The following is a 100,429-nucleotide window of genomic DNA, read 5'->3' as shown; positions in this document are numbered from 1 at the left end:
GATCATCACCTCATGCGAAAACCATGATCGTGTTTCATGGAACTCTTTTCGCAAAGACAGCAGCGCTTCGAGCGTGTACGCCCGATCGCCGTTAGATGCGATAGATTCGAATGGTCGAGCCCATCCCGAGTGGGCGACTCGTCCCGGACTTCGGAAATGCATCCAGGCTAGGATGGTGTCCCAGTACAGCGGCTGGAGGAGCGCATCCACGGTTCCGCCGATTGGGGGGATAAACACGGCAGCGGCCAGGAGATCACCTAGGGTCTGAATCGTATTGTGACTGACGATTCCGTCAGCACAGTAGTTCTTCCAGCCCGGAACCGTCATATCGAAGTAGTCATCAACACCCAATGATTGAATGCTGACAACTTCTCGATATGCGACGTCGAGCGTCTCAGGAACGGCTCGGTAATCAGAATCACTGACATCAACCGCGTCGATATCCAAGGCATCGCCATCCATATTTTGGATTACGGCGATCTCCGTTCCGACGGAAATACAGGATCCTCTAACCCACCCAGATCGAGAGAGGAACCGATGCTGCTGAGTGGCCTTGATCTTTTTTCCGTCAGAAAGTGTGTACTCGAAGAGTTCCGCTTGCCCTTTGAGGAACGCGCGTGAAGCGACCGCCTCGACGCGTCGCCCGTAGGGCGTTACAGACCACACCCGGAATGGCGTCCCTCGTTCAGCGAGAACGTCGATTCGTTCGTCGCCATCGGGGCTCTGGACAATTGTGTCACCCGCGACGCAGGCGCTGATCAATTCGTTGACGAAGGGCATCGAGTGCCCTCCAGCTACGACTTGGATCGAGGTCGAATAAGTGAAGTTAAACTTGGACGACTCAATGCCGGTGTCGTCGCCCTCCAGGAAGACCACATAGGGGCAGGTCTTGTCGGTGAGTTTCAGGCCAGGAATCTTGTATGAGTCCGGGACAGCGGGGTCGATGACGTCTTCGATGACCTCATCGATGAAGTCTTCCGCGAATTGCGCGAACGTGCGCCTGAGCCCAAGGAATGGGTCGCCGCCGTTGGAAGTGTCGGTGTAGTAGCCGCTCTTGTCGACGATGTCGACGACGAGGCAGCCGTTGCGCAGTGTTTCGCCCGCGATCGGTTGTTCGTCGTCGGTTTCGATGAAGCGGCGGACTTGAATGGACAACTGGGCATCCTCAAGGATGTCCTTGCTCATATCCATCCAGTACTTGAACCGAGAGTTGGGGACGGACCAGATGGTGCCCGCAAGCATGTCTTCGGCGAAGGTGGTTGGTTTAACCACTACTGACCAGTTGGACATGCCGACTGCGCCGTAATCCATCGGGTCGTCGGGCAGTTCCCACAGGTTTTCCTGTTCCCGCATGACGTTCAGAAACAGGGCGGTTTTCAATGCCCAAATAGACGGTCCTGCCGCGAAAAACACGCGCGGAAACTGCACGAAGTCGGGCAGGAATGGGTTACACCACACGAGGTAGTAGCGCAGGATATCCATGTCGTGCAGCCAGCGCACGACCAATACACGGGTGCCGTCTTCTCTTTTTTCAACCGTGTGGTCATGGATGCGTCCCGACCAGCGGGCGCCGTCTTTGTCGACGGTGATGAAGACGTTGCGCTTCTCGCCGTTGTCGACGCGCTCACTGACCTGGAAGATCCATTTGGCCAGCGGATCATGCAACGGGATTTCGGTGAGGCCGGTGCCGACGTCGTTGTCGATCCACGTGAATTCGGCGGTGTATTCCGATTCCAGGACACCGGCTAAATTAAAATCACCGGTCCAGATACGCATGAGCGGCGGTTCGAGGCGAGCACGTGCCTCCGCTTCCTCTTGCGCAATGGTCGCTTTCCAGATTTCGCGACACTGTTCCTCAAGGGACAGGTCAAGAAGTTCAGTCATGCCCTAGCCCCCCAGCAATGCGGCCAGCGACGCTTGCAATACACGTCTACGCGAGCACCGCCGGTCGGCGCGTTTTCAACTTTCACCGGGAGATTCGTTTCCGGCGTGAACGGCGCAATCGTATGCATGAAGTAGATGCCATTCATTGCGCCAATCAGGTTGGTTCCTGCGAAGTCCCTGATCATGAGTTCTTCGGTGCGGCGGACGACGATTCGTGCGCCGCCGTTCACGTCCGTCAGCAACGGCAGCGTGATTTTCCGGTTTGCCCACGTGCCGCCTGGCACCCGCTGATGCTTCTTACCGGTCCACGAGTAGTCCGGGAGGGTCCATTTGCCTCGGGTGACGACCCATTCCAGATGCATCGGCAGCGGGGTTGGGTTCGCGATCGTCACGAACCCTTCCGAAGTGCCTGACGAGCCGGTCTCGAAGTAGTCGAATGGCTCCGTCTCCCACCTGTCTTCGAACCAGAATGGCTGCGGTGCGACCGCGGAAATCGGCATGATCGACGCCGACCGGAGGTGCCCGTCCTGCTCCATATCCGGTGCAGGGGCCTCGGTCAACGCCACGTACAGGCTTCTTGTCCCCGACGACGGGGTGGTGATCGACAGTTTCGTCAGCGTGGCATCCGGGTCCCACGGGTCGATGTCGAAGACCCAAGCGGACCGGAACCGGTCTTCAAGGTCCTGCCAGTCGGCGGGGTTTTCGCCCTTGATGGACACACCGAACGTCAGGTCCCGTTGCTGATATTTCTTACCCTGATAGGTGGAGCCTTTTTGGAACGCCGAACTCTTGTAGAAAGTGGTGACCGGCGCATCGTAGATTCCCTTGACCCCACCTTTGGTGAGGAAGAGTTTCGGGGACACGCCGGGACCATTCAGAATGAAGTGTTCGTCGTTGCCGAAGACCTCCACTTTCGCGGAGCTATTCTGCAATTACTTCTAACCCTTTGCAGTGTGCTGAAGTGCGTGGAGGTCGGCGAACTGCTGAGCCTTCCGCAGCCCTTCGCCAGGGTTGGCGGCGCTGATGTTGAACACCATCGAGTTGTCGATGTTGTTGACCGTCGCTCCGCCCGTCGAGTTCTGGGTGACCATGTTCGCGGCGCCCGTCCCAGGGACAGCCGCGGCCTGATACCCGGACTGGGCGAGGCTCTGCGACGCCTGCGCGGACGCCATCCGTGCCTGGTCCCATGCCGCCAACTGCTTGCCGTAGTCGATGACTTCGGACGGGACTAGCGTGCGCGGATCCGGCAGCCCGAGCGGGCCAAGCGTTGAGGACAGGAGGTCGTCGAAACCGCTTTGCAGCGCGCTGGTGAAGCGCTGTTGAGCTTTCGCGCCGACCATCTCGAACGTGTCCACGCCAGGTGTGACCGGTGAGGGCAACGTCGGGCTGGTTCCGCCTTCGAGCGGTTGCGGAATCGCCTTGAGTTGCTGGTTGAACCCAGGGATCGACTGCACGAACTGGTCGAACATTTGCCACTGCGGGTTCGTCAGAACCGCCTCCGGCAAGCCGGAGAGGTTGAACCCCCAATGCTTGTTCTTGAGGATTCCGCCCTGGTCGTAGCCATGGCCGCGACCGATCACAGACAGCAGTTGGGCGCCGTACTTCTGTTCGCCGTAGCGGACCATCGCGTTCGTCATCGCCCACGGATCACGCCGGTTGTCGGGCAGTGACGGGTCGCGGTATGCCTGCCACGTCGTCGGGATCATTTGCCCCAGACCGACACCGGCAGCCTCGCCCGTCCCGTTGACGTCCACGATCTGCTGAGCGATGTTCGGATTGCCGCCCGATTCGGTGTCGATCTGACGCACCCAGGCGTCGATCTTCTCGGGAGTCGGCTCATACCCTTGGTTGCGATAGGCGTCGATCATCATCTGACGCCACTGCTCAGCACCAGCAGACGGCTGCCAGTCCGCGAACGGGCCAGCACTGCCGGAGCTGCCACCGAGACGACTAGTCACCCAGCCGATGACAGTGTCCGCCATCTTCCGCGCGAAAGCCTTCGGGATCTGACCGAACTCGCCCAAGCCGTCGAACACGGGCACCTGGTCGGCGAGACCGCGCAGCGGCTTTGCCAACAGGTTGTCCACCAACAGCGAGCGACCGCCGGAGACGATGCCGCCGATGCCCTCGCGGACACGGTCGAACAAGCCCTTCTTTTCCTCCTCCGACAGAGGAGCGAGGAAATCGTTGGCCGCCCAGTGGACATGGTCACGATGCTGGTTGTTGGTGACCGCTCCGAAGTCGTGCGGCCTACCCTCATCCAAGTTTTGCCAGCCATTGAGGGGCCAGTGGATGAGTTCCGCACTCTGCGGGTAGGTGTTGTAGATCCAGCGACTGATGTCCTGCATCGGGCCGCCGAGGTCAATCGCCTTGCCCTGCATGTGCAGGTCGTAGCCGCTGCCCACATCGACGAAGCGCTTCGCGCTCGTCAGAACGGCCGACGGAATAGCGGTTCGGACCAAGTCCCACAGCTGCATTTGGATCGGGTCCAGCGGATCCGACGTCTTGACGACGCCGCCGCCGTCAGCGAAGCCATCGCCACGCGACTGCTGACCGCCCGTCTTGAGCACGGAGCGACGCATCTGATACATCGCGTCATGCCCGCCCGCGGCACGGACCTCGTCTGCGGTCCAGACATGTTCACCACGGGAGAGCCGATACAGTCCAGCTTTGTCGTCCTTGCCGTTGCCGGGACCGTTGACGGGACCACCAGGGCCACCCATCGCGCGAGCACCGACAAGAGGCTTGTCGAACGTCGCGGACTGGCCGGTCACCCCGACGTGGTCGATCGGATCCCAGGTCGGCAGCCCGAGCTTGCCGGCGACCTTGTTCCAGATGTCGCCGAACGAGTTTAGGACGTCGATGACGGAGTTGATCGGTCCTTGAATGGCTGAAGTGACCTTTGACCAGGCGGAGCCGATTCCGCGAACCATCTCATCGAAGAAGCTCGGAAACTCCGAGAGGGCGTCCCTGAACTTGCCGAACACTTCGGGGCCGGTGATCTTGTCGAACACCGACGACGTCACGTTCTGGAGAAGATTGAACTTGTCCGAGGCAGAGGACTTGAAGTCCTCAAGCGAAGACTCGACGTCCGGCAATTTGGTAACGAGGCTGGCAAAAGCGGGGACGACCTTATTGGTCAGCGAATCCCAAGCGCGGGAACCGAAATCGGCTGCGCTCGTACCCAATTCATAGAACTTGCCGACGACGGCACCGGCTTCATCCTCGATTGCGTCGGTGAACCCATCCCATGCAGCCTGCGCGATGGTGGCCGCGTCTTTAAAGCCGGTCAGCGCGAGCTTTCCTTGCACGCCGATGGGGCTGAAATCCCACAGGACGCCACCGATGCCCTTGCCAACACCCAGCGCTTTCTCGCCAGCAGATTTGTCCGGGTCAGCCAGCCCGGCGATAGCGCCGACAGGTGACCTCTCGAACCGCTCATCGAGGTTCCAGCCGTCGATGCGGTCAATCAGCTTGACGATCTCGCGGATCACATCGAGGATGCCCTTGACGGTGTCTTGGACACCGCCGAAGAAGTCCCTGAGCCGCTGTTGCCCTTCCGGTGTGCTCAGGTATTCACGCCATTCGCGAAGTGCACGTTGGATGGAGTCAAACCACGACTCGCCGACCTCGTCCGAGCCTCGGAAGATCTCGCCGACAAGACCTGCGAACTCCTTGACGATGTCCATCAGTTGCCCGAAGGTGCGCAACGATTCACGCAGGAAGTTGCGGAACTGCTCCTGCCCCTCGGGCGACTCCGCCCACCGCCGGAACCGTTCAGCCAGATCGCCGAAGCCTCCGGACAAGCCGGGCAGGAATTCGCTGCCGACCTGCGACAACGACAGAAAGCCCTGAAGGATGTCGTTCAGCCCATCGAGTACTGGACCGATGGATTGGCGGACATTCTCGAAGATTCCCGCGACCTTGCTGCGGCTGGCATCCGTATCCAGGTCGGCAAGGGCACGACGAACACCGCCGTTGATCTCCGCCGCGATCCCGGTGAGCCCGGTCCGCAGCGTGTCAATCCACTTCGGGTTCGCCAGGCTCGTGACCGAATCCCCGAGGCCGGTGAACAGCGACTCCTGCACGGCCCGCCGCAGCTCACCCAACGCGGGCTTGAGCGCAAGCACCTGCCGAACGAAGTCCTGCGCGGCGGGCGACAACTTGCCCATCGCCTTCTCGAAAGCCTCAGCGGCAGTGCTGCCTTCGTTCATCGCGTCGATGACGCCTTGCTGCGCCTCGACAAGCGCCGCCTGCGCATCGGCAAGGCGAACGTGAGCGTCAGCCAATGTCTGGCGTGCGTCACCCTCAGACTCGATGGCCTGATTCACACGCTCCTGTGCGGAAACGACCTCGTCTGAGCCGTCGACGCCCTTCTCATTCGCCTCTGCCGCGCGTTCCCGCAGCTCGTTGGTCTCCCGGAGGACGTCCTGCTGGTCGACCAACGCTTGGTTGTACGAGTTCTGGGCCCGAGCGCGGTCGATCGCGTCCGCTTCGGGATCGGCGAAGGTCCGCAGCATCTCTCGATGTGCTTCCGCAACCGCGATCGCCGCGGACTGCTCGTTGAGCGCGGTCCGACCAAGCGCGCGGTTGAGGTCGTCGATGTTCTTCTTGGCGTCTGCGCGCGCCCTGTTGAGGTCTTTCTGCGCCTGGAGGGTGTTGCGCTGCGCATCACGGACACCGCGCTCGGCAGTGACGATCCCCCGCTGGGCATCAGCCACACCGCGGGCAGCGCTCGCCGCAGCCTTCTGCGCATTCGCGACGTTCTTCGCGTGCGCCTCAGCGTCTTCACCAGCAGATTCGGCAGCCTTGCTCGCCGCCTTGAATGCATCGCCGATGCCACGAGTGCCCACGACAAGGGTGGAGATCACCGCAACCACACCGGACAGCGCGGCCGGGAGGATCGCGACCACACCCGCCGCCTGTACCAGCTGACCGATCAGCGGGACCAGTGAGACAGCAGCCAACGCGACCAAGCCGACGAGCGCGACGTTGGTGATGTTCCGGAACGTGAACATGTTTCGGGCTGCATCGCCGATTGCCGAGGTCAGCCCCGAGAGGCCAGCGCCGAACAATCGGCCTACACGCCTGAATCCGTTCTGATCACGGTTAGCACGATCAAGCCGCTGGTTCGCGCGGTGCTCCTCGCCCAGCAGGCCGTTGACGCGGCCTTGCGCGTCGGCAAGGTCTCGTTGCGCGCGAGCGAGGCGTTGCGTGGACGCGAGGCGTTGCGACGCAGTCGAGTTCGCTCGCGACATCACTTCGTTGTGGCGTTCCTCCGCCAGCCGCAGACGGTCGAGCGCATCGCCCTGCCGCTGCCGAGCGGTGCTCAGGCGGGCTGCGATGTTCGCGACCTCGGCTTCAGCGCGGGCCACAGAGGCGCGGTCAAGTTCGACTTGCAGGCGGATCGCCCGGATGGGGCGGGTGAAGATGTTGCCGCGCAATCGGCCGCCGCGGCCGAGAGCACCCGCCGTGCCGATGCCACCCACCTGTTCACCGACAGCACCGGCCAGCGAGCGCAGTGCCATCAGTTGGGCGACCGCCGCCGCCGTGTCCACGTTGACATTCATCGTCAACGGGATGGCGGCTTGCCCTGTACGGAACGCTTCCAGTTGCGCCGTCGCCTGCGTGAGGTCGACATCGACGGGGATCTTCACATTCCCCACGCCGGTGGTGGCGCCACGGATGCGGGACCGGACGCCGGTCGTGTCGATCTTGACGCCGACCTTGACAGTCATGCCAGCGGTGGCGGCATTCAGCTTGTTCCGCAGGTCAGTGCGGAAACCAGCCGCCAGCTTCGGGCGAGCCTCGATGTCAACCGACAGGCCCTTGGTGGCGGCGTTGAGCTTGGTGCGCAGATCCGTTTTGAATCCGCGCATCAACACCGGTTCGACGGTGACCTTCAGCGACTCGTTGATCGGTGCGAGCTGCTTCTTGACCTGGGCGCGGAAGTCATTGGCGAGCTTCGGTCTAAGAGTCAGCCGAGCCGACCCAGCCTTGTACGCGGGCCAATCAGCCATACGACACCGCCTTTAGGCAGAGAAGCCCATCTGTCTGAGGGCGTCGAGGACGTTGTTGGTTTCCTGCTCGTCCCGGATCCGCTGCTCCGCGGTCTGTGGCCGCGGTTCAGGCGGGAACGGAGGCGGAAGTTTTCCGCCGAATACCGCGGGCAGTGCTCGCAGCAGTTCCTTGGTCAGGTCGATCTGCCGCAGTTGCAGCAGCACTGGCAGGCTGTAGCCCAAAGGCGTTGGAGGTGGGATCTTCTCGGGCAACGGCTGCTCGGCTCGGATCCGGCCGATGTCCTCGTTCATTGCGAGCGCGGACTTGTACCAGCCGTCTTCAGGCAGTCGGGCAAGGAACCTGTACAGCTGTGCCCAGGGACGTCGGCCACGGAAGTAGTCGTGTAGGTCGACGTTCCGGTCCTGGAGGTCCCATTCGATGTCAGCCCCGTAATCCTCGATCAGGAGAACCAGGGCTAGGCGCCCCCCGGCAGATCGTTGCCCTCCTCACCGGGCACAGCGTTGAAATGCTTGTTGATGTCCTGGATGAGTGGGACGAGGACGTCGATAGGTTCGCGGCGGATCACTGCCCACACGGCGTCGAAGGCGTCGCCGCACACGTTGGCGAACAAACGCCGGATGTCCTTGTAATCGAAACTGCCGTCTGCGTCGACCAGTTCGGCGAGAGCGGTGACCTGCTCCACGGTGTCGGGGGCGCCGATCAAGGTGGGCGGCTCGGTGCCGTCGAAAACGTACGGCTCGACAACCTTGCGGTCAGCGAGCGCTTCATCACGCAGAGTCGCCCAACGCGACTTCACAGGTGCATCGGTGGTCTTCTTCGGTGCAGGCATTGCTGTTTCTCCTGGCAGAGGGGGTTACTTGCTGGTCTTCGGGGTGCTGGTGGCGCGTTCGTCGACGGGCTTGGCGACGGGCGCCGGCTTGCGCACGGGTTCCGGCTCAGGCGTCGCCAGCGTGTAGCCGCGCGAGCGCAGGGTTTCGCGCTCCACAGCGGAGCCGACGAGCACGCGCACGCCGGCGGGGGACACCATGTAGATGGGTTCGAAAGCCATAGGAATCTCCTGGCCTGGCCGAAAGTCGTTGAGAGAGAAGGCCGCTCCGCGCGCGGCCAGGAAACACGCGCGGAGCGACGACTAGGAAGGCCGGATTAGGCGTAGGTGACGGCGAAGCCAGCCGAAGGGCCGGTCGCGTTGGTGACCACGATGTTGTGGCTGCCCGCGGTCTTCGCCGGGGTGATGATCGACAGAGTCAGATCGTCGATGAGCTGGAAATCGGTCGCAGCAGTACCACCAACCGTGACGCCAGTGACGCCGGTGAAGTGCTGACCGGACAGCACCAGGATCTCGCCGCCCGCGGTCGCCAGGTTGCCGGACGGAGCGCGACCGGAAATCGTCGGAACAGCCGCGACAGCCTCGAAGCCCATCTCATCCAGCAACGGGCCGACACCGGGACCACAGATGACGTTCTTCATCGAGTAGCCGAGGGTTTCGTCGATCTTCGCCGCCCAGGTGATGTTGTAGTTGAGAGCGCCGTCCTGAGCCCACGACTGCTCACCGATCTCGGTGACGGTCGCGCGCGGCAGGATGCGCAGGATCCAGATCTGGTTATCGCCCGCGCCGTCGACCATGCCGAAAATCAGTCGGTGATACCGGGTTTCGGGTGCGGTCGGGTCGTTGTAGCTGATTTCCTTGGTGGTCGCATCAGCGGTCACCGCGGACAGGTCGAGACCGCTGTACAGCTCCAGCGAACGCCGCTGTGTCTGAAGCAGCGTGGTGGAGACGGTCATCTTCCGGGAGATGATGTCGGTGCGGGGCGGCTCCAAAGCGCCCCATGCCTCGACGTCGCTGGATTCGATTTCCGGGCGGAAAGTCGGGGGTGCGTCCTTGGCGGTGAGACCCAGGCTCTCGAAGCCGCTGCTGGCGAGGCTCTGGAACTCGGCGGCCACACCCGAGGTGAACGCGGCCGGGATGGTGGCGGACATGTCGCCGATGAGGGCGAAGCCCTTGTTCGGGCGGCGGATGAGCGAGGGTCGCCAGTTGGCGACCTGCTCGAAAGTTGCTGCGGGCATGAAGAATCCCCTTGAAATGGGCACGCCACAGAACCCGCGCAGATACGCGGGTGGCGTGAAGAGTGAAAAGAGTGGCTAGGCGCGCGGGCGTCGATAGGAGAGACGCACGGTCGCGGTGATGCCGCGAAGCTGCCGGTTCTGCGGCGGAATGTATTGCCCGCCAGTGGTTTCCTCGGCGGTGTCGATCAAGAACCCGCCGGGCGCGGTGTTGCCTGCGGCGCGGATGCGTTCCTGGCCCGCGGTCTTCAACTGCTTCGACTCGGCACGCGTTGCGGCGACGTATTCGACGTCGATCAATGGGCTGTCGAACACGTCGTCTTCCCGGCCACCCACGCGGGTGACATAGATGAACGGAGGTTCGATTTCGTCGGATTCGAACGTGACGACCGGAGCAAGGTCACCCAAAAGCGCGCGCATGACTTCGTCGAACTCCGGGTACGGAGGCAGCGGCATTCGGTCACCCCTCCACGTCTCGGATGAAGTCGTGCATCACATGCTCGGGCCGGTTCCAGCGGGTGCCGTGCTCGCGGAAGCGGGAGTAGTAGCCGGAGGCGTAGGTGACGCCTTCGATGTCGCCAGATTCGCCGGGGCCGGAATGTGCGGACACGCTGGTTGCGTTAAAGCCCGTCCTCCACTTACTGCGCGCTGCCCACCTGTCCGCGCCCTGTTCCGCGATCTCGTGCACGAACTCGGTGAGTTCCGGCGAGGTCCGCATGAACGTGGTGTCGAGGTCGAAGTCAGCGCTGTCGTATTCCACTGCCGCCGTCCTTCGCGATCCGAAACCGAACCCCCGTCGCCCAACCAGTGAACGGATTAGGGGTCATCCGGACAGCGCCGTCGATCACGAAGTCTTCAGTGATGCCAGGCACCCGAATCCCATCCGTAGCCAGCACATCCGAGCCGAGCGGGGCTGTGATTTGGGCGAGCCGCTGCAACAGTTCACCGGTGGAGTTGTCCTCGGTGTCGGTCAGCCACTTCATGTCGCAAGGGCCGATCTGATGTGTCGACTCCGTTGGTGTTTCGTAGTCGCCTTCCCAGTTCCGGTCGTTCGCTGTACCGCGGCGGACGACGGTCAGCATCGTCCCGTTGGTGAACTTCGGGGCTGCGTACCTCACCATGTGCACGGCCTCGTCGACGCAAGCCCCGCGTTGCGGAGGATGTCGATGCCCGCCGCGCACAGGTACTCCAGCGAACGCTGAATCTCCTCCGCGCTCGGCGCATCCATATAGGTGGTGGATCCGCCATCTGCGGTCTGCGACTTGATCGCAACCTCTCGACCGACCGCGCCCCCAGCAGGGTTGATGCCAGCGGTGTGCCACATGGCCACGTGAACGCAGGTGGCGTCGCGCATGGCCTCGATCACGTCGGGTTCGGTGGGCAATCCGGCGGGGTCGACTTCGTAGAGGTCGAGCCGAGTTGCTTTCCGCACCAACTGTGAGGCGTACCGGATCAAGACGTTCGCGGTCGCGTCGTCTGGCAGGTCGCCGATGATCCAGCCGTCTGCAAGGTCGTCCGGTACGGCGTAGGTCAGCACGGTTACTCGACCTCCGCCGCCTTCGCGGCGCGCGGCTTACGGGCAGGCTTCACCGGTTCCGACTCGGCTTCCGGCCTCGGCTCGGGCTTCACGACGGGCGCGGGGACTTCAGCCCAGTACGCCCACTCCAGCAGATCAGGGCGCGGCTCGTCGGACTCGACCACCAGATCCTGATCGTCGCCCAGATACTTGTAGCAATAGGACACTTGTCGTTGTCTCCAAACGGATTACGGCGACCGACCGGCGCCCGTGCCGCCCACCGAAGTAGGCGGCACGGGCACGGGATTAGGCAGCCAGAGCGCCGCGCAGCAGAACGCCGCGGTTCGCGTCGAGGGTCTTGGTGCCGAACAGGATGTCCAGAGAGCAGACGTCCTGCTTCTTGACGATGTCGTAGCGCTTCACCAGCCGCAGCGACAGACCCTTGTACGACTCGACCGCGGCCCAGCCCTGGTCGCTCGGCAGAGCCAGCGGAGCCGAAGCAAGCGCCAGTGCAGTCCGGTGGAACGCCAAACCCACCTCGGTGGTCGGCTGACCGGTCGCCGGCGAACCCGCAGGCTGGACAATGTTCTGGGTCATGAAGGCGTCGAAGCTCAGGAGGTCGGTGCCGATCGAGCCCTTGCGCAGTGCCTCGGTCGAACCGCTCTTGTCGGCGTGCTTCAGCCAGTCGGAGTTCAGCCAGTTCGCCTTGGTCGTGGGGCCGACAACAGCCGCGCACTCCGAGTTCGGGACGTTCTTGATGTCGAGCTGGCGCCGCGCTTCGATGAGGACTTCGGGCTTGTTCCACTCGAAACCGGTCTGGGTGCCCGCGACCTGGGTGAAGTCGGCCTTCGCCTGCGCGATGATGGCGCGGTCGATCGACTGGGCCAGTGCTTCCATGGCGGGCTTCAGCAGCTGCTCGGTGAAGTCCTCCAGGTGGAGGGTCAGGTCTTCCGAGGTGACCGCGAACGACACGTCCTTGATGGTGTTCAGCACGACCGGGACGCTGGTCTCAGTCGCGTTCTGAATGGTGATGCCGCTGGACCGATCGAAGGTGTTCGCGGTGAAGGTCGCGGGCTTCCGGATGTTCACGGTCTCGCCGACCTTGGTCCGAGTGAAATCGGACGAAACATCCGTGTACACCAGCGGCACCATGCACAACTGCTCGTACAGGTTCGCCAGAGCGGCCCGCGCCAGAACATCGGGGGTAAGCAGGGTATTAGCCATTGAATGTGGCTCCTAGAATCAGAACGACTTAACGCTTATTGCGTTCGGCGATTTCGCGCCGGAAGTCGTCAACGGTTTTCGGGCCGCGCGGTTTCGGTGCCGCGTTGCCGTTCGAGAGATCACCGCCGCTTCGAGGAGCCGACGCCCGGTCGGCAGCCTTCTTGAGCTTTGGGTTGGATTCGACTGCCGCAGAAACGATCGCGGCCACCTGGGCAGCGAAATCGTCGGCATTCGTGTCGAGTTTCTCGATTTCCACGCTGATCTTGCGGGAATCGAGAATGGATTCGAGGTCGCCGTCAACGTCATTGACGGCTTTGGTGATGGCGTCCTTGCGCTCGTAGGCGCGGAGCCGTTCAGCAGCAGCGTCGCGCTCTGCGGCGATCTGCTTTTCCCGCTCCTCAGCCTGCTTCAGCAGCTCAGCGGGATCGGCGGGTTCGTCGTCCTTGGTCAGTCCGAGAGCCTTCGCCCACTTCTCAGTGAGGGCCTTCTCGGCAGCAGCGGCGGCATCCTGTGCAGCCTTTTCCGCAGCCTCTTTACCCTTCACGCGGGTCGCGGCGTTCTCCTCGCGAAGCTTCTTGACGTAGGCTTCGTCGTAGGTTTTTGCCGCGGGCTTTTCCTGCTCGGGGGCAGGAGTTTCGACCGGGTTTTCGGACTCGGGGACCTGTACAGCGTCACCGGGCACCGGATTGTCGGCCGGGGTTTCGACAGGAGTGTCGACAGCGTTTTCAGTTGTGGTTTCCTGGGGGGTGGCTTCGTCGGCCATGATGTGCCTCCTGGACACGCAGAAACACCCGCAGGCAACCTGGCCATACAGGGTGTTGAAATGACGAAACCCTCAGAACCTTTAACTCAGGAATTCTGAGTTAAAGGTTGGGGGTAGAGTCCCCGCACAGAAGGCGGGAAGCTTATTTAGGACTGTGCAACGAATCCGACGCGTTCACGGATACGGTTCCGGCGCGCAGCACTGCGTTGACGGCGACGCCGCTCACGCACTTCGGCAGGAACACGGGCCGCACGCGGCGGAGCAGGGTCATCGGGCGTCCACACCTTGAGGGTGTGTCGGCAATTGCGATGCCACAGGCCACGTTCACGTGCCTGCGCGAGCGAGCACAACACGCGCACACGCACGGCGTGGCCCGTGCTGTTGTCGCGGGCGATGGCGCCGACGGTGTTGCCGGTGATGCTCAACACTTGGCCCTCGAAAGGGCGGCACAGCGGGCAGGAGCCAGCGACATCGGACACGATCACAAGGTCATGCCCAGCCGAGACAGCTTGTGCACAGTAGGCATCCACCTCGGCGCGAGTGATCGCCGAACGGACCGCAGTCTCCACATAGGTGACGAAGTCGTAGCGACGACCACGGGAGTCCATGAACCCCGTGATGCCTTGGCGTGCGAACGCTTCCAGCGCACGTTGCACCGCGTCCCTGCGCGCCTGCTCCCCGATCTCGCGGGGATGCACTGCGGCGTCAACGATCTCGCGGTACACGTTGTCCAGCGAGCGCGGAACATGGCGGTGCGCGCCACGAATCGCCTCGGTGGTGTCGTCGATGATCCGCCACATCGGCCGCTCATCCGGCGCCGGCGCGGGCCCTGCATCGCGTCGAGCCTCAGTAAGTCCGTCTCGCCAAGCGCCGCGGATCGCAGATTCCACGCGCGGCTGCATCACGTTATCGGTTTCGGACATGATTCGGTCAACACCGACCCGGAACTTCAGCAGGCGGGACAGGGCGTTGTACGCCCACGCCCACCCATGCCCAACGCCAGGGGCCACAGTCTTAGCGAGCCACTGAATCAGTCGCTTCTCCGTCTTGCGGTAGAGGCGTTGAATCGGGCCGATGCGGCGGTCACCGTAGGAAGGGGTCAGAGGCATTACGCCGCCTCCTCCACCTCACTGTCGGGCTCGACCTCATCGGTGAAACCGGTGTCGGGTTCCTCGTGGGCTGGTTCGAACTCGCCGCCATCAGGGTCAGCGACTTCCAGCGTGTTTTCCTTCAGGATCCGGGCGACCTCGTCGTCAACCTCGTCCTTCGACCAGTTCGGGTTGCGTTCCCGGACCGCGGTCTCCGTCGAGATCAACCGGGCAGTCTTCAACGCGGAAAGCGCGGTAGCCAACTGCACCGGATCCTGGTCCACGCGCACCGGGAACACCATTTCCGGGTCGGCGGTGATTCCGAGATCGGGGCGCTGGAAGATCAGTCCATCGAGGCGGAGTGCGACCGACGCAAGTTTTGGAAACTCGCTCTGCCAGTAAAGTATTTTCCGGGATCGGGTGGTGTTCGACTTGTCCTTGCGCGCGGACACCTCGGTAGCGGTGATCGCACCGGCAGTCTCCGAATCGTCGAAGTCGCCCGCCGAATAGCCTGCCGCGCGAAGGATTTGCTTCAACAGCTTGTCGCACGTCTTCGAGTGCTCCTCCACCCGAATCGCGAACTGCTGGGCTTGCACGAGCCGCGCGCCGCTGTCGTCATTCAGCGCCATCCCATCGGACGGCACCGGCGTGAAGATCGCCTGCTCCGGGTCGAACGTGGAGCCCTTGCCCGGTCCTTGATCCTCCAACAGCTCCTGCGCGACGAACAGGCGGGCTTTCGCGAGATCGATATCCCGCATCCACGACGACCACACCTCGTCCAGTGCGTCGAACAGCGGCTCCACACCCTCGAAGTCTGAGCGGCCCAGTGCGGACAGGCCGGGAGTGTTTCGCCAGCGGCGAGCCGGACGAACGTTCGGGATGTAGCAGGCAGTCAAGCCGTCCACGCCGGTCTCTACGACAGGCTGATCGGCGGCCCACTTCGTGGCATCCAACAAGTCGAGCGGCACTTCACGGCCAATCGAGCCGTCATCACCCAGATAGAGGGCATGTTCGATCCTGCCGATACTGTGGTGCTCCAAGTGCCGCCACGTGCCCCGCTTGTCCTTCGCGACAACAGACCAGAAAGTCACTGCGATCAGCTTCCCGTACCGCCACTCCGGGATAGCAGCGTCAGGGGCGACCGCGGAGAACATCACCTTCTCAGTGGCCTCTTTGTCCCAATGGAGCCGAATGTAGACACCACCCAAGGCCGCTTGCACCTCAGCAGCTTCCAACAGGGTCGCTACCGTGTCGGCGCCGTCGAGCAGATCCGACAACCGGTCCTGCGCGGCTTGGAGGTCTTTCGCATCGCCCTGGTTGAACAGCCAGGTAGGGGGCTGACCGAACAGCAGGTCCGCTGAAGTGGTTGCGATATCCGCGGCGGCCGGGATGTGAAGGCGCTTGGTGTCCTGAAGGACTGGTCGGCCGTACCAAAAGCGGGCCAGCCGGCCTCGCCACCCACCCGCCAACTGCGACGGCCGCGGCGCTGGCATCCGGCTGCTATCGCTGTAGATCTCCTGAAGCGTTTCCACATCACCTGACCACCAGGCGGTGAAGGTGTCGTAGGCGTCTGCCGCCTGATCGTGGGGCTCCGGCGGCCACGCGCCTTTGAACTCAGGCATCGCCACGGGGCGCCTCCCGAAAAGGTGTACGCGCCGAATCGGGGGCGCAGTGAAGTTCGAAAGCCCGTTAGACGAGGCTCATGTTGGAGACTTCGCCTGCTCGGGTGAGGTAGATGAGGCCGCCGCGCTTGGCTTCAGCGCCGGTCAGGTCTCGGTAGTAGTTGCTGCCGCCGTCGAAGGTGGGCGAGCAGATGCGGGTGCGGGTCTTCGACGTTTCGACGGCCCAACTGTGAAAGTGGCCGTGCGCTAAGACATGAGCGCCCGCAGGGTTCTGCTGGTGGAAGGCTTGATCGGACCACCAGGTGAAAGCATGCGAATGCTTCGCGCTGGCGCCGCCCTTCCACTGGTGACCGTGCGCGATGGTGAAGATGGTGTCGCCGCGAGCGACGGTCATGAACCCCTGCTCAGGGTCCGGCACCTCGACGGTGACGTGCCCGAACGCGGCCGGGTTCATCTTCAGGGCGTCGGCGACGCTGATCGCGCACTCTGTGGCCCACCCGTCACCAGGGTTCGTGTTCTGGAACCTTTGGGCCTGATCGTGGTTGCCGTTGACGACCGACATCCAAACCTGGTCAGTGAGTGGCGCGAACTGTTCGACGGTGTGCAGCATCAGGCGGCGCAGGATCCGGGTTTGGGTGGTGACACCGTATTCGGTGCGCCACCAGTTGCGGCCGTCCTGCGATTGGTTGCCCTCGATGCAATCGCCGGGAAACAAGATGTGGACGCCGGCGATGCCGCGGGGCTTCAGCGAGTTGTATTCAGCTACGGCGCGGTCGACGGTCTCCAAGAACTTCTCGACGATCGTTTCGGTGCCACCGTTGTCGACCTTGGCGATCTGCAAATCCGAGCACTGAAGGTTGAACACGTGCGGCCCAGGCGCGGCGACCGGTTGATGTGCAGTCCACGCATTGATGCGTGCCAGCAAGTCGTCAACGTTCGACGGTGCGGCCTTCGGCGCGATACGGAACCGGTATGCCGCTAACCATTCCCCGCTGAAGCCCTGCCAGCGGCTCACCCGCGGGTGACCGACGATCTCGACTTCATCAGGGTTGTAGCCGAACTGTTCCAGCAGCTCTGTGTAGGAGGCGGGTGCGGTTGGCAGCGGCCCGGTCTGGATGTATCCCCCGGCGCGGCCGTCGAATTCAGTACGCGGCCGGTACTCCGATTCCGCGGCAGTCGGCTGCCGAGAGAGGTCGTCGGCGAGGCTCACGCAGCGATCTCCAAAGCGTTGTAGCAGGAGCATCGTTTCCGGCAGTGCGCGCGGAAGCGGGTCTCGGCGGATGCGCAGCCATTCTTGACCGCCAGCCGCCACAGGTTCGAAACCGGGCCGCCGTTGTTGAGAAACTCGTCGAATGCTTCTCGGTCGCGGTCGGGGAGCCCAGCGATCCAAACACCGGTCTTACACGGTATCGGCTTGCTTTTCTCTTGAGCGTCCTCGAATAGATCATCCGCGAGGGACATTCCGCCTCCTAGATCAACTGACTAGTATGATCGTATCGGCGATAGCAAACCCGAATTCGTCGACGCAAATCACGCAGCAACCGGTTCTGCTTTCGAATCATGCGCCAGCTTTACGCGGCGCCGCCATTTCCGCTCAGTCGAAACCAGGGCGTACCTAACACTGTCCACAGAATGATCATCCAGCTTGATCGGCTGGTCTTTTCCTTCTTCGGTGGCCTTGGTATCCCACACATAGCCGGGAATCTCTTTGATAAGCCCGACGCATCGATCAGCTATCTTCAGTTTGTCCACGCTGAAAAGAGCGGACACCGTCCTGATCCCATAGAGGACATCGTTTTGGGCGGGGCCGGTGCTGAGCCCGTCCTGTTTCAACTGGACACGGAAGTCCGCAGCGGCGGGGTCGACGACCACGGGGCATGTGATCCGGGGCGGACTGTCTGGGTCTTCGCTCGGGTGGTGCGGACCGGCAAGCCATGTTCGTAGCCCTTGGGACAGTTGTACGTTGGTCCGGCGGGCTTCCTTGCTGCTGGGTTCATACCGCCATTCGTCGACCGCATAGAGGACATTGTCCACGCCGAGGCCAACCATGGTCGCGGCGGTCGGGTTAGTCGTACCGTGATCGACGCCGACACCCACATACCATTGCATCTCGGGCAGGTCGGCCCATTTCACCACATGCCGATCGGGATCAAAGCAGTCATACACGCCGCCTTCGGCGGCAACCCAATGTCCGAGAATGTTGCGGAGATAGAACAATCCCGTGAACGACGCCTTCGTGGTAGCCACGAATTCCGGGTCGAGAGACGGGTTGTCGTCCATCGTGAAGTTCCACGCACGCAACCGCATCTCTGGGTCGGACGCCTTGTCGATGAACTTCGTCTTCAAATAGTGGGCAGGATTGTCCGGATTCGTTGTCGCGAGACAACGGGCGCCAGGAACCGAGAGTCGCGCTTGCAACTGGGTCCAGAAGTTCTCTGGCAACAACGTTGCTTCGTCGACGAGCGCGAGGCAACACGTCATGCCGCGCAACTTCCCCTCCGCGCGCACATCGGACGCGCCGATCAAGTGCACGGTGCGACCGAGGATTACCGCGATGTTCGAGCCGCGGGTGTGATGCACCTCTGCCGCCCACGGACCGAAGACGTTCTCGTCCTGCATCGGTTCGATGATGTTGCGTTCAATGGTCTGCAACGTTCGGCCGACGATGATGATGAGCCCGGTGTCGGGCGCCTTGTGCACGGCGTCGTAGAACGCGAGAATCGAGGCGATGGTTTTGCCGGCGCGGACGGCTCCTGACCAGATGGTGGTGCGGTAGCGGCGGGCTTCGACGATGCTGACGATCTGCTTGCGAGACAGTGGCAGGTCGTCGAGGACGTTCACTCTGGAAGGTCCGTTTCGTCGCTATCTGCGGGCTCTGTCTCCTCGTTGTCGTCGGCGAGCTGATCGGCTGCGACGAGTTCTTCCAGTCGGCTGAAGAAGCTGCCGACCATGGACAAAGTCTCGGTGCCGACACCACCCTTGGCGTCAGCGATGGCGCGCAGTTCGGCTGCCTTGTAAGTGCCTGTGAGTTTGGCGCGCTTCTCGATGATCTCGAATGCGCGGTCCATTAACCATGGTTGGGCTTTGCGTTCCTCGGCGTTTTTCGGGTTGACGATCCGCGGCCAGATGGCTGCCCACATTTCGTCGAGGCGGGTGAGTTCCAGTTCCCGGTATTCTTCGGCGTTTTCGCGGGTGATGTCCTCGATAGCTCGTTTCAGGTCGGCGCTGACGGTCTGTTTGGACCAGCCTGTTTCGGCCACGATCTGGGCTTGGGACTTGCCTGCGAGACGCAGTTCCAGGATCTTGTTGCGACGTTCCTGCGCTTGCACGAGGACTTCGACGGGGATGGTGCGTTTTCGTGCCATGTGGCGGACCTCCAGGATGCGCGGCGGGCTCCTGGCCGGTCCGCGATCAGTTGGGGGTGGGGGCGGCTGCCGCCTGGGCAAGCCGATTGAGAGAAATGACAGGAGCTCCGCTGCCGGTTAGGGACAGATGTGGGCGTGGTGTTGTCACTCGCTCAAGGAGTTTGAGAGTTCTTGCGCCGCCGGGCGTTCTTGCAGACACGACACTGACGTCGGCCATCTTTGCCCGTATATGCATTCTGACTGTTCTGTTCATGCCCTCGGTGGCAATGCGTCGGACGCTGTCGTGCCGTTCTCGCCCGCTGACATTCGATGCATAGACGCCGTCCGGACTCACCATTTTGAGTGAAGGAACCAGGACGGTACTCATGCCCTTTACGGCAGTGCGACCGCGGCCCTCGTGGTTCCTGTTGTCCTCGCCATGCCCGCCAGTTCTCCGACTTGCATGCGCGACAGTAGCGTCCACCGCGCCCCTTGATTGCACCGGCATTCTCAGATGTGTACTCGTGACCATTTGGACACATGGTCCGGCGCGTGTATGCATTGCCACCATGCCTGATGACATCCCGCATATTCTCAGCGTGAGTGTCGAACCGGAGATTATCGAGACGATTGTTCTCATGGTTGCCGTCGTTGTGGCAGATCTCAAGCCCTTCGGGCGTCGGTCCCACAAATGCCAGCATGACAAGCTGATGCACTCGGCGCGTCTTGATTGACTTATCGGGCGCGTTCAGCGCGACATGAAGATGCCCGCTGCTCAATCGACCTGGGCGAAGGATCCGCTCTTTCACCGTTTGCGGGATGCCGTTGGCTCGCAGGATCGTTCGCCGGAGGCTCTTTATCCGCCCCTGGTCGCTCGCTTGATAGTAGCCCTCATATCCGGGAATATCGGACCATCGTTCGACATCAACCATATCTGAAATAACGCTTGCGACAGTCGATTTAATTCCACTTTCGGAGGAGCTTTTCAGCTCCACTATACGGGTCCAACGAGGGGGGTATGAGCCGGAGCAGATGAGCGGCCGTGATTACAATCGCGGCCCGAGTAAGCACAGGATGGCGCGTCAATCCCCGCGCACACGCCGTCGTCAGCAGTTGATCGGCCGGTGCAAGGGCCTCATATACGAGCACCGAGACTCCCAAAATCAACCACGCATACTCTCCCTTGATCCGTGATCGGTAGGCGTGCATCAGTCCTCGGCTTCAGTGTCCTCAACGAGCACGATCGGCTGCATCGGGTGCGCCGAGATGGCCGACCACAATGCGGTGACCAGGTCGGTGGGTGACACCTGTACGGGTTCGGGGGTGTTGATTTCGAGTTCGAACGCCCACAGCTTGAGCCGGAATTTCATGAGTCGTTCTCCTGCCCGCGCGGGGATCGTTCGGTGCGTTCGCGGCCGTCGAGGCTGTGGTGGATGATCAACCAGCCACGTAGATGCAGTTCAGTCCGTGGCCCGCAGGCGCAGTCGTGGCCGTCAAGCTCGTGCGCTATGAGGTCGTCGATCGGATGCACATGCCATTCGCGTTCAGCGGTCGGTGATGGTTCAGCTCTCCACTGCTTCTTGCGCATCGGCCACCAGTTCCTCGATTCGGTGCGGGCGGTACCCGGACCAGTGGTCCTCGCCCGCGACGACGACTGGCGCCTGCGAGTAGCCGATGGCTCGAATGGTTTCGAGGGCTTCGATGTCTTCGGTGACGTCGACCTTCACGTAGGTTGCGCCGAGCTGGTCGAGCTTGCGCACGGTGGCGTCGCACTGCACGCAGTTGGGCTTGCTGTAGACGGTGATGTCACTCGGCATCGTCGGCGCCCAGCTCCCTCTTCACTTCTGCGAGTTCACTGGCTGCGTCGCGTTCCGCCTTGGCGAGTTCCGCGAAGGCGTACGCCAAGTACTGAGACTTGGCAGCGACGCTCTCCTGCGCCTTTCGAAGCCGCTCTTGCGCGTACGCGACACGCGATTGAGCGTGGGCAAGTGCGTCACTCATGGCAGCCGAACCCCCAGATCAGGCAGTGGCGGGAGAACGATCTCCGGCAACGGCGGCGGAACGTACGTCAGAACCTCGGACGGCAGGACGGTTTCGACCTCATCCGGGATGTACACAGAAAGCGGTGTCGGCACGTACGGATCCGGTGTGACCGCGTCGATGATCGGGTTGAAGTCCATGAGGCTCGGCAGCGGACCGGGCTCGACGGGTGGCAGCGCGAAGTGCGGCGCTTCCGGGATCCCGGTCGGGGTGCTCTCGGGCAGCCACGGCAGCGGCGCCGGCATGTCTACGTAGTGGTCGCCGGGCGGCAGGCCGTCGGCTTCGCCGGGCGCGTAGTAGTGCCAGCCGCTCAGGTAGCCCGCCCACCCCTGGATGAACTTGGCTGGGTCCGACCATGGCGCAGGTGAATCGCAGATGGCGTCGAACTCGTGGCACACGGTCGTCACGGTCCCGCCAGGTTCACGCGGGCCGGGCGAGGAGATGCCGGGAACAATGCCGGGCAGCGCGTCGTAGATGCCGCCCGGACGGCGCGGATCCCCGTATGTGACAACCTCATCGGCGCCCACCTCGTCAGCGAACTCGGCGCCGAGGCTGTGCCCGATGACCTTCACATGTCCGCCGGGGCAGTCCTGCCGATACTGGTTGATCCGTTCGGTTGCGCGGGCGCGGCCGTCAGTGACGGATTCGTCTTTGGTGTACGGGCCGGTCGGCCACACGCTGGACTTGTAGTCCAGGGACTCCACCTGCTTGCCCTGCGCGGCTTCATGCGCGAGCTGGGCGCCCATCAAACCGGGCTGGCCGACAGCTTCTGCCGACCGCTGCCCGTTGCCGCCGATGCCGAGAACGAGTGGTCGGCAGTCGGGTTCGGTGTCGGCAGTGGCGGTTGGTGTCGCGAATCCGAGGCTGCCGAGGAAGATGACACCTGCGAGAGCAGTGGTCCGAATAGTGCGCGGATTGGACATGGGCTGCTCCTGGCAGGCTTTCGATGCGGTGAGAGGGTGGTTTGTGCCCGCCGGGCTCCCAGGTAGCGACAATGGCCCGGCGGGCGGGCCGCGGCGCGGGTAAGCGCTGCCTGCGGCCCCGCCACCTGGATCCCCTACAGCCGCGCGGCGTGAGATCGGCGCGGCGGCCCCGTGAGCGAATGGGGCACGAGGGTGGTGGCGAAACTTATTGTCAGCGGCTATCGTTGACGGGGAACGCCCCCGTGTTGCCGCCGCTGCCCCCTGCTACGCGGCGTCGCCTCTACCCGTTGGGTATGCGCCGGGGGCTTCCTTCTGTGCTTAGCGGTGTTGGTTCTCCAGGCAGTCACCGTCTACCTATTTGCGTTACCTCGCATGGAGGTCGCACTACGCATCACGCGCAGTTAAATTTCATTGACAATCATCTGAGAGCCAGTACATTTCGAGTAATGATGGTTCCGGCGATGGAGAGCGCACGACTGAAACTGGGACGCGCGGCACACCATCTCGACACACTCCAGTCAGCACTGTCCGACTTCGTGCAACCCGGCCCGTACACGTTGCGCCCCGACTGGGACTACACACCTGGCGAGCAGGTGTTCACCTGCACGCTAGTGGTCGATTCGGCTGTGGAGTTGCCGGAGGAGTTTTCGCTGATCACCGGTGACTACCTTACAAACCTGCGCGCAGCGCTCGATCACTCGATCTTCGACCACGTGCGGGCGAGGTGCCCAAACCTTAGTGAAACGCAAATCTCGTTTCCGATCGTTACAAGCCCCGCAAGGCTGAACAATGCTGGCGCACAGTTCGATACAGCAGTTTTGGCCGTGATCACGGCCAATCAGCCATACCAGGCAAGTTCATACCAAGAGGATCCCCTGTGGCGGCTGAATGCGCTTGTCAACCGCGACAAGCACAGGTATCTGCTGGCCACCAACTCAGTGAGGTTGATGATCGACATACAGCCGGATCCCCGCTACGAGCTCATCAAGGGCGGCGAGTCGTACAACGGATCCGAACTGACTGTCGGGACTCGGGTGTGCATGCTTCGGTTTCGGCACAAGGCAGACCCCTCACTGCATCCTGCGGATTTCGTGGCGATGGCGGTCGGTTTCCCGATTTCGATCGACCTTCCCGACGGCATACCTGAGCCGATCATCGAGACACTGCGTCCGATGCAGGAGAGGGTGACCGACATCCTTGATCAGCTTGAGCAGGCAGGTATTTGACCCGGTTCGCAAAGTCGGGGTGGTTGTCGCGGCGGTGGGATTTGAACCCACGACAGACCTGGGTTATGAGCCCAGCGAGCTACCGAACTGCTCTACGCCGCTATGAGGCTGTTGAGACGTAGGCGCCTACGTCAGGTTGCCAACCTAGCTCGGTGTTACGAATCCAGAGCCATCACGATCAAATGCCCTCGGGAGAAAGCTGAGGCCCCGCGAGGCCCGAGGCGAAGTTAGTTGGTGGGGAGTTTCCTAGGCTCCGACCGGGGCACGGACCGTAAGGCTTATGTACCCGGTGCTGCGAGTTGCCCGCTGAGGCATCGGCTTCCGCCGGCTAAGGCTTCCCCTCAGGCACTTGCCCGTCGGGTTCCCGACATCGCACACATTCGCGGCCCGATCACGCAGATAGCCGCTCCCTCTGTCACCACCAGCGCAGGTAGCTAGCCTGCGCTTTGTTCCTCGACCGCGAATTGAACGCGGGACCGTCCCTTTCTATCGGGCGCTCTACCACTGAGCTATCGAGGAGACCGTTATGAAGTTCTACAGCTAGACACCCACGGCCACCAATGCAGTCGGAGCGCCGACTGATTTTGGGCATGGGGGTACCGCGAGGCGGACTATACCAGACGATATCCAGCTTCAGCCGCCCGAAAACCGCTTTCACGCGTCACGAATTGACGTGAACAGTGCGATGACCTGCCGATTCACTACTTAATGTGTTTTTCACCACACGCGAGTGATTACGGGCTCAGCAGCCCAGCAGCCGCGTCGCCAAATACGCTTCCACCTGGTCCAACCCGACACGCTCCTGCGCCATCGAGTCCCGCTCCCGGATGGTCACCGCCTGATCGTCCAGCGAATCGAAATCGACCGTCACACAGAACGGTGTACCGATCTCATCCTGACGGCGGTAACGACGACCGACACCACCCGCATCATCAAACTCCACATTCCAGTGCTTCCGCAGCTGGGCCGCGAGATCCTTCGCCTTCGGAGTCAGATCAGCGTTACGGGACAGCGGCAGCACCGCCACCTTCACCGGCGCAAGCCTGTGGTCCAGGCGCAGCACGGTCCGCGACTCCATCACACCCTTCGCGTTCGGCGCCTCATCCTCCGTGTACGCGTCCACCAGGAACGCCATCAGCGAACGAGTCAGACCGGCCGCGGGCTCGATGACGTACGGGATGTAGCGCTCGTTGGTGGCCTGGTCGAAGTAGCTGAGTTCGGTACCCGAGTGCTCCGAATGCGTCTTCAGGTCGAAGTCAGTGCGGTTGGCGACACCTTCCAACTCACCCCACTCGCTGCCCTGGAACCCGAACCGGTACTCGATGTCCACAGTCCGCGTCGAATAATGCGACAGCTTGTCCTTCGGATGCTCGAACAGTCGCAGATTCTCCGGGTCGATACCCAGTTCGGTGTACCAGGCCATGCGGGTGTCGATCCAGTACTGGTGCCACTGCTCGTCCTCGCCCGGCTTGACGAAGAACTCCATCTCCATCTGCTCGAACTCGCGGGTGCGGAAGATGAAGTTGCCCGGCGTGATCTCGTTGCGGAAGCTCTTGCCGATCTGGGCGATGCCGAACGGCGGCTTCTTGCGCGCGGTGGTCTCGACGTTCTTGTAGTTGACGAAGATGCCCTGCGCCGTCTCCGGGCGGAGATAGTGCAAGCCTTCTTCGTCATCCACCGGACCGAGGAAGGTCTTGAGCAGGCCGGAGAAGTTCCGCGGCTCCGTCCACGCGCCAGGCTGCCCCGTCTCAGGGTCACGGATGTCGGCGAGACCGTTGGCCGGCGGGTGCCCGTGCTTGGCTTCGTACGCCTCCAGCAGGTGATCGGCCCTGTATCGCTTGTGGGTGTGTAGCGACTCCACCAGCGGGTCAGAGAACGTCTCGACGTGGCCGGATGCATGCCACACCTGGCGCGGCAGGATCACCGACGAGTCCAAGCCGACGACATCTTCGCGGCCGGTGACCATGGACCGCCACCACTGCCGCTTGATGTTCTCCTTCAGCTCGACGCCGAGCGGACCGTAGTCCCATGCCGACTTGGTGCCGCCATAGATTTCGCCGCATTGGTAGACGATTCCTCGACGTTTTGCGAGGTTGGCGACGGTATCGACACGGGACTGCTTACCCACTACTGGTCTCCTGTCCAGGGCTGGCGGGGAATGGACAACAGCCACCAACCCTATCCGTACGACGATTGATCGACCTAACCGGTCCCCGCCCCGACCTCGGGCATACCGCCGATTACGCCACTTCAGCGGCCAGCGAGAAGTATCCGGCGCCGTCCACGCACGAGTCGCGCTTGTGTCCCGCGGCCTCGCGCGCGACCTTCAGCAGCACCATCATCAGGGCGACGTCACGTGGTGTGAGCTGGTTTTCCGGGTGGACTACGTCGAAGAGGTAATCGTTCCAGTAGTTCGCTATCCGCTGGAGGTTGTCCCGCGGCGAACCGTACTGCTCATCTCGATCGCCGCACACCAGCGCTTCCGCTTCCTGCAACACCTCCGCGCGGACAGGTCGCTCCGTCTTCACGGCCCACGACGGATCTTCGCCATCGTGATCGTCGTGGCCCTCGTTGGGATCCGGCAGCGGCACGTACGGTTCCTGCAACGCCAACGTCAATCCTATTGCCTCGCAGAATGCTTCGATGGTGATGAGGCCGTCGAACCGGTTGCCGATGCGGATAGCGCTTTCCATCTCCAGCGGGCCGTCCTCTGAACCGACGAACACCTTCGCCAACCCGCTCCGGTACTTCAAGTGCAGGTACTCGCCCGCCTCGGTCCACACGTCCCACGTTGACGGGATTGCGTAGCAGGTTTGCACAGCTTTCACGATGCTGGTCATGCTGCCTCGCTTTCGATGAGAACCGCGGTCAGCGTCCGCGAATCCGGGCGCCGCGACGTTGGTTCGAGGATTTGGTAGGTCCATGTGCCGTTCATGCAGTGCAACGTGAAGGTGTCGCCGTCGCGGGTGAGGAAGCCCGGATCAGAGTCCCGCAAGAACTCTTCCGTGACCGGGATCCGCGGCAACGGGTTGACGCACTCGATAGCGATCGAACCGTCTTCGGCACGATGTTCCCGGAAGTACATGACGCTCACGCTGCCGCCTCCAGTTCTGCAAGGCGGGCACGCAGCCGCTCCACCTCTGCTTCGGCTTCCTTCCGCAACGCATGCGGGGTCTTACCCTCCGCCCGCCGGACCGTGAGCACGAATCGCTCGCGGGTGTCGCGGTTCTGGACGTCCATCTCGACCTCCACATAGTTGACGGCGGCCGGGTTGTCGAGGAAGAACCGGGAACACAAGTACCCCAACTGGTGCTGGATCTCCTCCGGCGTCGACACGGCGATACCGTCGCGGACGCTCGCAAGCATCGTCTCTCGCTCGTCCTCAACAACCCGCTTCGCCGCCTGGATCTCGTCACGCGCCGCGGCACTCGCATAGCGTTCAGCGCTAGGGATCTGCATCCTCATCACCTCACGCCCCCAACCATCCCGGCCACCGGACGCATCCATCTGAGCGCCGGGATAAGCGGTGCCGATCAAATTGATCAGGGTCGCGGCCACATCCAGCGGGAGCGGCAGCACGATATCGACCTTCACGAAGTCACCGCTCATGCCGCCTCCAAACTACTGTTGCCGAGATTCACGAAAGTTCCCGCCAGCCCCGACCCCGCCAGCCGAAGGGCGTCACCATCGCCATAGGCGACAAGGCAACTTGGGGCGCCCGCGTTGCCCCGCGCCCTGGAACCATCAGGCAGATGGAAGTGGAGTCGCCCATGCAGGAACATCACTGCACTCGCCCGCTGCCACACCAGGTCAACGAACCATCGGGTTTCGGTGCGCGCAAAGATCAGAGCGGTTCCGCGGCCGTGGTCGGCAAGCTTGCCAAGCCAGTCCGTAAGGTTCGAATAGGGCGGATTCAGAAACACACGCCCCTCCCATGTGGCTGCGAGCCCGTCGTCAGGCGGCGCGATGTGTCGACGGGCGGTGTCCCACGGTCGAGGTTCCGCCGCACAGGGGTCCAGATCGAAAGCGCCAAGCGCGGTGACGACACCGGGCGGCGTCAACCACACATCCGACCCGGCTCGCGCCGAATGATGACTCCCCATCCCTCGCCCGCTCACGCCACTGCCCTCCTCAGCGGGCGCCGAGTGCCCTGCATCTCCCGTACACGACCAACCCCACGCGGACCGTAGAACTCGGCGCGGGACACCTCACCCGACCGCACTTCATCCGCGAGATGCCCAGCATGCCAAGCACCTTCACGTACAGGGCACCGGTAGCCCTGCATCCGTTCATTCGGAAACCGGCGCCGGCAAGCAGCCTTCGCTGCCTTCCGACCGCTGAACGCCTGCTTACCGCAGGACTGGCACCAACCCAGCGACGGATGCGTCTTCACGCCGCCTCCGTCCATCCGTGGCGTGCGAGAACACCAGCGATGTCGGGGCGCACGAAGGTCGATGGTTTGAGTATCTTGCCGCCTTCATCGCGGATCACCTTGCCGTCAACGACCTTGCTCATGTTCGAGGACTGGACGGCATCCCAGACCGCTTTCATGGGCAGGCACATCACGTATCCGATGCCCGCGACCGCGTGCATGGTTTGGTGTGTGGCGGCGTCCAGTTCAATGAGGTTGCGGGCGTCGACCGCGGCAGTGATGCGCTCGTGTTGGGTTTCGAGGTCGCGGCGGATTTCGTCGATTTCGTCGTCGGTGAGCGTCGCGAATCCGACATGTCCGCTGATGGTCATGAGCGTGGAGTACGACAGGTCTTTGATCATGTCGACGATGTACGTGCGTGCGAGGCCCGTGCGGAGAGCGAGACCAGCGAGGACGTACAAGCTGTCCGCGATTGCGTCAGCAACCTCCACGAGGTCGCGTTCTTGGAGGGCGGTGTCGAGTTCGGTCAGTTCTTCCCGTACGAGTCGTAAGGCGAGCTGCAACTCGTCGTCTGGCACCCATCCAGGTTTGGTCAGCATCCGCACACCGCACGCACGGGAAAAAGCCGCCACGTCATCCCACAGATTCATGCCGCCGCCTCAGTTCCAGTGCACTCGTGGTCCCATTTCGTTGTTCCGCAGTCGGGGCAGGGCAGGCATTTGCCGCACAACCCGAAATAGGCTTCCTCGCCAGGCCAGTGGCGGCGCTGGAACAGGCACGCCCACTTCCACGTCGGCCAACCCAAGATGTAGGAACGCTTGCCGCGGATGCGGATCCCAGTCAGGCACCATTTGCAACCCGCGTCCCCGCCCCACCGTGAGCCGTAGCCTGCGATCACGCCCAACAGTTGGAGGTAACCCAATCCGCGGCTTGCGATCCTGCCTCGGATCGGATGCTGGAGGCGGTGGTAGCGGCGCTTCAACTCCCGCAGCTCGCGGTGGTAAAGGTCTGCTCCGCAGTCCGGGCATGAGCTGCCGTAGAAGTCGTGGTCAATGAACTCGTATCGAGGCCAGTGCCGCGGCTCGGCAGTGCATTCGATCAACCGGAAGCCAGGTGGTGCAGGCGGCGGGCTCTCGTAGTAAAGGTCGGCTTTGCGCCCGAGGTAGTCGACATAGTCTTCGTCCTCTCCCTGCTCAGGCGGCGCCCACGGATCGATAGTTGTCATGGTTCAGCTCCACAGCTCGGGCATGATGTCGACGAAGTCGTGTCGTGCTTGGCGGATGCGTTCGAGGTACGCGTCTTCCCGGAGCCGATGCGCTTCGTACACCGCTTGCTTCTCGGGAGGTGTCGGCTTCATCAGCGCGCCACCATCAGGGTGCGGCTCGAAGTCGTCTTCCCACGTCCAGCCGGGCGGCTCCAGGATCGCCAGCTCTTCTTCGGTGAACCGTGGGCGTGGCTCGGTCAGGCGCTCGATGAGATCGGTGTACTTGGCTCGGCGCTCATCGCTGCACAATGCGACCGAGTAGTCCATGTGGTAGCGGAGCGAGGCGATAGCCAGATCGTTGAAGGAGTCATCGAACTCGTCCAGTATCCAGTCGATAGGCAGGTCGAACCCGACCAGCTCCCGGTACGACTTGCCGCGCCCGTAGAAGGTGACGTCCCAACCGAAGAACGGCATCGCGAACACCCGCTCACGGCAGCGCCCGCGGCCGGTAGCCCAGCGCGGACCTTGGTCGAACTCCGGGTACCACGTTTGGATGTGCACCGACCAACCGACCCATGGAATGCGAACGGCTTTGAACATCAGGCCACCTCAGAAGTCATCGCGATCGGGAATCCCCCCCCGAGGACGAACAGACCTGTTCGAGGAGGCGAGGTTCATGCCTCCAGGTTATCTCATTCAAACGATGAGATTCAATACATTCGATCAAATGTCAACGAGCGTGGTGTTGTCGGCGAGTGGCGCCGAGTCGTCGGCGAGGATGTCGACCTGTGTCCGGTAGCTGCCGCAGTCGAGCTCAGCGGTCAGACGGCAGTGGTAGTGGCCGGCGAAAAGGCGCCGCGGTTGAACAACGTCGACGACCTCACGCAGGCGCGCGCGGTGCACGTCAGCCGCGTAGATCTCCGCTTGCGGGAAGCCGAGCGGGTTGCTCTCAATGCACGGGATACGGACGCCCGAGGGCACGTCGTGGCAGATCATCACGTCGGCCGCTCCCCCGGCTATCGCACGGTCGGCTTCGGCCTGCGTAATCGTCTCCCGCCGCCACCAAGACTTGCCGGGTACGCGCCATGGCCGGTCGACGGAGTGCGCACCACCAAGCGCGAGGAACGAGACACCGCCCCAAGTCCATCGGTAGCAGCGAGGTAGGTAGAAGATGTTGGGGCGCAGCGGGATCGCAGTGCAGCCGTGTTCTTGCTCGCGGGTGTCGAGGTAGGTCCAGTTCTCATGATTGCCTGGCACGAACCCGAGAACGAGCCCAGCGTCTTCGAGCGCGCGCTGAACTGCTGCCATGAACTTCGGTTTGAAGTCGTAAGCGAAGTCGCCGACGTGCACGATGACGTCAGCGCCCTGCTCAGCCGCGTACTCAATTGCGCGAACCGCATGGAACTGGTTGCCATGCCAATCGCCCGCGATCGCCAGCCGGGTCGGCGCGAGGTCTTCCCAGGCGGTCACTCGGTGTCGTCCTTGAACATGTTGCGGATACCGCCCTTGTACAAGGTGTCGAAGGCGCCTTCCCAAGATCGCCCACGCAGTCGAGTTAGATCGAGTTTGCCGCGTACCTTGTTGTGGCCATCCATGTACCCGCCCTCCGCGTACTCGACCAGTTTGTCCACGACTGCTTCGGGCTCGATGTCGGCTGGGATCTGGTAGGGCATCTCGTAGTAGCCTTCTGCGGCGGTCGCTTCGGCTTCGGCGGTCTCAAGGATTTGTTCCAGCTCGGCGAGGGCGGCTTCGTTACCGTCCTTCTGAAGCCAGAACACCCACCGTTCGCCTTCGTGGTCGTTGTTTTCGATGTAGCGGACGAACAGGGTCATTCGTTCTCCAGGAGCTTCAGGTAGTGTTCGCGGTCGTCGTAGTAGGGCCGATCGCGATCCATGCGAGACGGTGTTTCAGAGTGGCGTAGTCGCCTGTCCGGTGCATTTCGTGGAGGTCTTCGAACGTGCAGCCGAGACGGGAGAGCGCGTTGCGGATCGAGTGCGCCGTGTCGAGTTCGGTCACCACAATCACCATGTCTTCGGCACTCACCGGCTGTCCACCTTCACCCAGTCGGGCGCGTAGCGGCGGGCCATGCCAGCCAGGTGGTCGCGGCCAACCGGATTCGCGCTATGAATGGTGAGCCGCAGCGGCCACCAATCGTGTTCACACATCCAGAGCATGACCGGGCGTGTGGTGTCGTCGCCGCCCAAATCGTGGTCGAGGGAGATGGCTTCGACGGTGTGCCCATCCAAGCGGTAGGCGCTGAGGATCGAGAGCGCTTCGGCGCTGGTCTCAACACGCACCCAGCCGTCGGGCGCGGGCCGCTCGTCATCAACGAAGAGCTTCACGCACCCTCCAGGGACTGGAGGCAATGGGTGAGGAAGTCCGCGGGCAGGTCGCCTTTGATCTCCATGTCACGGCCGATCCACTTGTACCACTCGACCCGCGCGCCGGTCGGCTTGTACAGGAAGTTCGGCAGCTCGGTCGAGCACGTCGGCAGGCACCTGCCTTGCTTGTTGACCCATTCGCTGTAGGCGGCGCACTGTTCGCAGTCACATCCGCCAGGGTGATTGTCCAAGTCGAGGTCGTACCAGCGGTTGTTGATGCGGTCCATGTGCCCGCAGTCGCAGTCACCCCAGTAGAAGGGGCGCATCACGAAAACGTCTGTCTCGTGGGCGAGCCCGTACCCGTCATCTCCACCGAGGCCGCCCCAAAGTACCTGTCTGGTGGCGTTGGCGATCGCGCGTGTGAGTGCCCGCAGCGAGGTCGACACATCGTCGTCGCTGATCGGCGGGAGAATCACGAGAACTTCGTTGCCGCTCATGCCCACCTTCCTCTCTGGCTGACACGCACCTTCAGGGTGCCTCCAGGGCGGCACCTCACGGGTAGTGAGTCGCCGTTGTTCAACCACATCCAGTCGATGCAGCGGCCCTCTCGCCATATCGAGAGAGCGCATGCGTTGATGCGTTCGAAGCAGACGAACTCTGCCTCCTCCGCACTTCCCCATTCGTGCTGGATGGGCATGCCGTCACCCGCCGCCAGGTGATCGGCACCTGTGTAACCGGGGCAACCGTCATGCAGCTTCAACACGACTTCGTCGCCGACGTGCAGGCGGTACAGGTCAGCGAGTGTCTTCATCGACCGCTTCCCCATCCGAGCCTCCGGATCGAGCGGGCGCGCGCGACGCGGGCGTCCAGGCGGGCGTCGAATTCCGCAGCAGCGGCGGCCCATTCGGCGCGTTCCTGCTCGCTCTCGGCGTATCGGAGCCCGACACGATCCGCGGTGCGGGAGTGCCAGCGAACGGTTGGGTCCGCCCATGTGAGTTCCCGCCGCAGAACAGCAGCGGCGATGTTGTCGGCAAAGCAGGTCCAGAACATGCCTTTGCAGTGCATGAACACTCCGCGCTGATGGGCGTAGAACCACCAGTCACCCAGCTTGTTTCGCAACCTTATCCCCTTCGAACGGTCGGACATCGAACGCCACGATCGCGCCGATCGCATGCGCGTAGGAACAGATCATTTGCAGTCGCGGGTTGGCTTTCGGATCCTCGAACCGGGCGATGTGCTCGACGCTGACACCAAGCCGTTCGGCGACGTCCTCACGGCTCAGTCCAGCGTCCTCACGCGCCCGAACGAGGTCGGCTTTGAATGCGTTCCGGTTGGCCGCCAGCTGGGCGGAGAGCGCACGACCAGCCGCCTGCGCTCTCCTCCACCCCAGCAGACCCGAAACCAGGTTCAGGAGATCCACGGCCACGTGCCGTTGCGCCCGGATTCCAACAACGGAATCAGGCGGAAGCCGCTGTCATTCAACCCGCCGAACGTGTGCCTGAACGGACCGGACTCCGCATGACTCGCTCGGTATCCGGCGAGGTTCCATGTGTACAGCGGCGTCTGCTTGGGGATTGCCGCGCCAGGATTCCCTGTGCCGCCCGCCTGTTCGTCGGTGAGGATGACGACACGGTCGTGGTTCGCGAAATGCTTCTGCACGGCTTCTCGGGTGGCTGTACCGCCGCCGAGGAACCAGCCACCCGACTTCCAACGGTCCAGCGACTTCAGCAGCGACTCACCACGCGGGCGGTCGAACACCTTCGTCCTCGCGCCGACAGGGTCACCCCAGTAGATGGCAGTCGACGAGAACGACACCACGTCCGCGTCCGCGCAACGCGACGCCAACGCGATCCCGAACAGCGCCGCGGCATCCCACCGCATGAGCGTCCCGTCCTTGCTGAAGCCAGCGTCCATCGACGACGAGGTGTCCACGAGGATCAGGGTGCGGCCCGCGAGCTTCGGAATGTTGCTGAGCGAGTGATCCAACGCCTGCTCCAGCGGGTACGCCCACCGCAGCGACGGCGCCGCCTTGTACGCGGACAGGAACCGCATCGGCAGCTGCCGCGACCGCGCAACCTGCTCGGGGTCGGCGAGTTTCGCGATCACCTGCGCCGCCACCTTGTCGGACACGCCCGCCTGATCGAAGTTGCGGAGGTTACGCAGCAGCGCCATGTAGCCCATGGACGGGATGATGGCTTCCCACAGTTCCTTCGTCCACGGTCCGTTCACCAACGACGGAACGTCTTCCCATGTCATGCCGGACTGCGCGAGCACCTCCGACAATGGCGTCAGTTCGTCACCGGTGTAATTCGCGCGCTTCACGATCTCCTCCGGTGTCCAGTTGCGGACGTTCCGGTTCTTCACCAACATGTTCAGCGCGTCGGGGATGTTCTCGCCCCGGTTGTGTCGGCGATCGAGGGCATGCCGGAACAAGTCGGACTGCCAGTCAGCTTTGGGCTCGGGGTGAGTGAGGTCGATGACGTCGCCGAACCGGAAGCCGTGGGATGCGGTGTCGTACTTCAACAGCGACCGTTCCGAAAACAGCCTGACCGCCGCGTCTGCAACGCCTCGCTTGACCGGCTGCGGGAGCACCGGCGCGGTCGGCATCTTACCGCTCTCGTGGGGTGTGCGCCCTCCCGGCCAGCCGTACTTCGAGGCCCAGTAGGCCAGCATCTCCCCCGGCTCGTCGGCGCGCTGAAGAACGGACGAGATGACGTGCCGGTTGTTGCCTGTGATGCCGGCGTCGAGGCGGGCTTTCACGTATTCGGCGGCGCCGACGAGCGATGCGGTGCGCATGTTGGCTTCGGGGCCGCGGAGCCACGCGAGGAGCTGGGCGGTCCAGTCGCCGTCTTTGACGGCCATCTTCCGCACGAGCTTCTGGTAGCGACCGTCACGGACGGCAGCGGACTCATAGAAGGAGTCGGTGCCTACGAAATTTGAGACTGCCAAAAGAAGCAGTTCGGAGCGTGCGTCGCGCAAGAATCCGTCCGCACCCTCGTGGGTGGTGGTCTTCTTGCTCTTGGTGCGGATCGGTCCGACAGCGACTGGGCGTGCCTTGGCGGGGGTATTGAAGCGGGCCATAAGAAATGCCTCCCAACGGGTTCCTGGATTGCGCTGGGAGGCTTCAAGCGGTGCTGTCAACAAGGCGAGGTGGGTGACGTGCGGGTTTGAACCGCTAGCTCGCAGGAGCACTGCGAGTTTCAACCAAAGAAGTAACCCACTTCTACGGATCAGCACCTTGTGAAGTTCTCCCCGGTTTCCCGGATGCCCTTGGGAGGCAGTCACAGTAGGGCGCTGACAACAAGACGGTGTAGGTGACGTGTACGAGTGCTGCCGTTACACCACATCTCGCGCTATGGCGAGATGGCGGGAGTTGAACCCGCTCTACGCGCTCCCAATGCGAAGTAACCCACTCCTACGGACCAGCGCCCCTGTGAAGTTGTCTCCCGAGAACATGACCGCAGTCGGTGTCTTTATCAACCAGAATGAGAAGTAACCGTCTGCGTTCGCACCGGGATCCGATGCTTTCATTCACTGTAACACATCGCATTCACTGGATGCAACAGCGTTATTCGAGCACGCCTTCCGGGAGGCCCGCGCCGATCGTTCGAGCGAGGATCGCGAAGTATTCAGGCGCCCACGTGGTTGTGCAGGCGAGGCAGTGCGCACCGGATTGGTTGGCCTGCAACACCGCCCGCCGCACCAGCTCCCCGCTGCCGTCGTCAACATGCAGGGTGGTTTCACCGCAAGCCGGGCAGGCAGCTCGCAACTCCCACGTGTGTGTGACTTCCTCGGGCAGCAGCGTTTTCACGCGCTGCACCCAGTCTTCGACGGTGCGTGTCATCCGCCGCAACTCCCCCACATCCTGCGGGCGCCAATCGTGGTCGACGAGGGCATGCAAACGTCGCACGGTGGCGGGCAGGCCGTGGTCGTCCGCGGGCAGGTGACGCCACCATCCGGCTACGGTGCGGTCGATCTGATGCAGCAGGCTCGCGGCGTCGATCCACAAGGGCGGCCGGGATTTGTAGACGGTGCCGGCGGTTGGGTCGCTGCGTTGTTCGCCGTGTCGGGCTTCGAGGAGTTCGGCGTAGAGGCTGTCGAGGACGATGGTGGTGGTTCCGTCGTCGCGGGTGATGGTGTCGGGGCGCAGGCCGATGAGCGCATGGACAGCGTCGACAAAGGCGGTGTGCGCGCCCGCGACTAGCTCAGGGGTCGCTTCACTCAAGGTTGGGTGCCTCCACGCAGTACTCGAACTCGATGTGAGCGAACCGCCCGAGATGCGTGCGCAGCTCGTCTAGGAGGTCGTGGCCGCCGACGTTCAATTCCTCGTCGGTCCACAGGTATCCGGTGTACTCGGAGTAGCAGTGGGTGTAGTCGGCATCGATGGCGCCGACTGCGATCTTGGCGAGGTTGTCGGTCAGTTCTTCGGCGCACCGTTCGGTGTCGGTGATCCAGTAGCGGACTGTCGCGAACCGTCCCCACTGGTCTAGCCCGTCTTCGATGCGCTCAGCTAAGGGAACATCGATATCGGCGAGGAATAGGGCGTCGTCATGTTCGCCGCATGGGGCTTCATGTATGCGTCCCCGATAGATCTGGCGCACGCCGTTCATTGCTCATCTCCGTCGTGTTGATGGTTTTCGCGCACACATCGCAACTGGCAGCTCAGGGTGCATTCGTCAAGGTCACGGCCGGTCGACGTTGGGCAGCAGCACTTCAGGTTTGAAGACAACCCGGTAGTGGTCGGTGGAGACCTGCGTGCCGTTGGTTTGCTCAGACATCACGGTCACGTTGTCGGACAGGTGCACCGTGTGCTTGATGTAGGAGCCGTCGTCGAGCTTGCAGATGATGTCAGCGCGACTGTCCGGCCACTCGATGGAACACCTGCCCTCGACAACCAGCAGGTACTTGTCGGTGACACCGTTGATGGCGACGATCCGGCGGCTGATCTCGAACTGTTCGGCGGCCTTCTTGATGTTTTCGTTGGCTACGTCGGCGTCGGACGAGCAGCCCGCCATCAGGCTAGCGGCGAGCGTGATACCGGCCATCGCAGCCGCGACCCGCAGCCACTTGGTGTTCTTCATTCGTCCTCCTGAGCAGGTTCGTTGACGATGCGCCCCATCTCTTCAGGAGTGAGGACGGGTTCTGGTGCGGCGTAGATGCATACGCCGTCGATTCCGATGCCGAGCCGTTCAGACAGCTTGATCGGCGCGCCGCCTCGGATGATGCCGCCGCGGGCGTACTTCTCGGTCTCGCTCAACGTTCTCTCCGTTGTTCGTCCTGGCGTGTGGCATCCAGGCAGGGGCATTCGTCGTAGGCGCGGCAGAACTGGGCGGTGCAGGGTGAGCCGTTGTCGTAGAACTGGCGCGGTTTGGTGCGGTGTTCGCGGTTGCGTCGCCACGGCATCAGGGGCATGTGCAGTCCGTCCAAAAGTGTCCGCAGGCGATGCAGCAGTCGTCAGCGTCGAGCCAGTCGGGGATGTCGTCGTAGTCATCCATGACGGCGTTGTCTCGCGCGTTCGATCGCGGCCCGCAGTTCGGGGCTGGGTACGGCACCGCTGGCCGCCATCTTCGCGAGCTGGCCGGGCTTAACCGTGATCTTGTCCACCTGGTAGCGCGGCACATAGGTGTCGTCATCATCGTCGGCGGTCATGCCGGAATTCCATGTGCTGCAAACGCGCTGCCTGCCGGACCGCTTCCGAGGTGTCGAGCGGATTCCCGGTTGTGATGTTGTAGACGTTCGTCGGCTGGTTCAGCCTCCGGAGGCGTTCGTTCTCGTCGGTCAGCGCGCGGACTTTGAGCTGTTGCAGCGCGAACACAACGTTCCAGACGAACATTCCGACGGAGTACGACGCAATCGCTCCCTGGCTGGCGCTCCAAGCCCACGCGGCCACGCCGATCCAGCCCACCGGCCACACGAGATCTACCCAACTCCCGTACATTTTGATTGCGTCGAACTGGCGTTTGATCGCGACGATCATTCGGGGTTCTCCTGTTCGCCGAAGAGGTCGGCGGGTGCGATGGGCCGGGTGTGGTGTTGGAGGGCGTGCGCGAGGGAGAGGGCGCGGACTTCCTCTTTGGTGAGTTCACGTCCGGTCCACAGCGGGCAGCCGTGGGAGAGGCACACGTATTGGGCGACGCCCACGCGTTTACTCATCGCCTGTTGCGGTGTCGTCGATGTTCTCGGCCGCGCGAACCAGCTGAGCCAAAGTAAAGCGAACGCACACAGCCCACGCAGCAACCAGGACAGCGACCGCCACACCACTAATTGCAGTCCGGTTCATCGGGTTCGGTCTCCTCATACACCACCCACGGGAGACCTTTCACCGAGGGCAAGAATTCGTCGAGCGGGTCATAGTCTCGCTCGTCTGCTTCATTGAATTTGTCGACGCTCATTAGCATCTCCTCGTGTTCAAATGAAGCGTATCGATCAAGTCAAACCGGGTTTTCGTGCTCAGAAGATGGTGACCGTATGCCCGCGCCACGGGAACTTAGATTGCTCCAACTTCACCCCAGTGACAGTGAGGTTTTCGAGTATGCATCCGCCGTCTTCGAGCGGGTTTTCAAACTCGATCTGCACACTCAGCTCGGCCGGGAACTCCGACAACCGTGCAATCAACTCCGCGACCGTCAATGCAGCCACACACCTTCGCCGTACCGGAGCGCAGTCCCGAAGTCGGCGTCCCAGTGCATGAGCGCCAGGCTGTGCACCTCTGCGACAAGCGCCTGCAAGTCAGCCGCCGACGAATCTAGACGCAAATCCTCCGCGGAAACGTAGATCGGTTCCATCATGCGGCTTTTACTCATGGCTTGGACGGCTTCAGCGAGGCGGGCGCGTTCGTCTCGTAGTTCGTTCAGCAGCGACAGGGTTCCGCCGTCCGGGCCGATCCACTCCCGTGCCTGCTGGCTGAGGTTTTCGGGGTAGTCGCCGCCCATGTAGGGGAACGGGATTGCATGCGAGATCTCGTCGAACAGTTCGTCGGACAGCCGGTCGCCCATCACTTGTCCCCTACTTGTTCCCATGCGGTGGTGTGGATTTGGCGTTTCTGGACGACGACGGGGTAGCCCATCTTGCGGAGCCCGTTGCGTTTCTCCAACCACGTCGCCCTGTCCGACAGGAGGGTGAATTCTTCGCCGGTTTCCGGGTCCCGGTAGGTGATCCTGTATTCGTCACGTGACGTCGCAGGCTCACCCGGCGGCGGCAACAAGGGCTCGTCATAGACGGCGGTCACGCGGCCTCCTGGTCGGTCAGCGGCAGCCCGTAGCCTGCGCGGCGCAGCAGCTCCAGGAATTCAGTCATCGGCATGATCGCCAGCTGGTCACCGGGCCATCCGACCCCGCGGCGCTTCCATGCGATGAACCCCACCTCGGCGCCGGCGGTTTCGGTCTGCTCGCGGAGCCCGGTCACCCATTCCGTCCATCGTGGTGTGACGACGTTCTTGCATTGGGCGATCACTCCGGGCGCCAGCCCTACGGTGGGGTCGAGGTGGATGTCTCCGCCGTCGCGCTCGTATCCGGCGCGGGTCCGTTCGGCGTGGGGGAATCCGGCGAGCCGGTAGAAGTCGCGTTGCTGCCGCTCGAACTCGTCGCCCTTGCGCTTCTGCTTGCTGGTCACAGCGGCATCACCCGCGTGTACAGGTTTCCGTACGCCCAAAACTGTTGCTTGCACCTGATACAAAACACGTCGGCCCCATTCGCGAGCGCGTCTTCGATCACTCGCCGATCGTGCGCCTCACATGCTGCGCAGAACAGGTAGTCGCGGCATCCGTGCTGGTCGATGAATAGTTCCGCTGGCGGACGAGCGCCGTCTTGATGCAGCTTGCTCACACACATCACTTCGTGGTCGAGGTGTTCGATGCCGTCGACGATTTCGAGGGTTTGGGTGGTCATGCGATGCGCCTTTCGCGGGCGACGTTTTTCGTCGTGTGCCAGTGCTGTCCGGATGGGCATTGGTAGGCGCGTGCGGGTCGGGCGCCAGGTGTTGGGCGGAGGATGTAGTTGCGGATGGCGTTTTCCGCGTGCACCTGGTTGGGGTACGCCTTCTTCTTCGGTGTCGGGCAGACCGGTTTGCTCGCGTGGATGACGTGCGAGTAGAGGTTCGCGACGGCTTTTTGCCGGTTGTAGGAGACCGAGGAGAACCCGCACAGGCATTGCGCGGCATACGATTTGCCGCCGGTGTCGACGCGGGTGAGGACGTGTTGGGTTGGGTTCATGACACGCCTCGCAGTTGCGTTTGAAGGTCGGCGATGAGCTGGGCGTCCCGCTGTTGTTTGGTGGCGATCGCTGTCCACCCTTCTTGGGTGTCTCGCTGCAACTGTTCGTAGGTGTTGCGGGCGGCTTCCCACTCGTCGAGGATGGTGCCGAGGTTGTTGCGCATCCACGCGATCAGCTCGGCGTCGGCGAGCCCCCAAATGACTTGCAGTCCTTCGTCTTCGGTCATCTCAGCGACGGTCGCGTAAGAGTGCGGCACACCCTCAACTTCTGGGCCGCCCCAGCTATCAACCCACAGGCAGTCCCGGTTTCCGTCCTCGGCATTGCGCAGATCGGTGACTTGCCATGGCCCGTTGGTGGCTTCGGCGAGCAACCGTCGCCCTTCGGTGATGAGGTCACGATCGGTCATCAAGGAAATCCTGTTCGTCAGCGAAGTACGCCTCGGTCGGGTTCTGCGCATCCACCAAGATCAGGCGGCGCGCGGATGTGATCCAGTCAGGCGAGATATGTGAACTGAACCCGGCAGCAGGCGGCAGGAGTTCGAATAACAAGTGCCCGTCGGTAACGTGGAGCGGCAGCACCAGGGCGAGACAGTTGGTGAAGGTGCCGCCATACGGGTAGTCGCCGGTGATGTCCCAGATGGACTGAGGTTCGGCGGCGAGCCACGGTTTCCGCATCAGGGTTTGCGGGTCGGTCATGTCGTCTTCTCCATTCGGGTTCGGCGCCACACGGATGCGACTCCTCCGTGTGATCGGGCGGCTGTTGCCTGGACTCCTGCTTTTTCGATGACGCCTTCACGGCGGAGACGCAGCAGCATCGGCCCGAACTGGCGGGGTTCCGGCATGTCAGGCCAGCCTGCCGCTTTCATGCGTGCGTAGATGTCGGCGTTCACGAACTCTGTGCCTGCTGGCAGCTCGTGGATCAGCTTCTCCGCGCGCTGGATGTAGACGAACGCGGGCGGGGTCGCGGCGGTCATCGGCACCGCCATTCGTCGTCTGTGAACAGGTGGTCGCGTCCGTACCGCTCGGCGCATACGAAGCATTCGCGGAGACGCACCGGATGCCCTACCGTGTCTGCCAGACCCGAGTCATGCCCTGGGAAGATGGTGCCCTCCAGGTACTGTTGGCCGGTTTTGATGCTGCGGAGTGCGCAGGTGTCGCACCGGTACGCCTTGCGGGCGCGGCGGAGCCGGGTCGCGGCGGTCATGCGGCGGCCCTCGGTTTCTTCTGACCGGTCCACGGCAGGTGCAGGCCGTCACCCGGTCGCCGCGGAACGTAGTGGCAGTGAATATGCGCGACAGATTGAGTGGCTGCTGGTCCGCTGGAGGTGATGAGGTTGAAGTCCTCGCCCTGGCTGTTGGCGTACGTCGCGGCGTAGCTCATCGACACTCGGACTGCTTCGGCGTGTGGGTGTTCGGCGTGCCAGGCGGGCAGGAACAGCATGTGTCCGGGCGTGACTGGGTTGAGGGGTGTGAACCGGACGACGGTGTCGGCGTATTCGTATTCGTAGTCTTCTGCGGCGATGCGGTCGCAGAACACGCATCCGTCACGGAGGTCGGGCGCCAGGCCGCGCCATGATCGTTCAGCCACGTCGTTGCTGCTTCCGCGCTTTGCGGGCGGCCTTGTTCTTGGTGCGCCGCTTCGCGACCTCCGAGTGCGAGACGGTGCCCTCGTACATCGGCTTGTGTTGCAGACCCCGCAGAACACCTTTCGGTTCCCGAGGGTCGATCGGCTGGTTGTCAGCCATGAGTGAGTCCTCCTCGGACGGTTAGGCGGCGAGGTCGTCGTGCGTGTAGAGCGGGATCACGTTAGGGGTCTTGGGGCTGTCGTCGCCGTCGCGCCAGATGCGGCCCGCCCATATGCCGGGGATCGACGTCGAATACTCGGTTACCAAGTCGGCGTGGATCTTCGCGCATGCGGTCTTCGCCTTGGCCGGGCATGAGCCGCACAGCTGTTGGGACCGGAGCCGACGCTCTTTCGCAGCGAAGTCGGATTCGCCGTCGATGCGAAAGTCCCATTGGGAGGCGCCGCGGTGCTGGCGCATCCATTCCCGCGACTCTTCGGACGTGCAGGGCGCGTCTTTGAAGGGTGATGGTGGTAGCTGCCTCACTGCTTGGCCGCCGCGATGATGGGGGCGATGAGGATGCCGATGGCGAGGATGGGGATTGCGGCGAGGACGCCGAGGAGGGTGAGGAGCGGGTGGGGTTTGAGGCTGTTCATGGGGTGCTCCAGATCGGGGATTGTATTCGCGCTTGTGGCAGTGGTTTTCGCTTGCGTCGGCGATGGTTTCGTCGTCTTGCTGCCGGTTTGCGGTAATGTCGAGTTCACTGGAAACAATATCATTCACTGTATGCGCACACAATGCTGGAGATAGCAAACGGGGCGGGATTTCTCCCGCCCCGTCAGGGTTTGCTGTGTTCAGTTGTCAGCTGGACTGGCCCAGTTCGGCCCAGACTTCGACGCTGTCGCCGACGTGGGTTCGGACTTGGTCGCGGTCGAGTGCGACGACGATCCGGCCAGCGTGGTTCTCGACGGTGAGCAGCGCGTATTTCGCGCCGCTCTTCCCTTCGGCGACTTCGAGCTTGATTGTGGCGTCGGTTTCGGTCGTGATCAACTACTTCACCTCGGGGGTTGGTTATGCGGCTCGGGCGCCGCGGCGTGGACGGCCTGCGGACCGGCGTCCGATGCCGCGTTGCATCGGGACGACGCGTCGGCCGCGCGCCTGGTCTTCGGCTGGCTTGGTGACGGTTGGGTGTTCGGCGGCACGGATTTTCGCGGCCGTGTGTAAGGCTTCGACGTACTGTTTGATGGCGTCGTCGTATCCGCTACTGCTGCGGCCGATCCAGTCGGCGTGTTCGCTGAGGTCTTCAAGCCGCTCGTACATGCGGCTGCCGTATCCGCCGATGTAACTCATGCTGCTGCTCCTGTGATTTCGACCGCGGCGGCGCGGTATTTGTTGATGCCCCAGACGATGGCGTGGCAGGCACGCAGGTAGTGGATGGACCAGTCGTTGAGGTCCCATTCCCACGAGTCCTCGAAGGTGAACGGGGTGCCGTCGTCGAACCAGTAACGGAAGTCGTCGAGCGCAAACCGCTCCGAACCGTGGCCGGCATGGCTGAGAACGTCCTCACGGATCTCGTGGAACAGTGCAGCGTTCTCGCCGATCCAGTCTTCGCGACGCTCCCAGAAGTAGCGGACCACCTCGGTGGTGAACTTCTCTGCCGATACCGCCTCGATGTCCGTTCCTCGGGCTACCAGCTTCTCCGCCCAGTAGCCAGGATTGATGCGCTCCATGCCGGATGCCGAGAAGAACTCGAACATGTCCGAGATGCGCGCGAACGTGAACGAATAGAAATCGCCGGTGATCGCCAAATATCCAGGCCAGGTGACGAGTTCAAACCAGCCGACACTGCCGCGCGCCCCGAACTGGATGTGCCGGTACAGGCCGTCATCGTGCAGAACAGTCATCTCGTGCCTAGCGGCGTAGGCGAGAAAGTCACGGTAGGAGTCTTCGTAGTTATTCACCGCTGGTCACCTCCTCGGGTTCCCACAGCACGATGGCGGGCAGGTCGTCGAGTTCGTCAGTGCCGATGGGGATGTCGTCGTCCTGCGTCTCCGCCCAGTCGGACCGAAACCCGTGACGATCGGCGGCGCCGTAGTGGCAGGTCTTCTCCGCGATCCGCCCTTCGGCGGTGCGCACGACTGCACCTTCCGGCAACGCGTCCAACTCCGCGGGAGTCTCGATGCGGCGTGCGGGTGGACGCCAACCTGCGGCGATCACCACGGCCGCGCGGTGCTGGTCGATATGGCAGTCGAGCGCTTCCCCGCACGAACACCAGAACCCCCGAGCGGCTGGTTGATGGAGGTTGATCAACTCGGCCAGGGTGTCGCGGTCACACATCGTCGTCGCCCTCCTCGTCGAAGAGGTCCCAGGTAATGAGCCCCTCGGGCGGGTTCCAGTAGCCGTCGGCATCAACGGATTCGCAGAATTTGCGGAGGTCCGCACGTGCGACTTTCGCGCACCAGGCATTCGCCGGGTACGCGCCCGGTCGAAAGCCTTCACGCACCGTGATGGTCTGCTGATCCCATCCATCCCAGCCATGCATCGAGGACGTGCCATGCTCGTCCGCGCGGGCGAACCGGTCCGCTGCGGCGTGCTCGTAGGTGGCCTCCAGCTCTGCGCGAGTGCCGCACTGGATCGGCGCATCCACGACAGACGAGTAGACGACGTAGAAGTCCTCGTCGCGAATCGGTTTGATGATCGTGTGGCCCATCACGCCTCCTCGGTGGGGATGTGCAGGACGGTGATCGGGCCGGACCCATACGGCCGGTCCCAGCTGGTCGAGGTACCGGCGTGCCACCACCAGCCGTCGCGCTGCCAAGCCTTGCCGTTGCGCAGGATCACCGACCCATTGGGAAGCTCGCCGGCCTCGGCGTCAGTGACCACGCTGGCGGGTGGACGCCAACCGGCCGCGATGACATCTGCCGCGGTCTCGTTCCAGCTGGCTCCGCCGATTTCACGGGCCTGCCTGTCGGTCGATTCCGCCATCACGCGCGCAAGATTCTTGCGGATCGAACTGTCAGACATCGGTATTCACATCCGCAGCGATCAGTGCGCGGGCGCGTTCGCGGATACGCCGGTCGGCGTCTTGCAGGTAGCCAGTCAGCTTGATGTACAGCTGGGTCGGCTCGTAGGAGAGCATCGTCGGTGTGGTGTCGAACCGCAGACCGTGACGAGCGAGGTCGGTGACGAACTCCTCCAGCTCATCGACACGGTGCGCTTGTTCACGGATGATCAGCACCGCCTGCCACTTTTCGCCCGCCACGGCTTCAACCTGCTCCTCCAACTTGGCGACGCGGGCGCGCGCACGTTTGAGGTTGGCGCCGAGGTCGCTGACGTTCTCCCACACCGCAGCCCAGTCCCCGTCGCCGTCCGCGTTGATGGCGTCGTGAAGTCCGGTCGCGTCCAACGCGATTGCGTTGAGGCGCCGGATCATTTCGCCGCGGTCTTTGCCGCCATTACGGAGTCGTTCGACTTCGGCTTCCAGTTCACCAATTCGATCGTTCGTCATCGGTGATCTCCTCTCCTCCATGCAGCGGACGCCGCAGAACCTTCACGGGCAGCGGGATCGTGGAACTGTCGTAGTCCTCGTTGTCGGTGCCGGTCTTCCACCAACCCGCGTGCGGCAGGCCACCAGAGAGTTCCGACTCGACGTTGTCGACGTCGCGTTCGTAGATGTGCCCGCGGGCGTCCTCGATGACTGCTGGCACCACGGATTCCCAGCGATCGCGGGCGTCGGTGAGCGCTTGAGCGGACTGGAGCCTGTCGAGTTCGTCCACGGATTCGATGACTCGTGCGGGTGGCTGCCAGCCTGCGGCGAGGATGGCGTCAACGGTGGCTTGCTGGTGGTCGTAGGAGACGTGCTGGCGAACGATGTCGGCCAGGGTGTCGCGGTCAGGCATGGCGGATCTCCCGCCCGTCGAGGTCGGCAGCGAGCGCGTCGAGGACCTTCGAGTCGTGGGCGGCGATGAGGTCGCTGAGCCAGTCGAGAGCGTCGCGCTCCGGGACACCGAACATGCCGGCGGCTTCGTTCGGGTCGAGTCCGAGGAGTCGGGCGGCGACGTCTTCGGTGTTGCTGGTTTCGCCGGTGCGGAAGTCGATCACTTCGGACGCATCGGCGTAGGGGCGGTCGTCGTAGAGGAATCCGTACTCGCCGTGGATCTGGATCACCCATCCGGCAACGCATTTCCGCCACTTGCTTTGGTCGTGGTCTTTGGGGTTCTGGGTGAGGTGGTCGAGCACCTTACGCATGAGGGGGATGGTGTCGGGCATTTCGGTTCTCCTGGTTGAGGCTTGGTAGGGCTGGCGGCCCGAGAGATTGCGGGTCGATCTCGGGCCGCCGCCCTCCTCCTGTGCTGGCCGTCGAGCGCGCGTTTCTCGTGGGTCGCGGCGGCGAGCTGGGAGGTCTATTGCGCGGCGAGTGCCACTTTCACTTCATCGAGTTCGTGGGCTTCGACTTCGGTCCACTCGAACTCGCCGTCGCCGTCGGGTTCCCACCGGGAGACGCCTATTTGTGTCGGCCTACCGGTTTGGACGAGGCGGATGTGGTCGAGGACTGCGATGGCTTCGACGAGATGCTGGACCGGTTGCGTGTAGGAGCGGACTGGCGGCATTGGCACGTACCAGACGACCAGGTCACCAGGCTTCGGGGCGCTCATGCTGCAACTCGCTTCGGCGGCCACCACGGCTGGTAGCGCTCGCGGTCGCTGGTCGCTTGCCGAAGCGCGTAGCTGAACGCGTTTTGCCATGCCGGGAAGGTGGCGACGCATTCCCACTCGTCGCGTCCGGTGGGGCGGGATACGGCCCACTCTCCAATAGGTGTGCGGTACACGAACGGCTTGTTCACGGCAGTACCTCCACGAAACCGTCGGGGTATGCGATGTCCAGCTCGTAAAGGTATTCCGCGGATGGGTTTTCGGGCGTAGTCGATACCGCGAATCGGATATCTTCACTGCGCTGCCACACGTATATGCTGGCTTCGCCGATGCCTTTGAACTTCACACCCATTGGCACGTCCTCGGCTCGTGGCCACGTGCGCAGTTCCGTCACGTCTGCGACTTCGGCATCTGCCTTCGGGTCGTCTACTTCCTCCAACCTGAGCAATTCAACTGTTGTGACGATCCGCAACGGAGTCACCTGTGAGTGCGCACGAAACGCGTAGGCGAGCCCGAACCCCAGTCGGGAGATGTATTCGATGATCACCCGGCGTGCTTGTTCGGCTTCTTCCAGCGTGTCCCACACGTAGGCGCGTTCGCTCGCCGAAATCCACATCGCTACGCCGTCTTCGGGGTCGTTGCCGGGGTAGTCGTAGACGAGGCGTCCGTCTGGCTGCCGGATCGCGTACTTGATGCTTCTTTGCTCGGTCATCGCTGGATGTCTTTCTCGAATCGGTCGGCGAGCGCGGCGATTTGGGCTGCGGCTTGACCGTGGTTGTTCCACCGGAGGTCGTGCTCGATAGCGCGGAGTTCGTCAGCCGCGCGAGCGAACCTTGCGGCGGCCTGCTGCTCGTGCCTGCAATCGGTCACCGCTGGACCTCCAGTGCGTGAGCACACGCGGCGACCGCGCCGGCAATGTAGTTGGCTTGCTCTTTGTGGCCGATGACGTGCCATTCGGCGCGAACGTCGGCGGGGTCGGTGCCGATTTCGTTGCGGTGGATGGCGCCGAAGATGACGAGCGCGAGCGCTTCCAACTCGGGATCCCACATGTCGTTGGGGTTCACTTCTGCTCCTGGTGATCTTCGAGCCACGCGGCGAGGCGGGCGATGGTCTCGCGGACGTCGGATTCGTTGAGCTCAGCCGAGATACGGACGCGGCTCCCGACCGCGGTTGCGATGCGCAGGCGGCACCATTCGGTGCCTTCCTCCCCCGCGACCTCGACGGCGTACCCGTCGTGGTCGGTGATCGGTTCCTCCCCGTAGTAGGTGACGGGGCGGCCTGCCGGATGCCGGGTGATCATCACGCCACCGCCTTCCCTGCTGCGCGCGCCTCTCGTACCTCTGCGCTCCGCAACATGTGTTTCGCGTGCTCCAGCTGCTTTTGCAGGGCGACGTATCGCCGCAATCGGCCGTCTTCCCTGGCCTGAATGCGGGCTGTCCGCTTGGGGCCGAGACCGACTCCGCCAGCTGCCGCGCGGTCGTTGATCAGCGGCGCAGTGAGCGGTGCCATCCGTGCTTCAATCTCGGCGATCTGGTCCCGCCAGTACGACGCGGGCCGGTAGTAGCGGGGACGGCGAACCGGCTTCGGCTTCGGTTCGGGGGCGGCCAGGATGGCTGGGTCAACCAAGTCTTCGTCGCCGTCCTGGATGAACCACGTCAGCAGCGGCGGAAACTTCGGCCGGACGGTCGAGTGTGAGGCCATCCATTCGTCTGAACGCTGTTTCAGCAGTTCCATGTACTCGTCGCCGGACATGCGGGCGCTCATGCCGCCACCTGCCCGAGCCCGTACACCAGGTACCAACCGTTGACGACGACCTTGATGTAAACGTCGTCGTCATGCGCGAACGGCTCAGTCTCGTCGAGCGCTTCGGCGATGTCGGCGCGAGCGTGCTCCCAGCACAGAGCCCACTGCTCAAGGTTGAGTTGGTTGGGCCGGTCGGTGTCGGGGTCGAAGCCGGGGCGGGTCCAGTCGAGAAACACGGCGGCGCTGACGTGAGGACACTTGTCAACGACGCACTCGGCGTCTTTGAATTCGCTTCCGTTCCAGTCGTTCTCGAAGTCGACGCGTGGGTCCTTCGCGGGCAGGCCGAGCATGCGGCGGACGTCGGTTTCGGTGTAGGTACGCATGGTGTGGCCTTTCAGGCTGCGATGTCGAGGGAGGCGGTGAAGGTCGCGAGGGCGGCGAGGTTCGCGGGGATGGTGACGGCGATTTCGTCGGCGTCGCTGGCCCAGGTGAGGGTGTCGATGGCGTTGATGGCGTGTTCGACGCAGTAGATGTGGCCTTCGCGGGTCGCGCCGCGCTGGTGGCTGGTGGTGGCCTCGATGAGGACGGTGGCCCCGGTGTTGCAGTGGTCGCATTCGTCGGCGAACAGGTGGTCTGCGCCGATGTGGCCGGTGACGCGGTAGTCGCTGGTGTTGAGGACGTCACGTACGACGGTGGTGAGGTTCATGCCGCCACCTCGTCGAGGTTGATGCGGACGGTGAGTTCGCCAGTGAAGCCGCAGTCGCGGCAGCCCTGTCCGTTGCAGGTTTCGTGGATGACGGGGATCCACTCGTATCGGTCGTCCATGGGTGTCGCTTTCGGGTTGGTCCGGTGCCAGCCGGAGCGGTTCGTTGCATTCACTGTATGAGATACAGCTCACTAGACGCAACAGGAACTGCTGAGAAACTTCGGTAACGGTTCGATCTCATGCATGCGATTGCATTCACTGCACACGAGACGTACCGTCAAGAGACAGCAGCGCCGCCCACGATCGGCCGGCGCGCCCTCCACTCCCCCGCCCGCAGCCCTCTGCATGCGTTGGCGCATCACAGGAAGGCCCCAGATGACCACCAAATCGACGCTCGAACACTCACCGAGCGGCAGGCAGCCATGACCGCGGGCCCAGGCGCCCCACACACCAACGGCTCACCGAACGGCAACGGCCGCAAAGACGCTGAACGGCGCTTGACCTTCACGCAGTCGCCGTACACGCACCGATATGCGTCAGAACTGTCGGAGCTGACCGGGCTGCCGAAGTCGCACCTGTACAACCAGGCGATGCTGATCATGGCCGTACTGGTGCGCGCACACCGGCATGGGCAGGAGTTCTGTGTCCGGGACACGAAATCGGGTCGGGTCTATAGCGATCCGGCGCTTGCGGTGATGTTGGGGGACATCCTGACGTCGCTGCCGGAGGGTATGGACGAGCAGCGGTAGCCGAATCGCAATGTCTCATTCATGCGATTCTGTTGCATTCATTATATGCGACGCGTACAGTAGTTCGTGTAGCCGAGATCACACCGAAGGAGCCCCGCGATGATCCGCACCACCTACAGCGAAGCCCGCGCCCAGCGTCGCGCCACCGCGAAAGCCCTCCGCGCTCGCGTGCGCCGCCTCCTCGCCCAGGCGGTCGTCCGGTTCCTCAACGGTGCCGACATCACCGCAGCCATCACCCGCGGCGCGCTGGTCACCATCACCGCCCACATGCGGACACTGGGTGCCGACGAAGAGCTGGTGCGGCGCTTCGGGTCGCACGCCGGCAAGAAGGTGAAGGCCGCGCACATCGCGCTCACCGGCGTTGACCCGCAGCGTGTGTGGACGGTCCGCAACGACCGCCCGATCGAGGTGTTCGCATACTCCCCCACCGACTCGTCTTTAACTGAGGGGCTGCGTGCCTACCCACGGACCGCGCACCTCGTCGCGGCCTGATTATTCCGAAAGGACTACCCCCGATGAGAACGACCACTATCCCCGTCAGCCGACTCCGCGCCGGTCACCGAATCACCCGCAGCGGTCTCGCGGTCGAAGGCCGTGTCGTCGCCGACGTCACCGAAGCCGCCGACGATCACGGCTGCTGGGTTCAGGTCACGTTCGCCGATGGCTCGACGTGGGATCTCGACGGTTGGGACGCACCCGTCACGGTCGTCGCCTGACTTTCCGAATGGTGGTGGCTGGTTGACGCACAACGGCGTGCGGAACGGATCAACGACGCTCCCCACAAACCAGCCACCACACGCCCCGACCGTCCAACCCGAGGAGTTCACGATGACCATCATTCCGACCAGCTTTTTCAGCGCTGCTGGCGAGTTCCCTATGTCAGCCGTAACACCCGCGATGGCGAAGGCCCTCGACACAGTGGACGACTCCGGCGCGATCACCGGTTCGGCTCAAACCCTCAACCGACTGATCGAAATGGGTCACGCCGAGGACAAGCGCATCCGGGGTGTCTATCTGACCAACGCCGGGTGGGATGCACTCGCCGCTCTCCCCTTGCCCGCCGCGCCGAAGGTCGGCTGGACCGGTACCGGTGAGCACCGAACCCGCACTCATGAGCGGGTCACGGGTGAGCGTTACAAGACCAAATCGAACGGGTCGTGTGGTCGCTATGTGTCGACCATGCTCGCTTCAGCGCAGTGCCTGTGCGGCTGGTTCAAGTACGCCGAGGACCGTGAACACGCCCGCTTCCTGGCGCGCGCACATCGCAACGAAGCCGCATAACCCCAGGGTCGCTCGGGTGAGTGCCGCGAATGGCGATAGCGGCAGCAGGTTCAACCCCTGCACGACCCACACCAGCCACCAACCCAACACCTCACGAAAGGAGTCAGAGCGATGAAAGTGTAAGCGGGGCAGCCCGATTGGGCGGAGGGACCGGCCTCCAGGACTCGGCGCAACAAACCCGGCCAGTTCACCAGCCACTACGAATCGAAGGAACGACCCCATGACCACCGAAGCCGCGCAGTTCACGCCACCGAAGGCGCTCGCCGAACTGATCGAAGCGGCCCTGTCGCATGGTCGGTCGTTCATCGTGCAGCACAACAACAGCGGCGACAGCCCGTTCGTGACGTTCCGAGCGAAATGGTTGCCGGAAGGCTGCGATGTCACCACCGAAGTCACGCTGACGTGGCACACGCGCAGCACGGGCACCTACCGACTGTTCACGGCAATCGCCCGCGGCTACTACCAGGACTGGCATGACATCAGCGCGAAGAAGGCTCTGTCGCTCGTCACGGGCGCCTCGTGTTTCTTCCGCCGCGACGTCCACGCCGCCTGACTTCTGACCACCTCCCCCCAAACCGACCGACGCACGCAAGGAAACCAATCATGGGATACACGACGGACTTCGAAGGCTCTGTGACCGTCACACCTCCGCTCAACGAGACCGAACGCGCCTACCTGTTGCGGTTCGCTGATACGCGGCGCATGGACCGCACCAGCGGCCCCTACTTCGTGGATGGCACGGACGGTCAATGGGGGCACGGTCAGGGGCACGACTCCGATATCCGCGACTACAACTGCCCGCCCGAAGGTCAACCCAGCCTTTGGTGCCAATGGGTGCCGACCGAGGATGGGACTGCCATCGAATGGGATGGCGGCGAGAAGTTCCATGAGGCGGACGTCTGGATGCGATACCTTATCGACCATTTCCTTCGCAGTGGCGCGCGCGCCGAGGGGCATCCGGGGTTTGAGGGTTTCACATTCGATCATGTCGTGAACGGCGTCATTCACGCTCAGGGCGAAGATTCGGACGACACCTGGGATCTGGTCGTCACGGACAATGCGGTCACTGTCTACCGCGACGCCGACGCCGCCTGACGAGCGAGGATCAAGCCATGTCTAACGACCAGCTCACCGCCCGTGATCGTGTCCGCCGCTACATGGAGCAGACGCCGGAACAGCGGATCGCAGGGATAAGCAAAGCGTTGGCGGAGTTGACGAAGCCGCACAGCAACGACGAGGGCACAGAGTGACCATCACCCCCGGCCTCGAATGGTTGACCATGGGCGCGAAAGTCGCATACATCACGAGCTTCGGCTATAGCGGGAAGCTTGTCGCCGAAGCCACCGTCGACAAGGTCGGTAAACGTGATGTCCTCGTCATCGTCCACGGGCGCGACGAAAAGTTCAACATCAACCGGACCACTCAACTTCACGGCGCGACATGGTTGCGTCGTGACAGCGGTGCGTGGAGCCGCAGCGACTACCTCGCCCCGCACGATGATCCCACCGTCGAGAAGTACCGAGAAGAGGCGCGGCGCCAAGCGGTTGAGGGCGCTGCACGTGACGCTGCTGACCGGTTCCAAAGCAGCCCGAGCCCGGATGCTGCTCGCGCACTGCAAGCCGCGGTTTCCCGCTACCTCGAACTGAACGACACCGAACAGGACTGACATGGAAGTGACTATTTCGGGTGGGCTCGAATGCGCGCTCTGCCTGTACGGCGCACCGCGTCCGAGGTCCATCGACGACAAGGCCGTGACGATCGTCGCCGGGTATGCACTGTGCGAGGAGCACAAGTGGGAGTTCGGCGACCAGGCGGAAGCGCGGGCGAGCGAACTACTCGTCGAGCACCAGGAGCGGGAACGCGAACGCAAACGCAGGCGGGGCGAGTTGTGACCGCTCATGACCGTCCACCTGACCGCCCGGATTTGGAGGCGTGGCGTCGCCGGCAAGCTCTCCGTTCGTCGAATGCGGCACGACCGATCCCGTCTGGGAAGCAGTATGAGCGGAAGCCGAAACATGAACAGGAACGAGAGAGGCGCGATGGACGGGAAGCGTGAGGAGTCGCACCTTCGAGCGTTGATTGAGCAGCGTAAACGACTCAACGACTTGTCGTATGCGGACATGGTCGCCCGTGCGGAGGCGTCCGGGGAGAAGCTTGGCAAAAGCAATATCGGACGTGTCGCTACCGGCGAGAACCCGTCGTTGAGCCGATCGACCATCTACGGGCTCGCCGCTGGCCTGGGGGTCACGCCCGCGACGGTCGCACGCGCCGTGCTCGCCGACATGGGCATCGTCTTGACCGAGCAGGAATCGGATAGCGAGACCGCGATCCGCACCGATCCAGCGCTATCGGAGCAAGGCCGCCGACTACTGCTGGCCATGCTCGGCGAAATCGTTGATACCGCGCCGAAACACACACGAGAGCCGGAGAAGCGCGATGAGTGAGCTGGACCAGTGGCTGCACGATCAGCATGAGGCTCTCGTCGATGCCATACGCGACAGCCTCGATATCGAAGCAGGGCTTGCCGAGGTGCTGAGCAAAGAACAGGACGAACGAGATGGACATTAGCGAGCTGGCGCGGCTGCTCGACCCGGAAGCCTGGGCGGCCACGTGGTCGACTCTCAGTGAGGCTATCGAGATCCAGACCCGCCGGGAACAGTCCGAGATCTACGCTCGGCGCATCATCGATGGCGGCTATGCGTTGGTGAAGCTGCCGGATGCTGAGCTGGATGGTGCGGGCCAACAGTGCTGGCCCGTGAGTAGTCACGATTCGCGGGCGCGCGTCACCGTGCGCGCGTCGGATGGTCGGATCGTCCAAGACATGGTGAGCAACCCGGTTCCGCGACCTGCGGATGCCCGTTCGCTGGCTGTCGCGCTGCTTGCCGCGGCGGACTATGCGGAGGCGCCCCAAGCGGTCTGAGCCCTGGCATGCCGTCAAAGTGCGCCGCACCATCAACCCTGACCCGGAATAGGACCATGCCTAGCCGCCCGCTGAGTCTCACCATCACGGTATCGCCTGTCACGCATGCTGAATGGGTGCTTGCGTTGCGGTACGCGCCGGCCGCCGCACTCCTGTCAGACCGGGACGGAGACATCTGGACCAAACGCTACGGCCACACCGACGACGGGCTGAACTGGAAGCGGAAGGACGGCGGCTGGGCGAGCCCGGAAGAAGTAGCCCGATACGCGCCGCTCCACGAATTCGACGGAGACAACGATGAGTAAATCCGCATCGTTGCCAAGTCCAAATGCCTGCCGTTGGTGTGATGTTGACCGTGAGTCGCATCTTCAGCGGTGGGCGCCGGAGGTGAAGTGGCATACCTGGGCGGAACCGACCGATGAGCAGCGGAAAGAACGGATGCTGAAGAGAAGGACCGCGTAATGGACCGCCCGCTCCTGTACCTGGATGTCGACGGCCCGCTCAACCCGTTCGCGGCGAAACCGCATCGGCGGCCGGAAGGCTATGAGACGCACCGCTTGTTGCCAGCGTCTTGGGTTGCCCGCTGCACGGAGATGAAGCCGCATCGGAAGGTGAAAGAGCTGCGGGTGTGGCTCAATCCTGCTCATGGCCCGAAGCTGTTGGCGTTGGCTGACCGGTTCGAGCTGGTGTGGGCGACGACGTGGGAGCATGACGCGAACGAGTGGATTGGCCCGCGGATCGGCCTGCCGGAGTTGCCGGTTGTGGAGTGGCAGACGTCGAAGCGGTTCGGGCCTGATTTGACGTTCTTCAAGACCGCGGAACTCGTCGAGCATGCGGCCGGGCGCCCGTTCGTGTGGGTGGACGACGAAATGACTGTCCGTGACCGGCGGTACGTGGAGCGTGAGCATCCTGGTCGGGCGTTGCTGCATTGGGTGGATCCGGCGAAGGGTCTGCTGGACGCGGATTTCGAGGCGCTGGCGGCCTGGGCTGTGCGTCCGGCCGATACGGAAGGGTCGGCGGCGTGACTATGCCCCGAACCCAACTGGTTCGGGGCATAGTCAGGGTAATCGTCGCTGATCGCTCATTGACTCGATGAGGGTAGCGAACAAACGTCAGCGACGATCATGCGCCCGATGTCACTCCAACCCGGCTACACCCAGCCTGGACAGAATCTGCCCCAGGTCGATCCTGGCGCCACCGAGAGTCACCCAGTGAACTTCGGTTACGCCAAGGCTGGCATGGTTCCAATCCCGGTGCTCTTTCCGGTCGAGAGTGATGGTGATTGGCGCGGCAGGGCTGAGCCCGGCAGTCCGGTTGATTTGCGCGGCGAGGTCGCCGGTTATCGTCGCCCTCAGCGCTCCGGATCGAGTGAACTCGTTGAGTTGTTCCAGGGTCGAGATTTCGGCCATTGTGGGGCCTCCTCTGCTCTCACATCGTTGGGTGCGCAGGCTTGCCCGGAGGCTATCGGATCGCACCGACATGTTTCGACACCGCGGGTTTGGGCAAAACTCTTGCCGATTTAAACCCTAGGGTTTAAGCTAGGTTCACACCCACCAAGGAGGACCCAATGCACACCAACCTCGACGCCCGCAACGCCGTCATCACCGCCATCGAAGCCAACGGCACCGACACAGCGTCCCGCGACCAGTACGACATCGACGCCATCGTCACCGAAATCCACACGGCGACCGGCGGATACGACGTGGACGCCATCGAGCCCGCCGAGTTCTGGGCCATCGTCGAGCGCCACCAGCTCGCCACCGTCAACATCGTCATCCTCGACACCACCACCGAAGCGCCCGGTGTCGAGTACGGCTTGGCCGTTGGTGACGCGCCCGCGCTCGACACCGATCAGGTGCGCGCGTTCCTCGACCAGCACGGCGCTTGGAACAACGCCGACACCGACATCTACGCCCTGGTCGTGCCTGAAGACTTGTGGAACGCCGAGCTGTACGGCCGCCCGTACCTGGAGGTCGGCGTGCCCGCCCAGCAGCTCGCCGCACTCAACGACGCCGCGACCGCCTGACTGCCGCCGCTTCGAGATGAGACCGGGGCGTGCTTACCGCCCCGGTCTCGCCTTCATTATCCCTGAGAGGGAAACCAATGCATGACCCGCTCGCCACTTTCGACACAGCGCAGGACTCACAGCTCAATCCGTGGGAATCTCTCGCTCTACACGCCCGCTGGTTGGCCGACGTCGCCGACCGCTGCGCCACTATCGACCCGGCCGATTTGGCGCCGACCGATGATCGGGACCTGCTTGCCGAACTCGATGAACGCGCGCTGGCGATCCGCAGTGTCGTTGCCGCATGCCGACGCGCAACCTGGAGCGCATTGCACGAGGAGACGGGCAACTACTCCGCGGTCGCACGCATGTGGGGTGTGACGCCGCAGAACGTTCGGCAGGCAATCGCCGCGCCGGATCGGCCGCGATGACACGCACTGCCCGCGAGATCCCGTACTGGCGGATGGACGAACCCGCGGGCAAGGTGATCGGCTACTGGCCGGGACGGTTATCCCACTTGTACAGTTTGAGCACCTGTGGTCCGGTGTCGGCGCCAGCGAGGTTTGCTCGGATCTGGTCTCGCATCGTTTCCAGCGCGGCCGGGTCGGCTTTGACGCTGGCGAGGATTCTGGTGGCGAGTTGGCTGGCGAGTTCATTGCTGATATCGGCCCCGGCCTTACCGAGGGCGCTGGCGGTGGACGCGATGCCTGATTGAAAGCCGTTGAGGTAGATGCCCAGTGCAAGTTCGATGTCGATCGGATGGTTCGGGGTCGTGCTGGAATCCATTGCTGCCCTCACATCTCGTGGCCGGTTTGCTGGGTGTTGCTTGACACAGGCAGGATAGGGACAGCCACCGACACTTTATGGTGCGGTGGTCGTTCGCTGTTCGCGGCTGGCTCGGATCGCCGTCACGAACATGTGTACCAGGCGGTCTTCGATCCGTTTCGGCATCGGGCCCAGCTCGGCAGCCTTCTGTTCTACCGCTGCTCGCATCTCGGGACTCGTCATGCTCGCAGATCATGCCACCTTCTTCAGGACATCCGGGTCCACTTCGAGGAGTTGGAGCCGCATCCGGATCCCGTCTGGGTGGTCTTCTGTCCAGTGGGTGTCGCAGGATCGGTCTGGAGAGCCGTACCCGGTTATGAGTGCTTCACAGTCGGCGCACACGGGCTGTTCGATGCTCACGTCGCCCATTCCGGCTGGTAGTCGGGGTGGTTCGCCCATATCGACGCCACAGACCGCGAGGTCGGGCATGGCCAGGGCACCGGGTCGTAGTCGCGGCGGTAGTCGAAGTCGCGGCAGGTCTCACAGGCGCCGTTCTGCTCGCGGTGTTCGCCAGCCTTCCTACCGACAATCGCCCGCATTGATGCTACCTCACGTAGCACGCGTGCAGGGTCACCGGGCAGCGGCCACGGGTCGGGGTGCTTCTTCCCGAAACTGGCTGGCAGCCACCGGCGGACGAACAACACAAGGCTTTCTGACGCGCTCTGCTCCGCGGCAGCAACCTCGTGCGCCCATTCCTCGTCTTCAGCTAAGCGTGCTTCGATGAACTCTTCGATCCGCGTCATTGCTCCCCGCTTGGGTAGATGTACCAGTTGTTGCATCCGTCGCTGCCCCACCAGAGGCCGCGCGCGCCAGGTGGTTCCTGGTACCAGGTGATGTGGTCGGCGTCGTCGCTGGAGTTCTTGTGACTGTTGGCTTCCGCATACTGCTTCGCGGCGTCGATGCTGTCGAACATGCCGGGTTCGGGTTGGCTACGCCACGTGAGTCGGTAGCCGCTCATGGTGTTGGTCCTCCCGCAGCGGATTTCCTTCGATCGGCAATGAGGGTCAGCGCGGCGAGCAGGTCATCGTCTCCTGGAAAGATGAAGTTTCCGGCCTCGTCCGTGATGTGCCACTCCGGCACCGGATCGCTCGACTCCCACACCTCGTACTCGCCGAATTGTCCGATGCACTCCAGGCTGCTCATGGTGTTGATCCTCCCGGCCAGACTCCAGGGTGTACATGGATGGACTCGAAGCGGTCGAACTCGTCGACCTCGACCTCCAGGGCCGCTGGGTATCGCTTCCCGTCGTACGGGTCTGTGACCGTAACCAACACATCCCCGTGAATCGACTGGAGCTTCTGCAACGCCTCGATCAGGTCCGACAGCCGCGGCCCGTTGTTGTCGGTGTAGCTCATCGCCCGTCCTCGTCGTCCGGCCAACTGCAAACGTGGTCATGGCATGCCGGTCCGATGAAGCACATATCGCAGTACACGGGATGCTTCGTGCCACACCGGGAGCAGGGCGTCGTCCGCCACTTCGGGATGTAAGTCACGCCGCATCATCCTTGCCTGCGGGGCCTTCGAGGAACGTGCCGAACGTGGTGGCGCCGCCGCCTGTTCGGCCGGTGTTGTGGAGGACGGTGCCGGGCTCGCCGAACTTCATGGCCTTGACCTGCGGCCAGCTGAACGCGCGCGGCTTCTCGACAGCCTCAGCGAGTTTCGGCGCCTGGCCCATGCGGAGGAGTGCACGCACGACGGTGCGGTGTTCGTGTACGTCGGCCCTCAACCCAGGGTGTGCATCGAGCGCGTCGACGAGATGTCCTGCGGCGGCTTGGAGTTGCGCGAGATCGCTGCGAAGCCGGTCATTTTCTCCGCATGCCTTCTCGCATTCGAACTCCAAGCGCGGCATGATGCTCTCGTACCGGTCGAACGCCTTCTCATACCAGCGGATTTGCTTCCGCAGCTTCTTCTTACTCGGCATCAGTTCACGCCCTTACCGCGCGCGAATCGGTCGACCGCTTCCATCAAGGTCAGCTCGTTCACGAGGGTGTCGTCGTACTGGCCGGTCGTTGCGTATGCCCCGACGTCGATCGCCGCGAAGTACCGCAACCGCGCGGGAAGGCGGTGCGCGACCCACTGGCAGGTGTCGGACACAGTCCGATAGCGCCACGAGCGGAAACGGAGAGTGATGTCGGCCGCGCATTTTTGAAGGCTGGTCATTCAGAATCCTTGGTCGGTGAGGTACGCGTCGAGGTCGATGAACGCGGCCAGGTGCGGGCGGAGGACGTCGGCGCCCGCGGGTGTCGGTCCTGTGACGGCGTCAGCGGATGGCAGTGGCTTCCCGAGGGTTTCGCGGATGGATCGCCCTGTCCGCCACGACTCCAGGACCACGTCCGACATCTTCACGCGGTTTCCCGATCCGCGGTAGCCAGCGCATATTCCAGTTCGCTGTTCAACCGGTCGATCTCGGCGTATGCGGCACACAGTTCCGGGCTCACGTCGCTCAGCCGGTCGAATGGGTTGTCCCACCGCGAGTGTTTGCCCGCGTAGAACTTCTCGATCTCCTCCGCCGACACAGTGCGTTCGACCGCAGCAGTCTGCGGCAGGTCCTGCGGCTGTGTGACGATCTCACGCATTTGCCCGATGTCGTACTGCGTCCAGAACTTCGGCCGATAAGTGTGCACCGTCCAATGCCCGTGGTTCTCCCGGAACATGGTCAAACTCACCAGTTCTGGCGCGGTCCAGCGTTGTTCGTCGAGCAGTGCGCGGATGTCGCCGGTGAAGTTCGCGACATCAGCGATGTAGACGCATCCGATCGGCGCGGCGTACGGTGTTGGTTCCCAGCTGAAGCTTTCAGCGTGGGCGCCGACTTTCTGGATGAAGTCGTAGACATGGGTTTCGCCGAGGCCGCCGACGGTGAGGAACATGGTGGTGCGGCAGTCGAGAGATGCGAGCCAGGCTGCGCGGCTGCGTTCGGGGAGCAGGCCCCATGGGATGGCCGCAGTGTAGCGCACGTTCTGCATCTCGTATGCGGCTTGCGCTTCCCGCCAACGGATCGTTTCGATGTTGCTCATTGGCTTGGGGTGCGCGCCCCGGTTCTGCGTTGACGCGGTGATCATGCTGCTTGCTCCGATCGGATGCGCAGCGTCTTAAACCAGACGCGTTCACGGTCTGGCGTCGCGTCCAGGCCGCCAGCTTCTACCTTGGCTTCGTCTGGCATCCCTTCGCATGCGGCGACAACGGCCCGCAGATCACCGAGCTTCATCGCCGCACCGGATGCGCTGAACCATTTCTCGCTGACTCGGGTTTCGTAGGCTTCCACGCGGATGCTCATGCGGGAAGCTCCCCACGTTCCGTGGCAGCGTTCAAAACGTCACGCAACAGCACCGCGTCACCGATCGGAAGCTCATACGGGTGCCCGTTTTCGGTCGAGCGGGGCGCGTCATCGCGGACATGCAGGACCAGTTTGGTTTCCGGCGTGTAGTCGCGAATCTGAGCGGAAATCGTCTCGCCATAGATGGTGAGGGTGTCGTGCAGGTGTTCGTTCATCGAATCAGTCATGCTGCTTGTTCTCCAGAGGTGTTGACGTAGAACGATTCGAGTGTGCGGCCGGCAAGTGCGGCCATCCGGCGGAGAAGCAACTGGGTGCTGTCGCACGGCCAGCTGACGACATGCACCCGGAACCTCTCCAGGTCCATGCCGCGGAGGTAGCTTTCTTCGATAGCGACAACAGGCTGGCGGATGCCGTGCGTGCGCGCGTACCGCTCGCCTTCCCAGATGGATTCGGCGATGATCAGGTCCCGTATGCAACCCTGGCAGTACTTGTCGGCCAGGTTGCGCACGGGCTGGCGTCGGCAGTACCGGCATTCCGGGCGCCAATCACTGTCGGTGCTGTACACCCAGCGTCTGGTTTCCGGGTTCCAGCCGAAACGCTTGTAGCGGATGATGTTGTCTTGGATCGGCGCGGCGGGATCGAAATCCCGAATTCGCATCACCGTGACCGGCAGTGGTACGCGGATCTCGGGGCACAGCTCCACATCGAGTCCGGGCACGGGCATGGTTTCGCCGTGCCGTGGCCCGCCGATGAACTCGATCTCGTTCGACTGGGGCCGCCACATCATGTCGATAATCGCCGGGGCGGTCGACGACAGTGGGGGCCGCTCCTCGTGCCGCATGTCGGCACGGTCGACCTGCACGCCGGGAAAGTGTCGCGCGACTTCGACTTCGAAGTAGTCGAACAGTCCGTCGTAGTAGCGAACACCTATCGGAGAGGTGGCGGTGACACGCATGCTCCGGAGTCGGTTGACGGTCTCCATGTCGATGATCGGGGACGATGCAGGCCCCCCACCGCCCCGACTGCCGGAGATCCTGCCGCCGCTGCGCCAAGCCTGCGGCGGAATGCCAACCAGCCCCGCGAACCTCTCGTTGATTTCCTCTAGCTGCTGCCGGAAGGCCGCCAAGCCGTTGGGCGCCTGTGCTGGCGGCTCGAATTCGCCTTCGAACGTCGAGCCGGGGCACAAGACCTGTGAGTCGTCGTCGGCGTACCGGTATTCGGGGTCGACGTACCCGATCGACCGCATTTCCCGCATGCGTCGGGTGATGGCGAGCCCATGCCACGGCTCACGGCACCATTCGTGCGGGCATTTGTCTTGGTTGACGTTGTAGTCGTAGCCGCTGCGCCGGTCGTAGTTGGCGAGTTGCGCGTCTACGAGTTCGTCGATCGCGTCGACAATGTCACGGTCACTCACCGCCGTTCACCTCCGTCAGGTCGAACAGGTTGGCGCCGCCCCATGGATCGTCACCTGGGTCGTTGTATTCGGGTCCGAGAGAACCGAGGATCGCGTCGACGTCGATCGGCTGAGCCATCGCGCGCGCCAACTCTTCCTGGACTGCCTGCGCTGTGTCCGGCTCACCTGCTCGCCCTGGCGCTTCAACCCATTCCGCGTACTCACTCCAGGTCATGCCGAGGTATTCATGTAGCGGCATGCCCCCGCCGGCGCCGTTGTGCCAGGCGTCGACCCGGTCATCGATTTCGTCGTCAGTCATCGGCGTCCTTCGCGCTCCTGGTGAATGCGACTTCCGACCAGTTAGGGCAGTCTTCGTAAGCAAAGTGTTCGACCGTGAATCCGTGTTTCATTGCCAGCAGGTCGACTTGCGGGATGTTCGCGGTGTGGACCTGGACGGTGAGGTTTTCCGCGCGCACCGATGCTGCTGTCCTGAGTTGTGCGTCGAGTGCACCCATTTCCCAACCGGCAACATAGGCGGTGTCGTCGTGGGGTCCGCCGTTGCTTTTCACCGTGACGAACGGCATGAAAAGCTCGTAACCGCCTTCTTCTTCGCTCACGCTTCTATTGTCTCGCCCGAGTCAAACTCGAAATTCGAGCGCAACCGGTGACCCGCGAAAGATGAAGCGACCCTTAATGGCCCGCTAGACTTGACGAGCGGCACAAGCCGCGGGCAAGAAAGGAACCGATGGCCACCTACACCGAGCAAGAGAACCAGTGGACAGTCACCCCGAAGATCTCGGGGGAAGTCCAGACGAAAGTTCCCCTGGTGCTCGAATGGGAAGCGGACTACGCTTCCGTGTCCGACGACTACACCACGCGCGAGATCAGCGCGTACGAGATGTTCCAAATCTGGGCGAAGAAGGTGGAAACCCGGCACGGCGACACCATCCCGATCTTCTGGGTGCTCCTCGGCGAGCGCGCACCGTTCTGCGAGCAGTACAGGAATGCCCATAAGGCCGAATACGGTGAATACGAGGATTTCACGTCGTACTACCGGCGTCCGGTCAATACCGAAACCGGAGAGCCGGTCAACTGGGCGCGCATCCCGGTTGCAGTTGGCACATGGGCGCCTGGGGAAACGAAATCCAAGAGCGATTTCATTGTGACAGCAACGGGTTGGGTGCCGTCGCCGCTTCAGTCGTCGGTGTCGCTCGCTTTCCTGATCGACTGCGCGAATGCTCAGGCAGCCGCGAACGGCTACGACGAGTAGCCCTGCCCTGTCGGTGCCGCACGCGGGCGGTGGTCATGCACCTCCCCGCGTGCCCGGCTGCCGGACTCGTCTTCGGCGAGCATGGTCGGGTGGCGCAGGCCGGCAGTCCGTCACGCCGCCCGCTCTTCACCGCCGTACCACGCTCGAAGCGACCGAACATCTTCCGCAGAAACGTCCATGCCCGCGAGCTTCAGAATCGACATATCGGTCTCGATCGACGGTTCCGGGATCGGGTTCGCCGCAATAAGGGCCGCAGCCTCCTCGTTGCCGTCCACGGCCAACGCCAGCAGGTCTCCGTACATGGTGATGGCCGTGGAGATCATCGCCTCAACGCTGGGAGGCCCGAACAGCGCGCGTAGAAGCGGGTCGCCTACGCATCCGTCGATCAGATCGGGGTGGCTTGGGCGCCCACACCAGCAGCGACTGCACCCTTCTATGGTCACGCTTCAGCCCCCCGCCACTTGGCCCGCAGTCGGCGATCCCACTCCTGTTTGCATGCACGTGCACGGTCGGGATCGGGTGTGAGCATCGCGGAAGCAAGCAACTCTTGGTCGGTCAGGTCGGCGAGATCCGCTGTCGACGCCCGCGATTCGCTGTAGGCGCGCTCGTGGTCGACGTTCCCGAGGTACCAGAGCTTGCAGCCGCGGCCGTTCTTGTGGAACACGACCCCCTTGCCGGGTTCGATTGTGTACGAGTACCCCATGTAGCGGGGTGCCCCGGCTGGGTCGATGCGGTCCGCCCAGAACCGCATCCGTTTCGCCAACGCGGCTTTGGCGTCTTCGCTGCCGTACATGCGGCAGCCAATCCATTGGGTGGTCATGTAGGTGTGTGAGGCGCAGCCGCGGCAGATGAAGTACACGCGAGCTTCCTGAACGTCGGGTTGCCGCACGATGACTCGCCCGCGGGCGTCGAGCATTTGCGTTTCGAACACCATCGAGACGACTTCCCAGTTGTGCGGGCACGTGCGGGGTGCAGCGAAGCTGATCGGGATCCCGTTCACTCGGCCTCCTCCGGCTGCCATTCGGTGACGTACCGCCGCATCACGTGGTCGTCGCTGGTGTCCATGACCGCGTAGGCGACAAGCCGTTCCGCACCAGTCGGCAGCAGCCCGGCGGCGGCGAGAGCGTCGACTACGTCGGCGGCTACCTCCCCCTCGCGGCCCGCACCGATCCAGGACGGCGCGATGATCTCCAACTGCTCGGCGAGCGCTATCTCGTAGCAAGCGCGGATATCCTCGGGGGTCACTCGATTACCTCGGTTCGTTCGTTGCGGCGCTTGGTCAGGCCGTAGATGTTCGCGGCGCCGTACGTGAACGCGGACAACAGGAACCACCACTGCCGGGTCGCGACCGCGTAGGCGATCCACAGGAACTGCACGGCGAGACCGATGAGCGGGCCGACGAGCGACTGAGACCGGTACACGAGCACCAGGCCCGTGACGCCGATCGTTGTGAGCGCGAAACTCCACCACAGCGAGATCATGCGGCCTCCGCCTGTTCTGCGACTGCGACGCCGTACAGGACGTCGAAGGCCATCACGGTCTCGCACCTGGCAATGTCGAAGACCTCGACGACACGCAGAGAAATGCCGTCCAGAGTCACTACAGCACAGAAACGCTCATCCACGACCGGGAGCGGAAGCGGGGCTGATGCGAACTGCGCGCCTTGACCTGCGGCGCGCATGGACCGGTCGATGTTCTTCGCGAGCACATCCATTGCGGGCACGATGAACTTGTCACGGAAGTCGTTGAACGGCAGCGTCAGATCTTCTGACGTCACCGCGAACGCTACGTCGGCAACGGTATTCAACTGCACCGAGATCGTCTCGTCCTCAGTGCCGGCCTTGCGGACCTCGACGGTGTCGCCAGGCTTGTGGGGCCCGAACTGGGTGCAGGCATCGACGTTCAACGGCTGCTTGATCAGCTCACGCATGGTGTTCACGGATGCCTTCGCGATTGCGTCCACGCCAATTATCAGGTCGGTCATGTCGCTCTCCCTTCAATAGATTCAATCAACAGATGCGCATAGTCAGATACCGACACACTTCTCACGCCGCCACCTCGATCAGGTCGATCAAGCACGCCACCAGCGCGCCCACAGCAGCCATCAGCAACGCGAACTTCACGTCCAGATGCCGAACCACGCACGCCAACACGAAAAGCGCCGCGGGCACCGCCAGCCACAACAAAGCGACCTGCACAGGAGTCACGCCGCCACCGCCGCTGGTTCGCCGACCACATGCCCGAGGGATTCCGCGACCGCGGCGCCGAGATCGCGTGCAGCAGGAGGAGTGACCGCGTTGCCGCACAACCGCACCTTCTCGCGCTTGTTGCCGAGAAGCGTGTAGTCGTCAGGGAAGGCCATACCGCGCTTGATCTCGTCCGGGGTGAGCATGCGGAACATGCAGTCCTCGATATTAGGAACGGCGGTCGTCGCGAGCGCGTGATGGTTGCCCGCGGCAGCGAACGTGTCCAACGGATCCCGCACGGACTTCGGGGTGTTGTTGTTCCGCAACGGAACCACGAACGCATACCGGTCGTGAGTCGTCATCGTGCGATCCGGTTCGCTCGTGGTAGCCGCGTTGCCGTTGCCGTAATACGGCACCAGAAGCCCGGTTTCGTTGCGGGCGGTTTGGGTCCGCAACGGCTCCCGCACATGCCCAGCGACCTTCCCGTCACGACCCTCCACCGGAATCAACAGTCCTTCAGACTCGCGAGTCGTACGGGTCCGCATCGCCTCCGTCAACGGATACGCGGTCTCGTTCCACGACCCACCCGCAGGCACCAACAAGCCGTCCGCTGACCCATAGAACTTGCTCAGCCCGGCACAAATACGGGCCATCGTCTTCTCCGCCAACGGCTTCACACGGTCACCGATCCGCTCACCAGGCAACGTCCAGTCAATCGCCGACGCAGCAGGCAACCAACCAGGTTCGATCACCGAATTACGGCACTTCACACGCGGGCAACGCCACACATACTGGGCCCGGTAACGGCCCCACGGCTCCCGATCGGGACGCTTCCACGACTTCACCGCGTACACCCACTCATCGCAGGTCACACACCAGGCGCGCGGGCGCGTCCACTTCTCCAAATCCGGCGCCCGATTCCCCTTCGGCCACGCCACCGCATACCAGCGATCCCGAGACTGCGGCGCCGGCACTCCCCCAGCCTGGGCATGCATCGAGTTCATGAACACAAACCGGATCTCGTACCCGAGCAGACCCCAGGCTTGCCGCCACGCCGGGAACATCACCCACTGCATGACGTCGACAACGTTCTCCACGATCACCGCCCGGTACCGGTGAAGCTCGGTGAACCGCAACACATCCCACATCGTCGCCCGCGACCGCTCGGCAGCCTCGTCGGGCAGGATCTCCCCGAACAGGTCCGGCTGCCGGTCACCGGCCGCGGCACCATGGTTGCGTTTCTTGCCCGACGCCTGACTGTGGTGAGTGCAGGACGGCGACGCCCACAAGATGTCCGTGCGCGGCGCCAACCGCGGGTCATACTGCGAGATGTCGGCGCACTTGTGGTCGGCGCGCGGGTGATTCGACGCGTGTGTGTCGATCGCCAGCTGCCAATGGTTCATCGCGAGGACCAGTTCGAGGCCGGGCACGTCAGCCAGTCCGGTCGACGAACCACCGGATCCGGCGAACAGGTCGGTCACCGTGAGCGTCATGCCGCCACCGCCTCAACGGCGGTTTCGGCGGGAGTCAGTCGGGCAGGCAAATCAGGAACCTCATTCTTGAGTCCGCAGGAGGCGGTAGGAGCGACTTTCAGGGCCGTCTGGTATCCGAGTGGCCGGGAGAGGGTTTCGGTGGGCTGTAGCGGCATATAGAGGCCGGTCGGAGAAAACTGCGTCCGCCACGAATTGCGTACGCCATACGCAGTTGTTTTGGTCTTGCTGCTGTCCGTTTGCCGACGAGTCTGGTTGGGTTGAGTTGAGTATCGATGTGTTGTCAATCTGGTTCTTGCCCTGGCTGGTAGTGGACGCGTTCGGCTTCGAGTAGTGCTGATGCGGCGTTGTATTCGCGGTCGTTGCCGGCGAGGAGTGGGAGGACGTCGTCGGCGCGGAACATGGGCGGTTTGAGGTGGGGCCAGTGTCGGGCGAAGGCTTCGACGACGCCGACGATTACTGCGCCGTTGCATGGTGGTGGCGTGACGGTCACTGCGACCGCCTTGCCTGGTCGTAGTAGTCGGGGTCGGAGGGCATCCACGGAAGGATGTGGGAGAACTGGAGTTTCGACGGCCAGTCGCGTTCTTCTCGGGCGCCTCGCCAGGACACGACGTCGACGATTTCGGCGCGGCCTTTGCCGGGGTCGTCGGCTGCGCGGGCGAGCCCGAATCCGAATTCGCTCCAGCGCAGCCACAGGCTTGCGCCGATGGGCGACATGTTGCGGCGTCCGTCGCCTGTGGTGGATTTGCCTGCGTGGGCTTCGGTGAGGAGCGCGAACCCGTACCGTTCGCGGAGTCCGTCAAGCACCCAGACAACGTCTCGCGCGGGCTGCTCGTCGTTGGGGTTCATGCGGTGGAGTTTGTAGAGCGGGCCGAGGACGAGAAGGTCGGGGTTTGTGTCGGCGATGGCGCGTTCGAGCCATGCAGCGTCGTCGCCTGCGCGGAGGTCGATGCCGGCGGGGCGGACTTCGATGCTCATCGACTCGTTCCAGTCGACTGGTTGGAGTCCGTGGTTGGTGCGCCGGTCGTTGACCATGCGGGTGACCCATTTGTAGCGGCGCCGGGATTGGGACGGGCTGTTCTCGCAGTCGATCACGAGGACGCGCGCCCGGTATCCGTCTGAGCCGAGGAGGTTTCCGGTGAACGGGTGAAGTCCCGCGGCGAGGGTGGTCGCTATTTGTGTGCAGAGGACACTTTTGCCGCCGCCTTCGGCTCCGGTGAGGACGATGCGGTCCATGCGTTCGAGGAGGCCGGGGACGATCCAGTTGTGGTGTGAGGGTTGGGCGAGGAAGTCGCCCATGGGTGTTGGTGGGTTGCTGGTGGGGTCGGCGGCGATTTGTTCGGCTTCGTCGCATGCGCGGCGGGTGGCGGCGATGGCGTCGTCGATGTCGGCGCGGTCGGCGCCTGAGGTCCAGGCGCTGTCCATGCGTTGGGCGAGGCGGATGCCGGTTTCGGAGAGTTTGCGGGCGGCGGAGAGGTTGCGGATGCGTTCGGCGAGGACGGGCACGGAGGCGGGAACGGCGGCGGCTTGCTGGGCTTCGAAGAGCGCGACTGGTTGGATCTTGCGGCCGACGAGGCCACGGTTTTGGGCTTCGACGAGGACGGTTGCGGGTTCGATGGGTTTGCCGTCGGCCATGAGACCGCGGATGACGGCGGCTGTGTCGCGGAAGACGGGGGTGTACCAGTCTTCTGGCCGGATGCCGAGGAAGTGGGTGGCAGTCTGTTCGGGGGCGAGCATGACGGCGCCGATGACGGCTTGTTCGGCGGTGTAGTCGTAGGTGAGGTTCTCGGTCATGGCGTGGCCTCAGATCTCTTGCCAGTTGGGGTTGATGGGGCGCCGCGGCTGCTGGTAGTTGTCGCCGGAGACTGCGCGGAGGGGGGTGCTCCAGTCTTTCCAGGCGTGGTCGTTGAGCCAGGTGCGTGCGAATTGCACGTAGCGCCGCTTTTCGGGGTTGTTCATGAGCTGCTGGGTTTCGGGGTCTGCGGCGAACCGGGCTGCTGCGTCGATGACGGCTTGGGGGTCAGCGCCGCTGCTGATGGCTTCGTCCCAGGCTTTGCGAGCGTCGTCGCGTTTGGCGTGTTTGGGGTAGGCGTCCCAGAACTTCTCGAAGAGGTCTGTTTCCTCGACCGTCTGTGCGAGGTCGGGCACGAGGGCGAGGAGCGGTGACTGACGCGGTTCGCGAACGCGCTTTGCTTCTACTAACGCTTCATTAACGCTTTGTCGGACACTGAGTCCGGGGGTTTTGGACTCAGTGTCCGGTCCTTTTGGACTCAGTGTCCGGTCCTTTTTGGACTCAGTGTCCGGGGGTGTGGCGGTCTTTCTGGTGAGCTTGCGTGGCGTGCGCTGTACTTCGCCCTGGTCGATCGTGCGCGTCAGCACCAGGTTCCAGACGAGAGGTCGTTCATCCTTGGGGAGGTGGGCGACGAGGTCGGGGTTTCCGGGCCGGATCAGGCCGAGCGCCTTGAGTTTGTCGAGCGAGCGCCGGATGGTTCGGTCGGTGAATCCGGTCCGGGAGGCGAGCGTTTCTTGCGACAGCCAGACACCTTCGCCGTGTTTGCCCGCGGCGTCGGCCATGATCAGCAGGACGCATTTCAGCGTCCCGTCTTCGATGAGTACTTTGCGTGCAGCCCATCGGGTCGCTTGAATGCTCACGCAGCCCCCTGCCCGTAGTAGGAGCGGATGATTGCGGTGATCGCCGCCGGCGTAATCGGCTCAGCGTTCCCGGCTTTGAAGTAGTCGTCGATGGCGTGGACGAGGTCCCAGTCGGCGACTGCCCCGTTCCAGGTCCATGCGCGGTGGGCTTCGGCGAGCCACACGGGTGCGTCACGCGCGTCGATGGTGTGCCCGTAGTGGGTTGCGATGTCGCGGAAGAGGTTCTGAATGTGCGCCGCGGTCATCTGGGTGATGCGGCGGTCAGATGGTAGAATCATGGTGTATGGCCCCTCCCATGGGCCGTATGCCGACCGCACTCCTACGGTTCGGCGTCACGCATCCGGTAATGCGTGAGACTTTGTTCAGCCCCCCATGTGGCAGTGGGGGGCTGAACTGCTTTAAGGGCTCAGGCGCAATGCGTATTTTCGCGTGCCTCAATTGCTTTCAGCCTATTCGGCTTGTCCAACCGGCTTTCCTGTCGTCCTGCCGCCTTCTGTGCGGCTATTTCCGCACGTCGACGTGCGTTGGAGTTGCGGCGGCAGATGCGGCAGTACCGGTTTCCGCGATCGTCGCGGCCGGTGTTTTCTGGGGTGTACTGGTGGCCCTTGACGCACACAGGGCGGTCAGCGAGTTTCACTCCCATGGCTTGCCAGTTCGGCTGGCTGTGCGGGTGGTCGATGTCGATCCCGTCCCAGGCCAGCGGTGGTGCGTGCATGAGTTGCTGCGAGCGTTCGACGCTTTTGGGGCTCGGACCTGGTGTGCCGGACAGCTCGTCGTAGAGGTCTCGAATCTGCGCCCAGCGGGTGTAGGTCATGTAGCCGGATTTGATGGATTCGTTGAGCTTGTGACGGCTCGACATACCGAGGCGTGACGCCAACATTTTGGTGGGCCACCCGATGGCTGAGAGCGCACGGATGCGGCGCCGGGCGCCTACAGTAAGCACCCAATGTTGGCGAGGGTCGGGCAGGTGGTTGACGGCAAGGATTCGTCCGGCCAGCGGTACACGCACCACTTTGGTTGTGCCGTCCACAATGAATCCGATTGACCGCGAAGAGCATTCAGCTGCGCGTGCGATCATCGAGTCGGTGAGTCCGAGGGCTTTCAGCTCAAGGATGTGCGCGAGGATGGGTGTGGCATCGACGACGGAAGGGATTCCGTTGAGTTTCCGCCATTCGTACAGCTTGTTCAGCTTCGATCGGTAGCTGAGCTGGCTCATGCTGCCGCCTCTCGAATCTTCTTACGGTGACGAACCAATGCCCGGTCTGCGGTCTGCGGGGTCATGTTCATGGCTTTGCTGAGCCGGGGATAGGTCCAGCCGTTGGAGACCGCGTGGTCGAGAACCGCTTGGCGTTCGGCCTTCGGTATGTCGCCTCGGTGTTCGCCAGCGAGGATGCGTTCTACCAAAACGAGGTCGGGTTGTTCGCCGCTGTCGCTGGCGCTCATGTCCGGCTGGTGGTCGGGATGGTCGATGTCGCGGCCTTCCCACGCGAGCGGTGTCGCGTAGCCGCGTTTGCGGGCCTTCAGTTCACCGAGTCGGCTGGGACCTGGTGTGCCGGACAACTTGTCGTAGATGTTCTTGATCGCTTGCCAGGTCTCGAAGAAGACCCAGCGACGCTGCGCGTACAGGCCAACTTGCCTAGGGGAAACCGTGAGGAGTGCTGCGATGTCGTCGTGGCGCCACCCGATTGCGCCAAGTGCTTGGATTCGGCGTTGAGTGCCGACACTGGGCACCTTCATACCGGTTTGGCTAGGCACCGGAACATGCGTGACCGACATGATTCGAGCGGCGCAGTCGATCGTGGTCGTTTCGTAGCTTTCGTGGCGGATATTCCACACTGCCTTCTGGTCGATTCCAGCGGCAGCCGCGATCGCGAAGTCGCTGAATCCCCATGCGCGGAGCTGGCGGGCATGGGCCGCGGGCCGCGCGGCTGGAACCATGCGGGGGATCCCTCGCGCCTCGCGGAGTCGTGCTCGTTTCTGCGCCTTCGGTTTCCCGAGCCGCGGCTGGGTCGACTTCCGGCGCCCCACGGCGGTGGGCTGTCTCCACTCAAGTTCGTGACGCTTGCTCATGCTGCTTTGCTTTCGGTTGCTCGTGCGATGGGCCAATCGGCACGGACGTCCTCGAACGGCCGGTCGTTGCGGCGGAGGTAGTCGATGAGGCTGTGCGCCTGTTCGCGGTACCAGCTCTCTTGTGCGCGCATCAGATCTGATGCGGTGTAGGCGGCAAGCTCGGGGAAGACGCGCGGCAGCTTCCACGCCAGCCGTGCCGCCGCGGTCGCATCCGCTTGCGCATCGTGGGCGTCATCCAATCGGATGCCGTAATGGATGCACACTGCGGACAGCTTCCGGGAACCCTTGCGGTACTTGTCGTAGTGCTTGTCCAGCACAAAGCCATCCACCACGAGGCCGCGGACCTCGAAATCGGGTGCATGCGTGGCCAACAGGCTGAGATCGAAGCTGCCGTTGTAGACAGCGACGCATCGGCCCTCAGCCCAGCAGGCGTACAGCTCGGACACCACTTCCGACACCACATCCGCGTGCGGACGGCCATGCTTCTCGACGTACTCATCGGTGATGCCGTGTACCTCTGTGGATGCCGGCGGGATAGGGATGCCGGGATGCGCGATCCAATTGCGCGCCCGGACATCCCCGCCGTCGATGCGCACGATGGATGCGGTGACGATGCGGTCGGACTCGACCGATATTCCCGTCGTCTCCAAATCGAAGGCCGCGAGGGGCATGGTTGTCCAACTAGTCAAAGGTTGCTCCGATCGCGTCGAGGATCGTTTGGCCTGGCTTGATCGGCACTGCGCGATATCCGTTGCGCTGGTTGGCGTAGCGGAGGGCTGCGAGTTCGTCATCGAAGTAGGTGACTTGGTAGCAGTCGCCGCCTTCCCCGGCCCGCTTCCCCGCTTCTGGGAACACGAGCCAGGCGCCTGCCTCTGGGGGATCGAGGTTCACAACGTTCACGGCTCACGCCTCCGGGTCCGGCGGGAACATGCCACCGTCGGCGGCGTCCTCGTAGTAGGCGGCCGGCGCGTCGGTCACCCCGTCGTCGACGAGTTCGCCTTCCAAGACCGGGTCGGCTTCCACCAAGGCAGGTGCCGTGAACTCCTCCTGCTGAACCCGCTTGGACTCGACGACCTTCGCGTCGTTGCGGATCTCGGTGGACGTCGGAACCCACTTCGCGAGCTGCCGCACCGCGGACTTGAGCCACATCGCGGCCTCATGCTTCTGCCACGGCGAGTACTCGGAGTTCGAGCCCTGCGACGATTCCTTGATCCGCTTGATGTCGTGGCGGTTCAGCACGACAACCTTCGAGTAAGAGCCATCCTTCATCCGCGCGTACGCATAGACGAGACGCAGCTTGCCGCGGTCTTCGGAGTCCCAGTCGATTTCGTGTTGCGGGTACTGGTCACGTCCGGGGTGGTAGGTGAACCGGTCGTTGGAGTACACGCATTCGGCAACAACGGACGAAACGAAGCCCGCGTTGTAGATGAGCTTGATGATCCCCCGGTAGCCAGGGATGCCGAGGATTTCCAGGCGGCCCTTGACCTTTCGGGGCGTAAGCCAAAATTCCTCCGTCCCTGGTTCGAGGCCGAGGCGGGCGGCGTCGAGCAGGGCGGCCATGAAAACGCCGGGGTTGTTCATGGCTGCGATTTCGAGTTCGTAGTAGTCGCCCTGCTTCTTGCCCTTCTTCAGGGCGCCTTGCGCGATCCTGACCCAGGTTTCGGGTCGGATGTGGGAGGGCATGACCTGCGCGAAGTCGCCCTGGTATTGGGCGATCATTCCGCGCGGCGAGTGGTCCTGTTTGGCGACGGCCTGAGAGGTTGAGGTGGTCATGCTGCTTCTCCGTGGTGAAGTTCGGGGCGTTTCCGGGTTTGGGTGACGAAGGGTGTGCCGCCTCGTTTCTGTTGGCGGCGGGCGATGTTGACGCCCCGGAATCGGCCGTAGCGTCCGTCACCGATTTCGTGCGCGAGTTGCGCTGTGGCGCCGATGCGTTCGGCGATGGCGTCGGCTTCGGCGTCGATCGCGTTGAGGTAGCGGAGTGCGGTCGCTTCGGTCAGTTCGACTTCTTCGTCAACGATGTCGGGGTTGAGCGCTCTCACCGTCTGGTAGGTGGCGGTGTGCCGATCCAGGTCTGGCGGTTGCGGTCGACCGCCGGTTGGGAGGCTGTCCATGAACGCGGTGACGCGCTGGCGGATGTCTGCCGCTTCTTTGGGGTCGTAGTGGACGACGTATTCGCGGAACGACAGGTAGGCGCCGAGCATCGCGACGTGCGCGGTCCGGGCGCCGATCGTGTCCATGGTCCACATGACCTGGGCTCGGTAGCCGACCGGGATTTCGTCGGTTCCGGGTTCACCCCACTCGGTGTCGGAGTCGGCGTCGGTCTTCCACTCCCCCACACGGATCTCCAGCCCGGCGCGCGTGGGTACCCAGATGGCAGCGTCTGGTGACGCGATCTGCCAGGTGCGCGCACGGTGTTGCCAGGTTCCGGTTTTGCGGACGGTCCAGTCGGGGTGCTGGTCGGCGAACCATGCGGCGATGGCAGGTTCGAGGTAGTGGCCGCGTGCTTGTTCCTCGGTCTGTTCGAGGTCTGGGATGTGTCCGGCCATCTTGTGCCAGATGGAGAACGGGGATTCCCACCGCGACAGGCCAAGCACCGCTGAGACTTTCGACGCGCTCATGCGTGACCACCATTCGGGTGACCCGGGTTCGATGATGTCGGCAAGTTCGATGCCGTCGAGTTCACGAATCACCATGTGCTCCAGAGGGTTCCGCTCCAGTCGAGGAGCCAGGCGAGAGAGCCGAGGAGTGCCCCGTAGGCGATGACGGAGACGGCGGCGATGACGTGTTCGATGAGGTTGCGCATCAGGGGCGCTCCACGTCCTTGATGCGGCGGCGCAGAGAGGTAATCTCAGCGTCCTGCTGCTGCACTCGGCGGGCGAGTTCGGTGACGAACCGAGCAAGGTCGGTCACCGACTGTGCGGCTGCCGAGTGGTCGGAGAAGTCGGTCCAGCCGACGCTGTCTTGCGCGCTGAGGGCGCGTTGGACGAGTGAGGTATCGTGTGGTTTGGACATGCCACGTGGTCGCTTTCGTGGTAGGTCAGCCCGTCTCCCATGCCAGTGGGGGACGGGCATTTTTCGTATCGGACCACTTCAGACTACGTGTCGCATCCAGTGAATGCAATCGTATTTCATGAACTGCACAACAAGGCGGTGCGGACATTCAGTCGTCCGGAGTACGCCTTCGCATGCACCGCATGGCGTTTACCAGCACATTTCGATAGACTGTGAGCCAGTGCACACCTGGACGGTTGTTTCGGGTGTGTCGCATTCAATGGTCTGGCGATACCATCAGTCCACTATCACTTCCCTACCGTCGAGTAGAGATGTGCGACGAAAGGCAACCCAGTGACCGACCGGCCCACAACTGAAGACAGCAGCGAGGGCGCCACGCCCACTCCCTGGTGGAGATGGATCGAAAACCTAATGTATGTGGAGGGCATCGACTCGGTCACCCAACTTGCGAAGCGACTCGACATCAGGCCATCGACGATCTTCTACTGGCAGAACAACCCCGTCCAGCCGAAGGTAGAGCTGGCTCGCGCCATCGCCGAAACATTCAACCGACCAATTCCGGAAGTCTTCATCGCCGCCGGCTTCGCCACAGCCAAAGAGTTGGGACAGGCGATCACGACCACAGATCCGGCTCTTCAGCTGACGGACAGTGACCTTGTGGTCGAGGTCGCACGCCGACTCGGTGTCACGACGATCGCGCGCCAGATCGACGAAGCAAACGCCGAACCCCTCGCTGAGACACCTCGCCCAGCGCGGGCGACAAAGAAAGCCGCGAGCAAGACGACCGCCGCTGCGCGGCGGGCATCTCCCCGCGGCTAATCTCCCCCGACCCCTTTATGCTGCGGAACCGAATCCCGTAGCGTGCGGGCGGATCTCGTACGTGACCGGCACCGTGACCTCAGTTTCCCAGCAGGGGCCTAGCTCGCGGTCGTGCCGTTGCGTCCACCCAGTCGGCCGGACCGATGGCGGGTTGAGCCAAGCGTCGAGACCGCGGCTGTAGAGCACGGCAGTATCCGCGTCATCGATCAATGGGCCCGAACAGGGCCACATGTCGATCTGGGCTGTGCGTTGCGTGACGGTCACTCGGCCGATCAGCTTCCACAGCCCGCCGCAGTCGTCGGGGCGGATGTTGATCATCCCGGCGGCGGCTCGCATCGTAAGTATGCCGAGAGTCGTCAAATTTTCAATGATTTTCGCTGGATCGAGCTTGTGATCGAGCATGGACCGGTCCTTGGGTGCGTGCGTCCACCCTCCTTGCCGCCGCTAGGGAGGGGTAACGGATTTGTTGCCATGAAGGTGGCGAGTGCGTCAGGCTCGCCGATACAGGTGGCGCTCTCGTGGACACCGGCGCCGCAAAGCTTGTGACAGTGACTGTCAGTTCGATAGCTGTGCAAGTGTCCGCGTCTAGGCCCCACCTTGGAAGATACCTGCGTTTAGGCTGGTCCTCCCCCGACGGTGGGCCGGTCTGTCGCGCAACGAATTTGACGGATGCTGCTCCTGTTATCCAGGTTGTAGCTGAGACTAGTACCCGAATATGAATACCGCAAGGTCTCGACGCTACGTGTTTGCAGAAATCTTGTCTACCTCCCAGTCGGAGGCCCATCGGGCTACGCTGAGGTGTGGCACGGCGGCGGCGGCACTCCAGCAAGGACCTGAACTTCGCCTTGGCGCGCGAGGTCAGGGACCGGCGGGAGAAGGCCGACATGACACAGCAAGACCTGTACAGGGCCGTCGGCATGTCCAAGAGCACTTACCTCTCCCGCGAATGGGGAGAACGACCCTGGACCGTCGTCGAAATCGAAGCAATAGCAGACATATTCGACATGACAGCCTCCGAGCTGGTCGCCGCGGCCGAAGAAAGGCCCGACGACAACGGTGACCACCCGTGGATGGCCGCCCTCGGCGGCGAGTAGTCGAAAATGGGTAACTGCCCGCTATCTGTCGGATTTGCCCGTTAAGCTGCGGCTGTGTGGGTTTCAGTCGCTTTATTGGTCATGTCGGCATCCATGCGGCTGAAGATCTGGAGCAGACGCGACGGCTCGCCAAACCGCGCGTTCACGATCGCTATGTACCTGCTTGCGCTCGGCTTCGCACTCCAGACGCCCGAACTCGCCGACCCGATCGACCGTGTCGGCCCTGACCATCTCAGCGATCTTCTGCATGTGCTGATGATCCTCGGGGCATGCACGATCTTGTCCCTGATCCCGCTGCGGCGGCCGAGCCGTCGCCGCTACCGGTATCCGTGGATCGCCTACAACATGATCCTCGGCGTCTTGGCGATCATCGCCAGCGATCTCGGCACCGACCCTCTGCCGGCGGCTCCGCGGTATCAGCACCTGTTTGCTCTTGGTGTTCTGTCGACCTGCATCTTGATCGCGGGCACCGCGATCAAGGAGTTGCGTGGCGGGAAGATGCTGATCGCGCTGATCATCGCCGCCGTTGCTTCCGTCGCGTCCGCGGGAATCACGGTGTGGTCGTTGATGGTCGCGCCGAACTGGATGCAGGTCCACTATTACGACTTGCTGACGGTGACGTCACTGTTCTCGGCGCTGGGGATGTCGGCGGCCGGTTTGTATGGGCTCCGACTTGCATCGCTGCGCGCTCACGCCGACCGGAGCCCGGTTGCGAATCGATAGCTAGGCCCGAAAACTCGTCGGCGTGTCGTGAAAGCGACACGCCGACGAGTGTGCCTGCGGCAGATGCACGCCGGCGGGAAAGGACGCCCGTCTCACTCGGGTTCAGCCCGGCGCGAGAACGGTTCCAGAGGCAGCCGAAACGCCCTTGAACAGCGGGCAGATTCGGGCAGTCGCAGTGCGACTTTGAGTGTCACTTTGGGGGCCAAACGCGCGGGCGGGCCAGGGTTGACGCGGGCAGTTCCGGGTGGTTCGATGAGGCGAATCGTCGCAGGTCAGAAGACATCTGGAGGCACTGTTTCGCCATGTCGTACAGACCCACGAAACGAATTTCGGATGTTTCGCTTCATGTTTATGTGACGCCGGAGACTCTGGAACGCGTCGTCGAGACGGTGCGCGCGGTGGTGGACGACCACCTGCACGACCGCGACGTCTTCGCGTGGCGGTTCACGCTGCCGGTCGAGCCGGACGACCCGGCCCACATTCTCCTCGAAACCCAATGGCGCGTAGACCATCCCGGTCAGGAGCCGGACGCGCGCCGCACCTACGAGATCGCGCTCAGCCTGGTCGGGGCGCCGCGCGATCTGACCGCAACGAGCCTGGCCGCCCTGGAACGCCGGCTGATGATCGAAACATCCTGCGGTATCGATGATCCCGATGTGCCACGCACGATCAGCACGCAGCGCAGGGACAGCTTCGATTTCGAGTTCGAGCGGGAGATCCTCTAGCGCCCACGCCGTTTCGGCGTGGGCGCCCGCAATCACCGGCGAACGGGATTCAGCGACGCGACGGGAAGTGGCGGATGACCCCCTCCTGCACCGTGGTGGCGAGGAGTTCACCGCCGCGCGAGTAGAACCGGCCGGTGGCGAGGCCGCGCGAACCCGCGGCGACCGGGGATTCGGTGGCGTACAGTGCCCAGTCGTCGAAGCGGAACGGACGGTGGAACCAGATGGAGTGGTTCACCGTGGCCGCGACGATCCGGTCCAGGCCCCAGGAAAGACCGTGCGTGGTGATGATCGAGTCGAGCACCGTCGTATCGGACGAATAGCCCAACATCGCGACGTGAATCAGCGGATCGTCGGGCAGCGTGCCGTCGGCGCGCATCCACACCCGGTTGTGGTTGAGCCGCTCCCCCGTGCCCTTCAGAATCCAGGCGGGATCGTTGGTGTAGCGCATGTCGATCGGGTGCGGCGCGTTGACGAACATCTCCAGCTTGTCCTCCAAGCCTTCGAAGCTCTCCTCGACGCGCGGCAGCTGCTCGGGGTCCGGCACATCCGGATGGGGGTGGGCGTGCTCGAGCCCCTTACCCGAGTCCTGGAAGGCGGCCAGCATGACGAACAGCTCCTGATCGTCCTGCACGGCGGTGACCGTGCGGTTGGCGAAGGAGCGGCCGTCGCGGTGCCGGTCGACCCGGTACTCGATCGGCTTCTTGGGATCGCCGCCGCGCACGAAATGCGCGTTCACGGCGTGCACCGGCCGGTCGCCCGCGGTGCGACCGGCCGCCATGATCGCCTGGGCGACCAGCTGTCCGCCGAAGGTCCGGCTCCAGACCTTCTCCGGATGGTGGCCGACGAAGATGTCGGTGTCCATCTGCTCGAGATCGAGCAGACCGAGCAGCACATCCAGATCGGACCCCTTCGTCGGCTCTTCGGTGCCGACGCGGCCGCCTAGCGAAGCACTCACCTAGTGGTCCTCCTCACCGATACGGTGCACATGAATCAGGTTGGTGGAGCCGACAGTACCGGGCGGGGAGCCCGCCACGATGACGACGAGGTCGCCTTTCTTGTATCGGTCCATCGACAGCAGCGACTGGTCCACCTGGTGGATCATCGCGTCGGTCGTCTTCACCGTGGGAACGATGAAGGTCTCGGTACCCCAGGTCAGCGCGAGCTGGCTGCGCACCTCGGGCAGCGGGGTGAAGGCGAGCAGCGGCAGCGGCGTGTGCAGACGGGCCAGCCTGCGCACGGTGTCGCCGGACTGGGTGAACGCCACCAGCGCCTTGGCGTTGAGCCGCTCGCCGATGTCGCGCGCCGCGTAGGAGATGACGCCGCGCTTGGTGCGCGGCACGTGGGTCAGCGGTGGCACCCGGGTGGAGGACTCGGCCTCGACCGCGTGCACGATGCGGGCCATCGTCCGGACGGTCTCGATCGGGTACACGCCGACGGAGGTCTCGCCGGACAGCATCACCGCGTCCGCGCCGTCGAGCACCGCGTTGGCCACGTCGGAGGCCTCGGCGCGGGTCGGGCGCGAGTTCTCGATCATCGACTCCAGCATCTGGGTCGCGACGATGACCGGCTTGGCGTTCTCCCGCGCCATCTGGATGGCCCGCTTCTGCACCAGCGGCACCTGCTCCAGCGGCAGCTCGACGCCGAGATCGCCGCGCGCGACCATGATCGCGTCGAAGGCGAGCACGATCGCCTCGAGATTGTCGATGGCCTCGGGCTTCTCCAGCTTGCCGATCACAGGGACGCGACGGCCGACCCGGTCCATCACGTCGTGCACCAGCTCCACGTCGGAAGGCGAGCGGACGAACGAGAGCGCGATGAAGTCGACGCCGAGCTTCAGCGCGAACTCCAGGTCCTCGATGTCCTTCTCCGAGAGCGCGGGCACCGACACGTCCATGCCGGGCAGCGAGACGCCCTTGTTGTTGGAGACCGGCCCGCCCTCGGTCACCCGGCAGATCACGTCGTTGCCATCGACGCTGGTCACCGTCAGGCCGACCTTGCCGTCGTCGACGAGCAGCCGGTCGCCTGCCTTGGCGTCCTTGGCCAGCTCCTTGTACGTGGTCGAGACCCGGTCGTGAGTGCCGTCGATGTCGTCGACGGTGATGCGCACTTCCTCCCCGGTCGCCCACACCGTGCGGCCCTCGATGAACCGGCCCAGCCGGATCTTGGGGCCCTGTAGGTCGGCGAGGATGCCGACCGCCCTGCCGACGTGGTCCGAGGCCTGGCGCACCTTCTTGTAGTTCTCGGCATGGTCGGAGTGCTCGCCGTGACTGAAATTCAGGCGAGCCACGTCCATACCGCTCTCGACGAGTTCGCGGATACGGTCCTCGGTGGCAGTGGCCGGGCCGAGCGTGCACACAATCTTCGTCCGTCGCATCACGAGTAGAGCGTAGTCCTGCCGAGTGGTGCGGGCCCGTCGTGGCCTCGGTGAAGACTTGGTGAACGGGTCCTCACCGGGCGACGTGCCGGGAAAGGCGCGTCTCCAGGCGCGTCTGACCGAAGCCGAGGATCAGGCAGATGACCCAGTAGTAGAGCGCCGCGACCCCGTAGAGGGCGAAGAAGTCGAAGGTCGGCGCGGCCGCCAGCTGCGCGGTGCGCAACAGTTCGGTGACCAGGATGGTCGACGCCAGCGAGGTGTCCTTGACCAGCGAGATGAGCGTGTTCGACAGCGGCGGCACCGCGATCCGCGCGGCCTGCGGCAGGATGATCAGCCGCAGCATCATCGGATACGACATGCCGAGCGCCTGCGCCGCCTCCCACTGCCCGTGCGCGACCGACAGGATCGCGGCGCGCACCACCTCGGCCGCGTAGCCGCCGACGTTCAAGCTGAACGCGATCACCGCCGCGGGGAACGGATCGATCACGATGTCGAATTGCGGCAGCGCGTAGAACACGATGAACAGCTGCACCAGCAGCGGCGTGCCGCGGATGATCGAGATGTAGAAGCGCGCGGGCGCTGACAGCAGCCAGGTCGGCGACATCCGCGCCAGCGCGACGAACAGCGCGAGCGCCAAGCCGATCACGAAGCTGATCGCGGTGAGCGGGATGGTCTTGGTGACGGTGGCCTCGAGCATCGGCCACAGGTTGTGCCAGATCAGCTCCCTGGTCGCGGCGTCCACGAGCGGCTATTTGCTGACGTCGACGCCGAAGTACTCATCCGAGATCCGCGCCAGCCTGCCCTCGGCGCGCAGCTCGTCCAGTGCCCGGTTCACCTCGGCGATCAACGGGTCGCCCTTGCGCGCGGCGAAGCCCATCCGGCTGGTCTCGCCGGTCTGCGCGGCGATCTTGACCGACTTGTCGCCCGAGGTCTTGGTGTACTCGTTGAATACCAGGTTGTCGTTGATCGTGCAGTCGACGCGGCCGTTCTTCAGCAGCTGGATTGCCTGTACCCAGCCCTCGACGGCCTCCACCTTCGCGCCCGCGCCCGTGGCGACCGCGCCCCAGTTGCTGGTGGCGGACTGCGCGGAGGTCTTGCCGGATAGGTCGGCGAGCGAGGTGATCGCGGCGTTGTCGGCGCGGGTGACGATCACGCCCTGCGAGGTGGTGTACGGCTGGGAGAGCTCGTACTTGTTCTTGCGCTCCTCGGTGATCGAGACCTGGTTGGCGACGAGCGCGAAACGCTTCGATTCCAGGCCCGCGAAGATCGCGTCCCACGGCGTCTGCACGAATTCGACCTTGCGGCCGAGCTTGTCGGCCACGGCGCGGACCACCTCGACGTCGTAGCCGGTGAGCGCGCCGTCGGAGCCCTGGTAGCTGAACGGCGAGTAGGTCCCCTCGGTGCCTACCTTCAGTACGTTCGGGTCGTCACCGCTGCCGCAGGCGGTGAGGCCGGTGGCGGCGACGATGGCGAGCACGACGGCGGCGAACAGCTTGCGACGCACGAAATCCCTCTCTCCGGTGCGTGGACGCGCCCACACACGACGCACAGATCAGGCCCAAATTACGCCTGATGCGGGCTGGTGCACAGTATCGCGATCACGCTGCGCGAAAGGGTGGCATCGCGAAAACACGAAGGGCGCCGCCTGATCGGCGACGCCCTTCGGAGCGTGGGTCAGTCCCGCAGTGGTCGCCCGTTGGCGTCGGGGACCTTGCCGGTCAGGATCATGATCCCGTCGATGAGCGACCAGATACCGCAGCCGCCGCAGGTGACGATCTGCAGGATGCCGATGGTCGTGTAGCCCAGGTAGAACCGGCCGATTCCGAAGGTGCCGACCAGCAGCTGCAGAATGCCCGCGATCATCTTCTGCTTGTCGGACAGCGGCACGCCGAAAGCGTCACGGCCGTACGGCGCTTCCGGATCGGCCGGGTTGTAGCCCTGCGGCTGCGGCTGGCCGTACGGCGCCGCCTGCGGGTAGCCACCGGGCTGCTGACCGTACTGCTGCTGGCCGTACTGCTGCTGACCGTACGGGTCGGCGGGCTGGCCGTACTGCTGCTGGCCCGAAGCGTCCTTGCTCAGGTCAGGACCCGTACCGGGCGGGCCGTACTGCGGGCCGCCTGAGCCTTGATTGTTCTGGTAGGGGTCGGTCACTTATGTCCTCCTCATCAAGTGGGCACCCTTTGCTGGCCCCCGGTTCGTCGATCGCCTCGACGGGCACGCCCGCGACGATCACCGGTCATCCTTGCCGATATCGACCGGTTATGTCGCCTCGGCGCCCCGAAGCGCGGAGTCCGATGACGGGAATTCTCCGGACTCCGCATCGTTATCGCGCGCGGTGGCGGATGTGTTGCCGTCGCGCGCGGTCGATTTCGCCGATGACTACTTGCCCTTGTCCGCCGTGGTCTTCTCGCCTGCTCCGCGGACGGATTCCTCCGCCTCGGCGGACTCGTCTTCCGCGTCGGGCGAGTCGACCGCCGCCGTGGACGACTTCGCGGCCGCGACGGATTCCGCCCCGGCAGTGGACTTCCCGACCGCATCCGGCGACTCCGCCGACTTCACGGCCGCGCCCTCGGACTTCTCCGCACTCACCGCTGCCGACCCGCCGGCCCCGGACTCCCCCGACGCCTCGCCGGATTCACCCGACCGTCCCGCCGCTGATCCCGAGTCCGCTTCGCCCGCAGCGTCTTTCGCGGAGTCCTCGGTCAGTGCCACGCCACTTCCGGCGATCGCCGCCGACGCACCCGCGGCGCGCAGTGCGCGCAGCTGCCACGGCCACGGGCGCGCCATCGCGCCGGGCTGCAACTGCTCGGCGGTCTCCCGGCCCTTGGTGGCGAACACGAAGTAGGCGATGGCCGCCAGGAAGACCAGCGCCGAGGTGAACGAATTGATGCGGACGCCTGCGATCTTGGTGGCCTCGTCGTCGCGCATCAGCTCGACGAAGAACCGGCCGAAGCTGTATCCCGCGACGTAGAGCGCGAACAGGCGGCCGTGGCCGATCCGCCAGCGCCGGTCGATCTGCACCAGCAGCACGACGACCAGCAGGTTCCACAGCATCTCGTAGAGGAACGTGGGGTGCACGATCTTCTCGACGACGTCGTTGGAGACGCCGTTCATCGGGTCGGGATCGCCGTTGGCGTCGAACCGCGGGTAGATCTCCAGGCCCCACGGCACGGTGGTCTCGCGGCCGTAGAGCTCCTGGTTGAAGTAGTTGCCGAGGCGGCCGACGGCCTGGGCGAGCAGGATCGGCGGCGCGATGGCGTCACCGAACGCGGGCAACGGGACACGATAGACACGGCAGCCGATCCAGGCGCCGATACCGCCGAGGAACACCGCGCCCCAGATGCCGAGGCCGCCCTGCCAGATGTAGAGCGCCTCGATCGGGTTGGCGCCCGCGGCGAAGTACTTCTTCCAGTCCGTCGCCACGTGGTAGAGGCGACCGCCGATCAGACCGAACGGCACCGCGAACATGGCGACATCGAGCACCGTGCCCGACTGGCCGCCGCGCTCCTGCCAACGCCGCTCACCCCACCAGATGGCGACGACGATGCCGAGGATGATGCAGAGGGCGTAGGCCCGCAGCGGGATCGGTCCGAGTTGCCACACGCCTTGCGGGGGGCTGGGGATATAGGCCAGCACATCGCTTCGTAAGGTCACGGGGCCACCGTAGCCGAGGGCGCGGCGAGCGCGAGATTCGGTGGGGTGTGCCGGCGCCGTCGCTCCCGCCGTACGCGGGCTCTCGACGGATTCCGCTCTTGACGTCCGGCTACGAGGCGACGGTCGCCGAGCGCACGCCTTCGGCGAGTTCCCTCGTCAGCGCGCGCACCGCGTCCAACCCCTCGGCCGCCGCGGTGACCAGCGCCGAACCGACGATCACGCCGTCGGAGTAGCTCGCGATCTCGGCGGCCTGGACGCCGTTGCGGACGCCGAGGCCGACGCCGATCGGCATGTCGGAGTGGGCGCGGATGCGGGCGCACAGCGCGGGCGCCGCGGAAGACACCACGTCGCGCGCGCCGGTGACACCCATGGTCGAGGACGCGTAGATGAAACCGCGGGATGCCTCGAGCGTCTTCACCAAGCGCTCTTCGGTGGAGGACGGCGCGACCAGGAAGATACGGTCGAGATCGTGCGCGGCCGAGGCGACGAACCAGTCGTCGGCCTCCTCGGGAATGAGGTTCGGGGTGATGATGCCCGCGCCGCCCGCGGCGGCCAGATCGCGCGCGAAGCGGTCGACGCCGTACTTTAGCACCGGGTTCCAGTAGCTCATCACCACGGCCTTGCCGCCCGCCTCGGCGATCGCCTCGACCACCGTGAACACGTCGCGCACCCGCACGCCGCCACGAAGGGCCTGCTCGGCGGCGGCCTGGATGGTCGGGCCGTCCATCACCGGATCGGAGTAGGCGACGCCGACTTCGATGATGTCGCAACCGGATTCGACCATCGCGCGGCACACCTCGATGGAACCGGCCAGGTCGGGGTAGCCCGCGGGCAGGTAACCGATCAGCGCGGCCCTGTTCTCCGCGCGCGCCGCGGCGAAGGTGTTGGCGAGACGGGACTGCTGGCTCACGACTCGGTCTCCTGCGGTTCGTCGAACAGCCCGAACCAGCGGGCCGCGGTGTCCATGTCCTTGTCGCCGCGGCCGGACAGGTTGACCAGGATGATCGCGCCGGGGCCGAGTTCCTTGCCCAGCTTCAGCGCGCCCGCCACCGCGTGCGCGGACTCGATCGCCGGGATGATGCCCTCGGTGCGGCTGAGCAGCAGCAGCGCGTCCATGGCCTCGGTGTCGGTGATCGGCAGGTACTCGGCGCGGCCGATGTCCTTGAGGTAGGCGTGCTCGGGGCCGACACCGGGGTAGTCGAGGCCCGCGGAGATGGAGTGGGATTCGATGGTCTGACCGTCCTCGTCCTGCAGCAGGTACGAGTAGGCGCCCTGGAACGCGCCCGGCGTGCCGCCGGTGAACGTCGCGGCGTGCCTGCCGGTGTGGACACCGTCACCCGCCGCCTCGTAGCCGATCAGCCGGACGGCCGGGTCGTCGAGGAAGGCGTGGAAGATGCCGATGGCGTTGGAGCCGCCGCCGACACAGGCGGTCACCGCGTCGGGCAGTCTGCCCGTCATGTCCTGCACCTGCTGGCGCGCCTCGAGGCCGACGACGCGCTGGAGGTCGCGCACCATGAGCGGGAACGGGTGCGGCCCGGCCGCGGTGCCGAAGCAGTAGTAGGTCTGCTCGGCGTTGGTGACCCAGTCGCGCAGAGCCTCGTTGATGGCGTCCTTGAGCGTCTGCGAGCCGGTGGTCACCGAGATGACCTCGGCGCCGAGCAGCCGCATCCGCGCCACGTTCAGCGCCTGGCGGGCGGTGTCGACCGCGCCCATGTAGATGACGCAGTCCAGACCGAGCAGCGCGCACGCGGTGGCGGTGGCGACGCCGTGCTGGCCCGCACCGGTCTCCGCGATGACGCGGGTCTTGCCCATCCGCTTGGCGAGCAGCGCCTGGCCGAGCACGTTGTTGATCTTGTGCGAGCCGGTGTGGTTCAGGTCCTCGCGCTTGAGCATGATGCGGGCGCCGCCCGCGTGCTCGGCGAGCCGCTTGCACTCGAACAGCGGCGACGGGCGGCCGGTGTAATCGCGCTGCAGCCGATCCAGCTCGTCGAGGAAGGTGTGGTCGGCGCGGCACTTCTCGTACTCCGCGGTGACCTCTTCGATCACCGCCATCAGCGCCTCGGGCACGTGCCTGCCGCCGTAGACGCCGAAGTGGCCGCCGAGATCCGGTTCGTGGGCGCTCGGGTGAGCGACGCCCGCGCTGGCCTGGGGTAGTGCGTTCACCGCCATCACCGGCCCCGCCGAGCCGGCTTGGGGCAGGACGGGTGGGTGCCCGCGGTCACCAGCTCGGACACCGCCGCGCGCGGGTCGCCGCTGGTCACCAGGCCCTCGCCGACCAGCACCGCGTCCGCGCCCGCGCCCGCGTAGGCCAGCAGGTCTGCGGTGCCGCGGATGCCGGACTCGGCGATCCGGATGACCTCGGTGGGCAGGCCGGGGGCGATGCGGGCGAACACGTCGCGGTCCACCTCGAGCGTCTTGAGGTTGCGGGCGTTCACGCCGATCACCGACGCGCCCGCGGACAGCGCGCGGTCGGCCTCCTCCTCGGTGTGCACCTCGACCAGCGCGGTCATGCCGAGCGATTCGGTGCGGTCGATGAGCGAGGACAGCACGTCCTGCTCCAGAGCGGCGACGATCAGCAGGATGACGTCGGCGCCGTGCGCGCGCGCCTCGTGAATCTGGTAGGGACCGACCACGAAATCCTTGCGCAGGATCGGGATGTTCACGGTGGCGCGCACCGCGTCCAGGTCGTCGAGCGAACCGCCGAAGCGGCGTCCCTCGGTGAGCACGCTGATGACGCGGGCGCCGCCGTCCTCGTATGCCTTGGCCAGGCTCGCGGGGTCCGGGATGTCGGCCAGCGGCCCCTTGGACGGGCTGGCCCGCTTGACCTCGGCGATGACGCCGATGCCGTCTTCCAGGAGCGCGGCGCGCGCGTCGAGCGGGGCGGGCGCTGCGGCGGCTGCGGCCTTGATGGCCGGGAAGTCCAAGAGGGCTTCCCGAGCGGCCACATCCGCGCGGACCCCGTCGAGAATCGAGTCGAGTACCGTCATCTGGCTCGAATCCTTTCTGGGGAGACGGACTTGCTGCCTGAGAATCCCCCCAGGCGCTGTCTCACCGATGCTGACAAAGAATAAATGGCTGTACCTGTTGTCTTGCCGCCGGGGTTCAGCTCCGCGGCCGTCCGGCGGTCGCGCCACGCGGGGAACCCATCGGGCGCGCTGTGGGCGGTCACGTCAGCCCGCACCGCCGTCGACCGCACGGTCGTGTGAGTTCGGCTCCGCGGAGCCGGGCTCGGCTCGGTCGCGCGGAGCCTGCTCGGAACCGTTGCGCGAATTCGCGCGCGCGCCCGGCGTGTCGTCGGTCGGGTCGGTGCCCGCGTCCAGCGCGTCCCACAGCACGCGCCCCGAGAGCTGACCCGAGGTGTCCGCGGCGCGCTGCTTGGTCACTTCCTCCGTGGCGGCCTCGCGGCGCACCACCGGGCTCTCGTACTTGCCGGAGAGCCTGCCCGATTCCTCCGGCATCCGCGCGAGCAGCACACCCGCGGCGAACGCCGCGAGCGCCGCGGCCAGCGTGAGGACCGCGGGTAGCGGCGCGGTGGTCACCTCGGTGACCGTGGCGCGGCCGGGCAGCTCGGCCAGCGCGGCGGCGCGTTCCTTCGTCGCGCCTTGACCGGTGAGCAGCGCGAAGGCGGGCACCGCGGTCACCGCCGCGACGAGCGCGACGAGCACGCCGACCAGACGCCGCAGCCACCCCCTGGTGGCCAGCAGCGCGGCGATCGCCGCGAGCAGCACCAGCGCCAGCGGGGTGAGCGCGCCGAACCAGACGCCGCCGTTCAGTTCGTCGGTGCGCGGTTCGGTGAGCCCGTCCGAGGACGACACCGTCACCCAGGTGAGCCGCGACGAGCCCCACATCAGCGCCGCGGCGAGTGCCAGCAGCACGATGGCCCCGATCGGATACCTGCGCCCCTCGGCGCGGCGGGCGGGCGCGACCGCCTCGGCCGCCGGGGACTCGCCGGTCTCGGCCGAGGCGCGCGGATCTCGTTCCGGTTCCGCGCCGGTCATCGGACGTCGCCGTCCTCGTTCGCCGGTAGGTCGGCGCCGTAGGCGCGCACGGTCTGGGCGGCGGCGACGGCCTTCAGCACCGCCATCGCCTTGTTGCGCGATTCCACGTCCTCGTAGTCCGGATCGGAATCGGCGACCACGCCCGCGCCCGCCTGGACGTAGGCGATGCCGTCCTTGAGCAGTGCGGTGCGAATCGCGATCGCGGTGTCGGCGTCGCCCGCGAAGTCGAGGTAGCCGACTACGCCGCCGTAGACGCCGCGCCTGGTCGGCTCGAGTTCCTCGATGAGCTCCATCGCGCGAACCTTCGGCGCGCCGGAGAGGGTGCCAGCGGGGAAGCACGCGCTCACCGCGTCGAGAGCCACCTTGCCCGGCTTCAGCCGTCCCGACACGGTGGACACCAGGTGCATGACGTGGCTGTAGCGCTCGATGTGCCGGTACTCGGTGACGCGCACCGTGCCCGGCTGGCAGACCCGCCCGAGATCGTTGCGGCCGAGGTCGACGAGCATCAGGTGCTCGGCGTTCTCCTTCTCGTCGGCCAGCAGACCCTTCTCGAGCAGCAGGTCGTCCTCCTCGGTGGTACCGCGCCAGCGGGTGCCCGCAATCGGATGCGTGGTCGCCACGCCCTCCTTCACGGTCACCAGCGATTCCGGGCTGGAGCCGACGATCGAGAAGGCCGTGCCGCCCTCGCCGTCGGGGACGTGGATCAGGTACATGTACGGGCTCGGGTTGGAGGCGCGCAGCATCCGGTACAGGTCCAGCGCCTCGCCGCGATAGTCCATCTCGAATCGCTGGGAGAGCACGACCTGGAACGCCTCGCCCGCCTCGATCTCCTTGACCAGCCTGCGCACGCCCGCGCCGAACTCGTCGGAGGTGCGCTGCCTGCGGTACTGCGGCTCGGGCTGGTCGAACACGGAGACGGTGGACGGGGCGGGAGCCGCGAGCGCCTCGGTCATCCGGTCCAGGCGGGCGACCGCGTCGTCGTAGGCGTCGTCGACGCGGTCGGCCGTGCCGTTCCAGTTCACCGCGTTGGCGATCAGCGTGATGGCGCCCTCGTGGTGATCGAAGGCGGCCAGGTCGGTGGCCAGCAGCAACACCATCTCGGGCAGCTGGAGATCGTCGGTGGCCAGGGAGGGCAGCCGCTCGATCCGGCGGACCGCGTCGTAGCCGAGGTAACCGACCATGCCGCCGGTGAGCGGTGGCAGACCCGGCAGCCGCTCGGTCTGCAGCAGCTGCAGCGTCTCGCGCAGCGCGACCAGTGGATCGCCGCCCGACGGAGCGTCGACGGGGATGTGGCCGAGCCACGCCGCCTCGCCGTCGACCACGGTCAGCGCCGACGGGCTACCCGCGCCGATGAACGACCAGCGCGACCAGGACCGTCCGTTCTCGGCGGACTCGAACAGGAAGGTGCCCGCCCGATCGGCGGCCAGCTTGCGATAGGCCGACAGCGGAGTTTCGGAGTCCGCCAGCACCTTTCGGGTCACGGGGACCACCCGGTGCTCCGCGGCGAGCAGGTGGAACTGTTCGCGGGTCGTGGTGGTGGGAGTGGACGCGCCAGGCATGACTCCATCATCCCAGGGCGGATGCCCGGGCTTCGCTCGACCCGGTGCAAGCCGGCCCATGGCGTGTCGGCGCGGGAACGGCCGGTCGCCGATGGCGGTACTGTTCCTTTCATGCAGAAAGGCCAGCTCGCCCCGCAATTCGAGCTCCCCGACCAGTCCGGCACCCGCCGCTCCCTCGACGAGTTGCTCGCAGACGGACCGCTGGTGCTGTTCTTCTATCCGGCCGCGAACACCCCGATATGCACCGCCGAGGCGTGTCATTTCCGGGATCTGTCCGCCGAGTTCGCCGCGCTCGGCGCCTCCTGCGTCGGCATCAGCACCGACGCGGTGGACACCCAGGCGGGCTTCGCCGCCAAACAGGGCCTCGGCTATCCGCTGCTCTCCGACGGCGACGGCACGGTCGCCGCGCAGTTCGGCGTCAAGCGCGGCCTGCTCGGCAAGCTCGCGCCGGTGAAGCGGCAGACCTTCGTCATCGACACCGACCGCACCGTGCTCGCGGTGATCTCCAGCGAGTTGCGGGCGAACGCGCACGCCGACGAGGCGTTGGGCTTCCTACGCGAACGGGTTCGCTGAGCGAGCCTCCCCCATCGCCCCGTCGCGCAGCGCTGACGAGGCGAAACGCCGACCGCACTGCGGTACGGAGACCGTCCGGCCGACCTACGCTGAAACCATGACTTCGAGCGAGGTTCGGCCGGACGGCAAATCCAGCGCGACAGTCTGGCGTAATCGGATCATCGGCGGCGTGGTGCTCGTCGTGGTCCTCGTCGTCACCTATCTCATCCTGGCCGCATTCATTCCGCGCTGGTGGGCGCAACGCGTCGCCGAAATGGTCAGCGGCAGCTTCAGCAAAGGCATCGGCTGGGGATTCCTCTTCGGCGCAGTGTGCACGATCGTTCCGCTGTTGCTGCTGCTTTTCGCGGTGCTGATGTGGCGCCGACGAGCAGGTAAGTTCCTGGCGGGCGCCGCGGTGGTGCTCGCCGTGCTGGTGTCGATACCGAATCTGATGACGCTGTCCATCGTGCTCGGCAACAGCAGCGCCGCCCACGCGGGCGAGCGCGTCCTCGACGTGGACGCGCCCGCGTTCCGGGGCGCCTGTCTCGCGGGCGCGATCGTCGCGGCGCTGGTGTTCTCGGGTGTCGTCTTCTTCGTCGTGCGCGGGCAGATGCGCCGCAAGAAAGCCGCCAAGCAGAGCGCCTCCGCGCCGCCGGCCACGGCTGCGCCTGCACCCGGCACGCCGGGCCCCACATCGAGACCTCACGACCATTTGTGAATGAACTCACGTCATCGAGGATCCCTATGACCGTCGAGCGAAGTCGTGGCAAACTCGTTGCACGCGAGTGACTGTGAATTTGCTTTTCACTGATCGATAGGCTCACTAACTACCCACGTCACTTGGCTCGAAAGAAGGCGCATAGTGACGAAGTGGCTGGATCCCGTGGAACAACGGGCGTGGCGCGCGGTCGTGGCGCTGATGACACGGCTGCCGAGCGCCTTGGATACCCAATTGCAGCGTGAATCCGGGGTCACTCATTTCGAATACTGGGTATTGACCTTGCTTTCCGAGGAACCGGGGCATCGTCTTCAAATGAGTGATCTTGCACACAAAGCAAACGCTTCGCTATCACGCTTGTCGCATGTGGTGTCGAAATTGGAGCGGCTGGGCTGGGCGCAGCGCTCGGCGACGGTGGGGCGGCGCGGCGTGCAGGCCGTGCTCACCGACGACGGTTACCTCAAGGTCGTCGAGGCGGCGCCGGGATACCTGGACGCGGTGCGGCGCTTGGTGTTCGACGAACTGGACGACGCCCAGAAGGCTCAGCTCGCCGACCTCAGCGAGATCCTCGCCCAGCGCCTCCCCGAGGCGGTCGGCAAGCTCGCGCCCAGCGCCGAGCGGGGCGACCGGTCCAGCGACTGACAGCGCTTCCCGCCGCGCCGATCACGGCGTAACTCCGCCTCCGCCGCGGCCATGCGCGATCTTTCGACGGACCGCCTCCGATCAGGCTTCGCCTAGCAGCAGGTCGGAATCGAAGCAGGTGTGCGTGCCGGTGTGGCACGCCGCGCCCTCCTGGTCAACGACGAGCAGCACGGTGTCGCCGTCGCAGTCCAGCCGAACCTCGTGCACGTACTGGGTGTGGCCGGAGGTCTCGCCCTTGACCCAGTACTGCTGCCGCGAGCGCGAATAGTAGGTGGCCTTACGGGATTCCAGCGTGCGGGCCAGTGCTTCGTCGTCCATCCAGGCGACCATCAGCACATCGCCGGTGCCGCGTTCCTGCGCGACGGCGGCCACCAGACCCGCGTCGTTGCGCTTGAGGCGGGCGGCGATGGCGGGGTCGAGTGTCATGTCACCGTTATAACAGGGCCGTCGCGGCGTCGGTCCGGCGACTGCGGCGCAGCGCTCCGAGGACCTCCCAGGTACGCCGCTGGTCCTCCGGCGTGGTCAGATCCGTCTGGGTGAAGATCACATCGGTCGCGCCCGCGTCGAAGTACTCCGCGACGCGCGCGGCGATCACGGCCTCGTCCCCGATGACGACCAACTCCGCCGCGCGCCGCGCCCCTGAGAGCTCGACGATCCGCCGGTAGGACGGAATGTCGTCGTAGAAGGCGGTGTGCGCCACGGCCTTCGCGCGAGCGCCCTCGGTATCGGCGGTCACCACACCGGGAACCAGGACGGCGATCCGGGGCCGCGGCCTGCCCGCGCGCTCGGCGGCCGCGGTGAGCGGCTCCACGATGTGTTCGCCGAGCGCCCGCTATCCGACCAGGAACGGCAATGTGCCGTCGGCCAATTCGCCGGTGACGCGCAGCGCCTGCGGTCCCATCGCGGCGACCAGCACCGGCACCGGCGACGCGCCCGCTACCGCGGCGGAGAACGGTCGTGACTGAACTGCTGCCCGAACCACAGCGAATCCAATCCGGCAGCGGCCGCCCGTCGCCCGAACTCCACCGCCGTGTCCACCGCGTTCTCGCTCGTGTCGAGCGCGGAAGGACCCAATGCCACACCGATGCTCATGGCACGGCCAACCCGCGCGACCGTGAGCGGATTCCGGCACGACCGATTCCCCCCAGCTCCCGTCCGGCGTGGCGGCGGATCAGCGGACGACGATGTTCTCCGCGCGCATGGAGTCCTTGACCTGGCCGATGGTGAGATCACCGAAGTGGAAGACGCTCGCCGCGAGCACGGCGTCGGCGCCCGCCTGGACCGCGGGGGCGAAGTGCTCGACGGCCCCCGCTCCACCGCTGGCGATGACGGGCACCGAGACGGCCGCCCGGACCGCGCGGATCATCGGCAGGTCGAAACCGGTCTTGGTGCCGTCGGCGTCCATCGAGTTCAACAGGATCTCACCGACCCCCAATTCGGCGCCGCGAACGGCCCACTCGATGGCGTCGATGCCGGTGCCGCGCTTGCCGCCGTGCGTGGTGACCTCCCAGCCGGAGGCGGTGTCCGGCTGGCCGTCTGGCACGGTCCTCGCGTCCACCGAGAGCACGATGCACTGCGAACCGAATCGCTCCGACATCTCCCGCAGCACCTCGGGGCGGGCGATCGCCGCGGTGTTCACCGAGACCTTGTCCGCGCCCGCGCGCAGCAGCCGGTCCACGTCCTCGACGGTGCGCACCCCGCCGCCGACGGTCAGCGGGATGAAGATCTGCTCGGCGGTGCGGGTCACCACGTCGATCATGGTGCCGCGGTCGCCGGTGGAGGCGGTGACGTCCAAGAAGGTCAGTTCGTCGGCGCCCTGGGCGTCATAGGTCGCCGCCAGTTCGACGGGATCGCCCGCGTCGCGCAGGTTCTCGAAGTTGACGCCCTTGACCACCCGGCCCGCGTCCACGTCGAGACACGGAATCACGCGTACGGCCAACGTCATCGGCTCACCCTTCTTCGGCGGTCGGCGGATCGGCGACCGTGCAGATCATCTCGAGCAGTTCTTCGTGCACCCCCGGCGCGGCCGCCAGCACCGACCCGGAGGTGATGGTCCACGGCTCGCCCGCCAGGTCGGTCACCACGCCGCCCGCCGCGCGGACCAGCGCGACGCCCGCCGCGTTGTCCCACGGATGGTGGCCGAACACGATCGCGCCGCCGAGCACTCCCGCGGCGGTGAAGGCCAGGTCGATGCCGGTGGACCCGTGCATCCGCACCCGGGAGGAGAGCCTGCTCAGCGGACCGAGCAGATCGAAACGGAAGCGGCCCGGGATACGGCCGTCGGAATCGACGTTGAACGCGCCGAAACCGATCATCGAGTCGGCCAGTTTCGCGGGCGGCAGCGGAGCCAGCGGTTTGCCGTTGAGCAGCACCGGCCCGCCGCGCACCGCGGCGTAGCGCTGGCCGAGGATCGGCAACCAGGTCAGCCCGAGCACCGGTTCGCCGTCGCGCACCAGCGCGAGCAGCATGCCGGAGAGCGGATGACCCGAGGAGTAGTTGAAGGTGCCGTCGATCGGGTCGAGCACCCACGCCGTGCCGGAGGTGAGCTGCGGACCGCCGAATTCCTCACCGTGCACCTCGATTCCGGTGCGCCGGGCGAGGCCATCGGAGACGGTGCGTTCCAGCTCCAGGTCGAGTTCGGTGGCGAAGTCGTTACGGCCCTTGGTGACAGCGCTCGGCGCGCCGAGACCCTCGACGAAACGCGCACTGGCGTTATCGAGGATCTCGCTCGCGATGGCGAGCAGCTCGGGAAGCTCCGCGATCGGGTTGGCAGCCATCGGTTTTCGTATCAGCGCACCGCGGCCAGCGCCTCGGGCAGGGTGAACCGGCCCGCGTACAGCGCCTTCCCGACGATCGCGCCCTCGACGCCCTCGGGCACCAGCCCGGAGATGGCGACCAGGTCCTCGACGGTGGACACGCCGCCCGAGGCGATCACCGGCGCGTCGGTGGCCGCGCACACGTCCCGGAGCAGGTCCAGGTTCGGGCCGGTCAGCGTGCCGTCCTTGGTGACGTCGGTGACCACGTAGCGCGAGCAACCGTCCCGCTCCAGGCGCTCGAGCACCTCCCACAGGTCGCCGCCGTCGCTCACCCAGCCGCGGCCGCGCAGCCGGTGCTCGCCGTCGATGATGCGCACGTCGAGGCCGACCGCGATGCGCTCGCCGTGCTTGGCGATGGCGCGGGCGCACCACACCGGGTCCTCCAGCGCAGCGGTGCCGAGGTTGACGCGGGCGCAGCCGGTGGCCAGCGCCGCCTCGAGCGAGGCGTCGTCGCGGATGCCGCCGGACAGCTCGACCTGCACGTCGAGCTCGCCGACCACCCCGGCGAGCAGTTCACGGTTGGAGCCACGGCCGAACGCCGCGTCCAGATCGACCAGGTGCACCCATTCGGCGCCCGCCTGCTGCCAGGCCAGCGCGGCGTCGCGCGGCGAGCCGTAGCTGGTCTCGCTGCCCGCCTCCCCCTGTACCAGGCGCACAGCCTCTCCATTGGCGACATCGACGGCAGGTAGCAGCACAAGACTCACTCCGAGCAGCATAGTCGCCCGCTCCCCGCGCCCCACCTGCGGCCTGCGGAAACGCGGCGCGGGTCAGGAGCGCGAGTGATCGGCCAGTATGCGGGTGAGCAGACCGACCAACTGCCGGCGCTCGGCGGCGGAGAGCGCGGTCAGCAACTCGTCCTGGGCGGTGTCGAGGCGCGCGTCGAGGTCGTCGAGGTGGCGCGCGCCGGGACGGGTGAGGGTGACGATATTGCGGCGGCGATCGCCCGGGTCGGGGCTGCGTTCCACGAAACCGCGGTCGGCCAGGTCGTTGAGGGCCGCGACGATGTCGCTGCGGTCGATTCGGGTGCGGCGGCCGAGATCGGCCTGGCTCGCGGGACCGAACTCGCGCAACGTGGCGAGCAGGGCGTAGTGATGCCTGCGCGATCCGGTGTCCTCGAGTGCCCGTTCCGTCGCCCGGTCGGCCACCAGGGCCACCTGGTTGATCAGCCGGGTGGGCAGCGTGCGCAGCCTGCCCGCGACGCCGTCGTGCGCGATCTCCATGGCACCAATCTAGCAACCCACTTGTTGGCGCGACCCACATTTTGCTACCGTTGGATTCACCAACGTTGGACCAACCAACATATAGCTCGAAAGACCGTCACCGTGAAGAAGATTCGCCTCGCCCTCCCGCTCGTTCTGCTGTCGATCGCGGCGCCCGCCGCCTGCTCGTCCGCTTCGTCCGCCGGCGCCGAGCGGCGCGAGATCCGGGAACTGTTGGACCGCAACCAGATCACCACGCTGGTCGACCGCCTGGGCCGCACCCTGGACGAAGGGACCTTCGAGGACTTCCGGAACCTCTACACCGCCGACGCCAGCGCCACCACGCCAGGCGGCACCGCACAGGGCGTCGACGCGATGATCGCGCAAGCCGGGCGAAGTCACTCCGCCGACAAGAAGATCCAGCACTTCATCAGCAACGTGATCGTCGACCTGCACGGCGACACCGCCGCCGTGCGCGCCAACCTGCTGGCCACCTTCGCCCCGGCGGCCGAGGGCGCGCTCACCGAGCCGAAGTACACACTCGGCGAGATCTACCAGTTCGACGCCGTGCGCACAGCCGACGGCTGGCGCCTCTCCCGGGTGCGGAGCACCCCGCAGTGGACGATCGGCACCCGTTTCTAGTCGCGAGCCCCGCGCAGCCGGAGGGGCGCGCCGCGGGTCAGAGGGAGTCGATCCAGTTGCGCAGGAGGTGGGCGCCCGCGTCGCCGGACTTCTCCGGGTGGAACTGGGTGGCGGCGAGGGCGCCGTTCTCGACGGCGGCGAGGAACGGGACGCCGTGCTCGGCCCAGGTGAGCTTCGGGGAGGCGAAGTGCTCGCTAGGCGGGAGATCCCAAGTTTGGGCAGCGTAGGAGTGCACGAAGTAGAACCGGGTGTCGGCGTCCATGCCCTTGAACAGCACGCTGTCGGACGGGGCCGACACGGTGTTCCAGCCCATGTGCGGCAGCACCGGAGCGGACAACCGCTCCACCACGCCGGGCCATTCGGCGCACCCTTCGGTCTCCACGCCGAATTCCACGCCGCGCTCGAACAGGATCTGCATACCGACGCAGATGCCGAGCACCGGACGGCCTCCCGCGAGACGCTGGCCGATGATGCGCTCGCCGCGCACCTCGCGCAGCCCCGCCATACACGCCGCGAACGCGCCGACGCCGGGCACGACGAGACCGTCGGCGGCCAGCGCGATCTGCGGGTCGGCGGTCACCTCGACGCGCGCACCCGCCCTGACGAGCGCCCGCTCCGCGGAGTGCAGGTTGCCGGAGCCGTAGTCGAGCAGGGCGACGGATTTCGTTGTCACAGAGTTCCCTTCGTCGACGGCACGCCGCTCACCCTGGGGTCGAGTTCGACGGCCGCCCGCAGCGCCCGCGCCACGGCCTTGAACTCGGCCTCGGTGACGTGGTGCTGGTCGCGGCCGTAGAGCACCCGCACGTGCAGCGCGATGCGGGCGTTGAGCGCGATCGATTCGAAGACGTGCCGGTTGAGCACGGTCGAGTACGGCGCGCCCGGCTCGGAGCGGCCGCGCACGGGGCTGCCGGGGATCACGGCGTGCAGCAGGTGTTCCGGTTCGCCGGTGTGCACGCAGTACGGCCGCCCTGACACGTCGACCGCCGCGTGCGCGAGGGTCTCGTCCATCGGGATGAAGGCGTCGCCGAAGCGCCGGATGCCGGACTTGTCGCCCAGCGCCTTGCCGAGCGCCTGCCCGAACACGATCGCGGTGTCCTCCACCGTGTGGTGCGCCTCGATCTCGACGTCGCCCTCGGCGCGCACGGTCAGGTCGAAACTGGCGTGCGCGCCGAGCGCGGTGAGCATGTGGTCGTAGAACGGGACGCCGGTGGATATCTCGGTCTTGCCGGTGCCGTCCAGATCCAATTCGACGACGATGCTGGATTCCTTGGTGATGCGCTCGACCCGCGCGGTCCTGTTCATCGGTGCTTCCTCCACGGGGTTCATCGGGGCGTGAGCTCGGTGCCGGCCAATTCCGTGCTGACGCGCAGGAACTCGTCGTTCTCGGCGGCGAGGCCGATGGTCGCGCGCAGGTAGCCGGGAATGCCGACATCGCGGATGAGCACGCCGCGGTCCAGGTACCGCTGCCACGCGCGCGCGGCGTCGGCGAACCGGCCGAACAGCACGAAGTTGGCGTCGCTCGGAACCACGTCGAAGCCCATCTCGCGCAGCGCGGCCGCGACCCGCTCGCGCTGGCCAGCCAATTCCGCGACGCTGCCGAGGGTTTCGTCCGCGTGCCGCAGGGCCGCGCGCGCGGCGGCCTGGGTGACCACCGACAGGTGGTAGGGCAGCCGCACCAGCAGCATGGCGTCGATCACCGCGGGCGCGGCGACCAGGTAGCCGAGGCGGCCGCCCGCGAAGGCGAACGCCTTGCTCATGGTGCGGCTCACGACCAGCTTGGCCGGGAACCGGTCGATGAGGGCGATCGCGCTCGGCGCCGCCGAGAATTCGCCGTACGCCTCGTCGACCACCACGATGCCGGGCGCCGCGTCGAGGATCCGGACCAGGTCGTCCTGCGGAATGCTGTGTCCGGTGGGGTTGTTCGGGCTGGTCACGAAGACCACGTCCGGCTTCCGTTCGGCGATGGCGGCCAGCGCGTAGTCGATGTCGAGCGAGAAATCGGCGTTCCGCTTGGCCTCGACCCACTGGGTGTCGATGCCCTCGGAGATGATCGGGTGCATCGAGTAGGAGGGCACGAAACCCAATGCGCTGCGGCCGGGTCCGCCGAAGGCCTGGAGCAGCTGCTGCAGGATCTCGTTGGAACCGTTGGCGGCCCAGACGTTCGCGGCCGCGACCGCGACCCCGGTCTGCCGGGTGAGGTAGGCCGCCAGGTCGGTGCGCAACGCCACCGCGTCGCGGTCCGGGTAGCGGTGCAGGTCGGCGGCCGCGGCCCGGATGGACTCGGCGACGTCGTCGACGAGCGCGCGGCTCGGCGGGTGCGGGTTCTCGTTCGTGTTCAGCTGCACCGGAACGGTCAATTGCGGTGCGCCGTAAGGCTTCTTGCCGCGCAGGTTCTCGCGCAGCGGCAGGTCGTCCAGGCCGATGGCCGACCCGGGCGCGGTGAGCTGACCGGTCATGACAGCGTCTCGAATCGCACCGTGACGGCCTGGCCGTGCGCGGGCAGATCCTCGGCGTTGGCGAGCGCGACCACGTGCCCGGCCACATCCTTCAGCGCCGCCTCGGTGTACTCGACGACGTGGATGCCGCGCAGGAAGGTCTGCACGCTCAGTCCGGAGGAGTGGCGCGCGCAGCCCGCGGTGGGCAGCACGTGATTGGAACCCGCGCAGTAGTCGCCCAGGCTGACCGGCGCGTACGGCCCGACGAACACCGCGCCCGCGCTGCGCACCCGGCCCGCGACCGCGACCGCGTCGGCGGTCTGGATCTCCAGGTGCTCGGCCGCGTAGGTGTTCACCACGCGCAGGCCCTGCTCGATGTCGTCGACGAGGACGGTGCCGGACTGCTTGCCGGTCAACGCCTCTCGCACCCGGTGCGCGTGCTTGACCACCGTCATCTGGGCGCTCAGCGCGGCGTCCACCGCGTCGGCCAGCTCGGCGCTGTCGGTGACGAGCACGCTGGCCGCGAGCACGTCGTGCTCGGCCTGGCTGATCAGGTCGGCCGCCACGTGCGCCGGATCGGCGGTGGCGTCGGCCAGGATGGCGATCTCGGTGGGGCCCGCCTCGGCGTCGATGCCGACCAGGCCGCGGCACAGCCGCTTGGCCGCGGTGACGTAGATGTTGCCGGGACCGGTGATCAGGTCGACCGGCTCGAGCTCCGCACCGTCGGTGTCGACGCCGCCGTAGGTGAGCAGCGCCACGGCCTGCGCGCCGCCGACCGCCCACACCTCCTCGACGCCGAGCAGTTGCGCGGCCGCCAGGATGGTCGGGTGCGGCAGGCCGCCGAACTGGGCCTGCGGCGGCGAGGCCACCACCAGCGAGCCGACGCCCGCGGTCTGGGCGGGCACCACGTTCATCACCACGCTGGACGGGTAGACGGCATTGCCGCCGGGCACGTACAGCCCGACCCGCTCCACCGGCACCCAGCGTTCGGTGACCGTGCCGCCGGGCACCACCTGGGTGGTGGTGTCGGTGCGGCGCTGATCGGCGTGCACCGCGCGGGCACGCGCGATCGACTCCTCCAGCGCGGCGCGCACCGCGGGGTCGAGCTCGTCGAGCGCCTTGACCAGTTCGGCGGCGGGGACGCGCACGGTCGCGGGAATCACACCGTCGAACCGCTCGCCGAACTCCAGCGCCGCCGAGACACCGTGCTCCCTGACCGCCTCGACCACCGGTCGCACCTGATGCAACACCGAGTCCACGTCGACTCCCCCGCGCGGCAGCGCGGAGCGCAGCTCGGCAGCGGAAGGAGTACGACCGCGCAAATCGACGCGGGCGAGCTCGATGCGGGATGTCATGTCGGTGTCGATCCTTGTCTCCGGCTGGTCACAACAGGAAAGTTGCCGCTACCAGCCTAGTGGACGCCGCCGGACGCCTGTCCGTCGCCAGCCCGCGCCTCGGCCGAGGCGCAGAATTCACCGGAATCGGCGGTAGACGAGGTCGAAATCCCGCCCCAGCGCGCGCCGTCCTCCGATTTTCTCCCAAGGCCCTCCGGAGGGTGCTGCCAGTCTCGTCCAGTGCGGCGGTGCAGCGCTGCGAAAGACCTGGGTCGCCGAGCCGAGCGGTGGGTGGCGGGATTCGGGGTCGATCCGCGTCAGCCGCGCCGGCGCAGTTCGGCGAGTCCCTCTCCTTCGAGTTCGTCGAGCACCGAGGTGCGTCCGACGACGGCGAGCGCGAGCGCCTCGGCGCTGCCGCGCACCTCCGGCCCGCTGCCGGTGGCCCAATCCAGATCCGTGGCCACCAGCCGCAGCCCCTTGCTGCGGCGGCCAGGGCGGGCGAACGGGTCGGGATGCTCGAGCGCGCGACGCAGCCGGTCGGACGGGATCGTGCGGGGACGGCCCAGCGGGCGGCGAATGTCTTGCTGGTGCACGAACAGATCGGCCAGCACCAGAGCGGGATCGAATCGGGACAGCGTCCCGGCGGCATTCTCGAACATGTCGATCAGGCGGTCGGTGGACAGCCCCCGCGCCTTCTCGACCAACCGGCCGTTCACCCGATCGATGGAGAACCCGCACCGCACCACGACGCCCCCGTAGGTCAGCGGGGCGATCGTGTCGTACAGCAGATGCCCGACCACGTCACGGACCGACCACCCCGCGCACAGCGACGGCGTCTCCCAGTCCTGCGCGCTCAGGTCGCGCAGCAACTCGACGAGCTCGGCGCGTTCGGCGGCCAGCATCCCCCTGATGTCCATGCCGAAAGACTAACGGCGGCAACAGCGAATGCCCAGATGGCGGCGACGCCGGACGAGCGCATGCGATCAGCGGGTTTCGCTGTCGATCTGCAGGCGCCCTCCGCTGTCGACGACCCGCAGCACCAGCTGCTTGGACTCGCCCTCCACCGTGAGATTGGCCAGCCGCATGTCCACCGAGCCGTCGGGGTTGTTGGACCCGGTGGCGGCGTTGATGCCGGAGAACGTATCGACGATGCGCGAACCCCAGTACTCGCGGAACGCCTGTTCTCCGCCGTAGGCCTTCTGCGCCGCCGGGGTGAGCAGCGACCACGACCCGCTCGGGTTGTTGTAGAAGTTCACGATCAGCTGACCGGCCGGTCCCCATTCGACGGTGCCCGCGCTCGGCGTGCGGCCCAGCGCCGGGGCCGTGGTGGTGGCCCCTCCGGTGGCCGTGGCGCTCGCCGACGGCGGAGTCGCCTGCGCCGACGGCGAATTCGAGTCCGACTGGTTCAGGCTGCCGATCAGCAGCGCGGCCACCGCGACCACCGCGCCGACGACGCCGCCGATGAGCACCGCGCGACGCTTGCCGCCCGAGGCGGACGCCGGACGCGGCTGGGCCGCGGTCCTCGGGTGCGCGGCAGTG

General features: G+C 64.7%; 162 protein-coding genes, 2 tRNA genes and 1 pseudogene (1 of these 165 cut by a window edge). 25 read left to right on the top strand and 140 right to left on the bottom strand.

The annotated features are described in order from the left end of the window. The 26 genes from NX1_RS16410 to NX1_RS16300 form a co-directional block, all read right to left on the bottom strand. Positions 1-1,884 carry the 5' portion of a Gp37-like protein gene (locus NX1_RS16410; protein WP_068059412.1) on the bottom strand. Its footprint begins 294 nt before the window's first position, so only the first 1,884 of its 2,178 coding nucleotides appear in the window; its start codon is at positions 1,882-1,884; its stop codon lies off the left edge, out of view. Then, a complete protein-coding gene (locus NX1_RS16405) occupies positions 1,881-2,795 on the bottom strand; it encodes a phage tail family protein (RefSeq protein WP_068059409.1) in 915 nt (304 codons plus the stop codon). Before NX1_RS16405 ends, NX1_RS16410 begins: the two co-directional genes overlap by 4 nt. Positions 2,796-2,822: 27 nt before the next feature. Continuing rightward, positions 2,823-7,904, bottom strand: coding sequence for a hypothetical protein (locus NX1_RS16400; protein WP_068059406.1), 5,082 nt, complete (start codon positions 7,902-7,904; stop codon positions 2,823-2,825). A 12-nt stretch (positions 7,905-7,916) separates the two neighbouring features. Beyond that, the gene (locus tag NX1_RS16395) at positions 7,917-8,195 is read right to left on the bottom strand and encodes a hypothetical protein (RefSeq protein ID WP_068059402.1); all 279 of its coding nucleotides are present in this window, start codon (positions 8,193-8,195) and stop codon (positions 7,917-7,919) included. A gap of 164 nt (positions 8,196-8,359) precedes the next feature. Beyond that, a complete protein-coding gene (locus NX1_RS16390) occupies positions 8,360-8,734 on the bottom strand; it encodes a hypothetical protein (protein WP_157119804.1) in 375 nt (124 codons plus the stop codon). 24 nt (positions 8,735-8,758) lie between these two features. Continuing rightward, a complete protein-coding gene (locus tag NX1_RS16385; protein ID WP_068059397.1) occupies positions 8,759-8,953 on the bottom strand; it encodes a hypothetical protein in 195 nt (64 codons plus the stop codon). Positions 8,954-9,048: 95 nt separating this feature from the next. Beyond that, the gene (locus NX1_RS16380; RefSeq protein ID WP_068059394.1) at positions 9,049-9,969 is read right to left on the bottom strand and encodes a phage tail tube protein; all 921 of its coding nucleotides are present in this window, start codon (positions 9,967-9,969) and stop codon (positions 9,049-9,051) included. 75 nt (positions 9,970-10,044) lie between these two features. Next, complete coding sequence (locus tag NX1_RS16375; RefSeq protein ID WP_068059392.1) at positions 10,045-10,422, bottom strand: phage tail termination protein; 378 nt, start codon at positions 10,420-10,422, stop codon at positions 10,045-10,047. Positions 10,423-10,426: 4 nt separating this feature from the next. Then, entirely contained in the window at positions 10,427-10,726 is a 300-nt protein-coding gene (locus tag NX1_RS16370; protein WP_068059389.1) for a hypothetical protein, read from the bottom strand. Beyond that, positions 10,707-11,048: a hypothetical protein gene (locus NX1_RS16365; RefSeq protein WP_157119803.1), complete on the bottom strand. Its 342-nt coding sequence runs from the start codon at positions 11,046-11,048 to the stop codon at positions 10,707-10,709. Before NX1_RS16365 ends, NX1_RS16370 begins: the two co-directional genes overlap by 20 nt. Before the next feature lie 32 nt (positions 11,049-11,080). Continuing rightward, positions 11,081-11,503, bottom strand: a complete 423-nt coding sequence (locus NX1_RS16360) for a hypothetical protein (RefSeq protein WP_068059385.1) — start codon at positions 11,501-11,503, stop codon at positions 11,081-11,083. A gap of 2 nt (positions 11,504-11,505) precedes the next feature. Continuing rightward, positions 11,506-11,709, bottom strand: a complete 204-nt coding sequence (locus NX1_RS16355) for a hypothetical protein (RefSeq protein ID WP_068059382.1) — start codon at positions 11,707-11,709, stop codon at positions 11,506-11,508. A gap of 79 nt (positions 11,710-11,788) precedes the next feature. After that, on the bottom strand, positions 11,789-12,706 hold the full coding sequence (locus tag NX1_RS16350) for a major capsid protein (RefSeq protein ID WP_068059380.1): 918 nt from the start codon (positions 12,704-12,706) through the stop codon (positions 11,789-11,791). A gap of 28 nt (positions 12,707-12,734) precedes the next feature. After that, positions 12,735-13,469 carry a hypothetical protein gene (locus NX1_RS16345; protein ID WP_157119802.1) on the bottom strand — a complete coding sequence of 245 codons (735 nt, stop codon included), beginning with the start codon at positions 13,467-13,469 and terminating at the stop codon, positions 12,735-12,737. 146 nt (positions 13,470-13,615) lie between these two features. Then, positions 13,616-14,578 (bottom strand): phage minor capsid protein, encoded by a 963-nt coding sequence (locus NX1_RS16340; protein ID WP_084501481.1) that lies wholly within the window; start codon positions 14,576-14,578, stop codon positions 13,616-13,618. Next, positions 14,578-16,179, bottom strand: coding sequence for a phage portal protein (locus NX1_RS16335; protein WP_245668532.1), 1,602 nt, complete (start codon positions 16,177-16,179; stop codon positions 14,578-14,580). Before NX1_RS16335 ends, NX1_RS16340 begins: the two co-directional genes overlap by 1 nt. 67 nt (positions 16,180-16,246) lie before the next feature. Next, positions 16,247-17,389: a hypothetical protein gene (locus tag NX1_RS16330; protein WP_068059369.1), complete on the bottom strand. Its 1,143-nt coding sequence runs from the start codon at positions 17,387-17,389 to the stop codon at positions 16,247-16,249. Beyond that, positions 17,386-17,640 (bottom strand): hypothetical protein, encoded by a 255-nt coding sequence (locus NX1_RS16325; protein WP_068059366.1) that lies wholly within the window; start codon positions 17,638-17,640, stop codon positions 17,386-17,388. The genes NX1_RS16330 and NX1_RS16325 overlap by 4 nt, the downstream gene beginning before the upstream one ends. A gap of 69 nt (positions 17,641-17,709) precedes the next feature. Then, positions 17,710-19,020 (bottom strand): PBSX family phage terminase large subunit, encoded by a 1,311-nt coding sequence (locus tag NX1_RS16320; protein WP_068059364.1) that lies wholly within the window; start codon positions 19,018-19,020, stop codon positions 17,710-17,712. Then, positions 19,017-19,544, bottom strand: coding sequence for a hypothetical protein (locus tag NX1_RS16315; protein ID WP_068059361.1), 528 nt, complete (start codon positions 19,542-19,544; stop codon positions 19,017-19,019). Before NX1_RS16315 ends, NX1_RS16320 begins: the two co-directional genes overlap by 4 nt. Before the next feature lie 152 nt (positions 19,545-19,696). Then, positions 19,697-20,455 carry an NUMOD4 motif-containing HNH endonuclease gene (locus NX1_RS38710; RefSeq protein ID WP_084501480.1) on the bottom strand — a complete coding sequence of 253 codons (759 nt, stop codon included), beginning with the start codon at positions 20,453-20,455 and terminating at the stop codon, positions 19,697-19,699. Positions 20,456-20,483: 28 nt separating this feature from the next. After that, a complete protein-coding gene (locus tag NX1_RS38815; RefSeq protein ID WP_444980709.1) occupies positions 20,484-20,732 on the bottom strand; it encodes a DUF7427 family protein in 249 nt (82 codons plus the stop codon). Further along, positions 20,732-20,893, bottom strand: coding sequence for a hypothetical protein (locus NX1_RS36345; RefSeq protein ID WP_157119800.1), 162 nt, complete (start codon positions 20,891-20,893; stop codon positions 20,732-20,734). Before NX1_RS36345 ends, NX1_RS38815 begins: the two co-directional genes overlap by 1 nt. A 192-nt stretch (positions 20,894-21,085) precedes the next feature. Further along, the gene (gene nrdH / locus NX1_RS16310; RefSeq protein ID WP_068059358.1) at positions 21,086-21,340 is read right to left on the bottom strand and encodes a glutaredoxin-like protein NrdH; all 255 of its coding nucleotides are present in this window, start codon (positions 21,338-21,340) and stop codon (positions 21,086-21,088) included. Further along, complete coding sequence (locus tag NX1_RS16305; RefSeq protein WP_068059355.1) at positions 21,330-21,524, bottom strand: hypothetical protein; 195 nt, start codon at positions 21,522-21,524, stop codon at positions 21,330-21,332. The genes nrdH and NX1_RS16305 overlap by 11 nt, the downstream gene beginning before the upstream one ends. Next, complete coding sequence (locus tag NX1_RS16300) at positions 21,521-22,486, bottom strand: alpha/beta hydrolase family protein (protein ID WP_068059352.1); 966 nt, start codon at positions 22,484-22,486, stop codon at positions 21,521-21,523. The genes NX1_RS16305 and NX1_RS16300 overlap by 4 nt, the downstream gene beginning before the upstream one ends. A gap of 446 nt (positions 22,487-22,932) precedes the next feature. Here NX1_RS16300 and NX1_RS16295 point away from each other — a divergent pair, with 446 nt between their 5' ends. Then, complete coding sequence (locus NX1_RS16295; protein ID WP_068059349.1) at positions 22,933-23,712, top strand: hypothetical protein; 780 nt, start codon at positions 22,933-22,935, stop codon at positions 23,710-23,712. A 26-nt stretch (positions 23,713-23,738) separates the two neighbouring features. On the opposite strand, the gene NX1_RS16290 is transcribed toward NX1_RS16295, so the two are convergent. From NX1_RS16290 to NX1_RS38420, 57 genes are all read right to left on the bottom strand, one after another. Next, positions 23,739-23,814: transfer RNA gene (locus tag NX1_RS16290), tRNA-Met, on the bottom strand. A gap of 347 nt (positions 23,815-24,161) precedes the next feature. Then, a tRNA-OTHER gene (locus NX1_RS16285) sits at positions 24,162-24,231 on the bottom strand. Between the two features lie 223 nt (positions 24,232-24,454). Then, a complete protein-coding gene (locus tag NX1_RS16280; RefSeq protein WP_068059346.1) occupies positions 24,455-25,840 on the bottom strand; it encodes a glycine--tRNA ligase in 1,386 nt (461 codons plus the stop codon). A gap of 112 nt (positions 25,841-25,952) precedes the next feature. Then, positions 25,953-26,552, bottom strand: coding sequence for a DUF6378 domain-containing protein (locus tag NX1_RS35440; RefSeq protein WP_084501478.1), 600 nt, complete (start codon positions 26,550-26,552; stop codon positions 25,953-25,955). After that, positions 26,549-26,806, bottom strand: coding sequence for a hypothetical protein (locus tag NX1_RS16270; RefSeq protein ID WP_157119799.1), 258 nt, complete (start codon positions 26,804-26,806; stop codon positions 26,549-26,551). The genes NX1_RS35440 and NX1_RS16270 overlap by 4 nt, the downstream gene beginning before the upstream one ends. Beyond that, the gene (locus tag NX1_RS16265; protein WP_068059341.1) at positions 26,803-27,321 is read right to left on the bottom strand and encodes a hypothetical protein; all 519 of its coding nucleotides are present in this window, start codon (positions 27,319-27,321) and stop codon (positions 26,803-26,805) included. Before NX1_RS16265 ends, NX1_RS16270 begins: the two co-directional genes overlap by 4 nt. Continuing rightward, positions 27,318-27,815, bottom strand: a complete 498-nt coding sequence (locus NX1_RS35435) for a DNA N-6-adenine-methyltransferase (protein ID WP_084501477.1) — start codon at positions 27,813-27,815, stop codon at positions 27,318-27,320. Before NX1_RS35435 ends, NX1_RS16265 begins: the two co-directional genes overlap by 4 nt. A 286-nt stretch (positions 27,816-28,101) precedes the next feature. Next, entirely contained in the window at positions 28,102-28,734 is a 633-nt protein-coding gene (locus NX1_RS16260; protein ID WP_084501476.1) for a pyrophosphohydrolase domain-containing protein, read from the bottom strand. Next, a complete protein-coding gene (locus tag NX1_RS16255) occupies positions 28,731-29,309 on the bottom strand; it encodes a hypothetical protein (protein WP_068059335.1) in 579 nt (192 codons plus the stop codon). Before NX1_RS16255 ends, NX1_RS16260 begins: the two co-directional genes overlap by 4 nt. A gap of 3 nt (positions 29,310-29,312) precedes the next feature. Continuing rightward, positions 29,313-29,888: a hypothetical protein gene (locus NX1_RS16250; protein ID WP_068059332.1), complete on the bottom strand. Its 576-nt coding sequence runs from the start codon at positions 29,886-29,888 to the stop codon at positions 29,313-29,315. A 123-nt stretch (positions 29,889-30,011) separates the two neighbouring features. Beyond that, a complete protein-coding gene (locus tag NX1_RS16245) occupies positions 30,012-30,758 on the bottom strand; it encodes a metallophosphoesterase family protein (RefSeq protein WP_068059329.1) in 747 nt (248 codons plus the stop codon). Continuing rightward, positions 30,755-31,120 carry a hypothetical protein gene (locus NX1_RS16240; protein WP_068059325.1) on the bottom strand — a complete coding sequence of 122 codons (366 nt, stop codon included), beginning with the start codon at positions 31,118-31,120 and terminating at the stop codon, positions 30,755-30,757. Before NX1_RS16240 ends, NX1_RS16245 begins: the two co-directional genes overlap by 4 nt. Before the next feature lie 16 nt (positions 31,121-31,136). Next, positions 31,137-31,331, bottom strand: a complete 195-nt coding sequence (locus NX1_RS16235; RefSeq protein ID WP_157119797.1) for a hypothetical protein — start codon at positions 31,329-31,331, stop codon at positions 31,137-31,139. Then, on the bottom strand, positions 31,328-31,630 hold the full coding sequence (locus tag NX1_RS16230; RefSeq protein WP_068059319.1) for a cyclic-phosphate processing receiver domain-containing protein: 303 nt from the start codon (positions 31,628-31,630) through the stop codon (positions 31,328-31,330). The genes NX1_RS16235 and NX1_RS16230 overlap by 4 nt, the downstream gene beginning before the upstream one ends. After that, positions 31,627-32,106, bottom strand: coding sequence for a hypothetical protein (locus tag NX1_RS16225; protein WP_157119796.1), 480 nt, complete (start codon positions 32,104-32,106; stop codon positions 31,627-31,629). Before NX1_RS16225 ends, NX1_RS16230 begins: the two co-directional genes overlap by 4 nt. Continuing rightward, complete coding sequence (locus NX1_RS16220; protein WP_157119795.1) at positions 32,103-32,420, bottom strand: hypothetical protein; 318 nt, start codon at positions 32,418-32,420, stop codon at positions 32,103-32,105. The genes NX1_RS16225 and NX1_RS16220 overlap by 4 nt, the downstream gene beginning before the upstream one ends. After that, a complete protein-coding gene (locus NX1_RS16215) occupies positions 32,417-32,728 on the bottom strand; it encodes a hypothetical protein (protein WP_068059311.1) in 312 nt (103 codons plus the stop codon). The genes NX1_RS16220 and NX1_RS16215 overlap by 4 nt, the downstream gene beginning before the upstream one ends. Beyond that, complete coding sequence (locus NX1_RS16210; RefSeq protein WP_169812244.1) at positions 32,709-33,029, bottom strand: helix-turn-helix domain-containing protein; 321 nt, start codon at positions 33,027-33,029, stop codon at positions 32,709-32,711. Before NX1_RS16210 ends, NX1_RS16215 begins: the two co-directional genes overlap by 20 nt. Continuing rightward, positions 33,017-34,813, bottom strand: a complete 1,797-nt coding sequence (locus tag NX1_RS16205; protein ID WP_245668525.1) for a TROVE domain-containing protein — start codon at positions 34,811-34,813, stop codon at positions 33,017-33,019. The genes NX1_RS16210 and NX1_RS16205 overlap by 13 nt, the downstream gene beginning before the upstream one ends. A 364-nt stretch (positions 34,814-35,177) precedes the next feature. After that, a complete protein-coding gene (locus NX1_RS16200) occupies positions 35,178-35,834 on the bottom strand; it encodes a DUF7341 domain-containing protein (protein ID WP_068059301.1) in 657 nt (218 codons plus the stop codon). Further along, entirely contained in the window at positions 35,827-36,219 is a 393-nt protein-coding gene (locus NX1_RS16195; RefSeq protein WP_068059300.1) for a hypothetical protein, read from the bottom strand. The genes NX1_RS16200 and NX1_RS16195 overlap by 8 nt, the downstream gene beginning before the upstream one ends. A 72-nt stretch (positions 36,220-36,291) precedes the next feature. Beyond that, a complete protein-coding gene (locus tag NX1_RS16190; protein ID WP_084501473.1) occupies positions 36,292-36,690 on the bottom strand; it encodes a beta-sandwich lipoprotein in 399 nt (132 codons plus the stop codon). Next, entirely contained in the window at positions 36,687-36,866 is a 180-nt protein-coding gene (locus NX1_RS16185; RefSeq protein WP_068059299.1) for a hypothetical protein, read from the bottom strand. The genes NX1_RS16190 and NX1_RS16185 overlap by 4 nt, the downstream gene beginning before the upstream one ends. Before the next feature lie 230 nt (positions 36,867-37,096). Further along, positions 37,097-37,258 carry a hypothetical protein gene (locus NX1_RS36340; protein WP_157119794.1) on the bottom strand — a complete coding sequence of 54 codons (162 nt, stop codon included), beginning with the start codon at positions 37,256-37,258 and terminating at the stop codon, positions 37,097-37,099. Continuing rightward, positions 37,242-37,586, bottom strand: coding sequence for a hypothetical protein (locus tag NX1_RS16180; protein ID WP_068059296.1), 345 nt, complete (start codon positions 37,584-37,586; stop codon positions 37,242-37,244). Before NX1_RS16180 ends, NX1_RS36340 begins: the two co-directional genes overlap by 17 nt. Continuing rightward, positions 37,583-37,762, bottom strand: a complete 180-nt coding sequence (locus NX1_RS36335; RefSeq protein ID WP_157119793.1) for a hypothetical protein — start codon at positions 37,760-37,762, stop codon at positions 37,583-37,585. The genes NX1_RS16180 and NX1_RS36335 overlap by 4 nt, the downstream gene beginning before the upstream one ends. A 107-nt stretch (positions 37,763-37,869) precedes the next feature. Next, a complete protein-coding gene (locus tag NX1_RS38425) occupies positions 37,870-38,001 on the bottom strand; it encodes a hypothetical protein (RefSeq protein WP_281216547.1) in 132 nt (43 codons plus the stop codon). Between the two features lie 58 nt (positions 38,002-38,059). Next, positions 38,060-38,239 carry a hypothetical protein gene (locus tag NX1_RS16175; RefSeq protein WP_068059294.1) on the bottom strand — a complete coding sequence of 60 codons (180 nt, stop codon included), beginning with the start codon at positions 38,237-38,239 and terminating at the stop codon, positions 38,060-38,062. Then, positions 38,236-38,604 carry a hypothetical protein gene (locus NX1_RS16170; RefSeq protein ID WP_068059291.1) on the bottom strand — a complete coding sequence of 123 codons (369 nt, stop codon included), beginning with the start codon at positions 38,602-38,604 and terminating at the stop codon, positions 38,236-38,238. The genes NX1_RS16175 and NX1_RS16170 overlap by 4 nt, the downstream gene beginning before the upstream one ends. Continuing rightward, on the bottom strand, positions 38,604-38,837 hold the full coding sequence (locus NX1_RS16165) for a hypothetical protein (RefSeq protein WP_068059288.1): 234 nt from the start codon (positions 38,835-38,837) through the stop codon (positions 38,604-38,606). The genes NX1_RS16170 and NX1_RS16165 overlap by 1 nt, the downstream gene beginning before the upstream one ends. After that, positions 38,834-39,220: a hypothetical protein gene (locus NX1_RS16160; protein WP_068059286.1), complete on the bottom strand. Its 387-nt coding sequence runs from the start codon at positions 39,218-39,220 to the stop codon at positions 38,834-38,836. Before NX1_RS16160 ends, NX1_RS16165 begins: the two co-directional genes overlap by 4 nt. Continuing rightward, positions 39,217-39,495: a hypothetical protein gene (locus tag NX1_RS16155; protein WP_068059284.1), complete on the bottom strand. Its 279-nt coding sequence runs from the start codon at positions 39,493-39,495 to the stop codon at positions 39,217-39,219. The genes NX1_RS16160 and NX1_RS16155 overlap by 4 nt, the downstream gene beginning before the upstream one ends. Further along, complete coding sequence (locus NX1_RS16150; RefSeq protein ID WP_068059282.1) at positions 39,492-39,818, bottom strand: hypothetical protein; 327 nt, start codon at positions 39,816-39,818, stop codon at positions 39,492-39,494. The genes NX1_RS16155 and NX1_RS16150 overlap by 4 nt, the downstream gene beginning before the upstream one ends. After that, a complete protein-coding gene (locus NX1_RS16145; protein WP_068059280.1) occupies positions 39,815-40,225 on the bottom strand; it encodes a hypothetical protein in 411 nt (136 codons plus the stop codon). The genes NX1_RS16150 and NX1_RS16145 overlap by 4 nt, the downstream gene beginning before the upstream one ends. Next, positions 40,212-40,514, bottom strand: a complete 303-nt coding sequence (locus tag NX1_RS16140) for a hypothetical protein (protein ID WP_068059278.1) — start codon at positions 40,512-40,514, stop codon at positions 40,212-40,214. The genes NX1_RS16145 and NX1_RS16140 overlap by 14 nt, the downstream gene beginning before the upstream one ends. Further along, the gene (locus NX1_RS16135) at positions 40,511-40,792 is read right to left on the bottom strand and encodes a hypothetical protein (RefSeq protein WP_157119792.1); all 282 of its coding nucleotides are present in this window, start codon (positions 40,790-40,792) and stop codon (positions 40,511-40,513) included. The genes NX1_RS16140 and NX1_RS16135 overlap by 4 nt, the downstream gene beginning before the upstream one ends. A 226-nt stretch (positions 40,793-41,018) precedes the next feature. After that, positions 41,019-41,405: an HIT family protein gene (locus tag NX1_RS16125; protein WP_084501472.1), complete on the bottom strand. Its 387-nt coding sequence runs from the start codon at positions 41,403-41,405 to the stop codon at positions 41,019-41,021. Continuing rightward, positions 41,398-41,562, bottom strand: coding sequence for a hypothetical protein (locus NX1_RS36935; RefSeq protein ID WP_169812243.1), 165 nt, complete (start codon positions 41,560-41,562; stop codon positions 41,398-41,400). The genes NX1_RS16125 and NX1_RS36935 overlap by 8 nt, the downstream gene beginning before the upstream one ends. Before the next feature lie 21 nt (positions 41,563-41,583). After that, positions 41,584-41,859 carry a hypothetical protein gene (locus NX1_RS16120; RefSeq protein WP_068059273.1) on the bottom strand — a complete coding sequence of 92 codons (276 nt, stop codon included), beginning with the start codon at positions 41,857-41,859 and terminating at the stop codon, positions 41,584-41,586. Between the two features lie 381 nt (positions 41,860-42,240). Beyond that, a complete protein-coding gene (locus NX1_RS16115; RefSeq protein ID WP_068059271.1) occupies positions 42,241-42,429 on the bottom strand; it encodes a hypothetical protein in 189 nt (62 codons plus the stop codon). Between the two features lie 21 nt (positions 42,430-42,450). Next, positions 42,451-42,729 carry a hypothetical protein gene (locus tag NX1_RS16110; protein ID WP_068059269.1) on the bottom strand — a complete coding sequence of 93 codons (279 nt, stop codon included), beginning with the start codon at positions 42,727-42,729 and terminating at the stop codon, positions 42,451-42,453. After that, the gene (locus NX1_RS16105) at positions 42,726-43,283 is read right to left on the bottom strand and encodes a hypothetical protein (protein ID WP_084501471.1); all 558 of its coding nucleotides are present in this window, start codon (positions 43,281-43,283) and stop codon (positions 42,726-42,728) included. Before NX1_RS16105 ends, NX1_RS16110 begins: the two co-directional genes overlap by 4 nt. Positions 43,284-43,332: 49 nt before the next feature. Beyond that, the gene (locus tag NX1_RS16100; RefSeq protein WP_068059265.1) at positions 43,333-43,716 is read right to left on the bottom strand and encodes a hypothetical protein; all 384 of its coding nucleotides are present in this window, start codon (positions 43,714-43,716) and stop codon (positions 43,333-43,335) included. After that, positions 43,709-44,089 carry a hypothetical protein gene (locus NX1_RS16095; protein ID WP_068059263.1) on the bottom strand — a complete coding sequence of 127 codons (381 nt, stop codon included), beginning with the start codon at positions 44,087-44,089 and terminating at the stop codon, positions 43,709-43,711. The genes NX1_RS16100 and NX1_RS16095 overlap by 8 nt, the downstream gene beginning before the upstream one ends. Beyond that, complete coding sequence (locus tag NX1_RS16090; protein ID WP_157119790.1) at positions 44,089-44,403, bottom strand: hypothetical protein; 315 nt, start codon at positions 44,401-44,403, stop codon at positions 44,089-44,091. Before NX1_RS16090 ends, NX1_RS16095 begins: the two co-directional genes overlap by 1 nt. Then, positions 44,396-44,887, bottom strand: a complete 492-nt coding sequence (locus NX1_RS16085; protein ID WP_157119789.1) for a hypothetical protein — start codon at positions 44,885-44,887, stop codon at positions 44,396-44,398. Before NX1_RS16085 ends, NX1_RS16090 begins: the two co-directional genes overlap by 8 nt. Then, positions 44,865-45,278: a hypothetical protein gene (locus tag NX1_RS16080; protein ID WP_068059257.1), complete on the bottom strand. Its 414-nt coding sequence runs from the start codon at positions 45,276-45,278 to the stop codon at positions 44,865-44,867. Before NX1_RS16080 ends, NX1_RS16085 begins: the two co-directional genes overlap by 23 nt. Then, positions 45,271-45,648, bottom strand: coding sequence for a hypothetical protein (locus tag NX1_RS16075; protein WP_068059255.1), 378 nt, complete (start codon positions 45,646-45,648; stop codon positions 45,271-45,273). Before NX1_RS16075 ends, NX1_RS16080 begins: the two co-directional genes overlap by 8 nt. A gap of 134 nt (positions 45,649-45,782) precedes the next feature. Next, positions 45,783-46,034, bottom strand: coding sequence for a hypothetical protein (locus NX1_RS36330; RefSeq protein ID WP_157119788.1), 252 nt, complete (start codon positions 46,032-46,034; stop codon positions 45,783-45,785). Further along, complete coding sequence (locus NX1_RS36325; RefSeq protein WP_157119787.1) at positions 46,031-46,222, bottom strand: hypothetical protein; 192 nt, start codon at positions 46,220-46,222, stop codon at positions 46,031-46,033. The genes NX1_RS36330 and NX1_RS36325 overlap by 4 nt, the downstream gene beginning before the upstream one ends. Next, the gene (locus tag NX1_RS16065) at positions 46,219-46,743 is read right to left on the bottom strand and encodes a hypothetical protein (protein WP_068059251.1); all 525 of its coding nucleotides are present in this window, start codon (positions 46,741-46,743) and stop codon (positions 46,219-46,221) included. The genes NX1_RS36325 and NX1_RS16065 overlap by 4 nt, the downstream gene beginning before the upstream one ends. 154 nt (positions 46,744-46,897) lie before the next feature. Continuing rightward, entirely contained in the window at positions 46,898-47,095 is a 198-nt protein-coding gene (locus NX1_RS16060; protein WP_068059249.1) for a hypothetical protein, read from the bottom strand. Further along, positions 47,092-47,334 carry a hypothetical protein gene (locus tag NX1_RS16055; RefSeq protein ID WP_169812242.1) on the bottom strand — a complete coding sequence of 81 codons (243 nt, stop codon included), beginning with the start codon at positions 47,332-47,334 and terminating at the stop codon, positions 47,092-47,094. Before NX1_RS16055 ends, NX1_RS16060 begins: the two co-directional genes overlap by 4 nt. Beyond that, entirely contained in the window at positions 47,331-47,795 is a 465-nt protein-coding gene (locus NX1_RS16050) for a hypothetical protein (RefSeq protein WP_068059245.1), read from the bottom strand. The genes NX1_RS16055 and NX1_RS16050 overlap by 4 nt, the downstream gene beginning before the upstream one ends. Further along, positions 47,792-48,157: a hypothetical protein gene (locus NX1_RS16045; RefSeq protein WP_068059243.1), complete on the bottom strand. Its 366-nt coding sequence runs from the start codon at positions 48,155-48,157 to the stop codon at positions 47,792-47,794. The genes NX1_RS16050 and NX1_RS16045 overlap by 4 nt, the downstream gene beginning before the upstream one ends. Positions 48,158-48,168: 11 nt before the next feature. Continuing rightward, the gene (locus NX1_RS16040) at positions 48,169-48,480 is read right to left on the bottom strand and encodes a hypothetical protein (protein ID WP_068059241.1); all 312 of its coding nucleotides are present in this window, start codon (positions 48,478-48,480) and stop codon (positions 48,169-48,171) included. Beyond that, positions 48,477-48,599 (bottom strand): hypothetical protein, encoded by a 123-nt coding sequence (locus NX1_RS38420; protein WP_281216536.1) that lies wholly within the window; start codon positions 48,597-48,599, stop codon positions 48,477-48,479. Before NX1_RS38420 ends, NX1_RS16040 begins: the two co-directional genes overlap by 4 nt. A 120-nt stretch (positions 48,600-48,719) precedes the next feature. Between NX1_RS38420 and NX1_RS36320 the strand changes: the two genes are divergently transcribed. From NX1_RS36320 to NX1_RS15980, 13 genes are all read left to right on the top strand, one after another. Further along, positions 48,720-49,229: a hypothetical protein gene (locus tag NX1_RS36320; RefSeq protein WP_157119786.1), complete on the top strand. Its 510-nt coding sequence runs from the start codon at positions 48,720-48,722 to the stop codon at positions 49,227-49,229. Positions 49,230-49,328: 99 nt separating this feature from the next. Beyond that, positions 49,329-49,721 carry a hypothetical protein gene (locus NX1_RS16030; protein WP_068059237.1) on the top strand — a complete coding sequence of 131 codons (393 nt, stop codon included), beginning with the start codon at positions 49,329-49,331 and terminating at the stop codon, positions 49,719-49,721. A 23-nt stretch (positions 49,722-49,744) separates the two neighbouring features. After that, entirely contained in the window at positions 49,745-49,945 is a 201-nt protein-coding gene (locus tag NX1_RS16025) for a hypothetical protein (RefSeq protein WP_068059235.1), read from the top strand. Positions 49,946-50,057: 112 nt separating this feature from the next. After that, a complete protein-coding gene (locus NX1_RS16020; protein ID WP_157119785.1) occupies positions 50,058-50,510 on the top strand; it encodes a hypothetical protein in 453 nt (150 codons plus the stop codon). 220 nt (positions 50,511-50,730) lie between these two features. Next, positions 50,731-51,063, top strand: a complete 333-nt coding sequence (locus NX1_RS16015; protein ID WP_068059231.1) for a hypothetical protein — start codon at positions 50,731-50,733, stop codon at positions 51,061-51,063. Between the two features lie 50 nt (positions 51,064-51,113). After that, positions 51,114-51,605, top strand: a complete 492-nt coding sequence (locus NX1_RS16010) for a hypothetical protein (RefSeq protein ID WP_068059229.1) — start codon at positions 51,114-51,116, stop codon at positions 51,603-51,605. Between the two features lie 17 nt (positions 51,606-51,622). Next, entirely contained in the window at positions 51,623-51,760 is a 138-nt protein-coding gene (locus NX1_RS36315; protein WP_157119784.1) for a hypothetical protein, read from the top strand. Then, a complete protein-coding gene (locus NX1_RS16005; RefSeq protein WP_068059227.1) occupies positions 51,757-52,176 on the top strand; it encodes a hypothetical protein in 420 nt (139 codons plus the stop codon). The genes NX1_RS36315 and NX1_RS16005 overlap by 4 nt, the downstream gene beginning before the upstream one ends. A gap of 1 nt (position 52,177) precedes the next feature. Beyond that, positions 52,178-52,402 (top strand): hypothetical protein, encoded by a 225-nt coding sequence (locus NX1_RS16000; RefSeq protein WP_068059225.1) that lies wholly within the window; start codon positions 52,178-52,180, stop codon positions 52,400-52,402. A gap of 123 nt (positions 52,403-52,525) precedes the next feature. Beyond that, entirely contained in the window at positions 52,526-52,954 is a 429-nt protein-coding gene (locus NX1_RS15995) for a hypothetical protein (RefSeq protein WP_157119783.1), read from the top strand. Then, on the top strand, positions 52,947-53,078 hold the full coding sequence (locus NX1_RS38415) for a hypothetical protein (protein WP_281216530.1): 132 nt from the start codon (positions 52,947-52,949) through the stop codon (positions 53,076-53,078). Before NX1_RS15995 ends, NX1_RS38415 begins: the two co-directional genes overlap by 8 nt. Further along, positions 53,068-53,430, top strand: a complete 363-nt coding sequence (locus tag NX1_RS15990) for a hypothetical protein (protein WP_068059221.1) — start codon at positions 53,068-53,070, stop codon at positions 53,428-53,430. The genes NX1_RS38415 and NX1_RS15990 overlap by 11 nt, the downstream gene beginning before the upstream one ends. A gap of 461 nt (positions 53,431-53,891) precedes the next feature. Continuing rightward, a complete protein-coding gene (locus NX1_RS15980; RefSeq protein ID WP_068059217.1) occupies positions 53,892-54,455 on the top strand; it encodes an HAD domain-containing protein in 564 nt (187 codons plus the stop codon). Between the two features lie 111 nt (positions 54,456-54,566). Here the strand turns inward: NX1_RS15980 and NX1_RS15975 are convergent, their stop codons facing one another. Next, entirely contained in the window at positions 54,567-54,839 is a 273-nt protein-coding gene (locus NX1_RS15975) for a hypothetical protein (protein WP_068059215.1), read from the bottom strand. A 158-nt stretch (positions 54,840-54,997) separates the two neighbouring features. On the opposite strand from NX1_RS15975, the gene NX1_RS15970 reads away from it, so the two are divergent. Next, entirely contained in the window at positions 54,998-55,456 is a 459-nt protein-coding gene (locus NX1_RS15970) for a hypothetical protein (protein WP_068059213.1), read from the top strand. A gap of 161 nt (positions 55,457-55,617) precedes the next feature. Next, positions 55,618-55,866: a hypothetical protein gene (locus NX1_RS15965; RefSeq protein WP_157119782.1), complete on the top strand. Its 249-nt coding sequence runs from the start codon at positions 55,618-55,620 to the stop codon at positions 55,864-55,866. A 61-nt stretch (positions 55,867-55,927) separates the two neighbouring features. On the opposite strand, the gene NX1_RS15960 is transcribed toward NX1_RS15965, so the two are convergent. From NX1_RS15960 to NX1_RS15900, 14 genes are all read right to left on the bottom strand, one after another. Then, positions 55,928-56,221, bottom strand: a complete 294-nt coding sequence (locus NX1_RS15960) for a hypothetical protein (protein WP_068059209.1) — start codon at positions 56,219-56,221, stop codon at positions 55,928-55,930. 395 nt (positions 56,222-56,616) lie between these two features. Next, complete coding sequence (locus NX1_RS15955; protein WP_068059207.1) at positions 56,617-57,003, bottom strand: DUF6221 family protein; 387 nt, start codon at positions 57,001-57,003, stop codon at positions 56,617-56,619. Further along, a complete protein-coding gene (locus NX1_RS15950) occupies positions 57,000-57,218 on the bottom strand; it encodes a hypothetical protein (RefSeq protein ID WP_068059205.1) in 219 nt (72 codons plus the stop codon). The genes NX1_RS15955 and NX1_RS15950 overlap by 4 nt, the downstream gene beginning before the upstream one ends. After that, on the bottom strand, positions 57,215-57,403 hold the full coding sequence (locus NX1_RS15945; RefSeq protein WP_068059203.1) for a hypothetical protein: 189 nt from the start codon (positions 57,401-57,403) through the stop codon (positions 57,215-57,217). Before NX1_RS15945 ends, NX1_RS15950 begins: the two co-directional genes overlap by 4 nt. Then, positions 57,400-57,615: a hypothetical protein gene (locus NX1_RS15940; protein ID WP_068059201.1), complete on the bottom strand. Its 216-nt coding sequence runs from the start codon at positions 57,613-57,615 to the stop codon at positions 57,400-57,402. The genes NX1_RS15945 and NX1_RS15940 overlap by 4 nt, the downstream gene beginning before the upstream one ends. A 133-nt stretch (positions 57,616-57,748) precedes the next feature. Further along, entirely contained in the window at positions 57,749-58,180 is a 432-nt protein-coding gene (locus tag NX1_RS15935; protein ID WP_068059199.1) for a hypothetical protein, read from the bottom strand. After that, on the bottom strand, positions 58,180-58,419 hold the full coding sequence (locus NX1_RS15930; protein WP_068059197.1) for a hypothetical protein: 240 nt from the start codon (positions 58,417-58,419) through the stop codon (positions 58,180-58,182). The genes NX1_RS15935 and NX1_RS15930 overlap by 1 nt, the downstream gene beginning before the upstream one ends. Then, the gene (locus tag NX1_RS15925) at positions 58,420-58,605 is read right to left on the bottom strand and encodes a hypothetical protein (RefSeq protein ID WP_157119781.1); all 186 of its coding nucleotides are present in this window, start codon (positions 58,603-58,605) and stop codon (positions 58,420-58,422) included. After that, on the bottom strand, positions 58,602-59,273 hold the full coding sequence (locus NX1_RS15920) for a hypothetical protein (protein ID WP_157119780.1): 672 nt from the start codon (positions 59,271-59,273) through the stop codon (positions 58,602-58,604). The genes NX1_RS15925 and NX1_RS15920 overlap by 4 nt, the downstream gene beginning before the upstream one ends. A gap of 41 nt (positions 59,274-59,314) precedes the next feature. Next, positions 59,315-59,533, bottom strand: a complete 219-nt coding sequence (locus NX1_RS36310) for a hypothetical protein (RefSeq protein WP_157119779.1) — start codon at positions 59,531-59,533, stop codon at positions 59,315-59,317. Next, positions 59,530-59,760, bottom strand: coding sequence for a hypothetical protein (locus NX1_RS15915; RefSeq protein ID WP_068059191.1), 231 nt, complete (start codon positions 59,758-59,760; stop codon positions 59,530-59,532). The genes NX1_RS36310 and NX1_RS15915 overlap by 4 nt, the downstream gene beginning before the upstream one ends. Continuing rightward, the gene (locus NX1_RS15910; RefSeq protein WP_169812241.1) at positions 59,757-60,779 is read right to left on the bottom strand and encodes a hypothetical protein; all 1,023 of its coding nucleotides are present in this window, start codon (positions 60,777-60,779) and stop codon (positions 59,757-59,759) included. The genes NX1_RS15915 and NX1_RS15910 overlap by 4 nt, the downstream gene beginning before the upstream one ends. A 160-nt stretch (positions 60,780-60,939) precedes the next feature. Next, positions 60,940-61,245 (bottom strand): hypothetical protein, encoded by a 306-nt coding sequence (locus NX1_RS15905; protein ID WP_068059187.1) that lies wholly within the window; start codon positions 61,243-61,245, stop codon positions 60,940-60,942. Next, entirely contained in the window at positions 61,238-61,543 is a 306-nt protein-coding gene (locus tag NX1_RS15900) for a hypothetical protein (RefSeq protein WP_068059185.1), read from the bottom strand. Before NX1_RS15900 ends, NX1_RS15905 begins: the two co-directional genes overlap by 8 nt. A gap of 128 nt (positions 61,544-61,671) precedes the next feature. Between NX1_RS15900 and NX1_RS15895 the strand changes: the two genes are divergently transcribed. Further along, a complete protein-coding gene (locus tag NX1_RS15895) occupies positions 61,672-62,196 on the top strand; it encodes a hypothetical protein (RefSeq protein WP_068059183.1) in 525 nt (174 codons plus the stop codon). A gap of 110 nt (positions 62,197-62,306) precedes the next feature. Here the strand turns inward: NX1_RS15895 and NX1_RS15890 are convergent, their stop codons facing one another. The 17 genes from NX1_RS15890 to NX1_RS15825 form a co-directional block, all read right to left on the bottom strand. Further along, positions 62,307-62,519 (bottom strand): hypothetical protein, encoded by a 213-nt coding sequence (locus NX1_RS15890; protein WP_068059182.1) that lies wholly within the window; start codon positions 62,517-62,519, stop codon positions 62,307-62,309. 116 nt (positions 62,520-62,635) lie between these two features. Further along, entirely contained in the window at positions 62,636-63,196 is a 561-nt protein-coding gene (locus NX1_RS38005) for a hypothetical protein (protein WP_068059180.1), read from the bottom strand. Further along, positions 63,193-63,441: a hypothetical protein gene (locus NX1_RS15880; protein WP_068059178.1), complete on the bottom strand. Its 249-nt coding sequence runs from the start codon at positions 63,439-63,441 to the stop codon at positions 63,193-63,195. Before NX1_RS15880 ends, NX1_RS38005 begins: the two co-directional genes overlap by 4 nt. Further along, positions 63,438-63,677, bottom strand: coding sequence for a hypothetical protein (locus NX1_RS15875; RefSeq protein ID WP_068059176.1), 240 nt, complete (start codon positions 63,675-63,677; stop codon positions 63,438-63,440). Before NX1_RS15875 ends, NX1_RS15880 begins: the two co-directional genes overlap by 4 nt. Further along, positions 63,674-64,180: a P22 phage major capsid protein family protein gene (locus tag NX1_RS15870; protein WP_068059174.1), complete on the bottom strand. Its 507-nt coding sequence runs from the start codon at positions 64,178-64,180 to the stop codon at positions 63,674-63,676. The genes NX1_RS15875 and NX1_RS15870 overlap by 4 nt, the downstream gene beginning before the upstream one ends. 61 nt (positions 64,181-64,241) lie before the next feature. After that, positions 64,242-64,403, bottom strand: a complete 162-nt coding sequence (locus NX1_RS36305) for a hypothetical protein (RefSeq protein WP_157119778.1) — start codon at positions 64,401-64,403, stop codon at positions 64,242-64,244. Then, positions 64,400-65,875, bottom strand: coding sequence for a DNA cytosine methyltransferase (locus NX1_RS15865; RefSeq protein ID WP_068059172.1), 1,476 nt, complete (start codon positions 65,873-65,875; stop codon positions 64,400-64,402). The genes NX1_RS36305 and NX1_RS15865 overlap by 4 nt, the downstream gene beginning before the upstream one ends. 280 nt (positions 65,876-66,155) lie before the next feature. Further along, positions 66,156-66,365, bottom strand: coding sequence for a hypothetical protein (locus NX1_RS36300; RefSeq protein ID WP_157119777.1), 210 nt, complete (start codon positions 66,363-66,365; stop codon positions 66,156-66,158). Beyond that, entirely contained in the window at positions 66,362-67,666 is a 1,305-nt protein-coding gene (locus NX1_RS15860) for an AAA family ATPase (RefSeq protein WP_068059170.1), read from the bottom strand. Before NX1_RS15860 ends, NX1_RS36300 begins: the two co-directional genes overlap by 4 nt. Before the next feature lie 9 nt (positions 67,667-67,675). Continuing rightward, a complete protein-coding gene (locus tag NX1_RS15855; RefSeq protein WP_157119776.1) occupies positions 67,676-68,524 on the bottom strand; it encodes a helix-turn-helix domain-containing protein in 849 nt (282 codons plus the stop codon). Beyond that, entirely contained in the window at positions 68,521-68,802 is a 282-nt protein-coding gene (locus tag NX1_RS15850) for a hypothetical protein (protein WP_068059166.1), read from the bottom strand. The genes NX1_RS15855 and NX1_RS15850 overlap by 4 nt, the downstream gene beginning before the upstream one ends. A 128-nt stretch (positions 68,803-68,930) precedes the next feature. Next, the gene (locus tag NX1_RS15845; RefSeq protein ID WP_068059164.1) at positions 68,931-69,740 is read right to left on the bottom strand and encodes a hypothetical protein; all 810 of its coding nucleotides are present in this window, start codon (positions 69,738-69,740) and stop codon (positions 68,931-68,933) included. Then, positions 69,737-70,462, bottom strand: a complete 726-nt coding sequence (locus NX1_RS15840) for a hypothetical protein (protein ID WP_068059162.1) — start codon at positions 70,460-70,462, stop codon at positions 69,737-69,739. Before NX1_RS15840 ends, NX1_RS15845 begins: the two co-directional genes overlap by 4 nt. Before the next feature lie 128 nt (positions 70,463-70,590). After that, positions 70,591-71,265 carry an exonuclease domain-containing protein gene (locus NX1_RS15835; RefSeq protein ID WP_068059160.1) on the bottom strand — a complete coding sequence of 225 codons (675 nt, stop codon included), beginning with the start codon at positions 71,263-71,265 and terminating at the stop codon, positions 70,591-70,593. A 10-nt stretch (positions 71,266-71,275) separates the two neighbouring features. Continuing rightward, positions 71,276-71,494, bottom strand: a complete 219-nt coding sequence (locus NX1_RS36295; protein ID WP_157119775.1) for a hypothetical protein — start codon at positions 71,492-71,494, stop codon at positions 71,276-71,278. Between the two features lie 3 nt (positions 71,495-71,497). Beyond that, the gene (locus tag NX1_RS15830) at positions 71,498-72,367 is read right to left on the bottom strand and encodes a recombinase RecT (protein ID WP_068059158.1); all 870 of its coding nucleotides are present in this window, start codon (positions 72,365-72,367) and stop codon (positions 71,498-71,500) included. Next, entirely contained in the window at positions 72,364-73,494 is a 1,131-nt protein-coding gene (locus tag NX1_RS15825) for a YqaJ viral recombinase family protein (RefSeq protein WP_169812240.1), read from the bottom strand. Before NX1_RS15825 ends, NX1_RS15830 begins: the two co-directional genes overlap by 4 nt. A gap of 445 nt (positions 73,495-73,939) precedes the next feature. On the opposite strand from NX1_RS15825, the gene NX1_RS15815 reads away from it, so the two are divergent. Next, positions 73,940-74,425, top strand: a complete 486-nt coding sequence (locus tag NX1_RS15815; protein ID WP_157119774.1) for a helix-turn-helix transcriptional regulator — start codon at positions 73,940-73,942, stop codon at positions 74,423-74,425. A gap of 15 nt (positions 74,426-74,440) precedes the next feature. On the opposite strand, the gene NX1_RS15810 is transcribed toward NX1_RS15815, so the two are convergent. After that, on the bottom strand, positions 74,441-74,827 hold the full coding sequence (locus tag NX1_RS15810) for a hypothetical protein (RefSeq protein ID WP_068059149.1): 387 nt from the start codon (positions 74,825-74,827) through the stop codon (positions 74,441-74,443). A 398-nt stretch (positions 74,828-75,225) separates the two neighbouring features. Between NX1_RS15810 and NX1_RS15805 the strand changes: the two genes are divergently transcribed. From NX1_RS15805 to NX1_RS15795, 3 genes are all read left to right on the top strand, one after another. Then, positions 75,226-75,519, top strand: a complete 294-nt coding sequence (locus NX1_RS15805; protein WP_068059147.1) for a helix-turn-helix domain-containing protein — start codon at positions 75,226-75,228, stop codon at positions 75,517-75,519. Between the two features lie 54 nt (positions 75,520-75,573). Then, positions 75,574-76,242 carry a hypothetical protein gene (locus NX1_RS15800; protein ID WP_157119772.1) on the top strand — a complete coding sequence of 223 codons (669 nt, stop codon included), beginning with the start codon at positions 75,574-75,576 and terminating at the stop codon, positions 76,240-76,242. Positions 76,243-76,595: 353 nt separating this feature from the next. After that, positions 76,596-76,967 (top strand): hypothetical protein, encoded by a 372-nt coding sequence (locus tag NX1_RS15795; RefSeq protein WP_245668524.1) that lies wholly within the window; start codon positions 76,596-76,598, stop codon positions 76,965-76,967. A 49-nt stretch (positions 76,968-77,016) separates the two neighbouring features. Here the strand turns inward: NX1_RS15795 and NX1_RS15790 are convergent, their stop codons facing one another. The 11 genes from NX1_RS15790 to NX1_RS15740 all read right to left on the bottom strand — a co-directional run bounded on the left by NX1_RS15790 (position 77,017) and on the right by NX1_RS15740 (position 88,552). Continuing rightward, on the bottom strand, positions 77,017-77,829 hold the full coding sequence (locus tag NX1_RS15790; protein ID WP_245668531.1) for an acyl-CoA thioesterase: 813 nt from the start codon (positions 77,827-77,829) through the stop codon (positions 77,017-77,019). Positions 77,830-77,922: 93 nt separating this feature from the next. Beyond that, the gene (gene pyk, locus NX1_RS15785) at positions 77,923-79,344 is read right to left on the bottom strand and encodes a pyruvate kinase (RefSeq protein ID WP_174555489.1); all 1,422 of its coding nucleotides are present in this window, start codon (positions 79,342-79,344) and stop codon (positions 77,923-77,925) included. 70 nt (positions 79,345-79,414) lie between these two features. Continuing rightward, positions 79,415-80,083 carry an amino acid ABC transporter permease gene (locus tag NX1_RS15780; protein WP_084501468.1) on the bottom strand — a complete coding sequence of 223 codons (669 nt, stop codon included), beginning with the start codon at positions 80,081-80,083 and terminating at the stop codon, positions 79,415-79,417. A gap of 6 nt (positions 80,084-80,089) precedes the next feature. Further along, the gene (locus NX1_RS15775) at positions 80,090-80,845 is read right to left on the bottom strand and encodes an amino acid ABC transporter substrate-binding protein (protein WP_068059139.1); all 756 of its coding nucleotides are present in this window, start codon (positions 80,843-80,845) and stop codon (positions 80,090-80,092) included. Between the two features lie 170 nt (positions 80,846-81,015). Beyond that, positions 81,016-81,492, bottom strand: a complete 477-nt coding sequence (locus tag NX1_RS15770; RefSeq protein WP_068059137.1) for a TM2 domain-containing protein — start codon at positions 81,490-81,492, stop codon at positions 81,016-81,018. A gap of 228 nt (positions 81,493-81,720) precedes the next feature. Further along, positions 81,721-82,995, bottom strand: a complete 1,275-nt coding sequence (lgt, locus tag NX1_RS15765; RefSeq protein ID WP_084501467.1) for a prolipoprotein diacylglyceryl transferase — start codon at positions 82,993-82,995, stop codon at positions 81,721-81,723. A gap of 109 nt (positions 82,996-83,104) precedes the next feature. Next, positions 83,105-83,905 carry a tryptophan synthase subunit alpha gene (gene trpA / locus NX1_RS15760; RefSeq protein WP_068059133.1) on the bottom strand — a complete coding sequence of 267 codons (801 nt, stop codon included), beginning with the start codon at positions 83,903-83,905 and terminating at the stop codon, positions 83,105-83,107. Next, entirely contained in the window at positions 83,902-85,164 is a 1,263-nt protein-coding gene (gene trpB / locus NX1_RS15755; RefSeq protein ID WP_068059131.1) for a tryptophan synthase subunit beta, read from the bottom strand. Before trpB ends, trpA begins: the two co-directional genes overlap by 4 nt. Next, positions 85,164-85,982: an indole-3-glycerol phosphate synthase TrpC gene (trpC, locus tag NX1_RS15750; RefSeq protein WP_068059129.1), complete on the bottom strand. Its 819-nt coding sequence runs from the start codon at positions 85,980-85,982 to the stop codon at positions 85,164-85,166. The genes trpB and trpC overlap by 1 nt, the downstream gene beginning before the upstream one ends. A gap of 183 nt (positions 85,983-86,165) precedes the next feature. Next, positions 86,166-86,993, bottom strand: a complete 828-nt coding sequence (locus NX1_RS15745; protein WP_068059127.1) for a TIGR02234 family membrane protein — start codon at positions 86,991-86,993, stop codon at positions 86,166-86,168. Continuing rightward, positions 86,990-88,552, bottom strand: coding sequence for an anthranilate synthase component I (locus NX1_RS15740; protein ID WP_068059124.1), 1,563 nt, complete (start codon positions 88,550-88,552; stop codon positions 86,990-86,992). Before NX1_RS15740 ends, NX1_RS15745 begins: the two co-directional genes overlap by 4 nt. Before the next feature lie 111 nt (positions 88,553-88,663). On the opposite strand from NX1_RS15740, the gene NX1_RS15735 reads away from it, so the two are divergent. The 3 genes from NX1_RS15735 (at position 88,664) to NX1_RS15725 (ending at position 90,464) form a co-directional block, all read left to right on the top strand. Further along, positions 88,664-89,125, top strand: a complete 462-nt coding sequence (locus tag NX1_RS15735) for a peroxiredoxin (protein WP_068059122.1) — start codon at positions 88,664-88,666, stop codon at positions 89,123-89,125. 97 nt (positions 89,126-89,222) lie between these two features. Continuing rightward, entirely contained in the window at positions 89,223-89,822 is a 600-nt protein-coding gene (locus tag NX1_RS15730; protein WP_068059121.1) for a permease, read from the top strand. Positions 89,823-90,023: 201 nt separating this feature from the next. After that, complete coding sequence (locus tag NX1_RS15725; RefSeq protein ID WP_245668530.1) at positions 90,024-90,464, top strand: MarR family winged helix-turn-helix transcriptional regulator; 441 nt, start codon at positions 90,024-90,026, stop codon at positions 90,462-90,464. A gap of 81 nt (positions 90,465-90,545) precedes the next feature. On the opposite strand, the gene hisI is transcribed toward NX1_RS15725, so the two are convergent. The 7 genes from hisI to NX1_RS36285 all read right to left on the bottom strand — a co-directional run bounded on the left by hisI (position 90,546) and on the right by NX1_RS36285 (position 94,500). After that, positions 90,546-90,890, bottom strand: a complete 345-nt coding sequence (hisI, locus tag NX1_RS15720) for a phosphoribosyl-AMP cyclohydrolase (protein ID WP_068059116.1) — start codon at positions 90,888-90,890, stop codon at positions 90,546-90,548. A gap of 7 nt (positions 90,891-90,897) precedes the next feature. Continuing rightward, positions 90,898-91,275, bottom strand: coding sequence for an LLM class oxidoreductase (locus NX1_RS38000; RefSeq protein ID WP_068059115.1), 378 nt, complete (start codon positions 91,273-91,275; stop codon positions 90,898-90,900). A gap of 21 nt (positions 91,276-91,296) precedes the next feature. Further along, complete coding sequence (locus tag NX1_RS37995) at positions 91,297-91,446, bottom strand: hypothetical protein (protein ID WP_245668523.1); 150 nt, start codon at positions 91,444-91,446, stop codon at positions 91,297-91,299. 189 nt (positions 91,447-91,635) lie between these two features. Continuing rightward, positions 91,636-92,409, bottom strand: coding sequence for an imidazole glycerol phosphate synthase subunit HisF (hisF, locus tag NX1_RS15710; protein WP_068059113.1), 774 nt, complete (start codon positions 92,407-92,409; stop codon positions 91,636-91,638). Positions 92,410-92,413: 4 nt separating this feature from the next. Then, positions 92,414-93,241, bottom strand: coding sequence for an inositol monophosphatase family protein (locus tag NX1_RS15705; protein ID WP_068059111.1), 828 nt, complete (start codon positions 93,239-93,241; stop codon positions 92,414-92,416). 11 nt (positions 93,242-93,252) lie between these two features. After that, positions 93,253-93,984, bottom strand: coding sequence for a bifunctional 1-(5-phosphoribosyl)-5-((5-phosphoribosylamino)methylideneamino)imidazole-4-carboxamide isomerase/phosphoribosylanthranilate isomerase PriA (gene priA / locus NX1_RS15700; RefSeq protein ID WP_068059560.1), 732 nt, complete (start codon positions 93,982-93,984; stop codon positions 93,253-93,255). 63 nt (positions 93,985-94,047) lie between these two features. Then, on the bottom strand, positions 94,048-94,500 hold the full coding sequence (locus NX1_RS36285; RefSeq protein ID WP_068059109.1) for a MarR family winged helix-turn-helix transcriptional regulator: 453 nt from the start codon (positions 94,498-94,500) through the stop codon (positions 94,048-94,050). A gap of 102 nt (positions 94,501-94,602) precedes the next feature. Here NX1_RS36285 and NX1_RS35425 point away from each other — a divergent pair, with 102 nt between their 5' ends. Then, positions 94,603-95,121 carry a nuclear transport factor 2 family protein gene (locus tag NX1_RS35425; RefSeq protein WP_169812239.1) on the top strand — a complete coding sequence of 173 codons (519 nt, stop codon included), beginning with the start codon at positions 94,603-94,605 and terminating at the stop codon, positions 95,119-95,121. Positions 95,122-95,158: 37 nt separating this feature from the next. Here the strand turns inward: NX1_RS35425 and hisH are convergent, their stop codons facing one another. The 6 genes and pseudogenes from hisH to NX1_RS36930 all read right to left on the bottom strand — a co-directional run. Further along, on the bottom strand, positions 95,159-95,794 hold the full coding sequence (hisH, locus tag NX1_RS15685; RefSeq protein WP_068059107.1) for an imidazole glycerol phosphate synthase subunit HisH: 636 nt from the start codon (positions 95,792-95,794) through the stop codon (positions 95,159-95,161). Next, a complete protein-coding gene (hisB, locus tag NX1_RS15680; protein ID WP_068059554.1) occupies positions 95,791-96,423 on the bottom strand; it encodes an imidazoleglycerol-phosphate dehydratase HisB in 633 nt (210 codons plus the stop codon). Before hisB ends, hisH begins: the two co-directional genes overlap by 4 nt. A 20-nt stretch (positions 96,424-96,443) precedes the next feature. Then, positions 96,444-97,577 carry a histidinol-phosphate transaminase gene (locus NX1_RS15675; RefSeq protein ID WP_068059105.1) on the bottom strand — a complete coding sequence of 378 codons (1,134 nt, stop codon included), beginning with the start codon at positions 97,575-97,577 and terminating at the stop codon, positions 96,444-96,446. After that, on the bottom strand, positions 97,574-98,911 hold the full coding sequence (gene hisD, locus NX1_RS15670; protein WP_068059103.1) for a histidinol dehydrogenase: 1,338 nt from the start codon (positions 98,909-98,911) through the stop codon (positions 97,574-97,576). The genes NX1_RS15675 and hisD overlap by 4 nt, the downstream gene beginning before the upstream one ends. A gap of 296 nt (positions 98,912-99,207) precedes the next feature. Next, the gene (locus tag NX1_RS15665; protein ID WP_068059101.1) at positions 99,208-99,807 is read right to left on the bottom strand and encodes a maleylpyruvate isomerase family mycothiol-dependent enzyme; all 600 of its coding nucleotides are present in this window, start codon (positions 99,805-99,807) and stop codon (positions 99,208-99,210) included. A gap of 66 nt (positions 99,808-99,873) precedes the next feature. Further along, positions 99,874-100,429 (bottom strand): annotated as a pseudogene (locus NX1_RS36930) (serine/threonine protein kinase); the annotation flags it as partial.

This window comes from Nocardia xishanensis NBRC 101358 (genome assembly GCF_001613365.1).
Classification (GTDB): Bacteria; Actinomycetota; Actinomycetes; order Mycobacteriales; family Mycobacteriaceae; genus Nocardia; species Nocardia xishanensis.
The sequence above is the reverse complement of the archived record's forward strand: the minus strand, read 5'-3'. Positions and strand labels throughout refer to the sequence as shown.

What these genes read in the sequence shown, in the direction of transcription:
- NX1_RS15735 (WP_068059122.1), top strand. Translation starts at nt 88,664, where the DNA reads ATGCAGAAAGGCCAGCTCGCCCCGCAATTCGAGCTCCCCGACCAGTCC.
- NX1_RS15860 (WP_068059170.1), bottom strand. Translation starts at nt 67,666, where the DNA reads ATGACCGAGAACCTCACCTACGACTACACCGCCGAACAAGCCGTCATC.
- NX1_RS15945 (WP_068059203.1), bottom strand. Translation starts at nt 57,403, where the DNA reads ATGAGCAGCCTGGAGTGCATCGGACAATTCGGCGAGTACGAGGTGTGG.
- NX1_RS16010 (WP_068059229.1), top strand. Translation starts at nt 51,114, where the DNA reads ATGGGATACACGACGGACTTCGAAGGCTCTGTGACCGTCACACCTCCG.
- NX1_RS16390 (WP_157119804.1), bottom strand. Translation starts at nt 8,734, where the DNA reads ATGCCTGCACCGAAGAAGACCACCGATGCACCTGTGAAGTCGCGTTGG.
- NX1_RS16385 (WP_068059397.1), bottom strand. Translation starts at nt 8,953, where the DNA reads ATGGCTTTCGAACCCATCTACATGGTGTCCCCCGCCGGCGTGCGCGTG.
- NX1_RS16345 (WP_157119802.1), bottom strand. Translation starts at nt 13,469, where the DNA reads ATGGCCGACGAAGCCACCCCCCAGGAAACCACAACTGAAAACGCTGTC.
- NX1_RS16095 (WP_068059263.1), bottom strand. Translation starts at nt 44,089, where the DNA reads ATGGGCCACACGATCATCAAACCGATTCGCGACGAGGACTTCTACGTC.
- NX1_RS16080 (WP_068059257.1), bottom strand. Translation starts at nt 45,278, where the DNA reads ATGCCTGACCGCGACACCCTGGCCGACATCGTTCGCCAGCACGTCTCC.
- NX1_RS16190 (WP_084501473.1), bottom strand. Translation starts at nt 36,690, where the DNA reads ATGAAGAACACCAAGTGGCTGCGGGTCGCGGCTGCGATGGCCGGTATC.
- NX1_RS15675 (WP_068059105.1), bottom strand. Translation starts at nt 97,577, where the DNA reads ATGACCGGTCAGCTCACCGCGCCCGGGTCGGCCATCGGCCTGGACGAC.
- NX1_RS15920 (WP_157119780.1), bottom strand. Translation starts at nt 59,273, where the DNA reads ATGAGCAACATCGAAACGATCCGTTGGCGGGAAGCGCAAGCCGCATAC.
- NX1_RS16155 (WP_068059284.1), bottom strand. Translation starts at nt 39,495, where the DNA reads ATGACCACCCAAACCCTCGAAATCGTCGACGGCATCGAACACCTCGAC.
- NX1_RS15895 (WP_068059183.1), top strand. Translation starts at nt 61,672, where the DNA reads ATGGCCACCTACACCGAGCAAGAGAACCAGTGGACAGTCACCCCGAAG.
- NX1_RS15725 (WP_245668530.1), top strand. Translation starts at nt 90,024, where the DNA reads ATGACACGGCTGCCGAGCGCCTTGGATACCCAATTGCAGCGTGAATCC.
- NX1_RS15990 (WP_068059221.1), top strand. Translation starts at nt 53,068, where the DNA reads ATGGACATTAGCGAGCTGGCGCGGCTGCTCGACCCGGAAGCCTGGGCG.
- NX1_RS16015 (WP_068059231.1), top strand. Translation starts at nt 50,731, where the DNA reads ATGACCACCGAAGCCGCGCAGTTCACGCCACCGAAGGCGCTCGCCGAA.
- NX1_RS16395 (WP_068059402.1), bottom strand. Translation starts at nt 8,195, where the DNA reads ATGAACGAGGACATCGGCCGGATCCGAGCCGAGCAGCCGTTGCCCGAG.
- NX1_RS15835 (WP_068059160.1), bottom strand. Translation starts at nt 71,265, where the DNA reads ATGCCCCTCGCGGCCTTCGATTTGGAGACGACGGGAATATCGGTCGAG.
- NX1_RS15890 (WP_068059182.1), bottom strand. Translation starts at nt 62,519, where the DNA reads ATGATCTCCACGGCCATCACCATGTACGGAGACCTGCTGGCGTTGGCC.
- NX1_RS16135 (WP_157119792.1), bottom strand. Translation starts at nt 40,792, where the DNA reads ATGACCGCCGCGACCCCGCCCGCGTTCGTCTACATCCAGCGCGCGGAG.
- NX1_RS15975 (WP_068059215.1), bottom strand. Translation starts at nt 54,839, where the DNA reads ATGGCCGAAATCTCGACCCTGGAACAACTCAACGAGTTCACTCGATCC.
- NX1_RS15950 (WP_068059205.1), bottom strand. Translation starts at nt 57,218, where the DNA reads ATGAGCGGCTACCGACTCACGTGGCGTAGCCAACCCGAACCCGGCATG.
- NX1_RS15740 (WP_068059124.1), bottom strand. Translation starts at nt 88,552, where the DNA reads ATGCCTGGCGCGTCCACTCCCACCACCACGACCCGCGAACAGTTCCAC.
- NX1_RS15870 (WP_068059174.1), bottom strand. Translation starts at nt 64,180, where the DNA reads ATGACCGACCTGATAATTGGCGTGGACGCAATCGCGAAGGCATCCGTG.
- NX1_RS15865 (WP_068059172.1), bottom strand. Translation starts at nt 65,875, where the DNA reads ATGACGCTCACGGTGACCGACCTGTTCGCCGGATCCGGTGGTTCGTCG.
- NX1_RS38420 (WP_281216536.1), bottom strand. Translation starts at nt 48,599, where the DNA reads ATGGACGACCGATACGAGTGGATCCCCGTCATCCACGAAACCTGCAAC.
- NX1_RS16325 (WP_068059366.1), bottom strand. Translation starts at nt 17,640, where the DNA reads ATGTCCCTCGCGGATGATCTATTCGAGGACGCTCAAGAGAAAAGCAAG.
- NX1_RS16065 (WP_068059251.1), bottom strand. Translation starts at nt 46,743, where the DNA reads ATGACCGAGCAAAGAAGCATCAAGTACGCGATCCGGCAGCCAGACGGA.
- NX1_RS16300 (WP_068059352.1), bottom strand. Translation starts at nt 22,486, where the DNA reads ATGTCCAATCCGCGCACTATTCGGACCACTGCTCTCGCAGGTGTCATC.
- NX1_RS16180 (WP_068059296.1), bottom strand. Translation starts at nt 37,586, where the DNA reads ATGATCGTCGCGATCAAACGCCAGTTCGACGCAATCAAAATGTACGGG.
- NX1_RS16220 (WP_157119795.1), bottom strand. Translation starts at nt 32,420, where the DNA reads ATGAAGACACTCGCTGACCTGTACCGCCTGCACGTCGGCGACGAAGTC.
- NX1_RS16340 (WP_084501481.1), bottom strand. Translation starts at nt 14,578, where the DNA reads ATGCCTCTGACCCCTTCCTACGGTGACCGCCGCATCGGCCCGATTCAA.
- NX1_RS36310 (WP_157119779.1), bottom strand. Translation starts at nt 59,533, where the DNA reads ATGAGCATCCGCGTGGAAGCCTACGAAACCCGAGTCAGCGAGAAATGG.
- NX1_RS16085 (WP_157119789.1), bottom strand. Translation starts at nt 44,887, where the DNA reads ATGACGAACGATCGAATTGGTGAACTGGAAGCCGAAGTCGAACGACTC.
- NX1_RS15910 (WP_169812241.1), bottom strand. Translation starts at nt 60,779, where the DNA reads ATGCGGTCGATCGGGTACGTCGACCCCGAATACCGGTACGCCGACGAC.
- NX1_RS16240 (WP_068059325.1), bottom strand. Translation starts at nt 31,120, where the DNA reads ATGACCCTGTTCGTCCGCTACATCGAAAACAACGACCACGAAGGCGAA.
- NX1_RS36935 (WP_169812243.1), bottom strand. Translation starts at nt 41,562, where the DNA reads ATGGCTGACAACCAGCCGATCGACCCTCGGGAACCGAAAGGTGTTCTG.
- NX1_RS16025 (WP_068059235.1), top strand. Translation starts at nt 49,745, where the DNA reads ATGAGAACGACCACTATCCCCGTCAGCCGACTCCGCGCCGGTCACCGA.
- NX1_RS16000 (WP_068059225.1), top strand. Translation starts at nt 52,178, where the DNA reads ATGGAAGTGACTATTTCGGGTGGGCTCGAATGCGCGCTCTGCCTGTAC.
- hisI (WP_068059116.1), bottom strand. Translation starts at nt 90,890, where the DNA reads ATGACACTCGACCCCGCCATCGCCGCCCGCCTCAAGCGCAACGACGCG.
- NX1_RS36345 (WP_157119800.1), bottom strand. Translation starts at nt 20,893, where the DNA reads ATGAAATTCCGGCTCAAGCTGTGGGCGTTCGAACTCGAAATCAACACC.
- NX1_RS15730 (WP_068059121.1), top strand. Translation starts at nt 89,223, where the DNA reads ATGACTTCGAGCGAGGTTCGGCCGGACGGCAAATCCAGCGCGACAGTC.
- NX1_RS36285 (WP_068059109.1), bottom strand. Translation starts at nt 94,500, where the DNA reads ATGGAGATCGCGCACGACGGCGTCGCGGGCAGGCTGCGCACGCTGCCC.
- NX1_RS15995 (WP_157119783.1), top strand. Translation starts at nt 52,526, where the DNA reads ATGAACAGGAACGAGAGAGGCGCGATGGACGGGAAGCGTGAGGAGTCG.
- NX1_RS16260 (WP_084501476.1), bottom strand. Translation starts at nt 28,734, where the DNA reads ATGAATCTGTGGGATGACGTGGCGGCTTTTTCCCGTGCGTGCGGTGTG.
- NX1_RS36335 (WP_157119793.1), bottom strand. Translation starts at nt 37,762, where the DNA reads ATGAGTAAACGCGTGGGCGTCGCCCAATACGTGTGCCTCTCCCACGGC.
- NX1_RS35440 (WP_084501478.1), bottom strand. Translation starts at nt 26,552, where the DNA reads ATGACCAGCATCGTGAAAGCTGTGCAAACCTGCTACGCAATCCCGTCA.
- NX1_RS15790 (WP_245668531.1), bottom strand. Translation starts at nt 77,829, where the DNA reads ATGGACACCGACATCTTCGTCGGCCACCATCCGGAGAAGGTCTGGAGC.
- NX1_RS16195 (WP_068059300.1), bottom strand. Translation starts at nt 36,219, where the DNA reads ATGAACGGCGTGCGCCAGATCTATCGGGGACGCATACATGAAGCCCCA.
- NX1_RS35435 (WP_084501477.1), bottom strand. Translation starts at nt 27,815, where the DNA reads ATGGGGAGTCATCATTCGGCGCGAGCCGGGTCGGATGTGTGGTTGACG.
- NX1_RS36320 (WP_157119786.1), top strand. Translation starts at nt 48,720, where the DNA reads ATGCATGCGATTGCATTCACTGCACACGAGACGTACCGTCAAGAGACA.
- NX1_RS16170 (WP_068059291.1), bottom strand. Translation starts at nt 38,604, where the DNA reads ATGGGCGACCGGCTGTCCGACGAACTGTTCGACGAGATCTCGCATGCA.
- NX1_RS15705 (WP_068059111.1), bottom strand. Translation starts at nt 93,241, where the DNA reads ATGGCTGCCAACCCGATCGCGGAGCTTCCCGAGCTGCTCGCCATCGCG.
- NX1_RS15955 (WP_068059207.1), bottom strand. Translation starts at nt 57,003, where the DNA reads ATGACGCGGATCGAAGAGTTCATCGAAGCACGCTTAGCTGAAGACGAG.
- hisF (WP_068059113.1), bottom strand. Translation starts at nt 92,409, where the DNA reads ATGACGTTGGCCGTACGCGTGATTCCGTGTCTCGACGTGGACGCGGGC.
- trpB (WP_068059131.1), bottom strand. Translation starts at nt 85,164, where the DNA reads ATGGCGGTGAACGCACTACCCCAGGCCAGCGCGGGCGTCGCTCACCCG.
- hisB (WP_068059554.1), bottom strand. Translation starts at nt 96,423, where the DNA reads ATGAACAGGACCGCGCGGGTCGAGCGCATCACCAAGGAATCCAGCATC.
- NX1_RS16110 (WP_068059269.1), bottom strand. Translation starts at nt 42,729, where the DNA reads ATGAGTTACATCGGCGGATACGGCAGCCGCATGTACGAGCGGCTTGAA.
- NX1_RS15960 (WP_068059209.1), bottom strand. Translation starts at nt 56,221, where the DNA reads ATGGATTCCAGCACGACCCCGAACCATCCGATCGACATCGAACTTGCA.
- NX1_RS16350 (WP_068059380.1), bottom strand. Translation starts at nt 12,706, where the DNA reads ATGGCTAATACCCTGCTTACCCCCGATGTTCTGGCGCGGGCCGCTCTG.
- NX1_RS16265 (WP_068059341.1), bottom strand. Translation starts at nt 27,321, where the DNA reads ATGAGCGGTGACTTCGTGAAGGTCGATATCGTGCTGCCGCTCCCGCTG.
- NX1_RS15810 (WP_068059149.1), bottom strand. Translation starts at nt 74,827, where the DNA reads ATGCTCGATCACAAGCTCGATCCAGCGAAAATCATTGAAAATTTGACG.
- NX1_RS15940 (WP_068059201.1), bottom strand. Translation starts at nt 57,615, where the DNA reads ATGAGCTACACCGACAACAACGGGCCGCGGCTGTCGGACCTGATCGAG.
- NX1_RS16020 (WP_157119785.1), top strand. Translation starts at nt 50,058, where the DNA reads ATGACCATCATTCCGACCAGCTTTTTCAGCGCTGCTGGCGAGTTCCCT.
- NX1_RS16090 (WP_157119790.1), bottom strand. Translation starts at nt 44,403, where the DNA reads ATGTCTGACAGTTCGATCCGCAAGAATCTTGCGCGCGTGATGGCGGAA.
- NX1_RS16120 (WP_068059273.1), bottom strand. Translation starts at nt 41,859, where the DNA reads ATGCGCCAGCACCGCGGCGCCTCCCAATGGGACTTTCGCATCGACGGC.
- NX1_RS16375 (WP_068059392.1), bottom strand. Translation starts at nt 10,422, where the DNA reads ATGCCGCTGCCTCCGTACCCGGAGTTCGACGAAGTCATGCGCGCGCTT.
- NX1_RS16140 (WP_068059278.1), bottom strand. Translation starts at nt 40,514, where the DNA reads ATGACCGACCCGCAAACCCTGATGCGGAAACCGTGGCTCGCCGCCGAA.
- NX1_RS38710 (WP_084501480.1), bottom strand. Translation starts at nt 20,455, where the DNA reads ATGGTTGATGTCGAACGATGGTCCGATATTCCCGGATATGAGGGCTAC.
- hisD (WP_068059103.1), bottom strand. Translation starts at nt 98,911, where the DNA reads ATGACATCCCGCATCGAGCTCGCCCGCGTCGATTTGCGCGGTCGTACT.
- NX1_RS15665 (WP_068059101.1), bottom strand. Translation starts at nt 99,807, where the DNA reads ATGGACATCAGGGGGATGCTGGCCGCCGAACGCGCCGAGCTCGTCGAG.
- NX1_RS36340 (WP_157119794.1), bottom strand. Translation starts at nt 37,258, where the DNA reads ATGACCGCCGACGATGATGACGACACCTATGTGCCGCGCTACCAGGTG.
- NX1_RS16040 (WP_068059241.1), bottom strand. Translation starts at nt 48,480, where the DNA reads ATGAACCTCACCACCGTCGTACGTGACGTCCTCAACACCAGCGACTAC.
- NX1_RS15845 (WP_068059164.1), bottom strand. Translation starts at nt 69,740, where the DNA reads ATGAGCCAGCTCAGCTACCGATCGAAGCTGAACAAGCTGTACGAATGG.
- NX1_RS16295 (WP_068059349.1), top strand. Translation starts at nt 22,933, where the DNA reads ATGATGGTTCCGGCGATGGAGAGCGCACGACTGAAACTGGGACGCGCG.
- NX1_RS15830 (WP_068059158.1), bottom strand. Translation starts at nt 72,367, where the DNA reads ATGACCACCTCAACCTCTCAGGCCGTCGCCAAACAGGACCACTCGCCG.
- NX1_RS16075 (WP_068059255.1), bottom strand. Translation starts at nt 45,648, where the DNA reads ATGCCCGACACCATCCCCCTCATGCGTAAGGTGCTCGACCACCTCACC.
- trpC (WP_068059129.1), bottom strand. Translation starts at nt 85,982, where the DNA reads ATGACGGTACTCGACTCGATTCTCGACGGGGTCCGCGCGGATGTGGCC.
- NX1_RS16030 (WP_068059237.1), top strand. Translation starts at nt 49,329, where the DNA reads ATGATCCGCACCACCTACAGCGAAGCCCGCGCCCAGCGTCGCGCCACC.
- NX1_RS15915 (WP_068059191.1), bottom strand. Translation starts at nt 59,760, where the DNA reads ATGACTGATTCGATGAACGAACACCTGCACGACACCCTCACCATCTAT.
- NX1_RS16250 (WP_068059332.1), bottom strand. Translation starts at nt 29,888, where the DNA reads ATGTTCAAAGCCGTTCGCATTCCATGGGTCGGTTGGTCGGTGCACATC.
- NX1_RS16045 (WP_068059243.1), bottom strand. Translation starts at nt 48,157, where the DNA reads ATGCGTACCTACACCGAAACCGACGTCCGCCGCATGCTCGGCCTGCCC.
- NX1_RS15745 (WP_068059127.1), bottom strand. Translation starts at nt 86,993, where the DNA reads ATGACCGGCGCGGAACCGGAACGAGATCCGCGCGCCTCGGCCGAGACC.
- NX1_RS16380 (WP_068059394.1), bottom strand. Translation starts at nt 9,969, where the DNA reads ATGCCCGCAGCAACTTTCGAGCAGGTCGCCAACTGGCGACCCTCGCTC.
- NX1_RS38425 (WP_281216547.1), bottom strand. Translation starts at nt 38,001, where the DNA reads ATGAGCGTCGACAAATTCAATGAAGCAGACGAGCGAGACTATGACCCG.
- NX1_RS16335 (WP_245668532.1), bottom strand. Translation starts at nt 16,179, where the DNA reads ATGCCTGAGTTCAAAGGCGCGTGGCCGCCGGAGCCCCACGATCAGGCG.
- NX1_RS16150 (WP_068059282.1), bottom strand. Translation starts at nt 39,818, where the DNA reads ATGAACCCAACCCAACACGTCCTCACCCGCGTCGACACCGGCGGCAAA.
- nrdH (WP_068059358.1), bottom strand. Translation starts at nt 21,340, where the DNA reads ATGCCGAGTGACATCACCGTCTACAGCAAGCCCAACTGCGTGCAGTGC.
- NX1_RS16145 (WP_068059280.1), bottom strand. Translation starts at nt 40,225, where the DNA reads ATGACCGATCGTGACCTCATCACCGAAGGGCGACGGTTGCTCGCCGAA.
- NX1_RS15930 (WP_068059197.1), bottom strand. Translation starts at nt 58,419, where the DNA reads ATGACCAGCCTTCAAAAATGCGCGGCCGACATCACTCTCCGTTTCCGC.
- NX1_RS15850 (WP_068059166.1), bottom strand. Translation starts at nt 68,802, where the DNA reads ATGATTCTACCATCTGACCGCCGCATCACCCAGATGACCGCGGCGCAC.
- NX1_RS16225 (WP_157119796.1), bottom strand. Translation starts at nt 32,106, where the DNA reads ATGAGCGGCAACGAAGTTCTCGTGATTCTCCCGCCGATCAGCGACGAC.
- NX1_RS16305 (WP_068059355.1), bottom strand. Translation starts at nt 21,524, where the DNA reads ATGAGTGACGCACTTGCCCACGCTCAATCGCGTGTCGCGTACGCGCAA.
- NX1_RS36330 (WP_157119788.1), bottom strand. Translation starts at nt 46,034, where the DNA reads ATGAGCGCCCCGAAGCCTGGTGACCTGGTCGTCTGGTACGTGCCAATG.
- NX1_RS16400 (WP_068059406.1), bottom strand. Translation starts at nt 7,904, where the DNA reads ATGGCTGATTGGCCCGCGTACAAGGCTGGGTCGGCTCGGCTGACTCTT.
- NX1_RS15905 (WP_068059187.1), bottom strand. Translation starts at nt 61,245, where the DNA reads ATGACTGACGACGAAATCGATGACCGGGTCGACGCCTGGCACAACGGC.
- NX1_RS16105 (WP_084501471.1), bottom strand. Translation starts at nt 43,283, where the DNA reads ATGACTGTTCTGCACGATGACGGCCTGTACCGGCACATCCAGTTCGGG.
- NX1_RS15875 (WP_068059176.1), bottom strand. Translation starts at nt 63,677, where the DNA reads ATGATCTCGCTGTGGTGGAGTTTCGCGCTCACAACGATCGGCGTCACG.
- NX1_RS15970 (WP_068059213.1), top strand. Translation starts at nt 54,998, where the DNA reads ATGCACACCAACCTCGACGCCCGCAACGCCGTCATCACCGCCATCGAA.
- NX1_RS16365 (WP_157119803.1), bottom strand. Translation starts at nt 11,048, where the DNA reads ATGCTGACCGTCGTCCGCCGCGGTACAGCGAACGACCGGAACTGGGAA.
- NX1_RS15980 (WP_068059217.1), top strand. Translation starts at nt 53,892, where the DNA reads ATGGACCGCCCGCTCCTGTACCTGGATGTCGACGGCCCGCTCAACCCG.
- NX1_RS16050 (WP_068059245.1), bottom strand. Translation starts at nt 47,795, where the DNA reads ATGAGCGCCCGCATGTCCGGCGACGAGTACATGGAACTGCTGAAACAG.
- NX1_RS36315 (WP_157119784.1), top strand. Translation starts at nt 51,623, where the DNA reads ATGTCTAACGACCAGCTCACCGCCCGTGATCGTGTCCGCCGCTACATG.
- NX1_RS16315 (WP_068059361.1), bottom strand. Translation starts at nt 19,544, where the DNA reads ATGGCACGAAAACGCACCATCCCCGTCGAAGTCCTCGTGCAAGCGCAG.
- NX1_RS15935 (WP_068059199.1), bottom strand. Translation starts at nt 58,180, where the DNA reads ATGCCGAGTAAGAAGAAGCTGCGGAAGCAAATCCGCTGGTATGAGAAG.
- NX1_RS16255 (WP_068059335.1), bottom strand. Translation starts at nt 29,309, where the DNA reads ATGACAACTATCGATCCGTGGGCGCCGCCTGAGCAGGGAGAGGACGAA.
- NX1_RS38415 (WP_281216530.1), top strand. Translation starts at nt 52,947, where the DNA reads ATGAGTGAGCTGGACCAGTGGCTGCACGATCAGCATGAGGCTCTCGTC.
- NX1_RS38815 (WP_444980709.1), bottom strand. Translation starts at nt 20,732, where the DNA reads ATGCACGCCTACCGATCACGGATCAAGGGAGAGTATGCGTGGTTGATT.
- NX1_RS15840 (WP_068059162.1), bottom strand. Translation starts at nt 70,462, where the DNA reads ATGGTTCCAGCCGCGCGGCCCGCGGCCCATGCCCGCCAGCTCCGCGCA.
- NX1_RS16100 (WP_068059265.1), bottom strand. Translation starts at nt 43,716, where the DNA reads ATGTGTGACCGCGACACCCTGGCCGAGTTGATCAACCTCCATCAACCA.